Consider the following 111723-nt stretch of genomic DNA (forward strand, 5'->3'; position numbering starts at 1 on the left):
AGGCGGTCGCCCTCGACGACACCGCCCGGCAGGACCAGCCGGGCACCGGTCAGGGCGATGCCCGCGGGCCGGGCCGCCGATTCGATTCGCGCGGTGGTCACGCGGTCACCTCCATGGAGAGCAGATCCCAGGCGAGCAGGCCCGCGCCCAGGGACGCGGCGGTGTCTTTGAGCATGGCGGGTACGACCTCGGGGGGCATCTGGAAGGTCAGCCGCTCGGAGACCGCTGTGCGCAGGGGGACGAAGAGGGTGTCGCCGGCCTCGGCGAGCCCGCCGCCGACGATCACCGTGGACGGGTCGAGCAGGCTCTGGGCGAGCACGATGCCGTCGGCGAGGGCGTCCACCGCGTGCTGCCAGACCGCGACCGCGCGGGGGTCCCCGGCGTCCACCGCGACGGCGCAGGATGCCGCGTCGGCGTCGGGGTCCCCGCTGGCCTCGGCCCAGGCACGGGAGACGGCGGAGGCGGAGGCGAGGGTCTCCAGGCAGCCCCGGGCGCCGCAGCCGCACCGCGGGCCGCCGGGGCGGACCACGACGTGGCCGATCTCGCCGCCGTAGCCGTGGGCGCCGGCCTCGATCCGGCCGCCGATGCCGATGGCGCCGGCGATGCCGGTGCCCAGCGCGATGAACAGGAAGCGCTCCACACCCCGCCCGGCGCCCAGGCGGCCCTCGGCGAGGCCGCCCGAGCGTACGTCGTGGCCGAGGGCGACCGGCATCGTCGTACCGCCCGCCCCGGCCAGGCGTTCGCCCAGCAGCTCGCGCAGCGGCAGATCCCGCCAGCCGAGGTTGGCGGAGAAGACCGCGATGCCGTTCTCCTCGTCGATCGTCCCCGGGACGGCGACGCCCGCCGCCAGCGGGGCGACGCCGAAGCGGCCGCGGCCCTCGTCCGCCAGATCGGCGGCGAAGTCGAGGATGGCGGCGACGACGGCATCAGTGCCGTGCTCCCGCCCGGTCGGTCGGCGTGCTTCGAACAGCACGGAGCCGTCCTGGGCGAGCAGCGCGGCTTTCATGCCGGTGCCGCCTACATCGAGTGCGATGACGTGCTTCACGGAGGACAGTTTCCCTTGGCTGGGTCGGAGAGGTCTAGTCCAGTTGTTGGATTGGTCTGGTCCAAAGTAGGTGAGCTTTGTCGCAGAACCATGTGGTGTGCGGCACTTTGCGGGGTCCGGGAGGGGGCGGTTCCGGCGTCGTTCCATTGCGCATCGTGCAATGACCTCCGCACTTCGATAACTACCCGGCGGGGACGGCCCACAGGTGTGGACCACTGTGCAGTGCGTTTGGCAGTGTGGCCGCCTCCCCCCTGCCGGATTCCCCCCGTCCGGCTCCCCCGCTCGCTTTTCACCCCCAGAAGGCGGTACCCGCGTTGATCAGGCGCGCCCAGGCCCCCACCCGGCTGCTCGGCACCGCGCTGGCCGGAGCGCTGCTGCTCACCGGCTGCGGCGGCCAGGACGACAAGACCGTGACCCTCAAGCTGGTGGCGGCCGACTACGGCGAGGACGCGGGCACCAGCTCCAAGCTGTACTGGGACGATGTCGCCCGGCGCTTCGAGGCCGCCAACCCGGACATCCGGATCGACGTCGAGGTGACGAGCTGGACCGACATCGGCAAGCGGGTCGACGACCTGGTGGCCGGCGGCAAGTCGCCCGACCTGCTGCAGACCGGCGGCTTCGCCGACCAGGCGGTGGCGGACCGGCTGTACCCGGCCGGGGACGTGCTCTCGCTGGAGACCCAGGCCAACATCATGGAGTCGTTCGCGCACGCCGGGCAGGTGCTCGGGACGCAGTACGGCATTCCGTTCGTCTCCTCGTCCCGGGTGCTCTTCTACAACAAGGCGGTCTTCCAGAAGGCCGGGATCACCCAGCCGCCGGCCACCTGGAACGAGCTCCGGCAGGCCGCCGAGAAGATCAAGGCCAAGGTGCCGGGGGTCACCCCGTACGGGCTGCCGCTCGGCCCCGAGGAGGCCCCGGCCGAGTCGATGCTGTGGACGCTGAGCGGTGGCGGGAGCCTCTCCGACGACGTCGGCAACTACACCATCGACAGCGCGGAGAACCAGGCCACCTTCAACTGGCTGCGGACCAACCTGGTCGACACCAAGCTGACCAACCCCGACCCGGGGAAGACCAACCGTACGCCGATGTTCACCGACTTCGCGGCCGGGAAGGTCGCGATGCTGAACGGGCACCCGACGCTGCTGCGGATGGCCGCCAAGGGGAAGATCGACTTCGGGACGGCGCCGATCCCGAAGAAGGACGGGCTGGCGAAGACCGGCAGCCTCGGGGTGGCCGACTGGATGATGGCCTTCAAGGCGAACGGGCACCGCAACGAGATCCGGAAGTTCCTGAGCTTCGTGTACGCCAAGGACAACCAGCTCAAGTTCGACGAGACCTACAACCTGCTGCCGGTCACCCAGGACGCCTTCACCGAGATCACCAAGGGCGGCAGGCACGAGGACCTCAAGCAGTTCGCGACCGGGCTGACCAACGCGAGCTTCTACCCGTTCGGGGACCCGGCCTGGGCGGACGTCAGTAACCGGATCAAGACGGGGATCGGCGGGGCCGTGACGGGCGACGCCAAGCAGGTGCTGGAGGGGCTCCAGGAGTCCGCGGTGAAGGAGGCGGCCCGGGTCCGCAAGTGACGGATCCCGGGCCGGCCGGCGGGTGCGGAGGTCGGTGGGTGGTTCGGAGTGCTTCGGAGTGGCTCAGAGGGTGATGGCGTAGGCCTTGCGGAGGGTCTCGTGCACCGTCCAGGTGGTGCGGTCCCCGGCCCGCAGCACGGCGCAGTCGCCCGGACCGACCTCCAGGGTCGGGCCGCCGTCGATCTCGACGGTGGCCCGGCCGCTGAGCACCACGAACATCTCGTCGGCCTCGACGTCGGTGACCACCCCGGGGGTGATCTGCCAGATCCCGCGCAGCTGCCGGCCGTCGGCCGACTCGGAGAGCACCCGGCCGGAGACCTCGGGAGTGCCGGAGACGATCTGGGCCGGGTCGAGCGGATCGGGTTCGAGGTCGGCGGTCGGGATGTGCACGGCGAAGCTGGGCGTCATGGGGCTGACGCTAACCCGGGCGCGGGAGCGGCGGGGGGCGCAAGGTGTGTCGGGTCCCCGGGGGAGAATGACACTCCGTAGCGGTGGACGGAGGTGGAGCGCGGATGGGTGCGGGTGCGGACGGGCTCGACGAGCGGGACGCGGCGGTGCTGGAGCTGGAGGGCCGGCAGTGGCGGACGGCCGGGGCCAAGGAGCGGGCGATCCGGGAGGAGCTGGGGCTCTCCGGCACGCGGTACTACCAGCTGCTGAACGCCCTGCTGGACCGGCCGGAGGCGCTGGCGCACGCGCCGGTGCTGGTGAACCGGCTGCGGCGGGTCCGCGAGGCCCGGCGGGCGGCCCGGTAGCCCCGGCCCGGTAGTGCCCGGGGCGGGTGCCCCGCCCGGGCCCGTTCGGCCCGCGCGGCCGTTCGGGCGCGCGCGGGAGGGTCGGGCCCGGGAGGCTGGGTAGGGTCCGGACATGGCTCTTGAGGAGATGGCGAAGCCGGGGACCGAGGCCGGGCGGACGGGGCTGGAGGCGATCCTCCGGGCGCCCCGGGAGGCGGTGGTGGCGCTCGACTTCGACGGCACGCTGGCACCGATCGTGGCGGATCCGGGCGAGGCACGGGCGCATCCGGGGGTGGCGGCCGCGCTGGCCGGGCTGGCCCCCGGGGTCGGGGCGATCGTGGTGGTGACCGGTCGGCCGGCGGCCCTGGCGGTGGAGTACGGGGGCCTCGCCGCCGTCGAGGGCCTGGTGGTGCTCGGGCACTACGGGGCCGAGCGCTGGGAGAACGGCGAGCTGACGGCCCCGCCGGCGCACCCCGGAGTGGCGGCGGCGCGGGCCGCGCTGGACGGCGCACTGGCGCGGGCGGGGGCGCCCGCGGGGACGTGGGTGGAGGACAAGGGGCGCTCGGTGGCCGTCCACACCCGGCGGACGGAGGCACCGGAGGAGGCGTTCGAGCTGCTGCGCGGGCCGGTGGCGGCGCTCGCCGCCGAGCACGGGCTGGTGGTGGAGCCGGGCCGGCTGGTGCTGGAGCTGCGCCCGCCGGGCGTGGACAAGGGGGCCGCGCTGACCGGCTTCCTGCGCGAGCGGGCTGCCCGGGCGGTGCTGTACGCGGGTGACGACCTCGGCGACGTGGCGGCCTTCGCGGCGGTGGAGAAGCTGCGGGGGGAGGGCCTGGCCGGCCTGCTGGTGTGCAGCGGGACGGTCGACGGCGACGCGCCGGTGCGCGAACTCGCCGACCGGGCCGACCTGGTGGTCGCGGGCCCGGCCGGCGTGGTGGAGCTGCTGGTGGCGCTCGGAGCGGCGCTCGGCGGCCGGTGACGCTCGGTGGTCGCCGCGCCGGCCGGTGACGCCGGCCGGCGCGGCGGCGGTCAGCCCAGGGCCGCCAGCTGATCGAGGAACCACTGCTGCGGCGGCAGCGCCGTCGCGGCGGCGGCGAGGCGCTTGGTGCGGTCGGCGCGCTCGCCGGCGGGCATGGTGAGCGCCGTGTGCAGGGCCTCGGCGGTGGCGATGACGTCGTAGGGGTTGACCGTCAGGGCGTCCTCGGCCAGCTCGGCGTGGGCGCCCGCCTCCCGGGAGAGCACCAGGGCGCAGCCCTGGTCGGAGACCACCGGGACTTCCTTGGCGACCAGGTTCATGCCGTCCCGGATCGGGTTCACCAGGGCGACGTCGGCCAGCCGGTAGGCCGCGAGCGAGCGCGGGAAGTCGTCGTCGACGTGCAGGATCAGCGGCTGCCAGCCGGGGGTGGCGAACTCCGCGTTGATCTCGGCGGCGAGCCGCTCGACCTCCGCGGTGTAGGCGCGGTACTCGGCGAGGTCGGTGCGGGAGGGGTAGGCGAAGGCGATGTGGACGACGTTGTCCCGCCATTCGGGGCGGGTGCGGAGCAGGTGCCGGTAGGCCTGGAAGCCGCGGACGATGTTCTTGCTCAGCTCGGTGCGGTCGACCCGCACGACGGTGCGGCGCCCGCCGACGGCCTCGCGCAGGGTGGCGAGGCGCTCGTCGACGTCCGGGCGGTGGGACCGTTCGCGCAGGAAGTCGGCGTCGGCCCCCAGGGCGTGGACGCCGAGCCGGGTGGTGCGGCCCGGGCCGGCCGGGGACCGGGGGAGGGTGACGGTGAGGGCGTCGCGGTCGACGGTGGCACCGAGGACGGCTTCGCAGCAGTCGGCGAAGGCGAGGGCCCAGCGGCGGGTGAGGAAGCCGGCCCGGTCGGCGCCCAGGATGCCGGTGAGCACGCTCGCGGCCACGTCGTCCGGCAGCAGCCGGAAGTACTCGGGCGGGGCCCACGGGGTGTGCGAGAAGTGGCCGATGCGCAGGTCGGGGCGGGCGGCCCGGAGCAGGGCCGGTGCCAGCGAGAGGTGGTAGTCCTGGATCAGCACCGCGGCCCCGGGCGCGGCCTCGGCGGCGAGGGCCTCGGCGAAGGCGGTGTTGTAGGCGGTGTAGGCCTGCCACTCGGCGCGGAACTCCGCGCCGAAGGACGGGGCCGTCGGGGTGGCGTAGAGCAGGTGGTGGACGAACCAGAGGGTCGAGTTGGCGACGCCGTTGTAGGCGCGGGCGAAGGTGTCCGGGTCGATGTCGAGCATCCGGACGGCCTGTCCGCCGACCTCGTGGCCGGCGCGGTCGAGGCGGCCGTCCGGGGCCTCCCGGGCGGCGCGGCGGTCGGCCTCGCCCAGTGCCGCGCAGACCCAGACGGCGTGCGGGTCGTCGATCGCGGAGAGCCCCGAGACCAGCCCGCCGCCGCCCCGGCGCAGGGTCAGGGTGCCGTCGTCCCCGGTGCTGAACGACACCGGTCCCCGGTTGGAGGCCACCAGTACGGCGGCGGAACCGGTCGCACTCGAACGTTCGGTCGTGAGATCGCCCATGGTTGGCATGTTGCCGTGGGTCCGGGTCGGCAAACCCCCACCGTGGTTTCCGGCCGTGGCCCCGGACCTAACCGAGGTGGCGGTTCGCGTACTCGGGGACGGTGTGCATCGGGGGCCGTTCCACGGCGGTGACCGGGTGGGTGTGGGCGGTGAAGGCGCGGGTCCGCGGGTCGCGGGTGAACTGGGTGAGCAGCGGGTGGACCAGGTCGGCCGAGGCCTTCAGCCGGTGGGTGCGGTCGAGGCGTTCCAGGGCGGTGCGGTAGATGGTGGCGGCCATCCGGCCGAGTGCCTGGCCGTCCTGGTGGCGGTGGTGGCGTACGCCCACGTCCACCTGGGCGAGGGCGTCCAGGCCGGCGAACTCCAGGGCGTCCACCAGGAGGCCGAGTTCGACGCCGTAGCCGGTGGGGAACGGCAGCCGTTCGAGGAGCGAGCGGCGGGCCGCGTACTCGCCGCCGAGCGGCTGCACGAAACCGGCGAGTTCCGGCCAGTGCAGATTGAGCAGGGGGCGGGCGACCAGCTCGGTGACCCGCCCGCCGCCGGAGGGGACGACGGCGGCGTCCGGGCCGCCCGACGCCACTTCGAGCGGGCGGTCGTACATGGCCTTGACCAGCTGGATGTCCGGCTCGGTGAGCAGCGGGCCGATGATGCCGGAGACGAACGCGGGGTCGAAGGACCGGAGGTCGGCGTCGACGAAGCAGACGATCTCGCCGCTGGTGACCAGCAGCGAGCGCCAGAGCACCTCGCCCTTGCCGGGGGCGGCGGGCAGCCGGGGCAGGATGTCGTCCCGGTGGACCACCCGGGCGCCCGCCCCGGCGGCCGCGGCGGCGGTGCCGTCCACGGATCCGGAGTCGACGACGACGAGCTCGTCGACCAGGGGCAGGCGTTCCATCAGCTCGCGGCGCACGGTGCGGACGATGTCGCCGACGGTGGCCTCCTCGTCCAGGGCGGGCAGCACCACGCTGACGGTGCCGGCCGGGCCCGCCGCCCGCTTGGCCTCCAGCAGGGCGCGCACCGGGCGGTCGGCCGCGCTCCACGAGCGGCGGCGCAGCCAGGACGCCGCCTTCGGGAGGAGCGCGGGAGTCGGTTCGGCGGGCACGGAGCACTCCTCGGCGGATCGGGGTGGGACGGGGCATCTCGCGTGGCGGACGGTCCCGTTCAGGGTTGACGCCTTCGGATACAGTCTTCGTACAGCGATCGGACCTTCGCACGCCGGGGTCACCGCTGAGCAGGACCACAACTTCACAGAGCTCATCCAGAGGGACTGAGGGAACGGCCCGTTGACGTCCCGGCAACCTTCTCGCACGGCAGGCTTCGGCCCCGGCGGGACAGGTGCCAATTCCGTCCTGTGGCGCGCCCGCGTCACGGGGAAGATGAGGAGAGAGGCCTCCGCCATCATGGCTATCGACACCGCCGCACCCGCCACCGTTGATCTCGGCCCCGCCGTCGCACTGTCCTGTCGGGAGTGCGGTACCCGGTTCCCGCTCGGTCCCAGCTTCGCCTGTGTGGAGTGTTTCGGGCCGCTGGAGATCGCCTACGACTTCGGCAGCGAGGGTGCGGAGGAGCTCCGCAAGCGGATCGAGGCCGGTCCGGCGTCGATCTGGCGCTACGCGCCGCTGCTGCCCGTCCCGGCCGATGTCGCCGGCAAGCCGAACCTCAACCCGGGGTGGACCCCGCTGGTGAAGGCGGACAACCTGGGCCGCGAGCTCGGCTTCACCGCCCAGCTGCACATCAAGGACGACTCGGGCAACCCGACGCACTCGTTCAAGGACCGCGTGGTCGCCTGTGCGATCGAGGCGGCGCGGGCGTTCGACTTCACCACCCTGTCCTGCTCCTCGACCGGCAACCTGGCCGGTGCGGTGGGCGCGGCGGCGGCGCGGGCCGGTTTCAAGTCCTGCGTGTTCATCCCGCACGACCTGGAGCAGGGCAAGGTCGTCATGGCCGGTGTCTACGGCGGCGAGCTGGTCGGCATCGAGGGCAACTACGACGACGTGAACCGCTTCTGCTCGGAGCTGATCGGGGACCCGGCCGGTGAGGGCTGGGGCTTCGTCAACGTCAACCTGCGCCCGTACTACGGCGAGGGCTCCAAGACGCTGGCGTACGAGATCTGCGAGCAGCTCGGCTGGCGGTTGCCGGAGCAGATCGTCATCCCGATCGCCTCGGGTTCGCAGCTGACGAAGATCGACAAGGGCCTGCAGGAGCTCATCAGGCTGGGCCTGGTCGAGGACCGCCCGTACCGGATCTTCGGTGCCCAGGCGGCGGGCTGCTCGCCGGTCTCGGCGGCCTTCAAGGCCGGCCAGGACGTGATCCGGCCGGTCAAGCCGGACACCATCGCCAAGTCGCTGGCGATCGGCAACCCGGCCGACGGCCCGTACGTGCTGGACATCGCGCGCCGCACCGGCGGGGCCGTCGAGGACGTCACCGACGTCGAGGTGGTGGCCGCGATCAAGCTGCTGGCCCGGACCGAGGGCATCTTCGCCGAGACCGCGGGCGGGGTGACCGTCGGCGTGCTGAAGAAGCTGGTGGAGACCGGGCAGCTGGATCCGGCCAAGGAGACCGTCGCGATCAACACCGGTGACGGCCTGAAGACGCTGGACGCCGTCTCCGACTCCGGGATGACCGCCGTCATCCGCCCGACGCTGGCCTCGTTCCGCGACGCCGGCCTCGCGTCCGCCTGACCCACCCGCAGCCCCGTCGTTCCGCCCGAGGAGACCCCCATGAGCGCCACCGTCCGCATCCCGACCATCCTGCGCACCTACACCGGCGGTGCCGCCGAGGTGGCCGCCGAGGGCGCCACCCTGGGCGACGTCATCGCCGACCTGGAGAAGAACCACGCCGGGATCGCCGCCCGGATCCTGGACGACGCCGGCAAGCTGCGCCGCTTCGTGAACGTCTACGTCAATGACGACGACGTCCGGTTCGCGGAGGGTCTGGCGACCGAGATCAAGGACGGCGCGAGCGTCTCGATCATTCCCGCGGTGGCCGGCGGCTGCTGATCCGTCCCTTTCCGACCTGGCCGTTCACCGGCCGGGCCGTTTCGACCAGGCCGTTCGCGCGTACGGAATTCCGTTCTTCGTACGCGCGGGCGGCCTGGTCGCATTCCGGCGGGAATATTTCCCGGTCCGGGGGAGTAGAGTGTCGCTTGTCCGGGAAGAGGGCCGCCCCCTCCCCCTCGCTCCGGTACTCGAATCCGTCCGCGCCCGCACCGCCGGTGTCTGTCCGGCCGCTGAGACCGGCGCCGGGGCCGTGACCGTGAAACATGTCAGGCCGATGTCAGAATTCTCGAAGGTATTTGAGTAATTCGTCCGCTATGTCCGGCGTGAAATGCCGATTTCCTCCCGCTTTGGCCCGCCCTGTCCCTCGGGGGGCCACCTGAATTCCCGGTGGTTGGCCCTGTTGCAGAGGGCGTCGATCCGGATACATTCAGCCGCGGTCGACGCAATCACCCGCTCACCGGATGCCTTCCGGTGGTCTCCGCGGAGGATCGCGGCGTGCACGGCTGCGCCCAGGGGGGGTTCCCCGGGCCGGCCTCAACCAGACCCGGGCCCGCGACCTGCGGGCGCGTGAAGGGCCAGCACAGCACTAGGGGAGTTCGGAATGGCTCAGGGCACCGTCAAGTGGTTCAACGCGGAGAAGGGCTACGGCTTCATCGCGGTCGACGGTGGTGCGGACGTCTTCGTCCACTACAGCGCGATCCAGATGGACGGCTACCGCACCCTTGAGGAGGGCCAGCGGGTCGAGTTCGAGATCTCTCAGGGGCAGAAGGGCCCGCAGGCGGACATGGTCCGCGCCGCGGTCTGACCTTTCCGACCCCAGGAGTTCGGCTCGGCCCTATCGGCTGGTGCGCCTCTTGCTTCACGACGGGCCCGTACGACACATGTCGTGCGGGCCCGTCGGCGTGTCCGGCGCGGGGTCCGGGGAGGGCCCCGGCGCTGCCCGGCGCGGGGCCGCCGCAGGGGCGCCGCAGGGGCGCCGGGAGGCCTGGGGCGGCCGCGCGGGGGCGGTCGGCGGGGGTGGGCGCGGCTCGCGGTTTGGGCGATTGGGCTTGCACTCGCCTACCCGGAGTGCTAATCATTGGCGTTAGCACTCACAGTGTGAGAGTGACAGCGGACCGGGTCGGTGAGGCCCCCGGGAGCGGTAGGGGAAAGGACCCCCGCACACCAGGGCCGTCCGTCGCGGGCACCCCTTGGTCCGAGCAGTCGACCGTGTCCCGGAGGACCACTTCTGATGGCCAAGATCATCGCCTTTGATGAGGAAGCTCGCCGCGGCCTTGAGCGTGGCATGAACCAGCTCGCCGACGCGGTGAAGGTCACGCTCGGCCCCAAGGGCCGCAACGTCGTGCTGGAGAAGAAGTGGGGCGCTCCCACGATCACCAACGACGGTGTCTCCATCGCCAAGGAGATCGAGCTCGAGGACCCCTACGAGAAGATCGGCGCGGAGCTCGTCAAGGAGGTCGCCAAGAAGACCGACGACGTCGCGGGTGACGGCACCACCACCGCCACCGTGCTGGCCCAGGCGCTCGTTCGCGAGGGTCTGCGCAACGTCGCCGCCGGCGCCAACCCGATGGCCCTGAAGCGCGGCATCGAGAAGGCCGTCAAGGCCGTCTCCGACGAGCTGCTGGCCCAGGCCAAGGAGGTGGAGACCAAGGAGCAGATCGCTGCCACCGCCTCCATCTCGGCCGCCGACACCCAGATCGGCGAGCTCATCGCCGAGGCCATGGACAAGGTCGGCAAGGAAGGTGTCATCACCGTCGAGGAGAGCAACACCTTCGGCCTGGAGCTCGAGCTCACCGAGGGCATGCGCTTCGACAAGGGCTACATCTCCGCCTACTTCGCCACCGACCTGGAGCGGATGGAGGCGACGTTCGAGGACCCGTACATCCTCATCGCCAACTCCAAGATCGGCTCGGTCAAGGACCTGCTCCCGCTGCTGGAGAAGGTCATGCAGGGCGGCAAGCCGCTCGTCATCATCGCCGAGGACGTCGAGGGCGAGGCCCTGTCGACCCTGGTCGTGAACAAGATCCGCGGCACCTTCAAGTCCGTCGCCGTCAAGGCCCCGGGCTTCGGCGACCGCCGCAAGGCCATGCTCGGTGACATCGCCATCCTCACCGGTGGCACCGTGATCTCCGAGGAGGTCGGCCTCAAGCTGGAGAACGCCGGCATCGACCTGCTGGGCACCGCCCGCAAGGTGGTCATCACCAAGGACGAGACCACCATCGTCGACGGTGGCGGCGACAGCGACCAGGTCGCCGGCCGCGTGAACCAGATCCGTGCCGAGATCGAGAACAGCGACTCGGACTACGACCGCGAGAAGCTCCAGGAGCGCCTCGCCAAGCTGGCCGGCGGCGTGGCCGTCATCAAGGCCGGCGCGGCCACCGAGGTGGAGCTCAAGGAGCGCAAGCACCGCATCGAGGACGCCGTCCGCAACGCGAAGGCCGCCGTCGAGGAGGGCATCGTCGCCGGTGGTGGCGTCGCGCTGCTGCAGGCCGGTGTCGCGTTCGACAAGCTGGAGCTGGAGGGCGACGAGGCCACCGGTGCCAACATCGTCCGCGTGGCGCTGGAGGCCCCGATCAAGCAGATCGCGACCAACGCCGGCCTCGAGGGCGGTGTCGTGGTGGAGAAGGTGCGCAACCTCCCCGCCGGTCACGGCCTGAACGCCGCCACCAACACCTACGTCGACCTCATCGCCGAGGGCATCATCGACCCGGCGAAGGTCACCCGTTCCGCGCTGCAGAACGCCGCCTCCATCGCGGCGCTGTTCCTGACCACCGAGGCCGTCATCGCCGACAAGCCGGAGAAGGCCGCCGCGGCCGCCGGCGGCGGCATGCCGGGCGGTGACATGGACTTCTGATCCTCCGGATCGGTCGTTTCCCGATCGCACGGGCGGTTCCCCTCGGGGAGCCGCCCGTGCGGCGTTGTGTCCGGCCCCGTTTTGGGACAATGGGCGGATGGCTGCCACCGCTGACGACATCGAGACCGCCCTGCACAACGCGCGGGCGCTGATCCTGGCCGACCTGACCGCCCGCGACGTGGCCGACGCCGCCGTGGTGTCGCTGGTGGAGAACGCGGTGACGCACCGCCGGTGGTGGCTCGAACAGTGGCCGGACGGTGCCGACTACGTCCTCGGGCTGGTCGCCCAGGACGTCCAGGACGCGTTGCTGGAGGCCTACGGCCGCTGGCCGCTCTGCACCTCCTGCGCGGCCGACGGGGACCCGCACGCGCTCGGCGTCGAGCCCGAGCTCGGGCCGGAGCCGCACTGGGTCTGCGGCAAGGCGGCGGCGGTGGTGGCGCCCGTCGGCGAACTCACCTGATCGCGACCGGCCCGGCCCCGGCGTCTCGTGCGCCGGGGCCGGGCCTTCGTGTGTCCTGAGGCGGGCTGCCCTCGTGAGGCGGTCCTTCGTGGGGCGCCTTCGTGCGCCGGGCCTGCGGGCCCCGGTCCGCCGCCCCGGTCAGCCTTCGAGCCGGCCGAGCTCGGCCGCCAGGTTGGCGCGGGCCGGGGCGTCGAAGCGCTCGTGGGCGGTGGGGGTGCGGTAGAGCGCGGGCAGCGCCAGCAGCCGGCGCAGGATGTCCGCGCGCCCGGCGCGGAAGTCCGGCTCCGGGACGAAGCCGTACTCCTCGCGGACCGCGGCCGCGTAGGCGGTGTACGCCCGCGGGTCGCCGCCGAGGACGGCGAGGTCCGCGTCGCAGAGCACCTCGCCGTCGCGGTCACCGGGCTCGGGGCGGTGGGTGACGGTGAGCCGGACCAGGCGGGCGACCTCGGCGGTCCGCCGTCCGGACAGCCCCGCCTCGGTGAGCGCCCGGACGGCGAGGGCGGCGCTGCGCTCCTCGTTCTCGGAGCGGTCCGGGCGGTAGACCGCGTCGTGGAACCAGGCGGCCAGCCGGACGGTGTCCGGGTCGTCGGAGTGCCCGGCGAGCGTGTCCACGTGGCCGAGCACCGCCCGCAGGTGGTCGACGGTGTGGTAGCGGCGCTGCGGTTCGGCCCAGCGGCCCAGCAGGTCGCGACCGTAGGGCAGGGGGTCGGCGTCGGCGCCGCAGCGGCGGAGCAGGGCGGTCCAGTCGGCGAGCAGGTCGGCCGGGACGGGTGCGGCGGGCTGGTTCGGCATGGGCTCATTCTGGCGGGTCCCGGCCGTGCGGGGGCCTTCGTCCGGCGGGCCCACTGGACCTATAGGTAGTTTGACGATATATGTAGTCACATGACAGAACGAGCCATGCAGGAGCCGACGCTGCTTCTGCTCACCGCGCTGGCCGATGCGCCCAGACACGGCTACGCGCTCATCCAGGAGGTCTCCGCGATCTCCGAGGGCCGGGTGAAGATGCGCACCGGCACGCTCTACGGCGCGCTCGACCGGCTGCTCCAGCAGGGCCTGATCGAGGTCGCCGCCGAAGAGGTCGTCGACGGCCGGGCCCGGCGCAGCTACGCACTGACCAGGACCGGCCGTGCCGCGCTGGCGGCCGAGGCGGGGCGGCTGCGCGCCGTCGCCTCCGAGGCCGAGCGCCGGCTCTCCGTCATCCTGCCGAGGATCATGGGGGCCTTCGCGTGAACACCCAGACCATCGACCGCCCGGTCGCGCTGCGGGCGGCGCTCCAGTTCTACCCGGCCCGCTACCGCCGTGAGCGCGGTGACGAGCTGGCCGCCGTCTTCGCCGACAGCACGGCGGAGGCGGACAAGCCCACCCTGATCCGGGAGACGCTGGACCTCGCCGCGTACGGGCTGCGGCTGCGGGCCCGGCTGACCTCGGCCTCGACGGCCGGGCGGCTGCTGGCGCTGGCCGTTCCGCTGGTGGCGGGCACCGCCGCGGGAGCCGGTCTCTTCCCGTGGATCAGCAACCCGGACCTGATCGCCTGGAAGCTCGACGGCCCGCGGTCCTCGCTGCTGATGGTGCTGGCCCTGTTCGCGGCGCCGGTGGCCACGCTGTTGCTGGCCGTGGCGGCCGCGCTGGGGCAGTGGACGGCGGCGCGGGTCCTCTCGGCGGCGGTGATCGGTGTCGGTCTGCTGAACCTGGCGGACTCCCTCTCGATCGGGCACGCCGACGCGTGGTGGGTCCTCTACAGCTCCACGTCCGCGCTGCCGTTCGTGCTGTCCGGTCTGCTGGTGCTCCTCGCGCCGGGCGATCTGCTGGGCCGGCCGACCTGGCGGACCGGGGCGCTGGTGCCGCTGGGAACGGTCGGCGGTCTGCTGGTGGTCGCGGCGCAGGGTGGCTACGACACCCGCTACCTGATGAACGACCCGTGGGCCGGCCTGCTGCTGATGGGTCCGCTGCTGTTGGTGGCCACCGCGGCGCGCGGATGGCTGGTGCCGGCGGCGATCGGCCTGGCGGTGCTGCCGCTGACCGTCGCGTTCAGCCTCTTCAGCCTCTGGGAGTCGGCCGGTGGGATCTGGAACCTGTTGGCGGTCGGCGGGGCCGGCGCCGCGTTCGTGGCGGTGGGCGGGCTCGGCTGGCGTGGCCTGGAGAGCATGCGCCGGTCGGGGGCGTGACCGATCGGCCGCACGGGTCTCGCCCGGGGCTTCGGGATGTGGCAGGCTGTCTGATATGTCTAGACCAATTTTCGAAGTCATCGCGCTGACGCCCCAGGACGCCCAGGCCGCCGAGTCGGGCGGCGCCGACCGGCTCGAACTGGTCACGGACATGGCCGCCGACGGGCTCACCCCGTCGGTCGAGGACTTCGCCAAGATCCGTGCCGCCGTGGAGCTGCCGCTGCGCGTCATGCTGCGGGTCCGGGACGGCTTCGCGCCGGGCGACCTGGACGAGCTGCGGGCCCGCGCCGCCGCGCTGCGGGCCGAGGGGGCCGACGAGTTCGTCTTCGGCTTCCTGACGGCCGACGGCGCCGTCGACCTCGCGGCCACCCGGGCCGTCGCCGACGCGGTGGCGGGCTGCCGCTGGACGTTCCACCGGGCGATCGACCACAGCGCCGACCGGGCCGCCGTCCGCGCGGCCGTCGGCGCGCTGCCCGGACTGGACACCTTCCTCACCTCGGGCGCGGCCGGCGGGGTGGACGCCGGCCGGGAGGTGCTCTCGGCCGAGCTGGCCAAGGCGGGCGAGCCCGGGTACGGGCAGCGGATCCTGATCGGTGGCGGCCTGCGGGCCGAGCACCTCCCGGGCCTGCGGGCGGCGGGCTTCGACGCCTTCCACGTCGGCGGCGCGGTCCGGGTCGACGGATGGCAGTCCCCGGTGGACGCCTCCAAGGTCGCCGAATGGCGGTCGCTGATCGATGGCTGAGCGTGAGAGCGCCGACGGCTGAGTGATCGGTGGCCGGCAGCTCGGAGTGGAGGGGACCGGCGGTTCGCCCGCCGGTCCCCTCCCCATGTGTCAGCCCAGCTGCTCGGGCAGCGGTTCGGCGTGCAGCACCGCCAGGCCGGAGACGGCACGGGTGAGCGACACGTACAGGCGGCGCAGGCCGGTCCGCTCGTCCGGCTCGCCGGCGACCACCGCGGCCGGCTCGTCCAGCACCACGTAGTCGTACTCCAGACCCTTGGCCAGCGAGGCCGGCACGAGGGTCAGCCGGGCCTCGGCGCTGGTCTCGGCGCCGGGGGAGAGGTACGGCAGACCGGCCGCGGTCAGGGCCTCGGCGAGCCGCGGGAGGCGGGCGTCGGCGGCGATCAGACCGGTCGAGCCCTCGTGCTCCAGCGCCCGGTGACAGGCCTCGACCACCGCCCGCTCCAGCTCCCCGGCCGCGACCCGGCGGATCGTCAGCGAGCCGGGCGCCGCACGGACCGAACTCGCCGGGGCGAGGCCGGGGGCGATCGCGGGCAGCAGCCGGGAGGCGTAGGCGATGACCTCCTCGGGCACCCGGAAACCCTTGGTCAACTCCTCGACGTGGGCGGCCGGCTTGCCCAGGTGGCGCAGCGCCTCCGGCCAGCTCGCCGTCGCCCAGGGCGTGGTGCCCTGGGCGAGGTCGCCGAGGACGGTCGCCGAGCCGGTGCTGCAGCGGCGGCCGACCGCGCGGTACTGCATCGGGGAGAGGTCCTGCGCCTCGTCCAGCACCACGTGGCCGAGCGAGGCGGTGCGCTGCACCAGGTCGGTCGCCTCGTCCACCAGGACGGCGTCGGCCGGCGTCCAGCGGGCGGTCCTTACCGAGCGGCCCGGCTTGGTCCAGAGCACCGCGCGCTGCTCCTCGGGGGTGAGGACGCCCGCCGCGCAGCGCGCCAGGAACTCCGGGTCGGAGAGCAGCCGGTGCACCAGCTTGGCCGGCTCGACCAGCGGCCAGCACTCCTTGACCGTGGCCTTGACCGCCGCGTTGCGGGCCACCGCGTCCTGCACCCGGTCGTCCGGGGCCTCGCCGCCCTGCTCCATCTTCAGCAGCACGGCGTGCGCGATCCGCTGCGGCAGGGCGTCCCTCGCCGCGCCGTAGCGGATGTCGCGGCCCTTCAGCTCCTCGACGATCTCGGTGAGCTCGTACACCGGCACCCGCCAGCGGCGGGAGCCGCGCACCACCACGCAGGGCTCGGTGGGCGTGCCGATGCCCGAGCGCACGGCGCGGCGCAGCACCTCGGCCATCCGGGCGTCGCCCTTCAGCCGGGCCGCCTCGGCGGTGTCCTCGGCGCGCACCTCGACGTGCGCCACCAGCTGCTGCACGGTGGCCTGGGCCACCTCCAGCTCGCCGAGGGCGGGCAGCACCTGCTCGATGTAGGAGAGGAAGGCGTTGTTCGGGCCGATCACCAGGGTGCCCGTGCGGGCGAGCCGCTCGCGGTGCGCGTACAGCAGGTACGCCACGCGGTGCAGGCCGACGGCGGTCTTCCCGGTGCCGGGGGCGCCCTGGACGCAGACCGTGCCGGTGATGTCGGCGCGGACGATCTCGTCCTGCTCGGGCTGGATGGTGGCGACGATGTCGCGCATCGGGCCGACGCGGGGCTTCTCGATCTCGGCGGCGAGCAGCGCGGAGGAGGTGTCCGTCTCGGCCGGGTCGGTGAGGTGCTCGTCCTCGTAGGCGGTCAGCTCGCCGCCGGTGTAGCCGAAGCGGCGGCGGCGCTCGACGTCCATCGGCGCGGTGCGGCTGGCCCGGTAGAACGGCTGGGAGACCGGCGCGCGCCAGTCGATCACCATCGGGTCGCCGGCGGCGTCGTGGACGTGCCGGCGGCCGATGTAGAAGTTCTCCCCGCCGGACCCTTCGGACAGTTCCTCGCTGATCGCGTGCAGGTAGTCGAGGCGGCCGAAGAAGAGCGGGGTGTGCGAGAGGTCGGCCAGGGCGGCGATCCGGGCCTCGATCTGCTGGTGGAGGATGACGGCGGTGACCCAGGTACCGGTCACGTCGCTGATGTCCAGGGACTCGACGTCCTCGCGCATCGTCCGCAGCGCGGCCCGGGAGGCGGCCAGATGGTCGCGTTCGCGCTGGAGGGGGTCGGTGGTGGGGGTGGCGGGCACAGCGAACCTTCCCGGCTGCCCCGGATGCGGGCGCAGCGGATCGTTGGAGCTCACGGTGGGTACAGCCGACCGGTTGCCGAACGGACGGCGCCTCCCCCGGCTGCCTGCGCGACTCAGCAGGTACCACGGTTCGGGAGGGGGCAGACGAATGATCCTAGACCCGACGGCCTCGGGGTTCCACCCCGAGGCCCCGGCTCGGGGCTTCGGGGCCCCCGTACACCTGGAGGACGACTTACGTCCTGCCCGGTACGGCCTTTGGGGTGATGTGTCCGGTGCGCCCGGAAACTACCGTGGAAGACATGAGCACCGTACACATCACGGCGCCGCGAGTGCCGTCCCAGAAGTCCGCCCCCGCCGGGGCCACCGCCGCGGCCGGCCCCGGCCGCCGCCGAAGCCCGCTGACCACGGCCGTCCGCAATGTCGGCATCGCCCTCGACACCGCCGCGCGCGTGGTCTTCCTCGGGCGCGACGGCGTCAAGTACTGAGCGTTCCCGGCCGGGACAGCCGGGCCGGGGACCGGAGCAGCCCGGAACGGCCCGGTCACGGCCCGGTCAGAGCACGTCGTCCGCGTCGATGATGCGGTAGGCGTAGCCCTGCTCCGCCAGGAAGCGCTGGCGGTGGGCGGCGAAGTCCTGGTCGACGGTGTCGCGGGCCACCACCGAGTAGAAGTGCGCCGAGTGGCCGTCCGCCTTGGGGCGCAGCACGCGCCCGAGCCGCTGGGCCTCCTCCTGGCGGGAGCCGAAGGTGCCGGAGACCTGGATGGCGACGGTCGCCTCGGGCAGGTCGATGGAGAAGTTGGCGACCTTGGAGACGACCAGGACGCTGATCTCCTTGGTCCGGAAGGCCTCGAACAGCTTCTCGCGCTGGGCGTTGCTGGTCTCGCCCTTGATCACCGGCGCGTTCAGCACCTCGCCGAGCTCGTCGAGCTGGTCGATGTACTGACCGATGATCAGCGTCTGGTCCTTCTCGTGCTTCTTGACCAGCGCCTCCACCACCCGGCGCTTGGTCGCGGTGGTGGCGCAGAACCGGTAGCGCTCCTCGGGCTCGGCGGTCGCGTAGGCGAGCCGCTCGGAGTCGGTGAGGGTGACCCGGACCTCGCAGCAGTCGGCGGGCGCGATGTAGCCCTGCGCCTCGATCTCCTTCCAGGGGGCGTCGAAGCGCTTGGGGCCGATCAGCGAGAAGACGTCGCCCTCGCGGCCGTCCTCGCGGACCAGGGTGGCGGTCAGGCCGAGCCGGCGGCGGGCCTGGAGGTCGGCGGTGAACTTGAAGACCGGCGCGGGCAGCAGGTGGACCTCGTCGTAGACGACCAGGCCCCAGTTGCGGGCGTCGAAGAGCTCCAGGTGGGCGTAGACGCCCTTCCGCTTGGTGGTCATCACCTGGTAGGTGGCGATGGTGACCGGGCGGATCTCCTTGCGCGTCCCGCTGTACTCGCCGATCTCGTCCTCGGTGAGCGAGGTGCGCTTGACCAGTTCGTGCTTCCACTGGCGCGCCGAGACGGTGTTGGTGACCAGGATCAGCGTGGTCGACTTGGCCTCGGCCATCGCCGCGGCGCCGACCAGCGTCTTGCCGGCGCCGCAGGGCAGCACGACCACGCCCGAGCCGCCGTGCCAGAAGCCCTCGACGGCCTGGGCCTGGTAGGGGCGCAGCTGCCAGCCGTTCTGGTCCAGCTCGATGGGGTGCGCCTCGCCGTCCACGTACCCGGCGAAGTCCTCGGCCGGCCAGCCGAGCTTGAGCAGCACCTGCTTGATCTGGCCGCGCTCGGAGGGGTGCACGACGACGCTGTCCGGATCGACCCGGGCGCCGACCAGCGGGGCGACCTTCTTGGAGCGCAGCACCTCCTCCAGCACGGGCCGGTCGGTGGTGGAGAGCACCAGACCGTGGACCGGGTGCTTGGTGAGCTTGAGCCGGCCGTAGCGGGCCATGGTGTCCGCCACGTCCACCAGCAGCGCGTGCGGCACCGGGTAGCGCGAGTAGGTGACCAGGGCGTCGACCACCTGCTCGGCGTCGTGTCCGGCGGCACGCGCGTTCCACAGCCCGAGCGGGGTGATCCGGTAGGTGTGCACGTGCTCGGGCGCGCGCTCCAGTTCGGCGAACGGCGCGATGGCGCGACGGCAGTCGGAGGCCTTGGGGTGGTCGATCTCCAGAAGAAGAGTTTTGTCGCTCTGGACGATGAGCGGTCCGTCGTTCACGCGGGGAAGCCCTCCACTGGCTGACAGGTCTGTCGGGACGCAGACCCTCCAGTGTCGCGCATTCCGCCGGGAACCCGGGAGCCTACTTCCACTCGTGCACGGTGACCTTGCCGGTGCCGCCGCCGTCGGTGTCGTACTCGAAGAGCCCGACGGTGTCGTTGAGCTGGGCGAAGGACTCGGACTGGCTCTCGAAGAAGACCGCCCCGCGCCAGGCCATGGCGCCGCCGGGGCCGGTGAAGCGGCCGATGCCGCTGCCGTGCCAGCTGTAGGTCTCGCCGCGCTCGCTCATGCCCACGCCCTGGCCCTCACCGAACAGCGTGCCGTCCGAGCGCACCTGCGACTCGTAGGTGGCGAACTCCTTGACCCCGACGCCGAGTACCTCGCCGGTCGCCTCGAACGAGACCTCGACCACGGGGGGCACGCCGTCCGTGGTGGCCAGCACCCGCCGGCCGGTGTCCTTGCTGGTCTGGGTGACTATCTGGTTGCCGAGCACGATGACTCCCTTCGCGGTCCCCCTCCTTCCGGAGTACGCCGGGTACGACCGGATCGTCAACCGGGGGCAGTGACCGGGGGAGCGGTCGGTCGTTGTGCCGGGCATGAACAAGTCGAAGCGCGCCCTCACCGCTCTCGCCCTCCTCGGTTCGGCCTTCGCCGCGACCGCCTCCTCCGCCGGCTCCGCCCACGCCCTCGCGGGCATCGGCGAGGGCCCGGGCGGCCTGATGGCCGCCCCCGCCTTCCTGCTGGCCGACACGGTCGGCGGCGGCAGCATGCCGATCGGCCAGGGGGACCTCGCGAAGCTGGCGGACAAGGCGATGCAGGAGAAGGCGAAGGAGCAGGCCGCCAAGCAGGGGCACTGACGCGGGCGGCCGCTGACCAGCGGGGTACCGTCCGGGCCGGGCGCTACTCCTCCAGCTCCGCCACGCCGGTGATCCGGTGCAGGGCGAACGTCCGGAGCTCGTCGGCATGGTGGTCGAAGGCGGTGACGAAGCCGCCTTCGACCTTGACCGGGTCGATGATGCGCTGGCTGGCGATGCCCTCGGCGTTCAGATAGCCGATCCACATCCGCTCACCGAGCAGGACGGCGGTCTGGAGCGAGGCGAGCGTCTCGGCCGCCGCGGTGCGCGGGAGCCGGCCCGGGTCGGGCGCGGGCTCGCGGCGGACGGCGGTGGCGGCGCGGTCGCCGGCCCGGACGGCCTTGACGGCGGCGGCGAGCAGGGTGTCGTCGGGCGTCGGCGGGCCGTCCGGCACCGGCGTGGGGGCCGCGCGCGGCGGGGTGCGGTGGCTGTCCGGGCGGGTGATCAGGACGTCGCCCTCGGCGGATTCGGCCGCGGGCGCGTAGCCCATGGTGCGCAGGGTGGCGAGCAGGAGGTCGGGCGCGGCCTGGGCGGCCAGCACCGTCGGGGCGAGCAGGCGCAGCCGCAGGTCGGCGGAGCGCCGGTCGGCCAGCACCTCGCTCAGCAGCGCCGGGTCGTCGCAGCGCAGGTACGAGGAGGCGGCGCCGACCCGCAGGATGCCGTGCCGGCGGGCCACGTCGTCGATCAGGTAGCTGAGCGGCTGCGGGACGGGCGTGCGCGAGTGCTGCTCCAGGAAGGCCTGGAGGTCGGCGGCGCCGCGGCCGGCGTCGAGGGCCCGGCGGACCGACTCGGGGGTGAACCGGTAGACGGTGGCGCCGCCCTTGGACTCGATGTCGGCGCAGAGCGCGAGCGCCTGGGCGAGCGGGGTGAGCAGCGGGCCGGGGGCGATCGCGGTGAGGTCCGGCTGGAGGATGACGTGGTCCAGCGGCCGCGGCAGCAGCGGGGCGAGCACCTCGGCCGGGTCGGCCTCGGCGGTGAGCAGCGCGCGGGCCGGGGCGGCGAGTGCGCCGCGGCCGGTGATGCCGAGCAGTTCGGCCTCGGCGAGGGTCCAGGTCGTGAGGTCGTCCCGGAGGTCGCGCCCCTGGCCGTCGGCCGGGTGCGGCGCGGTGCCGGTGGGGTGACCGGTGGTGGTGGGCTGGGCGGTGATCGGCCCGCCGCGCAGCGGGCGTTGCCACCGCAGGGTGGGCAGCAGCTCGTCGGCGGTGGCGGGGGTGCCCGGCGGCAGCTCGGCGAGCAGGGCGAGGGCGGCGCGGCGTACGGACGGGGCCAGCGTGCGGTCGAGTTCGGGGCCCAGGGCGGCGCGCGGCTTGCCCTTGCCGTCCGGGCCGCCGGCGAGGGCCGGGACGCGGGTGGCGGCCAGCCAGCCGGCCGCCAGCAGGGCCCAGCGGTCGGCGGTGTCCCGCTGGAGCCAGGTGTCGTACGCCGGGGTGGGGCACCAGCGTTCGTCGGCCTCGCCGTCGGGGGCCAGCAGCCCGGCGGTGTACGCGAGTTCGAGCCAGAACGCGGCCTGCTGCTCGGTGCTCTCCAGGGCCTGGGCGGTGCGCTTGAGGTCGCGGACGCCGAGGCCGCCGGCGCGCAGGGTCGGCGGCGGGTTGAGGCCCCAGAGGTCGAGCAGCTCCTCGACGGTCCGGACGGCGGTGTACGCCTGCCCGGCGGCGGCGCTGTCCACGGCCCGGGGATCGCGCGGGGCGCCGGCCGGGGCCGGTTCGGGCTGGACGGGCTCGACCAGGCGGTGGGTACGGCCGCCGCGCAGGTGCAGCGCGAGTTCCCGGGGCAGCACCACGCTGCCGGGGCTGCTCGGCAGCAGCAGACCGCGGGCCAGCAGCCATTCGACCGGGCTCTGCGCGTCCTCGGCGGTGACCGGGCGGGTGGCGTCCGGGACGGTGCCGGTGGGCGGGCCCCACACCAGGCGGTCCAGCAGGCGAAGGGCCGGTTCGGGGGCGGTGGCGAGCAGGGCGTCGCACCGGGCGCGGTCGGTGAGCAGGGCGGCGAGCGCGGCGACGGCGGTGACCGGGTCGGGAGTGGCGGGCTGCCCGGCGGAGACCAGCAACTGCTGGATCCGGGCCGGGGACATGCCGGCGGTCGCGTCGGCGAGCGTCGGGCCGAGGCCGGTGCGGCCCGGGTTGGCGGCGGTCGGTGCCAGCGCCTCGCGGGCCGCGATGACCAGCCGCAGTCCGTTGTCGGGGCCCCAGAGCAGGGCGCGGTCGCGCAGGGTGGTGAGGGCGCGGGGCAGGGCGGCGGCGACGGCGGCCCGGTCGGCGGTGCTCAGCGGGGTGGCGCCCGGGTGCGGTTTGACCTTGGCGGGGCCGGTCAGCAGGGTGCGCACGGTGGCCGGGGAGGCCCCGTCGGGCGCGGCGGCCAGGGCCTCGGCGACCTGGAGGGTGAAGCGGTCCAGCCGCTCCAGGGCGCGCAGCGCGGAGGCGCGGGAGGAGAGCCGGGCGGCGAGCTGGGTGAGGTCGCCGGGGACGGGGTTGAGCAGGTCGGGGCGGGACCGGAGCAGGGCGGCGAGGTCGTCGTCCGCGCGGCTGCGGAGCTCCTCGGCGAGGGTGCGGGGGCCGGTGGGCGCTTTGGCGGTGCGTTGGGGGCCCTGCTGTGTGGTCATTCGACCTAGGTTAGTCGGGTCGGGTGTCGGTGGGGATCCGTCGTCGGAGGGTGGTTGTGCCGGTGGGCGGGGTGGTCGCGGCGGTCGGCCGGCGTGGCCGGAGGACGGGACGGGCTCGCGTGGGCGGGGGCCGGGTGGGTAGCGTCTCGATCGGCGGGGATCCGCGCGGATCGGCGGAGACCCGCGGGGTCCTGCGAGGTCTTCGGGGACGGGCTCGGGCGAGGCGGGGTGCTGGGTGATGGCGGACGGCGAGTGGTGGCGCAAGCGCGGGCCGTGGAGCGAGCCGTCGGGTGGTGGTGCGGGCGGTTCCGGCGGTGGTGGCCGCACGGGCGGTGGTGACGCCGGTGGCTCGGCGGACGGGGACAGTGTGTACGCGGCCGGCGCGCCCGTGGCGCCCCCGCGCCCGTCCTCCCCGCCGCCCGCGCCCCCTGCCCCGTCCTCCCCGCCGTCCTCCCCGCCGCGGCCGAGGGCGTCGGCCGGGCCGGGCGACCCGGGCTCGCCGTGGGTGACGGAGTCGGTCCGGGACGCGCCGGCGGACCCGGACGCCCTGCCGCCGCCGCAGCTGTACGCGTCCGCCGACGCGGGCGGCTGGGATCTGGTGATGCTCAACTTCTCGGACGGCCCGGGGGCGGCGATCAAGCCGATCCCGGAGCAGCGGACGGACGGCGAGGAGGCGGCGGCGGACACCGAGGCCGAGCCGCCCGCCGAGCCGCCCGCCGAGCCCGCCCCGGCCAAGGGCCGGAAGGCCCGCGGCAAGGCGAAGGCCGGGGGCGGCGGCCGGGGGAAGGCGCGGCCCGAGCCCGCCGGCGAGCCCCCGAAGCCGGCCGCGGCGGCCGGCCGCCGCCCGTCCCCGCTGCTGCTGCTCGCCTCGGTGACGCTGGTCGGCGGCGCCGTCAGCGGCCAGGTCGTGGTGATGCTGGTGGGCTGGGCCCTCGGCTACATGTCGCGCCAGCTGAGCGATCTGACCAGGAAGTTCGCCGTGTTCGGCATCCCGCTGGCGACGATCAGCGGCACCAGCCTCTGGTACTGGGGCCGTGCGCAGGGCCGCTGGGGCGGGGGCCTCCAGCCCGGCCAGCCGGCCGGCGAGATCGCCTGGTCGGCCGCCCCCGGCGTGATCCGGCTCGCGGCGGTGCTGTCGGCGGTGTTCCTGCTGGCCATGGCGGTGAAGCGGCGTGCGCAGCCGCAGGGCTGAGCCTTTCGCCGACGCGCGGGGAGGGCTGGCCGGGTGGGTGAGTGTCGGCCGGTGGTGACGGCGGCCCGACGGGGGAGGGTCAGCCGTCGGCGATGCTGATCCGGCGGCGGAACGTCGCCGTGGCGCCCAGGTGCCGGACGATCCAGGTGGCGACCGTGGCCCGGGTGGCGGTGCCGGCGCCGGGCAGTGGGAGGCCGAAGGAGACCCGTGGGTCGGCCGAGGCCGGGCCGTCCTTGAGCATCGGCGCGCGGACGACCGTCCAGGCGGTGTCGGAGGTGCTCAGGATCGCCTCCATGCGGGTCAGGTCGTGGTGGATCTCCCGGTAGAGCCGGTCGACCACCAGGCGCGTCACGACCCGCTGGGCGAAGGGGAGGTGGTCGGTCTCCAGCCCGGCCGAGGACATCGCCACGAGGTGCCCCACCCCGCCGGCCCGGGCGGCGGCCACCAGCTCCCGCGCGCCGTCCGAGAAGACGGTGGTGGCCGTCCGGCCGGTGGTGCCGAGGGCCGAGACCACGGCGTCCTGGCCGGCCAGCGGTTCGAGCAGGGAGCCGGGCCGGCTGACGTCGGCCTGTGCGATGCGCGGGGTGCCGTGCGCGAAGGGCGGTAACCGGTCGGGTGTGCGGGCCACCGCCGTGACGGTGTGCCCGGCGGCCAGGGCGAGGTCGACGACCAGGCGGCCGGTGCGTCCGGCGGCGCCCACGACGGCGAGCTTCATTGAGTCCTCCTCGGAGCTGGGGTTCGGAGCTGGGGTTCGGGGCTGCGGGCTTCGGGCTTCAGGGCCTCGGGTCGGGGTTCCCGGCGCGGGTCCTCGGCGTCGGGGCGCGGTGCCGTCGGCCTTGCCATTCATTCAGACAGACTGTATGACTGAAATCAAGTGAACCACAGACCGACCAAAGGAGCGATGACATATGGGAGTTCGCTACCCAGACCTGGCCGGAAAGGTCGTCGTGATCACCGGGGGCAGCCGCGGCATCGGCGCGGAGACCGCTCTCGCGTTCGCCCGGCAGGGGGCGGCGGTCGCCGTCCTCGGGCGGGACGAGGCCGCGCTGGCCGCCGTCTCCGGGGACCTGCGCGCGGCCGGCGCCGACGCGCTCGGCCTTGTCGCCGACTGCACCGACGCCGCCGCGCTCGCCGGGGCGGTGTCCCGGATCGAGGACGGGCTCGGCCCGGTCGACGTCCTGGCGGCGTTCGCCGGCGGGGACGGCTACCCCGTGCCGACCGTCCGGGAGACCGAGGAGCACTGGCGGGCCGTCCTGGACACCGACCTCACGGCCACCTTCCTCACCGTGCGGGCCTTCCTGCCGGGCCTGTTGGAGCGCGGCAGCGGTTCGGTGATCACCATGGCGTCCACCGCCGGCCGGCTGCCCAGCGGCTCCTCCGCCGCGTACGCCGCCGCCAAGGCGGGGGTGCTGATGTTCACCCGCCACCTCGCCCTGGAGGTGGCGGGCGCGGGCGTCCGGGTCAACGCCCTGGCGCCGGGTGCCGTCCGGACGGAGCGGACCGCCGCCATGCCGCCCGAGGTGCGGGCGGCGGTGGCCGCGGCCCACCCGCTGGGGCGGCTCGGCGAACCGGCGGACATCGCGGCGGCCTCGCTCTTCCTGGCCTCCGCCGCGTCCTCGTGGATCACCGGGCAGACGCTGGACGTCAGCGGCGGGCGGGTCATCGTCTGATCCTCCCGGCCCGAGCCCGCCCGGCGGCTCGGGCCGATCGGGGATACTGCCTGTTCACGAGGAGCCCGACGGCGGCGTCACCGGCGGCGGGGTGAGCGAGTGGAGGCGAGCGCGATGAGCCCCCGGCCCTACCGGATGGGACAGCGGCAGGCGGACGTGGACGGGACGCGCGCGCGGATCGTCGAGGCCGCGCGGGCCCAGCTGACCGAGAAGGGCACGCTGTCGCTGGACGCGGTGGCCCGGCGGGCCGATGTCGCGCGGGCCACCGTCTACTACCAGTTCGGCTCGAAGACGGGCCTGCTGGAGGCGGTCTGCGACGCGCTCGCCGAGCAGGGCGGGATGGCCCGGATCGTCGAGGCCTTCACCCTGCCCGACCCCTGGCCGGCGGTGGACCGCTTCGTCGAGGTGATGGGCGGCTTCTGGGCGGTGGACCGGGTCTGCACCCGCCGGCTGCGCGCGCTGGCCGCCCTGGACGAGGAGGTGGGCCGGGTCGTCCGCGAGCGCGACGCCCGGCGCCGGGAGGGGGCCGGGGTGCTCACCGGCCGGCTCGACGGCGTGCCGCAGGACGCGGCGGCGGTGCTGTTCGTGCTCACCGGTTTCGAGACCTACGACGCGCTGGCGGGCGAGACGGTCGGCCCCGACGGGGATCTGCGGGCGGCCGTCCCGGCCGTGACCCGACTGGTGCGCGCCGCCCTGGGTGGGCCGCCGGCCTGACGGGCCGACCCGTCGTACCGGCGGTTCAGCCCTGCTCGCGCTCGACCCGCAGGGCGCCGAGCAGTCCGGGGAAGGCCTCCTCGAACTCCTCGCGACGCAGCGCGTTCATCCGCGAAGTCCCCACGTAGTACTGCCGGATGAGCCCGGCCTCGCGCAGCACGTGGAAGTGGTGGGTGGCGGTGGACTTGCTGACCGGCAGGTCGATCGTCCCGCAGGCGAGGTCCTCGGCGGCGGCGTCCAGCTCGGCGACGATCCGGCGGCGGACCGGGTCGACCACGGCCTCCAGGACCTGTTGAAGGCTGATCTCCCGGAGGTCCGGGTGCGGCGGGGTGCGGTCCCGCTGTCCGTTGCGCTGCGTTGTCACCATCGATGCCCCTGCCTCTCGCGGCCATGGTACGGCAGCCATCAAAGTACGACAGTCGTCGAAGTTTGACAGCTGACGTACTTTCCTATTCAGTGAGCTGCGGCGGCGCGCACCCCGCGCCGCCGTCACCGATCGGAAGGGGGCGATGCGCGATGGCCAGGACGGTGCGGTTCCACGAGCACGGCGGGCCGGAGGTGCTGCGGCTGGAGGACGTGGCGGTCGGCGACCCCGGCCCCGGTGAGCTGCTGATCCGGGTGGACGCGATCGGGATCAACCGGGCCGAGGTGCTGTACCGCGGCGGCACCTACATCGAAGCCCCCCGGCGGTTCCCCGCCGGGCTCGGCGCCGAGGCGGCGGGCGTGGTCGAGGCCGTCGGAGCCGGTGTGACCGGGTTCGCGCCGGGGCAGCCGGTCAGCGTGGTGCCCGCCTTCTCGATGAACGACTACCCCGTCTACGCCGAACGCGCGATCGTCCCCGCCGTCGCGGTGCTGCACCGGCCCGCCGGGCTCGGCGCCGTCGAGGGCGCGGCGGTCTGGATGCCCTATGTGACGGCCTACGGCGCGCTGGTCGAGGTCGGCGGCCTGCGGGCCGGTGACACCGTCGTGCTGACCGCCGCCTCCAGCAGCGTGGGCCTGGCCGCGATCCAGATCGCCCAGCGGGTGGGGGCGGTACCGATCGCCACCACCCGCACCCGGGCCAAGCGGGAGGCCCTGCTCAAGGCCGGGGCGGCCGAGGTGATCGTCACCGAGGAGGAGGGCGTCTCCGAGCGGGTCCTGGCCCTGACCGGCGGCCGGGGAGCCGAGCTCGTCTTCGACGCCGTCGCCGGCCCCGGTGTGGTCGACCTCGCCCGGGCGGTCGCCGCCGGCGGCACGCTGCTGCTCTACGGCGGGCTGAGCGGCGAGCCGACCCCGTACCCGGGGTTCGAACTCGGCATGCCCGCACTGAACATGCGCACCTACACGATCCACGAGACCACGCGCGACGCGGAGCGGCTGCGCCGGGCGGAGGCCTTCGTCACCTCCGGCCTGCGCGGCGGCGCCTTCACCCCGGTGGTGGACCGCGTCTTCGGCCTGGACGAGATCGCCGAGGCGCACCGCCACATGGAGGCCGGTACGCAGGTCGGCAAGATCGTGGTCACCGTCGACCACTGAGCGGCCACGGCGCACGACGGCCCCCGCGCTCGAAGGAGCGCGGGGGCCGTCCTCGGTGGGCCGGTCGGGTCAGTACAACTGGTTGGCGGTGCCCCAGATGCCCGCGTACGCGCCGCTGAAGGCGAAGGTCGCGTAGCTGGAGCGGTAGACGCCGAAGCTCATCCGGCCCTTGCCGAACCAGTCGCCGACCAGCGGCCGGTCGCCCGGGGCGCCGTACACCGCGACGGATCAGAAGATCATCCGCCTGCGCACGGGGATCAGTATCCACAGAGGGCGGAGCCCGGTGTGATGTGGGGGTACACGAATGAGTAGGCCTCGTGAAGGGATCCCGCTGCGGGCGGAGCCGGTCTGGTGACCGTTGCCGCGGACCGCGGTGGACCGGGCATCGCCGACAGGTCCACCGGGGAGCACCCCCCGGGACTCCGTCACGCAGAGGGATCGTGGAGATACTCTGCGTTTATGACTGGTTGGAGTTACGAGAACGTGGGCTCTGAGACGGACGCCCTCCAGATCGAGAGCATCACCATCACCCCTGACCCCCCGCAGCCGGGTGCCGAGCTGAAGGGCGTGATCAAGGGGACCGTCACGAGGGAGGTCGTCGACGGCGCCTATGCCGACGTGGTGGTCAAGTTGGGCCTGGTCAAGCTGCTCCAGAAGCAGTTCGACCTGTTCGCGGAACTGAAGAAGGAGGGCTCCCGCTGGAGTCTGACGGCCGACTCGGGCAACGGCGCACCCGTCGCACCCGGCCAGGTGGAGTTGCGCTTCGACGGAAGGCTTCCCCGGGAGATCCCACGGGCCAAGTTCACCATCAACGTACGCGCTTTCACGGCCGAGGAGGAGGACTTGGCCGGCCTCAACATCAGGGTCGACTTCTTGAAGTGACTGAAGGCGACCAAGCCTTCGACGCGGGCGATGCGTCTGGACGCCGGAGTGGGAAGTCGGCGGGTCCGACTTCCCACTCCGATGCCCAGGGAAGGGAAGGGCTACTGCTCTTCGAGGAGGCCGGCCAGCCGTTCGCGGAGTGGCACTTCCAGGTCGAGGTTGTCGCCCCGGGTGGTGGTCTGGAGCAGTTCGGTGATGACGACGAGCTCGGCGAAGCGCCCGGAGGGAGTGCCGAGGATGTGCGCGAGGCGGTTCCGGACCGCCGCTGCGGTCCGGGGGACGAGCAGGCTGTAGGCGTGCAGGAGAGCTGCGTCGTACCCGGCCGGGGCGATGCCCCAGCCTTCCCAGTCGAGGAGGGCGAGTGTCGGGCCGGTGAGGTTGGCCCAGTGCAGGTCGCCGTGGGCGGTCGTCCAGGCGGGGGCGATGGTGTCGACGGGAACGCCGAGATAGTGCGGCATGGCGCGGTCGAGGTACTCCTGGCGGACCGCCACCCGATCGGTCGGTACGGCGGCGATGGCGTCCAGTGTGGAGTTGAGCTCTTCCCACCAGGTGTCGTCCAGGTCGGGGGCTGCTCGTAGGACGGGCGAGTGGCGGGTGATGGTGGGGGCGACGACCCTGTCGTACAGCTCCGCCAGGTAGGCGTACTCGCCGTCGATCCAGGTCTGCCGTTCGTGCAGGCGGGGGCGGCGGACCGCAGGAGGCATCGCATGCTCTGCCTCCTGCGGCCCCTCCCAGAGCTTGCCCCCGGCCCGGTCGGCCGGGGAGGCTGCCAACCGGAGCCAGCCGTCGCCGGCGGCAGTGGCGACCGCACGGCTGAGCGTGCGGCCGCGCCAGCCTCAGGCCTCGCGCGCGTCGATCGGCTTCGCGTCGAGTGCCGTGGCGGCGACGCTGTGCATCGCGCGCATCCGCTCGGCGGTGTCCGGCTCAGGTACCGAGTACATCGACGACCCTTCGCAGTACGTCCGGAGGCAACGGTGGCGCACCGATGGCGACGGTGGCCTGTCTCCAGTGTTCCGGCTTCCCGGTCGCACCGGGACTCGTTTCACCCCTGGGGCAGGGAAACACCGTTCGGGCGTGGGGCAGCGGGTGTGGAGCGGTAGGGAGTACGGCCCATGTGGCGACTGGCGGGATGAACGAACGGTGGCGGCCCTCGCTCGGCTGAGCGAGGGCCGCCGGGACGAGCCGTTGGGTCGATGGCGACGGCGAGGCGGGTCTATGCGGGAACGTGCATGGTGCTTGCCCGGCCGCGCGCCCCTCCCTAGGGTCCTGACCACGAGTCCGCAGCGTGTGTGGAGGGAGAGCCATGAAGCTCACGAGGATCGCCGGCGGTGACCCGGACTGCCCGGGAGGACGACTGCCCGACCGTCTACACGACCGACCGGGGGAGCATCGCCGTGCAGGGCTTCACGGTGGATCGGCCGACCCCGGACGGTGAGGCCGTGGTGGAGATCCCGGAGGCTGTTCTGCGGGAGGCGTTCCATGCTCTTGGCTGGTGATGTCTGGCGCGCGTTCTTCGACTCGTTCGAGCAGGAGGCGTTCCGGCTGGAAGTCCGGAGTCACTACGCCATGCCGGGTGAGGAAGAGGAGTTCCAGGAGTTCCTGGCCACCGGCGAACTGCACATCGACGCCGACGACAGGTGGCTGACCCGGGTGCGGAACTACCGTGCCACGGGTCGCAGGATCGGTCGGGTACATGTGCTCACCCGGCCGTTGTCCGACTACCTGCGGTACGAGTTCGCCGCCTACGCCTACAACGTCGATGCCGGGGAGGACGTCAGAATTCTTGATCTCACCGGAAAGGACGATCCGGGTCTCCCGGATCAGGACTTCTGGATGTTCGACGGCTCGAAGGTCGTCGACATGAGGTACAGGCCGGACGGTACGCAGATCGGCCGGGAGCTTTTGGAGAGTCCGGACCTCGATCTGTACCGGCACTGGCGGGATCTCGCGGTCTCGTTGTCGGTTCCTTTCGCGGAGTACAGCGCAGATTGACCCATGATCCCGGTAGGGCCGGAGAGCAGCGTCGAGACCTTGCGGCAGCACTCAAGGATCTCCGGCGTGCCTCCGGCCTTTCCGGGGAGCGTCTGGCCGTTCGGTGCGGCATGAGCCAGAGCAAGATCTCCCGGGTCGAGAACGGGAAGGCCCTTCCGTCGGTACGTGGACGGGAAGTTGGGTCGCCCAGCTGGCTGCGCCGTCGGCGGAGCGGATGGGGGCGGGCGGGCAGCAGATCCTCATGGACGTGGCCACGGGTTCGCATGCCCGGACGATGCCCGACCCGGGCGGCGGCTGGGCCGTGACCCAGCGCGGCCCGCTGCGGCTCTGGGACCAGGTCGAGCGGGCCGTCGAGGCCTGGCAGGAGGCCGGCGAGCCGCACCAGCGGGGATTCGGAATCACCGTCTCGGGCGCAGGGCAACGGGTGTGGATCGGAAGCGAGGACGGCCCGGGGTGGGACCTGCCGATCTGAACGGGATGAACCAACGATGGCGGCCCTCGCTCGGCTGAGCGAGGGCCGCCGGGCTGTGCCGTAGGGCGGTGAGGTGGTCGAACTCGCCGGCTCTGATGCCTTGGGGAACTCGGCGAACTTGGTCAGGTCGTGAGGGCGATGCGGTGGCTGGAGTGGGAAGTCGGCGGGTCCGACTTCCCACTCCGCGGCTCTCTTGCGGAGACGGCAAGTGCGGTGGTGGCCCGACGTCGGTTCAGGCGGTGAGGTGGGTCGAACTGGCCGGCTGCGCAGCACCCTGTCGGTGTCGAACCGGGCGTGAAGGGATCGTGCTGATCGCGCTTCGGCGATGTCGGGGCGGGACCGTCACCCCCGGTGGCGATGGCTGCGAACTGCACCAGTCGACCCACCACTGGCCGGCCGATTTCGTTTAAATAGTCGACCGGAAAGGCTTTTATACCTTGCTACCGTTGGGATTCGTACCGGCCGGACGGAGGAGGAGCCGTGTTCGCGGTGGAAGAAATCCCGGAACTTCGGATTGTGTACATGAGGCGCGTCGGCCCGTACGGGCCCGAGAATGTCGTGCAGATGGAAAAGCTCAAGCGATGGGCTGCTGCGAACGATCTGCTCCGTGCCGACTCGGTGGTCATGGGGATCGCCCGGGACGACCCCGCACGGACGCTGCCCCAGCACTGCAGGTACGACGTCTGTCTCGTCGTGCCGGATGACATCGGGGCCCGGGACGGCGAGGTCGAGGACGGCCGACTCGTCGGCGGCCGGTACGCGGTGCGCGCGGTGGCGCACACCGCCGAGGGGTTGTCGCGTACCTGGGCCGTCCTGTTCCGCGAGTTGGCGGACGCGGGGTTCGGTCTCGACGCGGCACGGCCGATCGTTGAGCGGTACCGCCCGGAGATGGTCGCGGCCCACCTGTGCGAGATCTGCGTGCCCGTGTTTTGAGAAGAGCAGAGCTCTGCGGGACACGATCCGCACACCGGACCGGCGGTCGACGGCAGTCACCCCCCACCCCTGGCAGCCAGCCGACCCTGTTTATGCTCACGCCCATGGCACTGGAATGGGAACAGATCATCGTCGACTCCTCCGACCCCATCGCCCTCGGGCGCTGGTGGGTCGAGGCTCTCGGCTGGGTAGTGGTCGACGAATCCGAGGAGATCATCGAGATCCGGCCTGAGCCGGACCAGATGCCGGGGCTGCTCTTCGTGCCTGTTCCCGAGAGCAAGACGTCGAAGAACCGGCTCCACCTCGACTTCCGCCCCGACGACCAGGGGGCCGAGGTCGCCCGGCTGCTCTCCCTCGGTGCCCGGCGCGCCGACACCGTGCAGGACGAGCAGCACTGGGTGACCCTCCTCGACCCGGAGGGCAACGAATTCTGTGTCCTGGGTGAGCGGAAGGGCTGAGCGGGGCCGGGCAGCCGTTCGGGCGGAGGCGCCGGACGGTTTCGCCCATCCGCGGCTGCCCCAGCCGCTGTTCGCCGACCCGGCTACACCACTCCACGGGACGCCATCAGCTCTGCGTTCCGGATTGAGTGAGAACGTCGCAGGGAGGAGTTCGGGGATCTCGCGGTGATGGAGTGGAGCTGATGAATGCGTCGGCCCCTCGCTCGGGCGAGCGAGGGGCCGACGTTGGGTCAGGTGGTGAGGTGGTCGAACTCGCCGGCCTTGACGCCCTGGAGGAACGTGGCGAACTTGGTCGGGGTGGTGCGGAGGATGACGTCACCGGTGTCGGACTCGCGGAGTTCGACCAGACCGTCTATGGATCGCACTTCGATACATTCGTTGGTTGCAGCGGAGTGACTGGACTTCTGCCACTTGGTGTCACGCACCCTGGGCCTCCAAAGATTTCATAACCGACGAGTCGGACAATCGCGGTGGCTCTTCGCTCGGTGAGCGAAGAGCCACCGAGCTGATAAGTCAGGCGCTCAGGAAGCCATGGCGGTCGAATTTACCGGCCTTGACGCCTTGGAGGAACGTGGCGAACTTGGTGGGTGTGGTGCGGACGATGACGTCGCCGTCGTCGGACTCCCGGAGTTCGACCAGCCCGTCGACAGTGCGTACCTCGACGCATGCATTGCTTGAGCCGGAGTAGCTGGACTTCTGCCATACAGGGCTACCCATGTTTGCTCTCTATCTCTTTCAGGACGGACCGGATGAAGGCTCGCGAGTCTTCCTCCGAGAGAGCTGCGGACGCCATGCGAGCGAGGATCTCCCGATAACTTGCCAGTTGGGCGGGAGCATCGAAGAGCGGACATCCGAAGCTGAAGTCAATTTGCACAGTGTCCAGTTCAGGTACTGGACCGTCGATGTAGGTGAAGTTTTCACTGGGGCCGGGCAGGGACTCGATATCGAACGGTACAACTCGAACTGAGATTCCGGCGCCCTCGGAGTCCCGGATCAGGGCGCCGAGCTGCTCGGCAAGAACCTTCGGTCCGCTGAACTGCATGCGTAGCGCGGCTTCGTGGACGAATGCCGTGTAGGGCGTAGCGCCCGATCGGACGATGTGCTGCCTCGCGAGGCGGAAGGCCATTCTGAGCTCGACGTCAGAACGTGGCAGCGGCGGGATCGCACGAGCGAACACCGAGGCTGCGTAAGCAGGTGATTGGAGAAGCCCGGGAATGAAGGTAATCGTGTAGGTGGAGATCCGCTCGGCATGGCCCTCGATCTCGGCCACGTCAAGCAGGTCGGCGGTCAAGCTGGGGCGGTACTCATCCCACCAGCTCTTCCCTCGTTCCCCGATCATGTCGGCGAGTGCGTCGATCAGGGGCTGATTGGCGCACATGCAGGCCGCCGCGATCGCACGCAGGCGCTCCACGCTGACGCCAGTCTTCCCGTTCTCCATCTGGGTCACCTGGGCAGGGGTCACGCCGAGCGTCCGGGCGAGGTGGCTACCTCCGAAGCCGGCTTGCTCTCGCATCCTTCGCAGTTCGGCGCCGATGCGGCGCTGACGAAGGGTTGGGTTGGGGCGATTCGCCATGGCGTCCTCTCTGCCGGTGCTCAGGTCAGTGTGCCGCGCTGCTCACGAAGGGGTCCATTTTGGGGCTGTGCTGGCTCGCATGGGTTGCATCCCCCTAGCGAGGGAACCTTGCCTCATCGGGCTTAAATTTCTGGCGGTCTGCGCTATCGTCGTTCTCAGATCGATCCGATGGGTCGTCAGTAACGCCTGTTTCCAGGGCAGTAGGCGCCTGCTGCCCTCGCACCGCAGAGCAGCCATGCGTGGCATTCCGGTCCCGTTCTGGCTTGGCTCACGGCGACGACTCCTTCGCTGGTCGACGAACCCACCACACTCCTCTTCTCGGAGGTCCCTCATGTGTGCCTTCACGCTGCCCGAAGACCCCTCCCCGTTGCCGCCCGACTGGTCCGCCGCCCGTGAGGAGCTGCGGGACGCCCTCGCTCTCGCCGCGTGGCCGGACGACCTGATCGCCGACGCCGAACTCGCCCTGTGCGAGCTGTACGTCAACGCCTGGCGCCACGGCGCCACCCCCGCCCCCACCGTGGTGGTCGTCCTCCTCCCGAACCGCACCCTGCGCGTCTCGGTCGCGGACGACAGCCCCGTCCTGCCCGAGCCCCGCACCTCCACCGACCCCTACGAGCTGTCCGGCCGGGGTCTGCACCTGGTCCGCTGCCTCACCCACCGCTTCGGCGCCGACCCCCGCAAGAACGGCAAGCGGGTCTGGTTCGAGCTGGACGCCGCCGCGTGACCATGAACCGCACCCCGATCGCGCCCGACGACCCCCGCATGCGCGACTACACCCCCGCCCAGATCACCGTCCTCCTGCGCGAACTCCACACCCGGGGCGCCAGGTTCGGCATCCAGTGGGGCTCCGCCACCACCCACCACAGCACCGTCGACGGCCGGATCCTCGTCGACTTCGGCAACGCCCCCACCGCCACCCTCCTCAACCTCCTCCACCTGCTCCGCGACACCGAGAGGAACGAACCGTGGGAGTCCTGATCCCCCTCACCCCCGACGCCATCCACACCGAACGCACCACCGTCGCCTACCTCAGCGTCGAGCACGCCCCCGACGCCGCCGTCCAGCTCCGCCTCGCCGTCGACCTCGACCTCCACACCGGCCCCGGCGAACAGCTCGCCCTCCCCCTCACCCACGACCAGGCCCACGAACTCCTGAACGGCCTCGCCGCCCACCTCGGCCACCGCGTCCTGGGCATCCGCCGATGAGAACCGGCACCGCCAACTTCCTGATCGGCGCCGCCCTCCTCACCCTCCTCGCGCTCGCCCTCACCACCGTCGCCCTCGGCGTCGTCACCGCCCTCAAGGTCAACGACGACCCCCACACCCAGGCGCCGAAGCCCATCACCCGCCACGGCCGCTGGGAACTGCGCCAACTCCCCGACGGCACCACCGAATACGCCTGGATCGCCCGCCAGGCCGGCCACTACGGCCCCGAGATCCGGGAACGACCGACCCACCCCGGCCGCCACCGCATACCCACCTGAGCGGACACCGCAGAGGCCCCCGCCCACCCCGGGCAGGGGCCTCGCCGCATCCACCAGGGTGGGCTCAGTCCTCCGGGAAGTAGAAGTCCTGCGTCTGCCGCCGGTACGGCTGCGGGACGGTGGCCAGCCGCTGCGCCGGCCAGAGGTCCGAGCGCTCGTTCAGGCTCAGCTCGCCGCCCTGCCGGACCAGCCAGACGTCCTCGTAGTCGAGGTGCAGCACGGCATCCCCGGGCACCTGCCCGAGCAGGCCGAGCGTCAGCCGGACGGTGTCGTCCTGCTGGCCGGAGATGTCGGTCATCTTGTCGAGGCGGAACGCCACCGAGACGGTCGAGCCGAACGGGCGGCCGCCGATCAGCGGGTCCCCCCAGGGGATCGCCTTGGTCGCGACCACCTTGACCCAGGTGCCGCGGATGGTGACGGCGCCGTCGCCGGTCAGCGTGCCGGCGTTCTCCTCGGCGCCGAACAGGCTCTGCGGGCGGGCGATTTCGTCGAGCTTGTCGGCGACCTCGGACGCGGTGAGCGGGGTCGCCAGGTCGAGGCTGTAGGCAATGGCCATGCTGGGTGTCTCTCTCGCTGTGTCTACGGGTAGCTGTGTCTACGGGTAGAAGTGGACGACGTTGCCGGACGAGTCGATGACCTTGATCTCCTTGAGGCCCTCGATCGGCCAGTCCTGCAACTGCTTGCGCATCGCGGCCGCGTCGACCCCGCTGTCGGAGAGGTTCAGCACGATGCGGTCCGCCTGGCCCGAGTCCACCTTCTTCTGGATGCCGGTGGAGATGGAGCGCGGGTTCGAGGCGGTCGGCGCGTAGCAGTCGAACACCTCGCCCTCGATCCGGTAGTCGGGGTTCTTGGTCGTCCCGGTGACGTTCGGGTTCTGCTCGACCTTGTAGCCGTTGCGCGCCATGATCTCGGCGGACTCGTTCTCCCGCTGGAACGCGCGGACGGTCGTCGCGTCGGCGTTCTTCGGGATGGTGGTGGTGTGCCCCTCCGGGGTGGCGGCCGGGTCGACGCCCTTGGACGGCTGGGTGTGCAGCTCGCTCGACGCGCTGCCGCCCCCGCCGCCCTCGCCCTCCATGTGGACCCGGCTGTCGCCCATGGCGTCCTTGGCGATGTCGCCCGCGCCGATGCCGGCCATCCCGATCCCGGTGGCGATGACGCCGGCCGAGAGCACGTTGACCGGCACGCCGACGACCGCGCCGACGCCGGTGAGGTCCAGGCCGACGCCGAGCACCTCACCGCCCGCGCCGACCGTGGCGAGGGCGAGCCCGCCCGCGACCTCCAGGGCGGCGCCCGGGTTGTGCAGCATGGCGTTGCCGACCGAGGCGAGGTCCTCCACGACGACCTGGCCGACGTCCAGCAGGAAGTCCCCGGCGCCCGAGAAGAAGTCGCCGACGTCGTCCCAGAAGCCGGGCTCCTCGGGGGCCTTGTCGCGCGCGGCGGCCACGGTGGTCGCCGCGGTGTCACCGGCGGACTTGAGCTGGCCGCGGGCGTTGTTCAGCGTCGCCTTCGCGCCGTTGCGGGTGCTCTCGCCCGGGTCGGTGAACGGCAGCTCGTGGCCGGCGTTCTTCTCCGCGTCCTGGTGGTCGCTCCTGGCCTTGCCGCTGGCGCTCTGGCCCGCGTCCCACTGCCGGATCGCCTCGGCCGCCTGCCCCTGTGCCCAGGTCAGCGTCGACTGGTAGGCGGTGAGCGCGGTGGCGGCGTTGTGGAAGCAGTCACCGGCCTCCAGCCACTTGCCCGGCTCGCCCTCGAAGGCGGACCGGAAGGCGTCGCCGGCCTTGCCCGACCACCCCTCGACGGTGTCGATCTTCTTCAGGCCCTCGCCGGTCGAGTGCAGGGTGTCCCCGTAGCTCTTGAGCCAGGCACAGGTCGAGGAGATCGACTCCGGGTCGCCGGGTACGAGTTCCTTCGGGTCGGAGGTGCTGCCCAGTTCCTTCGCCACTACTTCGCCCCCGGGTCCTCGCCGCTGTCGCGGCTCAGGGTTCCGTTCAGATGGCCGATGACGTGGCCGTCGACCTCGCGGTAGGCCTTCACGCTGGCGTTCAGCCGCGCCGTGACGGACTGGGCGTCCTTGGCCAGGTTCTCCACGCCCAGCTCCCAGCGGGTGCAGAACTTCTCGACGACGTCGGCCAGGTGGCCGTGCCCGAAGTCCTCCTTCTTCGGGTCCAGGTCGCTGACCTTCTTGAACTGCAGCTTCGCCAGGGTGTTGGTGATCCCCGAGGCCGCGTCGTCCAAGGCACCCAGATCGACCTTGAATCCGTCCGCCATGAGTCCCTCCCCCGTGTGTTCCGAGCGGGCGCCGTACGGACGCCCGGGATAGGTGACGCGGGCCCGGATGGTCCGGTTCCGGGCCGTTGTGGTGATCATTGTCCGGTTCGGTGAAGAGCGCCGGCCGCCCGCCCCCGCCGCGCCGCGGCGGCCCGGGTCAGGCGCCCAGGAAGCGTTGAAGCTCCGCGAGGACGAAGTTGGCCCCCGTGTACCCGATGCCCTGGAACCAGAGCTGGTCGTCCACCTCGAAGGCGCGGTGCGCGCGGACGGCGCCGAGGCCCTGCCAGGCCGGGGAGGCCAGGACGGCCCGGGTGCCGGCCCGGTCCGGGTCCCCGTAGGTGGCGTACAGCAGCAGGTCGCCGTCGGCCCTGGCGATCTGGTCCGCCGGGATCTCGACGTCGAACTGGTCGACGTTCTGCGCGTCCGGCCGGCCGAGCTGGACGTCGGCGAGCACCGTGCCGAGGAAGTTCTGCCTGGCGTACAGCCGGATGCCGCCGCCCTCGACGAACCGGACCAGGCTGATCCGGCGCCCGGACGCCTTGGCGTTGGACAGTGCCTGCACGACCTGGGAGACGTGCCGCTGGTAGGAGCCGGCGAAGGCCGCCGCCGCGTCCTGGCGGCTCAGCGCCTGCGCGTGCAGCTGGACGTCGGCCTTCCAGGGGTAGCCGGTGGTCTGGGTCAGCACGGTCGGGGCGATCTCGCGCAACTGGTCGTAGCGGCCGCCGTCACGGGTCTGGTTGGAGAGGATCAGATCGGGCCGCAGGGCGCGGACCGCGGCGAGGTCCGGGTCGCCGATGGCGCCGACCCGGGTGATCCCGGCGAGCCGGGAGGTGGGCCAGTAGTCGGGGAAGCCGGAGTCCAGCGGCGCCAGGGCCGCGCCGACGGGGGTGATGCCGAGGGTCAGCGCGGAGTCGAGCTCGGCGGTGTCCAGGGTGACGACGCGCATCGGCGCGCCCGGCACGGTGACCGGGCCGGTCGCGGTGGTGACGGTGACGTCGGGTACCGGGGTCGGGCTCGGCGTGACGGTCACAGCGGCGTTGTCGAGCGGCAGGGTGCTGCGCCGGGTGCTGCACCCGGTGAGGGCGGCGGCACCGAGCCCCGCGAGCAGGGTGCGGCGGGTGATCGGGTGCATCGGCGGTCCTCGGCGGTCCTCGGGCGGGGTGGACAGGGAACGGGCGCGCCCGCGGTGGCCGCGGGCGCGTCGATTATGTCCGAAATGCCCGCTAGGCGTCCGCCTTCACCGCCCACGGCGCGCCCGGCACGACCAGCGGGGTGCCGGTCACCGGGTCCGGGACGACCACCGAGTGCAGGCCGAACACCTCACGCACCAGCTCCGCCGTCACCACCTCACCGGGCGGTCCCTGCGCGACGATCCGCCCGTCGCGCATCGCCACCAGGTGATCGGCGTACCGGGCGGCCTGGTTGAGGTCGTGCAGCACGGCGACCACCGTCCGCCCGCGCTCGACGTTGAGCCGCCGGACCAGGTCCAGTACCTCGACCTGGTGCGCGATGTCCAGGAACGTCGTCGGCTCGTCCAGCAGCAGGATGTCGGTGCCCTGCGCGAGCGCCATCGCGATCCAGGCCCGCTGGCGCTGGCCGCCGGACAGCTCGTCCACGCTGCGTTCCGCCAGCTCCGCGGTGGACGTGCGCTCCAGGGCCTCCGCCACCGCCTGTTCGTCCTGCGCCGACCACTGCTGCCACCAGCTCTGGTGCGGCTGGCGGCCGCGCGCGACCAGGTCGGCCACCGAGATCCCCTCGGGGGCGGTGGGGGACTGCGGGAGCAGCCCGATCCGCTGGGCGATCAGCTTGGTGGGGACGCGCGCCAGCTCGGCGCCGTCCAGCAGCACCGCGCCCCGGGTGGGCTTGAGCAGCCGGCCGAGCGCGCGCAGCAGCGTCGACTTGCCGCAGGCGTTCGGCCCGACGATCACCGTCACCCGCCCGTCCGGGACGGTCAGGTCCAGCCCCTCCACGACCGTGCGCGCCTCGTAGGCGAGGGTCAGGCCCTGGGCCTCAAGACGGTGGGCCGGCATCGGGCGGGCGGACATCAGGAACCTCCACGGCGGGATCGGACGAGCAGCCACATCAGGTACGGCGCGCCGACCAGGCCGGTCACCACGCCGACCGGCAGCTCGGTGGGCGAGAGCAGCCGCCGGGCCAGCAGGTCGGCCAGGACGACCACCAGCGCGCCGGTCAGCGCCGAGCAGAGCAGCGGGATCTGTGCCGAGCGGGCCAGCCGCACGGCGATCTGCGGGGCCATCAGCGCGACGAAGTCCACCGGTCCGGCCGCGCCGGCCGCGCAGGAGGCCAGCACGATGCCGAGCAGGCCCATGCCGAGCCTGATCCGGTCCAGCCGCAGGCCGAGCCCGACGGCGGTGGCGTCGTCGAAGGAGATCGAGCGCTGCGCCCGCGCCGCCCAGAGCGCCACCGGCACGGCGGCCAGCAGCACCAGGGCGAGCCAGCCGGCCTGGTCGTAGCCGGAGCCGTTGAGGCTGCCGGTCATCCAGACCTTCGCCGCCTGCGCCTGGAAGCCGTCGCCCTTGGTGAGGAAGACCGAGGTGAGCGAGGAGAGCGCGACGCTGATGCCGATGCCGACCAGCACGAAGCGCTGGGCGTGCAGACCGCGCCGCCAGGCCAGCGCGTACACCAGCAGCCCGGCCACCAGGCCGCCGGCCACCGCCGCGTAGGGCACCTGCCCGGTCGAGCCGACCACCCCGTACGCCATCAGGCCGACCACGGTGGCGGTCGCGCCCCAGGAGACACCGACCACGTCGGGGCTGGCCAGCGGGTTGCGGGCGACGGTCTGGATCAGCGCGCCGGCCAGGCCGAGGGCGGTGCCGACCAGCAGCCCGACCACCACCCGGGGCAGCCGGAACTCGCCGACCACCAGCTCGTGCGCGCTGGGCCGCCCCAGCAGCACCTTCACCACCTCGGCGGGGGAGACGGTGGACTCGCCGAGGCAGAGCGAGGCCACGACGGTGACGGCCAGTGCCAGCAGCAGGCCGAGCGCCGCGACGGCCGAGCGGCGGTGCAGCAGGAAGGAGGCCCGCCCGGCGCGCAGCACGGTGTAGCCCCGCAGGGAGACGGCGGACGCGCTCACGAGGCCACCACCTTGCGCCGCCGGACCAGGGCGACCAGCACCGGCACCCCGACCAGGGCGGTCATCACCCCGGCGGGTACCTCGGAGGGCGGGAAGAGCACCCGGCCGAGCGCGTCGGCGAGAAGCAGCAGCGCCGGGCCGAGCACGGCGGAGAAGGTGAGCACCCAGCGGTGGTCCGCACCGGCCACCGCGCGGGCGGCGTGCGGGACGGCGAGGCCGACGAAGGCGATCGGGCCGGCCGCGGCGACCGCCGAACCGGTCAGCACGGTCGCGCCGAGCGCGCCGACCGCCCGCACCAGGCCGGTCCTGGCGCCGAGCCCCTTCGCGGTGTCGTCGCCGAGCGCCAGCGCGTCCAGCCCGCGCGCCACCGCGAACACCAGCACCGTGCCGACCAGCAGGAACGGCAGCAGCTGCCAGGCCACATCGGCGGTGCGCCCGGAGAGCGACCCGACGTGCCAGAACCGGAACTGGTCCATGGCGGCCGCGTCGGTGGTGAGCACCATGGTGTTGAGCGAGGCGATGAACGCGGACATCGCCGAGCCGGCCAGCGCCAGTTTGATCGGGGTCGCCCCGCCCCGGCCGCGGCCGGCCAGCCCGTACACCAGCACGGTGGCGATCACGGCCCCGGCGAAGCCGAACCAGACGTACCCGGTGAGGGTGGAGACACCGAACGCCGAGATCGCCAGCACCACGCCGGCCGCCGCGCCCTGGCTGACGCCGAGGATGCCCGGGTCGGCGATCGGGTTGCGGGTGATGCCCTGCATCACGGCGCCGGCCAGGCCGAGCGCCGCGCCGACCGCGAGGCCGACCACCGTCCGCGGCACCCGCAGCTCGCGGATCACCACGGCGTTGGTGGTGTCCCCGCCGTGCAGCAGGGCGTCCAGGGTCTGCCCGAACGGGATGGTGCGGCTGCCGACCGCGAGGCTCAGCAGGACGGCGGCGGCCAGCAGGAGCAGAGCGGCGGCGAGCCACAGTATTCGGCGGCGCAGCAGCGGCCGCCTGCCTGGCGAGGCCGCGGACCGGGGAGCGGTCGTCGGCGCGGTGGTGTCGGTCATGGCTCTCTCTCGCAGATAGCTCAGGCAAACCTAAGTTCCCCGGAGAAGCCGGAGCAAATCGTTGCGAAAACGCCGGCGGGCCGTGAGCCCCGGCTGCCCCGACGGCGGGGCCGGGCCGCTCCGGCGGACCCGGCTGCCCCGACGGCGGGGTTGGATAGCCTGACGGTATGCCTGCGACTTCGGATGTCCCGCTCACCGTCGGCTTCGACCTCGACATGACCCTGCTGGACACCCGGCCCGGTATCCGGGCCACCTACCTGGAGCTCTCGGCCGAGACCGGCGTGTACATCGACGCGGACCTCGTGGTCACCCGGCTCGGGCCGCCGCTCCTGGACGAGATACGCAACTGGTTCCCCGCCGAGCGGGTGGCGGTGGCCGTCGACCGCTACCGCGAGCTGTACCGGGACCACGCCTTCGCCCCCACCGTCGCGCTGCCCGGCGCGCACGCCGCCGTCGACGCGGTGCGCGCGCACGGCGGCCGGGTCGTGGTGATCACCGGCAAGTACGAGCCGAACGCCCGGCTGCACCTGGAGCACGCCGGGATGCACGCGGACGCGCTGGTGGGTGACCTCTGGGCGGAGACCAAGGGCGTCGCGCTGCGCGAGCACGGCGCGACGGTGTACGTCGGCGACCACCTCGGCGACATCGTGGGCGCCAAGCACGCGGACGCCCTCGCGGTGGGCGTGGCCACCGGCCCGTACGGGGCCGGGGAGCTGCTGGCGGCGGGCGCGGACGTGGTGCTGGCCGACCTCACCGGCTTCCCGGACTGGCTGGCCGGGCACCTCGCCGGGCGCCCGGTCGGCTAGCCGCGCCCCGGGGCCCGCCCCCGCTCCCCGCGCGGGGGCGGTGGCGCCGGGGCGGTCAGGCCTCGGCGTGCACCCGGCGGCGCTGGGCGCGGGCGGAGAGCAGCAGGCCGGTCAGGGCGAGCAGGAAGCCCAGCGGCATCAACATGCTCAGCCAGTACGCGGCCGTCGGCAGCGGCGTCAGGTGCAGGAACAGCGGGACGAAGGTGATCAGCGTGGCGAGCGCGCCGCAGCCGAAGACGATCGTCCCGGCCTTGACGTAGGCGTCGCCGCGGTCGGCGCTCTTGCTGCTCACGGGGGTGCTCCTCTGCGGTCGGTCGGCCGTCCCAGTCTGGCAGAGACCGCCGGTCGCGGCGGTGGCGGACAGCTTCGCGGACGACTGGTCCGGTCACGTTGCGCAGTTTCCCGGAAGCTGGGAGTTTTGATCCCTGCTGGGCGGGGGTATGCACGCTGTGCCGAGGGGTGCGACAGGTGCGCCCCGTCTCCTCAGACCGGGGGTGTGAGCCAGTGGAAACCGCGAAGTCGCGCCCCGGCCATGCCGATACCGGGTCGCCGGTGGTCACCAGAGCCCGGTACGGATCGTCCGCGGATCGCGGATGAGGCAGTGACGGACCGTTAGTCTGCTTCCTACAGCGTGCTGACCATGAGCGCCCCACGGGCGCGGAGCCGAGGTCGGCCCGCCCTCCCACCCAGTGATCCCCGGCCAGGGCCGGGATCCCTCACACCCACATCGAGGACTGTTCGAGATGCCCACCGGCCAGGTCAAGTGGTTCAACGAGACGAAGGGCTTCGGCTTCCTTTCGCGCGACGACGGCGGTGACGTCTTCGTCCACACCAAGGCGCTGCCCGCCGGTGTCACCGTGCTGAAGCCCGGCCAGCGGGTCGAGTTCGGCGTGGTCGCGGGCCACCGCGGCGACCAGGCGATGGCCGTGCAGCTGCTGGACGCGCTGCCGTCGGTCGCCGCCGCCACGCGCAAGACCCCGGACGACATGGCGGCGCTCGTACAGGACTTGATCACCATGATGGACGCGGTGCTGCCCGGGCTCCAGCACGGTCGCTACCCGGCCAAGCCGACCGGTCAGAAGCTGGCCGGCGTGCTGCGCGCGGTGGCGGACCAGTTCGACGTGTAGCCGGGCTCCGGCCGGCCGTTCTCAGGCGTCCAGCGCACCCGGGTCGAGCGGGGGGACCAACCCCTCGGCGGCGGCCCGGGTGAGCAGCGCCCGCACGGCCGCGTAGCCGTCCTCGCCGAGGTCGGCGGTGAACTCGTTGACGTACAGGCCGATGTGCTGGTCGGCGACGGCCGGGTCCATCTCCTGGGCGTGCGCGAGCACGTACTCCCGGCTGGCCGACGGGTCCGCCCAGGCCTGCCGGACGGAGCCGCGGATCGCCTCGGTGATCGCGCGCAGCCGCTCGGCGCCGAGCGAGCGCTTGGCGATGATCGCGCCGAGCGGGATCGGCAGACCGGTCTCCCGCTCCCAGGCCTCGCCCATGTCGGCCAGGCTGCGCAGGCCGTACTCCCGGTAGGTGAAGCGGGCCTCGTGGATCACCAGGCCGGCGTCCACCCGGCCGTCCCGGACGGCGGGCATGATCTCGTGGAACGGCAGGACGACGATCTTCCCCAGGCCGCCGGGCACCGCCTCGGCCGCCCAGAGCCGGAACAGCAGGTAGGCGGTGGACCGCTCGGACGGGACGGCCACCGTCCGGCCGCTCAGGTCGTCGCCGGTCCCGGGGCGGGTGAGCACCAGCGGACCGCAGCCGCGGCCGAGCGCGCCGCCGCAGGGCAGCAGGGTGTACTCGTCCAGCACCCAGGGCAGCGCGGCGTAGCTGACCTTGAGCAGGTCCAGTTCGCCGCGTTCGGCCAGCCCGTTGGTGATGTCGATGTCCGCGAAGGTCACCTCGGGGGCCTCCGCGCCGGGCACCAGGCCGTGCGTCCAGGCGTGGAAGACGAAGGTGTCGTTCGGGCAGGGCGAGTGGGCGATGCTCAGCCGTTCAGCCACGGCGGGCCTCCTCGGTCGTCGTCAGAAGCTCCGGGTAGGGGAGCGCGGCGAAGGCCCGCTCCAGCGCGGCCAGTGCCTCGCCGATCCGCCAGGCGGCCCGGTCACGGGGGCCCACCGGGTTGGACACGGTACGCAGTTCGAAGGCCGGCACCCCGTGCCGGGCGGCGGCCTCGGCCACTCCGAAGCCCTCCATCGCCTCGGCCACCGCGCGGGGGTGGCGGGCGAGCAGGGCGGCGGCGCGTTCGGCGCTGCCGGTCACCGTCGAGACGGTGAGCACGGTGCCGGTGACGACGGTGGCGGCCCCGGCGGTGGCACCGGTACCGGCGGCAGCGGCACTGGCGGCGCCCAGCGCCTTCGCGGCGAGCGCCACGGCGGCCGGGGCGGGGGAGTGCAGGACCGTCCCGAAACCCAGCTCGGTGACGTCGGCGAAGCCCTCCGGGGTCTCCGCGCCCAGGTCGGCCGCGACGATCGCCTCGGCGACCACGGTCGCGCCGACCGGCGCCAGCGGGGCGAACCCGCCGCCGATCCCGGCCGAGACCACCAGGTCGTAGCGGCCGACGGCGAGCGCGGCGGACGCGGCCGAGGCGGCGGCGGCCGGGCCGACCCCGCCCGCCAGCACGTCCACCGTGACCCCCGAGGGGTGCTCGGCGCGCCGCAGTTCACCGCCGGGCACCGGCACCGGGCCGGGCTCGGCGCCGTCCACGGACCGGCCCAGCCCCCGCAGCACCGCCGAGGCCTCGGCGGGCACCGCGACGACGACGAGCAGCCGGCCCCGCCCGGGGGCCGACTGCTCGTCGTCGTGGAGTCGCGCGGTCATCGGACGGCCGGTCAGGCGTCCTGGGTGTTCAGCTGGAAGTACCAGACGCCGTAGATCGCGTCCGGCTGCTTCGGGTCCGACTCGACCACGGTGACCAGGGTCTTGCCGGAGGCGTTCAGGGCCTTGGAGGCCGACACCGAGCCGGAGTAGGTCGAGCCCTTGGCGGCGGAGGCGAGGATGAAGCGGCCGCCCTGGGCCTGCTGGCCGCCGTTGGTGTTGGCCCACCAGCCGCGGTCCGCCACGTCCGGGGTCACACCGAGGCCGAGCTGGTCGCTGGCGACCACGTCGGAGGAGGGCAGCTTGCCCGCGTCCAGGGCCTCGCTCGCCCGGTTCTGGCACTCCTCCTGCTGCTGCTCGGTGAGCGGCTTGCCGTCGTTGAAGCAGAACGGCCCCACCTCGGTGGAGGAGCGGCCGACCGTGAGGGTCACACGGTGGCTGGCGGGTTCTTCCTGGCCCATCGCGTAGGCGATGGACCCGCCGACCGTGCCGGCGCCGATCACGACGACGGCGCCGACGGCGGCGATGACACGGGTGCTGAGGCTCATGCGTCAGAGGCTACCGGGCTTTGCCGATCACGCTACGCGGGGGTCGGCAACCGCGTGTTGCGGCCGGGGAACCGGGCCCCGCGGCGGACCGCGGCTACGCCACGCGCGGGGCGGCCGCCCGGCGCCGCACCCCCACCTTGAACAGCGACCGGACCGTCCAGAGCAGCACCAGGCCGACCACGCCGGCCGCCACCGAGAGGCCCAGCGCGCCGTCCAGCGGCAGCAGGATGCCGACCGCGCCGCCGGCCACCCAGGACAGCTGCAGCAGCGTCTCCGAGCGGGCGAAGGCCGAGGTCCGCACCGACTCCGGGACGTCCCGCTGGATCAGCGCGTCCAGCGCCAGCTTGCCCAGCGAGGCCGCCACCCCGGACGCCGCGGCGACCACCACCACCGTCACCACGCCGTACCAGAGCGCGGCGGCCGCCGTCGCGCAGGTGGCCAGCAACAGCATCGCGGTGACCGTCGCCTCCGAGCCGCGGGTCCGCAGCCAGGAGCCGAGCAGCGAGCCCAGCGCGTTGCCGGTACCGGCGGCCAGCGCCACCAGGCCGAGCGCCACGGTCGGCTGCAGCCCGCCGATCGGGTCGTCACGCAGCAGGAACGCCAGGAACATCACCAGGAAGCCGACCAGCCAGCGCAGTGCCGACATCGCCCGCAGGGCCAGGATCACCGACGGACCGACGGTGCGCAGCGACGCCTTCGGGACGGCGGCGGCCTCGCCGTGCGCCTCGGCGTGCAGGACGGCCCGCTGCTCGCCCTTGGCGGAGTCCACCTCGTGCGGCAGGTGGAAGGCCATCAGGGTGCCGACCACGAAGACCAGGAAGGCACCGCGCAGCGGCCAGCCCGGCCCGATCAGGTGCAACAGCCCGCCGACCCCGGCCGCCACCATGGTCGCCAGCAGCCCGGCCAGGGTGACCCGGGAGTTCGCCTTCACGAGTGACAGCCGGCTCGGCAGCAGCCGGGGCACCACCACGCTGCGCACCACCCCGTACGCCTTGGACGCCACCAGGACGCCCAGCGCCTCCGGGTACAGCGCCAGCCCGCCGCCGGCCACCGTGCCGGCCATCGTCCACGCCAGCACCGCGCGGGCCAGCATCGACATCGCCATCGCGGCCCGGCGGCCGTGCGGCAAGCGGTCCAGCAGCGGGCCGATCACCGGTGCCAGCAGGGCGAACGGCGCCATGGTGATCAGCAGGTACAGCGCGACCCGGCCGCGGGCCTCGCCGGTGGGGACGGAGAAGAAGATGGTGGACGCCAGCGCCACGGTGATCAGCATGTCGCCGAAGGAGTTCAGCGCGTGCAGTTCGATCAGCTTCGCCAGGCCGGACTCCCCGGCGCCCTCGGCGGAGGTGGCCCGGCGGATCCGCCGGCCGGTGCCGTGCACGACCTTTCCGGTGCGGGAGCCGGCGGCGGAGGCGGTGCGGACCAGGAAGTGGCGGCGCGGCTCCACCGCGGCGTCGAGCTCCGCGGCCGGGTCAATGTCCCCGGTGTCCTCCTCGACCGTCCGGTCGAGGTGCTTCACGAGATCCACCGACGGCCCGTCGCCGTCCGGTCCGGGCGCCGTCGAGGTGCCCACCGGCTGCGGTTCGCCCGCAGCGAGGGCCGGAGCCTGCTGTCGCGGCACGGCGTTCGCCTCGTCGGGGCTGCCGGCCTGCGAGGCGCGCAGTGCGTGCTGCGACGGTTTTTCGTCCGCCACAAGCCCATCCTGCCCCAGAATCGGTTCTGCGACGCGGGATTCCGCTCCGCTCGGCGCGGCCCTTCCGGCGACGGCGGCCGCCCCGGACTGTGCTGGGTGGCCGACCGGCGGGTAGCCTGCCCAGGGTCCGCCCGAACGCGCGCCGGATGCCGGGGGACCGGATGAGCGGCGCGGCCGGTATCCGTGGCGGCCCGTGGTCGCGCAGAATGGTCGAGGGACACCGAGCCGCGACGGAACAGGCAACACGCCGTGGGCAACAGAAGAACTGGGAGAGAATCGACGCCGTGAGTGCTGCGATGCGAAGCCGTACCCCCGATCGGCTCTGTGCCGAGGCCGTCGAACTCGCCCGGCAGGCAGCGGACGAGGCCGTCGGAGCAGAGGCCGTAGGGGCGCACCTCGGCGTCCAGGCGGATGCCGACCGCGTCGTCACCCACACCTTCGAGTGCCTGGACGCGGCATACCGGGGCTGGCACTGGGCCGTCACCGTCGCCCGCGCCCCGCGCGCCAAGAACGTCACGCTCGACGAGGTCGTGCTGCTGCCGGGTGACGACGCCGTGCTCGCCCCGCAGTGGGTGCCGTGGAGCGAGCGACTGCGCCCCGGCGACATGGGCCCCGGGGACCTGCTGCCCACCGACGCCGACGACCTGCGCCTGGAGCCGGGCTGGACCGGCGAGGACGAGCCGGCGCCGAACTCCGCGGTGGCCCTGGTCGCCGACGAGGACGTGGTCGTCTCCGACCCGGACGTGCAGCCCGCGCCGGCCCGCGCCCAGATCGGCGCCCTCGCCGAGGAACTGGGCCTGGGCCGCAGCCGGGTGCTCTCCCGGCTCGGTCTGCACCTGGCCGCCGACCGCTGGGAGAAGGCGCACGGCTCGCAGACCCCGATGGCACAGGCCGCCCCGGCCTCCTGCGCGAGCTGCGGCTTCCTCGTCCCGATCGGCGGCTCGCTCGGTCAGGCCTTCGGCGTCTGCGGCAACGAGTTCGGCCCGGCCGACGGCCAGATCGTCTCCTTCGCGTACGGCTGCGGCGGGCACTCCGAGGCCGCCGTCATCCCGGCTCCGCCGGCGCCGTCCGAGCTGATCCTGGACGAGCTGGTGGTCGAGCCGCTCCAGCTGCGCCCCGACCGCACCTCCGGCTCGGTGGAGCCCGACGCCCCGGCCGAGGAGCTCGGCCACTCCTGACCCGGGCCGGCCCCGCTCCGGCGGGGCCGGCGGTGCCACCGGGCGGGCCCGGCCGCTGTGCCGGCGGGCTGTTCCCCCGGCCGCGCGCTGCCGAGCCCCGCACGCGCCGCGGTCCCACCCCGGTCCGCCGGGGGTGCCCGGCCGGGGGAGAATGCCCCCCGTACGAAGTAGCGGGCGGCGGAGGGTGGCAGTTCCAGTGGAACCTCGGATCATCGGCAGCGGTACGGACGAGCGCCACGCGGACCCCTTCGGCAGCGCCGCGCTGCGCCGCCGGGTACTGGACGCCTGGGCCGCCTCGCCGGCCCGGTTCCGTGAGGACGCCAACGCCGAGGAGGAGCTCGCCCTCGGCGGCTACCGTGACCGGCTGGTCGTCGAGTTGGCGCAGAACGCCGCCGACGCGGCGGCCCGCGCGGGCGGCGCCCCGGGCCGGCTGCGGCTCACCCTGGCGGACGGCGTGCTGGCCGCCGCCAACACCGGCGCGCCGCTGGACGCCGCCGCCGTCGAGTCGCTCTCCACCCTGCGCGCCTCCTCCAAGCGCGCCGACGAGCAGCCCACCGTCGGCCGGTTCGGCGTCGGGTTCGCGGCCGTCCTCGCCGTCACCGACGAGCCCGCCGTGCTCGGCGCCGCCGGTGGCGTCCGCTGGTCGCTCGGCGAGGCCCGCTCGCTGGCCGAGGCGCAGCCCGCGCTCGACGAGGAGCTGCGCCGCCGCGACGGCCACCTGCCACTGCTGCGCCTGCCGTTCTCCGCCGAGGGCCCGGCCCCCGCCGGCTACGACACGGTGGTCGTGCTGCCGCTGCGTGACGCCGCCGCCGAGGACCTCACCCGCCGGCTGCTGGCCGGGATCGACGACGCCCTGCTGCTCACCCTGCCCGGGCTGGCCGAGATCGTGGTGGAGACGGAGGAGGGCACCCGCACCCTCACCCGCGGCGCCGCCGCCGAGCCGCGCCCCGACGGCGTCGCCGAGGTGACCGTCACCGACGACGCCGGCGGCCGGCTGCGGCAGACCGTCTGGCAGACCGCCGGCGCGTCCGGCACCCTGGACGCCGCGCTGCTCGCCGACCGCCCCACCGAGGAGCGCGCCCGCCCGTACTGGACGGTGACCTGGGCCGTCCCGGTCGCCGCCGACGGCAGCCCGCAGCCGACCGGGATCGCCCCGGTGCTGCACGCGCCCACGCCCAGCGACGAGCCGCTCGGCCTGCCCGCGCTGCTGATCGCCTCCTACCCGCTGGACTCCACCCGCCGGCACGTCGCCCCCGGCCCGCTCGCGGACTTCCTCACCGAGCGAGCCGCCGACAGCTACGCCGACCTGCTGCGCTCCCGCGGCGGCGATCTGCGCTCGCTCGGGCTGGTGCCCGGCCCGCTCGGCCAGGGCGCGCTCGACAACGCGCTGCGGGCGGGGATCCTCTCCCGGCTGCCCGGCACGCCGTTCCTGCCGCACCCGGCGCCGGTCGAGGAGGGCACGCCCGCGCTGCGGCCCCGGGACGCCACGGTGCTGGAGGGCGCGGACGGCTCGGTCGTCGAGGCGCTGGCGCCGATCTTCCCCGGGCTGCTGCCGGCCGGTCTGGAGCGCCGCACCGAACTGCGGGTGCTGAACGTGCGCCGGGTACCGCTGGCCGAGGTGGTCGACCAGCTCGGCGGCCTGGACCGCGAGCCCGCCTGGTGGCGCAACCTCTACGCGGCGCTCGGCGCGGCCGACCCGGAGGCGCTCGGCGCGCTGCCCGTGCCGCTCGCCGACGGGCGGACGGTCACCGGCCCGCGCCGCGTCCTGCTGCCCTCGGAGGACGCCGACTGGGCGGCCTTCCCCGGCTACCCCGAGGCGCTGGCCGGCGCGCTGGCCCTGCTCGACCTGCGGCTGGCCCACCCGGAGGCGTCGCACCCGCTGCTGGCCAAGCTCGGCGCCGGCACCGCCACCCCGGCCGGCGTGCTGGACACCCCCGAGGTGCGGGCCGCCGTCGCCCGCTCCTACGAGCTGGCCGAGGACGACCTGGACGCCGCCACCGACGTCGCCGACTCCGTGCTCGCGCTGGTCAAGGCGGCCGCTCCGGCGGTCGGCGAGCACCCGTGGCTGGCCCGGCTGGCCCTGCTCGACGACGAGGGCGAGCCGGCCCGCGCGGGCGAGCTGATCCTCCCGGACAGTCCGTTCGCCGCGCTGGCCCGGGAGGAGGACGCCGGCTGGGTCGACGACGACCTGCTGGACCGCTGGGGCCCCGAAGTCCTCTCCGCGGTCGGCGTGTTGGCGGACTTCGTGCTGGTCCGCGCCGAGGACGTGGTGCTCGACCCGGACGACCTGGAGCGGCTCGACCCGACCGCCCCCGCCGACCGCGCGGCCGGCGGCCACCCCACCGGACTGCTCGACGAGGCGCCCGACGGCCTCGCGGAGTGGGCCGAGGACGCCCTGGAGGCGCTGCACGCCGACGACGCCGACCCGCTCGGCGTCCCGCCGGTCGCCGCCGAGCTGCTGGCCGTCCGGGACCTCGACCTGGTGGACGACGGCGCCTGGCCGCGGGCGCTCGCCGCGCTCGCCCGCCCGCCGTACCGGGACGCCGTGGTCAACCCCGTCCGCACCCTGCTGCCGGACGGCTCGTACGTGGACCTGCCGCCGTACACCGCCTGGTGGCTGCGCGACCACCCGGTGCTGGACGGCCGCGAGCCGGCCGGGCTGCGCGCGGCCGGCGCCGACCCGCTGCTGCGCGGCCTCTACGACGAGGCCCGGACGACGCTGGACGATCAGTTCCTGCACGCGCTCGGGGTGCGTACCACGCTGGCCGCGCTGCTGGCCGAGCCGCACGGGCCGGACGAGCTGCTGGACCGGCTCACCGATCCGGCCTCCGAGCTCGGCCACCGCCAACTGCACGGCATCCACAGCGCGTTGGCCCGGGTCGACGTGGACCGGATCGAGCCGCTGGACATCGTCCGGGCGCTGCCGCCGCTGGACCGGGAGACCGGCCGCCGCCCGGCGCACACGGTGCTCGTGGACGCCACCGAGGCGGTCGTCGCCGATGCCCCGGACCTCGTCCAGCTCCTCCACGGGTACCCGCTGCTGCCGGTCGCCCCCGCGCTGGCCGCCGACCTCGCCGAGCGGCTGCACGTCTCGCTGGCCAGTGAGGTGGCCGGCGGCCGGGTGCTCTCCGAGGGGCAGCTGCACCGGGTGCCCGCCGTGGTCCGCGAGCTGCTGCCCGGCTGCCCGGTGGCGTACGAGGAGCACGAGGAGCTGCTGGTGGTCGGCCCGGACGGCGAGGAGGCCGCCGTGGACTGGCGGTGGGACGCCGCCGCGGACGCCCCGGAGGCGCCCTACGACCCGGACGCCGCCGAAGCCGCCGACGAGGACGACGAGTTCGAGCTGCCGCCGGTACCGGGACTGCTGCACGCCGCGACGCCGGAGGGGCTGGCGGCCGGTCTCGCCTGGTCGGTCGGACAGTGGCACCGCCGGTTCGAGGTGCTCGCCGCGCTCACCGAGCCGGACCGCGCCTACGAGCTCTCGGCCGCCCGGGACTTCGAGGGCTGACCGGACTGGCGGGCCTGCGCCCCGGCCGCCGGCCCGGTGCCCGGTCGGGGACGCGGTCGGACCCGGCCGGGCGCGGGGAGCCCGGCCGGCGGGTGGCCGGGGCGCCGGTCCGCCGCGCCCGCGCGCCGGCCCAGCCGGTCCGGGCGGCCGTGCCCAGGCGCAGGTAGACGCCGACCGTGACGACCAGCCAGACCGCCCCGACCGCCATCGGCGCGGCCTCGCGCAGCCACCGGCCCGGCTCGATCAGCTCATGGACGCCGACCAGCGCGAGGCCGGCCGCCCCGGCCGCCAGCAGCCCTCCGAGGAAGGCGGTGAACGCCTCCAAGTCCCCACCCCTGCGCGCCATCCGGGCCCCCCTTCGCGGTCAATCATCCGCCTTGCGCCGCATGATCCGCCAGGAGACCTCCAGCAGCAGTCCGGCCACCAGGGCGATGCCGACGCCGATCCACGGGTCCCGGGTGCCGGAGAGCGAGAGCTCGAAGAAGTCCGACAGCCACGGCACCGTCAGCACCAGCGTGAACGCCCCGCCCATCGTCGCGATCAGCAGCAGCCGCCACCAGTTGTACGGCCGGGCCACGATCGCCAGCACCCACATGGCCACCAGGAACAGCGTCAGTGTCGCCACGCTGGTGTCGGACTCCAGGTCCGTGGCGTGGTCGGCCCGCGCCAGCGCGTACGCGGTGAAGGTGGCCGTGCCGGCGATGATCCCGCCCGGGACGGCCAGCCGCAGCACCCGGCGGACGAAGCCGGTCCGGGCCCGCTCGTTGTTGGGCGCCAGCGCGAGGAAGAAGGCCGGGATGCCGATGGTGAGGGTGGAGAGCACCGTCGAGTGCCGGGGCAGGAACGGGTAGGGCGAGTGCGTGAAGATCACCAGGAGGGCGAGCAGCACCGAGTAGACCGTCTTCACCAGGAAGAGCCCGGCCACCCGCTCGATGTTGCCGATCACCCGGCGGCCCTCGGCGACCACCGAGGGGAGGGTGGCGAAGGAGTCGTTCAGCAGCACGATCTGCGCGACGGCCCTGGTCGCGTCGCTGCCGGTGCCCATCGCCACGCCGATGTCGGCGTCCTTGAGCGCCAGCACGTCGTTGACGCCGTCACCGGTCATCGCCACCGTGTGCCCGCGCGACTGCAGCGCGCCGACCAGCTCCCGCTTCTGCTGCGGGGTGACCCGGCCGAAGACGGTGGTCCGCTCGGCGGTGTCGGCGAGCTCCTTCGGGTCGGTGGGCAGGGTACGGGCGTCCACCGGGTGGTCGGCACCGGGCAGGCCGAGGTGCGAGGCGACCGCGCCGACCGAGACGGCGGCGTCACCGGAGATCACCTTGGCCTGGACGCGCTGCCCCTCGAAGTAGCGCAGGGTCTCGGCGGCGTCCCCGCGCAGTCGCTGCTGGAGCACCACCAGGGCCAGCGGCTGGAGGTCGGCGGCCGGGTCCGGGGCGTCCAGCGGGACGGGCGTGCGCCCGAGCAGCAGCACCCGCAGACCCTTGGCGCCCAGCTCGTCCACCTCGGCGAGGGCCGGGTGGCCGCTGGGGAGCAGCACGTCCGGGGCGCCCAGCAGCCAGCTGGCCTCGCCGCCCTGCGGTTCGAGCAGCTGCACGCCGCTCCACTTGCGGGCGGAGGAGAACGGCATCGCCTCGATCACCCGCCAGCCGGCGGCGGTGTCGCCGGTGCTGGGGGTGGTGCCGGTGGTGCTGGTGGTGGTGTCCGCGCTGGTGTCCGCGGCGGTCTCGGTGCCGGCGTCGTGCCGGCCGTACGCGTCGATGACGGCCTGCATGGAGGGGTTGGGGCGGGCGTCGGCGCCGGCCATCACCCCGAGCGCCTGCTTGACGACCTCCGGGTCGGCGAGGATGTGCCGGGCCAGTGGGGCGTCGGGCCGCAGGTGGTCGTCGGCCTCCGGCGCCCGCGGCAGGGTGCGCAGTTCGACGACGTCCATGCCGCCCTCGGTGAGGGTGCCGGTCTTGTCCAGGCAGACGGTGTCCACCCGGGCCAGGCCCTCGATCGCGGGCAGCTCCTGCACCAGGCACTGCTTGCGGCCCAGCCGGACCACGCCGATCGCGAAGGCCACCGAGGTCAGCAGGACCAGCCCTTCGGGGACCATCGGCACGATGCCGGCGATCATCCGGCGGACGGCCTCCCGCCAGTCCCGCCCCTCCACCGCGAGCTGGCTGATGATCAGACCGATCGCGGTGGGGATGAGCAGCCAGGTGATGAACCGCAGGATGCTGTCGATGCCGCTGCGCAGCTCCGACTTGACCAGGGTGAACCGGCTGGCCTCCTCGGCGAGCTGCGCCGCGTAGGCCTCGCGGCCGACCTTGGTGGCGGTGAACGCGCCCGCGCCGGCCACCACGAAGCTGCCGGACATCACCTGGTCGCCGGGCTGCTTGAGCACCGAGTCGGGTTCGCCGGTGAGCAGCGACTCGTCGATCTCCAGGCCGTCCGCCTCGGTGACCTCGCCGTCGACGATCACCTTGTCGCCGATGCCGAGCAGCACGGTGTCGTCCAGCACGATCTCGCCGGTGGCGATCTGCTGGACGGTGCCGTCCCGGCGCACCTGCGGTCTGGCCTCGCCGATCAGCGCGAGGCTGTCCAGGGTCTTCTTGGCGCGCAGCTCCTGGATGATCCCGATCGCCGTGTTGGCGACGATCACCAGGCCGAACAGTCCGTCCTGGATCGGTCCGACGACCAGGATGATGCCGAACATCACGCCGATGATCGCGTTGAACCGGGTGAAGACATTGGCCCGGACGATCTCCCGGGTGGAGCGGCTGGACCGCACCGGGACGTCGTTGACCTCGCCGCGGGCGACCCGCTCGGCCACCTCGGCGGTGGTCAGCCCGCCACGCCGGCCGGGCAGCAGGCCGAGCGGGTGGGCGCCGTCGTGCCGGTCCCCCGGTGTCTCTTCGGCAGGCTGCGCAGGGTGCGTCATGGCACCGACTCTACGGGCGCCTTATGTCCGATGCGTGCTACTAAAGGACTATTCAGTCCGACTGGGTGGCCGGGTCCGTGCCGTCACCGGCGGCGCCCTCCGACGCGGCCTCGGCGGCACGGTCGCGGGCGATGGCGTCCCGGCGGGCGCGGCAGTACCAGAGGCCGATCAGGCCGAGGCCGGCTCCGGACAGGCAGATCCACGGCCAGCTGCCGTGGTCGTGGTCGGAGAGCACGCCCTGGAAGGGGAGCAGTGCCAGGAAGGCGACGAACCACAGCACCGTGCCACCGCCGACGATGGCGACGTCGTTGGCCTCCAGCGGCGGGGGCGAGGGGTGCAGCGGGCTCTTCGGCATGAGCCCTAGCGTACGGGGGCGTGGCGCGGCCGTCCGCGTTGGTGGGGCGGTGCGGGTCCGGCTGCGGCCGCGCCGCTCGGTCTACGCGCGAAGATAGCGCGTGTGCGATCGGGGAACTCATACTTGTGATTCCGGTTGGCCGCGCCATGCCCAGGACGCCTGTGTTCGTGCCCGTCCCACCGGGCCCGCCCGGCCACCGTCGCTCCGGGCGTTCACCCCCTCCTCAGCCCCCACCAGAGGACGCACGCATGCCTGTGGCCCAGCCGACCACCGAGTCGCCCGAGCCCGCCTCCGGCGCACCCAAGCCCCCCCACGGTGCCCTGGACCGCTACTTCCGGATCTCCGAGCGCGGCTCCACCCTGCCGCGCGAGATCCGCGGTGGCATCGCCACCTTCTTCACCATGGCGTACATCCTGGTGCTCAACCCGATCATCCTGGCCAGCGCCACGGACATGACCGGCGCCCACCTCGACAGCGCCCAGCTGGTCACCGCGACCGCGCTCACCGCGGGCCTCACCACCCTGCTGATGGGCGTGATCGGCAACGTCCCGATCGGCCTGGCCGCCGGCCTCGGCGTCAACACCATCGTCGCGCTGCAGCTCGCGCCCAAGATGACCTGGCCGGATGCCATGGGCATGGTGGTGCTGGCCGGCTTCGCGATCATGATCCTGGTCGCCACCGGTCTGCGCGAGCGCGTCATGAACGCCGTCCCGCTCGGCCTGCGCAAGGCGATCGCGATCGGGATCGGCCTCTTCATCTGCCTGGTCGGCCTGGTCGACTCCGGCTTCGTCAGCCGCATCCCGGACGCCGCCCACACCACCGTCCCGCTCCAGCTCGGCGGCAACGGACACCTGCTCGGCTGGCCGGTGCTGATCTTCGTGCTCGGCCTGCTGCTCACCCTGGTGCTGCTCGTCCGCAAGGTGCCCGGCGCGATCCTGATCTCCATCGTCGTGATGACCGGCCTCGCCGTGGTGATCGACAAGGTCGCCGACATCCCGGCGGCGAACTGGGGCCTCACCGTCCCCGCCTGGCCCGGCAACCCGGTGGCCGCCCCCGACTTCGGCCTGGTCGGCCAGGTCAGCCTGTTCGGCGGCTTCGAGAAGGTCGGCGTCCTCACCGGCGTCCTCTTCGTCTTCACCGTCCTGATGTCCTGCTTCTTCGACGCGATGGGCACCATCCTCGGCGTCGCCGACGAGGCCCACCTGCTGGACGAGAAGGGCGACCTGCCCGGCATCAACAAGATCCTGATGGTGGACGGCATCGCCACCGCCGCCGGCGGCGCGACCTCCGCCTCCGCCAACACCTGCTTCGTCGAGTCCACGGCCGGCGTCGGCGAGGGCGCCCGCACCGGCTTCGCGTCGATCGTGACCGGCGCCTTCTTCATGGTCGCCCTCTTCCTCACCCCGCTCGCCACCATGGTCCCCGCCCAGGCCGCCACCCCGGCCCTGGTCACCGTCGGCTTCCTGATCCTGGCCAACTCGATCAAGGAGATCGACTGGGCGGACTACACGATCGCGATCCCGGCCTTCCTGACCATGGTGATGATGCCGTTCACCTACTCCATCACCAACGGGATCGGCTTCGGCTTCATCACCTTCTGCGTCCTGCGCCTCGCCGCCGGCCGCGGCCGCGAGGTCCCGGTCGCGATGTACGCGGTCTCGGCGGTCTTCGCCTTCTACTACCTGATGCCGGCCCTCGGTCTGCTCTGACCAGTGAGCCGAGCCGCTCTCGGCGGTGCGTACGAGGCGCTGTCCCGACCACGGGACAGCGCCTCGTACGTCGTGGGCGCGGGTGCTGCCGGGCAGCACCCGCGCCCGGCCGGATCGGTGGGTCCCAGGCGATGTCGGCGCGTCGGAAGGCTGCTGGGGGCACTGGTTCGAGTGCCTCGATCGGGCTGAGGCGGACGACCGGTGGTGCCCCGGAGCAGGAAGTCGGACCCGCCGACTTCCCGCTCCAGGGCGGCGGACGGCTACTGCACGCAGAACTCGTTGCCCTCGGGGTCGGCCATCACCACGTGTTCGCCGCCGGGCTCCTTGACGTGGCGCAGGGCGGTGGCGCCGAGGGTCTCCAGGCGGGCCACGGTGGCGTCGCGGTCGGCGGGGCCGGGGTGGAGGTCGAGGTGGAGGCGGTTCTTGCTGGTCTTCGGCTCGGGGACCAGCTGGAAGAGCAGGCGGTGGCCGAGGCCGGTGTCGCTGACGGGGTCGAAGGGCTCGTCGGGGTGGCGGACGGCGGCCAGGGCGCGGAAGGCCTGGTGGCCGTCGACCTCGGTGAGGAGGTCGGGGGTGACCGCGCCGGCCGACAGCAGGCGTTCGATCAGGGTGCTGTGGTCCTCGATCCGGTACTCCAGAGCGGCGGCCCAGAAGGCGGCCTGGCGGTGCGGGTCGGCGCAGTCGATGACGAGCTTCCAGTGCAGAGGCATGTCACCGTGTATAGGGGGTGCGCGGGGCATGATCAATAACCGGCGTGAAGGTTCTGTCAAAAATGGGTCTGTGTAGGGCAGTTGGTGGTGGGCATACTGCCTGGACGGGAGACGGGGAGGGGGCTCTACCGATGGTGCAACAGGATCCGCCCGGGGGAGACGAGGCGAAGCTGCTGCCGGAGCTGTTCCGGACGGCCGACCAGGCCTCGCTGGACGGTCAGCGCGAGACACTGCGCTGGTACCGGGGGCTGATCGCGATGCTGGTGGTCGCCGCGGTGGTCGGTTCACTGCCGGGGCCGGAGCACCGGGGGGACAGCGACATCACACCGCTCTTCTCGGTGGTGGCGTTCCTGGTGGCCGGCTACTTCTGGTCACGGCTGCGCCGCAGCAACCCGCAGGGGCGATGGTACGAGGCGCGGGCAGCGGCCGAGTCGGTCAAGACGCTCGCCTGGAAGTACTCGATGCGGGCCCGGCCGTTCGACGGCGAGGCGCGGTCGGCGGAGGTGGACCGCGGCTATCTGCTCCAGGTGGAGGACGTGATGCACGCCTTCGAGGACCCGGAGATCGTGCCGCCGGGCTCCGTCCCGGAGATCACCGAGGAGATGCGCCGGGTGCGGGCCGACAGCCTGGTCGCGCGCCGGACGCTCTACCTGCGCACCCGGGTGGAGGGGCAGCGCACCTGGTACCGCTCGCGGGCCGAGGCGTGCGAGACGCAGGCGGTCTCCTGGGGGCTGGGGATCGCCGCGCTGATCATCATCGGTGCGGCGGCGGCGATCGCGCAGGCGGTCGGCGCGCTGCCGGTGCACGTCTTCGGCGCCAGTTCGGCGGCGGCCGCCTCCGTGATCGCCTGGACCCAGCTGAAGCAGCTGCGGCCGCTGGCCGCCGCGTACCAGCTGGCCGCGCGCGAGCTGGAGAACGTCGGCAACCAGCTCTCCGACCTCGACCTGAAGGCCCCGGACGCCGAGGCGCGGTGGGCCCGGCTGGCCGCCGAGGCGGAGGACGCGGTCTCGCGCGAGCACACCACCTGGCGGGCCAGGCGCGCCTTCCCCCGCTGAGGCCGGTGTGCCCCGTGAGGCGGGTGTGACCGGTGAGGCCGGCGGAGCCGCGTCCGGGCGACCGGCCGCGCCGGAGCCGCCCCGGCTCCGGGTCGCCGGTTCGACGTGGAATCGGGAGGTCGTGGGGAGATCGGGCGAAGCGTACGGGGTGCCGTCGGCACAGGTGTGCAAGATGGGTGAGGGTCGGCGGGGGAAGCCCCGTCCGTAATCGTTACGTGTCCATGCCCTGGTTTCATCGCCTCCGCGCACGACGTAAGTCACTGCCCGGAGGCCCCCTTTGCGCGTTCTTCTGATCGCCACCGCGTTCAACAGCCTGACCCAGCGCGTCCACACCGAACTCCGCGAGCGCGGTCACGAGGTGGCCGTGCAACTCGCGCTCGGCGACGAGCCGGTCCGGGCCGCCGTGGCCCGGACCGACCCCGAGCTGATCATCTGCCCGATGCTCACCAAGGCGATCCCGGCGGACGTCTGGTCGACCCGGACCGTCCTGATCGTCCACCCCGGCCCGAAGGGCGACCGCGGCCCGTCCTCGCTGGACTGGGCGATCACCGAGGGCGCCGAGCGGTGGGGCGTGACCGTCCTCCAGGCGGTGGCGGAGATGGACGCGGGGGACATCTGGGCGTCGGTCGACTTCCCGGTGCGGGCCTGCGGCAAGAGCGAGCTCTACCGCGGCGAGGTCGCGGACGCCGCCGTGGAGGCGGTGCTGCTGGCGGTCAGCCGCTTCGAGGGCGGGCTGTTCACGCCCGAACCGCTCGACTACGACCGGCCCGACGTCCTCGGCCGGCTGCGGCCCTTCCTCAAGCAGGAGGACCGCCGGATCGACTGGTCCGCCGACGACACCGCCACCGTGCTGCGCAAACTGCGGGCCGGCGACTCGCAGCCGGGCGTGCTCGACGAGCTCCACGGGCGCGAGTACTTCCTGCACGGCGGCCACCCCGAGGACGAGCTGCGCGGCGCCCGGCCCGGCGCGGTGATCGCCACCCGGGACGGCGCGATCTGCCGGGCCACCGTGGACGGCGCGGTCTGGATCCCGCAGTTGCGCCCGCGCCGGACACCCGGCGGGCCGGCCACCTTCAAGCAGCCGGCCGCGACCGTGCTCGCCGACCACCTGCACCGGGTCCGCGAGGTGCCGGTCACCCCGGCCTCGGCGGCCCGGCGGGACACCTGGGCGGAGATCCGCTACCACGAGCGGGACGCCGTCGGCTTCCTCGCATTCTCCTTCGCCGGCGGGGCGATGAGCACCGAGCAGTGCCGCCGCCTGCTGGCCGCCTACCGGGAGGCGGCGGACCGGCCGACCTCGGTGCTGGTGCTGGGCGCGGACCGGGACTTCTTCTCCAACGGCATCCACCTCAACGTGATCGAGGGGGCGTCGTTCCCGGCGCTGGAGTCCTGGGAGAACATCAACGCGATGGACGACCTGGTCGAGGCGGTCCTCACCACCACCGACAAGCTCACCGTCTCCGCGCTGGCCGGGAACGCCGCCGCCGGCGGACTGATGCTGGCGATCGCCGCCGACGAGGTCTGGTGCCGCGAGTCGGCGGTGCTCAACCCGCACTACCGGCTGATGGGCCTCTACGGCTCCGAGTACTGGACGTACACGCTGCCCCGCCGGGTCGGTGCCGAGCAGGCCGAGCTGCTGACCACGCGGACCCTGCCGGTGGGCGCCGCCCTGGCCGCGCGACTGGGTCTGGTGGACCGGACGGCGGGCGGCGACGCGGCCGGGTTCCGCGACTGGGTGGAGCGCGAGGCGGCCCGGCTGGCCGGTTCACCGGAACTGACCGGCCGGCTGGTGGAGAAGAAGCGCCGCCGGGCCGAGGACGAGGAGACCCGGACGCTGGCCGACCACCGGACGCAGGAGCTGCGGCGGATGCACCGCAACTTCTACCGGGACGGCGAGCCGTACCACCGGCTGCGGCGCGACTTCGTGCACAAGGTCTGCCCGGTGGCCACGCCGGAGCACCTGACGGAGCTGCTCGGCCGGCCGGAGTGAGTGCCGTCCGGCGGGGGAGTCGTGCCGCGGCCGACGCCCCCGCCGGACGTGGCGTTCAGCGCCCGCGCGGGGCCAGCGGGGCGGCCCGGCCGACCAGGACCGGCTGGGCGTTGACGGTGCCGCGGCTCGGCGAGACCGCGAAGGCCAGCGAGCCGAAGAAGATGTAGCAGCCCAGCCCGACCACCAGCGGGAAGATGAACTGGAGGGCCATCACGCCGCCCTGGGTGCCCTGCGCGGCGTCCAGCCGGACGGAGACCGCCGCCATCCCGGTGTAGTGCATGGCGCACACCGCGACGCCCATCACGGGGGCGGCGGCCAGCACGGCGACGGTTCCCCGGATGTTCAGCGCGGCCCAGAGCGCGGCCGTCGCCGCGAAGATCGCGATACCGACCGAGAGACCCACCGTGGTGTGGTCGTAGCCGATGTGGCCGGGCAGGACCATCGCGGCCATGCCGAGGTAGTGCATCGCCGCCACCCCGAGCCCGGTGGTCAGTCCGCCCGCGAGCAGTGCCGTGCGGCGGTGGCGGCTGTAGCCGACGGTGAAGATGCCGAGGCCGACCACCGCGATCGCGACGACCAGGCTGAGCACGGTCAGCCCCGGGCGGTAGGTGATCTCGACCCCGGTGACGGAGAAGCCGAGCATCGCGATGAAGTGCATCGACCAGATGCCCGCGCCGAGCGACGTCGACGCGAACAGCAGCCAGTAGGTCCGGGTGCGGCCTGACGAGACCAGCGCCCAACGGGCGCTGCGCAGGGCGACGAAGGCGCCCAGACAGGCGACGAAGTACGAGACCGCCGGCGTCACCCAGCCGAGGTCGGCATGGTGGATCTCACCCACGAGGAACTCCCTGGACGGGTTGGGGGAGGACTGACGCCAGGCATCGGGCGGACTCGTCGGCCGGGGACCGGCCGGTCATGAAGGGCGGCAGTGCCGGGACGCGGGACGTGCGGCGTCGTGGTCGGTCCTGCCCGGGGGAAACCTGGCGTGTGGTGCCCCTGACAACGGGCGACAGTAACCACTACCGGTGAGTCGCACAATGTTCGGTCATTTGGTGAAATCGCAGGTCAGGAGTGGTCTTCACGTGACCGGCAAGATCTCGCCACCAAGCTCTGACGCCGCCTGCGCATACACACCCGGCCTGCGCATGCGTGCTGCGGAGCGGGTGCGGGGCAGTCGTGGAGCGGTCGCGAGGGGCCGGCCGACGGGCCTGTCGCGACCGCGCGCCGTCACTCCAGGGGAGCTAGCCCGAACGGGTGGCCGGCCGGGTCGATCAGCACCTTGAGCGTGCGGCCGTGCTGGTACTGCGGCTCGGTGGCGCCGAGCGCCAGGGCCCGTGCGGTGGCCTCCTCCAGGTCGTCGACGTAGAAGTCCAGGTGGAAGTGCTTGCTGCCGTCGGGTTCGGTCCACGGTTCGGGCCGGTACCCCGTGACCCGCCCGAACCCGAGCGGGCTGCCGCCCTCGGGGTTGTCCAGGATGGCGAAGCGTTCGTCCACGTGCCTGGTCTCCCACCCGAGCAGCTCGCCGTAGAAAGCGGCCAGCGCGACCGGGTCGGCGCAGTCGATGGTGACCATGGCGAGGCGGGCGAAGCCGGTGTCGTTCTGCTCGGCGGCGAGGTCGGACATTTCTGGTCGGCCCTTCTGCTGCGGGGTGGGTGGGAAACCCGTCATGACCAGCATCGCGCTCGGCGCGCTGCGCGGCGCGGCAAGTCGGCGCGGGCGCGGGGTCCCGGGGCCCTGGCCGGGGGTGCTCGGGTGCCCCCGCCTGGCAATTTTCCTTAGCGAGAGTAATGACGTAATCTAAATACATGCCCGAGATGTCCGAGCAGGACCTCGCAGCCGTCAGTCAGCTGCGGTCGTCCACCGTGCGCCTCTCCCGCCGCCTGCGTCACCAGCGGGTCGAGGAGTCGCTCAGCCCTACCGAGATGGGGGTGCTGGGCACCCTCGCACGCTGCGGGAAGGCCACGCCGGGTGAGCTCGCCCGGAAGGAGCACGTACAGCCGCCCTCGATGACCAGGATCGTCGCGATGCTGGAGGAGAAGGGCCTGGTGCGGCGGGAGCCGCACCCGGAGGACCGCCGGCAGGTGGTCGTCAGCAGTACCGAGCAGGCGGAGGTGATCCTCGCGGAGAGCCGCCGCCGGCGCAACGCCTGGCTCGCCGAACTCGCCGAGGGTCTCGACGAGGAGGAGTGGGCCGCCCTGCGGGCGGCCGCGCCGGTGCTCTACAAGCTCGCACACCTGTAAGACACGCTCTGGGCCCGGCAGTTCCGGTCAGCCGCCGGAGGACGAAGGAGAACCGCATCACCGCAGCACCGACCACCGAAACCAGGAGCGCGACGACCCCCCGCCGGGTCGTCGCGCCGCGAGGGGAGAGCACCGTGACACCGCCGGCCGCAGCCAGCGCCGCCATCCGCACCGACGACCCGACCACCGAACCCGCCGCGGCCACCGCCGCGACCGCCGACGCCTCGGCACCCGCCCCCGCAGGGCTGCCCGGCAACGGCGACGACGACCCCGACGAACGCACCGCGGCGGTCACCCCCGCCGCTCAGGAATCCCCGACCGGAGCCCGCTTCACCCGGCCCGGAGGGATGTTCTCCTCACTGCGCGTCCGCAACTACCGCTACTACTTCGCCGGCCAGGTGGTGTCCAACACCGGTACCTGGATGCAGCGGATCGCCCAGGACTGGCTGGTGCTCAGCCTCACCGGCAGCCCGCTCGCGGTCGGTATCACCACCGCCATGCAGTTCCTGCCGATGCTGCTGCTCGGTCTCTTCGGCGGCGTGCTCGCCGACCGGATGCCCAAGCGCCGGCTGCTGATCTACACCCAGGGCGCGATGGGTCTGCTCGCCCTCGGCCTGGCCGTGCTGACCATCGGCGGCGTGGTGACGCCGTACTACGTGTACGCGTTCGCGCTGCTGCTCGGCCTCGTCACGGTGGTGGACAACCCCACCCGGCAGGCCTTCGTCTCCGAGATGGTCGGTCCCAAGGACCTCGCCAACGCGGTCAGCCTGAACGCCGCCAACTTCCAGACGGCCCGGCTGGTCGGTCCCGCCGTCGCGGGCCTGCTGATCGCCGCGGTCGGCAGCGGCTGGGCCTTCGCGGTGAACGCGCTCTCCTTCGCCGCCGTGATCGGCGGGCTGCTCGCCATGCGGCCGGGCGAACTGCGCCCGACCACGCCGATCGCCCGCGAGAAGGGGCAGTTGAGGGAGGGCCTGCGGTACGTCAAGGAGCGGCCCGAGCTGCTCTGGCCGATGGTGCTGGCCGGTTTCATCGGCACCTTCGGGTTCAACTTCCCGACGCTGCTCTCCGGTTTCGCCTACGACACCTTCAAGGTGGGTGCCGGGCAGTACGGCCTGCTGAACACCGCGATGGCGGTCGGTTCGCTGGCCGGGGCGCTGCTCGCGGCCCGGCGCGGCGTGCCCAGGCTGCGCCGGCTGGTCGCCGCCGCGCTGGCCTTCGGCGCCCTGGAGGTGCTGGCCGCCTTCGCGCCCGGCTACTGGTCCTTCGCGCTGCTGCTGACCCTGATCGGGGTGTTCGGGCTGAGCTTCAACACCTCGGTCAACTCGATGCTCCAGCTGGCCACCGACCCCGCGATGCGGGGCCGGGTGATGGGCCTGCTGGTGCTGGTCTTCACCGGCGGCACGCCGATCGGCGCCCCGGTGGTGGGCTGGGTGACGGCCTCGTACGGGCCCCGACTCGGGCTGCTGGCCTGCGGGTTGGTCTCGGCGCTGGCGGCCGGCGTGATCGGTCTGGTGCTGGCCCGCAGCGCGGACCTGCGGGTCCGGTTCGACCTGCACCCGGGCCGCGGCGGGCGGGTGGTGGCCTTCGTGCCGCGCACCGTGACCCCGGCCAAGTCCGAGCTGGCCGCCGCCTGCTGACGGACGGTCGGCCCCGGACGCGCCGTGCGGTGCGCCCGGGGCGCGGGGTCAGAGCCGGATCTCCAGGATCTGGCCCCGCCAGGGCTTGCCCTTGTACTCGGACTCGAAGGACTCGGTCTCGGTGAAGCCGAGCGCGCGGTACTGGCCGACCAGGCGGCGGTCCTCGCTCGCGTAGCAGTCCACCCGGACCAGGCCGATACCGCGCCGGCGGGCCTCGTCGAGGGCGTCGGCGATCAGCGCGGCGCCGATGCCGGAGCCCTTCAGGGCGCGGTCGGTGACCAGGTTGCGGATGTACAGCTCGCGCTCGTCGACGGGCGTGGCGTAGGCGTTGGCCTGCTCCGACAGGACGCAGCAGCCGATGGCGTGCCCCTCGTCGTCGGTCGCGAGCCGGATCAGGAACTGCTCGGCGGTGTAGCCCTCGATGCGGTCGATCATGGCCGGGGTGCTGCTCCAGGGCTGGTCGCCCCACTGGTCGGCCCGGCCGCGCGCGGCGAGCCAGGCCACCGCGCCGTCGAGCAGCGAGAGGATGTCGGCGGTGTCGGCGGGGCCGCCGGTACGGATCTTCATGAAACGGTTCTAGCCCAAACCGTACGGCGGGGGAAGATGGCCCCATGAGGCTCTTTGTGGCGGTGTTGCCGCCGGTGGAGGCGTTGCGGGGGCTGGTCGACGCGGTGGCCCCGGTGCGCGGTCTGCCGGGGGCGGACCGGCTGCGCTGGACGGCCGTCGAGGGCTGGCACCTCACCCTGGCCTTCCTCGGCGAGGTGCCGGCGGAGCGGCTGCCGGAGCTGGAGACCGGGCTGGCGGCGGTGGCCCGGGTGCACGCCGTGCACCGGCTGCGGCTCGCGGGGGCCGGGCGGTTCGGCGACCGGGTGCTCTGGGCCGGGGTGGAGGGCCAGGCGTGGGCGCTGCGGCGGCTCGCCGAGGCCGTGAACGAGGCCACCGCGGACGTGGTCGGCGAGGTGGACGCGTTCAGCTTCCACCCGCATCTGACCCTGGCCCGGGCCGGCTCCTCCCGGGGCCACCGGCGGGCGGTGCAGCGGGTGGCGGCGGCCGAACTGGACTCCCTGGTGCTGGCGCTGGGGGAGTACCGCGGGCCGGAGTGGGAGGCCGCCGAGCTGCGCCTGATGAAGAGCGAGCTGGACGGCGGCTTCGCGCACTACGAGACGGTCCGCCGCTGGCCGCTGGCCCGCTGGAGCTGAGGCCCGCGCCGGATCCGCGACCGCCCGGTGGGGCCGGACCCGCCGCCCGCCGCCCGTCGGTCGGGGCCGGATCCGCGGCCGTCCGGTGGTGCCGGACCCGCCGGTCGTCGGTCAGGGCCAGACCCGCATCGCGTCGGCGGCCACCCGCTCCAGCTCGGCCCGGCCGGCGCCGTCGCGGGCCCGCTGGGACATCCCCTGCAGCACGGTGGCGGTGAACTGCGCCAGCGCCGCCGGATCGGCCTCGGCGGGCTCGTGGCCGGCCGCGACGTCCGCCCGGATCAGTGACTCCAGGGCGCGGAGGTTGGCGGTGCGGATCGCCCGGACCGCCTGGTCGACCTCGGGCGAGGTGCAGTTCACGGTCGAGCTGATCAGCAGGCAGCCCCAGGGGTGGTCCGGGTCGGTGGCCTGGGCGGCGGCCTCGCGCAGCATCCGGGCGATGCCGGCCCGGGCGGTGGGCTCCTCGGCCAGCGCGCGGCTCGCGTACGCCCCGTGGCCGCCCTGGTAGCGGCTGACGACCTCCTCGAACAGCGCCCGCTTGTCGCCGAAGGCCGCGTACAGGCTCGGCGGGCGGATGCCCATGGCGGCGGTGAGGTCGGCGACCGAGGTCGCCTCCCAGCCGCGTTCCCAGAACAGCCGGAGGGCCTGCTCCAGGGCGGCCTCGCGGTCGAAGGAGCGCGGGCGTCCGCGCTGCGGGGTGCGGGCGGCGGGGGTGATGGCCATGCCGGTCATTCTATATCGACCACTACAGAAGCTCTGGTACGGTTCCTTTCATTAGCGACCGCTACAGAATTGAGGGGGCGTAGCCATGGGCGCGCTTGCGGGCAGGACGGCACTGGTGACGGGCGGCAGCCGGGGGATCGGGCGGGCCATCGCCGAGCGGCTGGGGCGGGACGGCGCACTGGTCGGGGTCCACTACGGCGGCAACGCCGAGGCGGCGGCGGAGGTCGTCGAGGCGATCGGGCGGGCCGGCGGGCGGGCCTTCGCGGTCGGCGCCGAGCTGGGGGTGCCCGGTGACGCCCCGGCGCTCTGGGCGGCCTTCGACGAGGCCCTCGCCGCGCACGGCGGCGGCGAGGGCCTGGACATCCTGGTGAACAACGCCGGGACCGCTCAGTTCGGGCGGATCCACGAAGTGGCCGAGGCGGACTTCGACCGGGTCTTCGCGGTGAACGCCAAAGCGCCGTTCTTCGTCGTCCAGCACGGTCTGGGCCGGCTGCGCGACGGCGGCCGGATCGTCAACGTCTCGTCCGGGGTCACCCGGGTCGCGTTCCCGGCGGCCGTCTCCTACGCGATGACCAAGGGGGCGCTGAACACCCTGACGCTGACGCTCGCCGAGGAGCTCGGCGAGCGCGGGATCACCGTCAACGCGGTGCTGCCGGGCGTCGTCGCCACCGACATCAACCCCTGGCTGGCCGACCCGCGGGCGCGGGAGCGGGTGGCCGCCTACTCGACGTTCGACCGGGTCGGCGAGGCGGCCGACGTGGCCGACATCGTGGCCTTCCTGGTCTCCGACGACGCCCGCTGGATCACCGGGCAGAACCTGGACGCCAGCGGCGGATCGAACCTCGGGGTCCAGCCGCCGGCCGGCCGCAGGTACGCTCGATGACCGTGGACCCCAAGACTCGTATGCGTATCGTGACCGGCGCCCTGGTGCTGCTGCTGGTGGTCGTCCTGATCAGCTCGATCGTCGGCAGGTAGCGCGACAACGGCAGAAGGGCCACCGCCCGCGGGCGGTGGCCCTCACGCGTGGGCCGGCCCGTTCGGCCGGCCGGCGGCTCAGAGCTGCTCGACCACGTAGTCGATGCAGGCGGTGAGCGCCTCGACGTCCGCCGGGTCGATGGCCGGGAACATCGCGACGCGCAGCTGGTTGCGGCCGAGCTTGCGGTACGGCTCGGTGTCGACGATGCCGTTGGCACGCAGTGCCTTGGCGACGGCCGCGGCGTCCACCGCGTCGTCGAAGTCGATCGTGCCGACGACCTGGGAGCGCTCGGCCGGGTTCGCCACGAACGGGTTGGCGAACGACGACTTCTCGGCCCAGCCGTACAGGCGGGACGAGGAGTCGGCGGTCCGGGCGACCGCCCAGTCCAGCCCGCCGTTGCCGTTCAGCCAGTCCAGCTGGTCGGCCAGCAGGAACAGGGTGGCGATCGACGGGGTGTTGTACGTCTGGTCCTTCGACGAGTTGTCGATGGCCGTCGGCAGGTCGAAGAACGGCGGGATGTAGCGGCCGGAGCCGGCGATCTCGGCGGCGCGCTCCAGGGCGGCCGGGGAGAACGTCGCCAGCCACAGGCCGCCCTCGGCGGCGAAGGACTTCTGCGGGGCGAAGTAGTAGACGTCCGTCTCGGTGATGTCGACCGGCAGGCCGCCGGCGCCCGAGGTGGCGTCCACCAGGACCAGCGAGCCCTGGTCGGCGCCGGCCGGGCGGCCGATCGGCATCGCGACGCCGGTGGAGGTCTCGTTGTGGGTGAGCGCGTAGACGTCCACGCCCGCCTCGGCGACCGGCAGCGGGTGGGTGCCCGGGGCGGTCTTGATCACGGTCGGCTCGCCCAGCCAGGGGGCCGCCTTGACCGAGGAGGCGAACTTGGAGGAGAACTCACCGAAGTCGAGGTGCTGGGACTTCTCCCGCACCAGGCCGAAGGCCGCGATGTCCCAGAAGGCGGTGGAGCCGCCGTTGCCGAGGACCACCTCGTACCCCTCGGGGAGGGAGAAGAGGCTGCTCACGCCCTCACGCACACGCTTGACCAGGTTCTTCACCGGGGCCTGGCGGTGCGAGGTGCCGAGCAGGGAGGTCTCGGTGGCGGCGAGGGCACTCAGGGCCTCGGGGCGCACCTTGGACGGGCCGCAGCCGAAACGGCCGTCTGCGGGCTTGATGTCAGCGGGGATCTGGATCTGAGCCACGGGCGGCAGCCTACCGGCCGCCCCCGCGGAATCGGTACGCCGGTCCGCCCGCTGAGATGCGATCTTCACGGCCGCGAGCTGCGGAAACAGCGGGTCCGACGGAGCGTCGGACCCGCCGCTGACCAGCGGTTCTCAGTGCGCGATGGCCTCGTAGCCCTCGATGTCGCGCGGGCTGCGCGTGCTCGGGCCGATGTAGCGCGCGGCGGGGCGGACGAGCCGGCCCGTGCGCTTCTGCTCCAGGATGTGCGCCGACCAGCCGGCGGTGCGCGCACAGGTGAACATCGAGGTGAACATGTGCGCCGGCACCTCGGCGAAGTCCAGCATGATGGCGGCCCAGAACTCGACGTTGGTGGCCAGCACGCGGTCGGGGCGGCGGTTGTGCAGCTCCTCCAGCGCGGCCTTCTCCAGCGCCTCGGCGACCTCGAAGCGCGGCGCGCCGAGCTCCTTGGCGGTGCGGCGCAGCACGCGGGCGCGCGGGTCCTCGGCGCGGTAGACGCGGTGGCCGAAGCCCATCAGGCGCTCGCCCTTGTCCAGCGCGTTCTTCACCCAGGCCGTCGCGTCGCCGGTGCGCTCGATCTCCTCGATCATGCCGAGCACCCGGGACGGCGCGCCGCCGTGCAGCGGGCCGGACATCGCGCCGACCGCGCCGGAGAGGGCGGCCGCCACGTCGGCGCCGGTGGAGGCGATGACGCGGGCGGTGAAGGTGGAGGCGTTCATCCCGTGCTCGGCGGCGGACGTCCAGTAGGCGTCGATGGCCTTGACGTGCTTCGGGTCGGGCTCGCCGCGCCAGCGGATCATGAAGCGCTCGACGACCGTCTCGGCCTTGTCGATCTCGCTCTGCGGGACCATCGGCAGGCCCTGGCCGCGGGCGGACTGCGCCACGTAGGAGAGGGCCATCACGGCCGCGCGGGCGAGGTCGTCACGGGCCTGCTCGGCGGAGATGTCGAGCAGCGGCTTGAGGCCCCAGACCGGGGCGAGCATGGCGAGGGCGGACTGCACGTCCACCCGGATGTCGCCGGAGTGGACCGGGATCGGGAAGGGCTCGGCGGCGGGCAGTCCGGGGTTGAACTTGCCGTCCACCAGCAGGCCCCAGACGTGGCCGAAGGAGACGTGGCCGACCAGGTCGTCGATGTCGACTCCGCGGTACCGCAGGGCGCCGCCTTCACGGTCGGGTTCGGCGATCTCGCTCTCGAAAGCGACGACTCCCTCAAGCCCGGGTACGAAGTCGGACATGCGACGGCTCCTTCAGCTCTGCGATCGGCGGTCCGCCGTGGTGGGGCGGTGCGCCAGTGACCGATGGTGGTTGGCACTCGGTGCCAGCGTGACAGGCACGGGGTGCATTGCGCCATACACCACAGTGGTGATGTTTCCCGCAGGACCGCTCGACCTTCACCTGAGGGCCGGTCGTGCCCGGCGAATCTCCGGAATCAATCACTGGTTTCCGGACATTTGCCTGTAGCTCGGGCGGCCGAACGGTGGCGAGACACCTTATCTCCCACCGGGGTTTGTCCGGAGGTAGCGGTGCCGGTTGCTTGTCGTACGGGATGATGTTGACGTGCAGACCCCGGAACGCGCCCAGTCGACGCCCCCGAGCCCCGCCACCCGGATCCTGGCCGAGGAGGCCCGGCCCGGGCCGGACCTGACCGTGATGCGCGAGCACTACGCCCACGAGGGCCTGGTCGAGGAGCTGATCGCCGCCGACCCGATCGCCCAGTTCACCCGCTGGTTCCACGAGGCGGACGACGCCGGGGTGGTGGAACCGAACGCGATGGTGCTCTCCACCGCCGACGCCGGGGGCCGGCCGAGTTCGCGGACGGTCCTGCTGAAGGGCTTCGACCGGCGCGGCTTCGTGTTCTTCACCAACTACGGCTCCCGCAAGGGCACCGAGCTGGCCGCCAACCCGCAGGCGGCCCTGCTCTTCCCGTGGATCGCGCTGGCCCGCCAGGTGATCGTGCAGGGCCGGGTCGAGAAGGTCGGCCGGGACGAGACCGCCGCCTACTTCCGCACCCGTCCGCACGGCTCCCAGCTCGGGGCCTGGGCCAGCGAGCAGTCCAGCCCGGTCGGCAGCCGGGAGGTGCTGGAGCAGCGGTACGCGGAGCTGGAGCGCCGCTACCCGGAGGGCGAGGGGGTGCCGGTGCCGCCGTTCTGGGGCGGGTACCGGGTGGTCCCGGAGAGCGTCGAGTTCTGGCAGGGCCGGGCGAACCGGCTGCACGACCGGCTCCGCTTCCTCGCCGACCCGGCGGCGGCGGCCGGCTGGCGGGTGGAGCGGCTCTGCCCGTGACGCGGAGCCGGGCGCCCGGGCGGCCCGGCCGCCGCCGCCGGGGGCCCGCGCCGGCGGGCCCGGGAAAGCGCCGGGCGCGGCGCCACCCGCACGCCTGATGCCCCGTCATGCCCGGGTGTAGGATGCGCGTCGCGGACCGGGACCGACTCCCCGGGCCACCGGCCCGGCGGGCCGAGACGATCGAATGAGGGACTGATGGGCGTCACCAGCGCGGAAACGGCCGCCGGACTCGGCTCTGACCTGGTCGACGTCACCGCCCTGCCGCTGGACGAGATCGACGCCCTGCCCGACACCGTCCTCGGCGACCTGCTGCGCCGGGTGGTCTCCGACGTCCTGGCCCCCGGCGCGGAGCCGGTCGCGGCCTTCCAGTCGGCGCTCTAGCGTCCCGCGCCGCAGGACACCGGGACAGGGCCCGGGGCACGCCGCCGGACCCCGCGCCCACCGGCTTGGCCAACTGCCGGGCGCGGCCGGTGGAGTTCACGACATGCTGGGTAGGACAGCAGCGCAGTCGCGGCACCGTCGGGCCCGGGGGGATCAGTGCGGCCGTACTTCTTCTTCAGCTACGCGCGGCGGGACTACGAGGCCGGGGACGCCTTCGTCGACCAGTTCTTCAACGACCTGCGGGACGAGCTCGGCCGGATCGAGCCCGCCGCCGGCGCCGACGAGCTCGCCTACCGCGACACCGAGGGGCTGCGGCTGGGCGACAACTGGGAGCAGCAGCTCGCCCAGATGCTGGCCCGCTGCCGGACCATGGTCGCGCTCTACTCGCCCGCCTACTTCGCCAGCCTCTACTGCGGCAAGGAGTGGACGGCGTTCCGCGGCCGGGTCCGCCGGCACGAGGACCTGGCCGGCGAGGTCGTGCCGGCCCTGATCCCGGTGCTCTGGGAGGCCCTGCCGGGCGAACTGCCGGACGAGGTACGGAAGATCCAGTTCGTCCAGCAGGGCATGGGCGACGCCTACGCCCGCTCCGGCCTGCGCGACCTGCTGCGCACCGACCCGCTGGGCCCCGACTACCGGCTGGTCGTCCGGGTGGTCGCCGAGCGGATCCGGGACGCGGCCGCCCGGCGGCTCGGTGAACTGCCCGAGTTCGACCTCGGCGCCGTCCGCGGCTACTTCCCGGTGGTGCCGGCGATCCGCCCCGCGCCCACCGCCGGGATGGTCCGGCTGTTCATCGCCGCCGGCCGCTCCTCCGACGCCGCGGCCGCCGCCGGGGCGGGCGGCTCGTGCCGCGGCGGCTGGTACGGGGCCAAGCCGTGGCAGTGGGCGCCCTACCACCCGCCGACCCAGCCGCCACTGGCGCTCCGCGCCCAGCAGGTGATCACCTCCGCCGGGCACACCACCACGCTGGAGGAGATCGGGCCCGGTCTCGGGGAGAGGCTCGACCGGGCCCGGGAGGACAACCAGGTCAGCGTGCTGCTGGTGGACCCGTGGATGGCCGGCAGCGAGGTCTACCGGCCGGCCCTGCGCGAGTACGACGACCAGAACCACCCCGTCACCGGCGTGATGGTCCCGGCCGGGACGGACGACCCGCCGGCCGGCCCGGAGCGCGACGCGCTGTGGACCGGCGTGCGCGGCGTGTTCCGCCGCAACTGGTTGCGCCGGAGCGACCTGGAGCACTTGTTCCGCGTCGCGGTGGGCCGGGAGAGCTTCGACACCGACCTCACCATCATGGTGACGGTCGCTCAGAACAAGCTCATGGACGACAACTTCGATTGGGGGGACGATGACGACGGCGCCGCCTTCGGCTTCGGCCCCGACGGGGAGGACGCCGCCCCGGTGATGCCCGGACTGGCCGTCCCGGCCGGGCCGCCGGGACCGCGCCGCAGCCCGGACGGGACGGCAGTGCCGTCGAGGAGGGAGCAGGACGATGTTCGCTGAGCCCGGCGCAGACCCGGAGCGGACCGGACCGGGATCGGTCGTCACCTTCTACTCGTTCAAGGGCGGCACCGGCAGAACGATGGCGCTGGCCAACGTCGGCTGGATCCTGGCCAGCCGGGGCCTGCGCGTCCTGGTGGTCGACTGGGACCTGGAGGCTCCGGGCCTGCACCGCTACTACCACCCGCTGCTGGTGGATCCCGAACTGCACGCCACCGACGGCCTGATCGACCTGCTGCGCGCCTACGTCAAGCAGGCGCTCCCCAGCGTCGCCGGCCCGGGCGGCGGGCTCGCCCCCGCCGCCTGGCTCGACGAACCGGGCCGGCTGGCCGGCTACATCTGCGGCCTGGCGCTCGACCTGCCGCCCGGCGGCCGCCTGGACTTCCTGCCGGCCGGGCGGCAGAACGCGGCCTACCCCGCCGCCGTCACCAGCTTCAACTGGCGCAGCTTCTACCACGGGCGGGACATCCGGGGCGGCGAGTTCCTGCGCGAGCTGCGCGACCGCTGGGCCCGGTCCTACGACTACGTGCTGATCGACAGCCGCACCGGGGTCAGCGACACCTCGGGCATCTGCACCGTCCTGATGCCCGACTCCGTCGTCGACTGCTTCACCTTCAGCGCGCAGAACATCCGCGGCGGCGTGGACGCGGCCCGCACCATCGCCGAGGCCGAGGAGCGGGCCATCCGCGTCCTGCCGGTGCCGATGCGGGTCGAGGACGCCGAGCAGGAACGCCTCGAAGCGGGCCGGGACTACGCCCGCGAGGCGTTCGCGCCCTACCTCGGCCGCTGGCTGTCCGCCGAACGCCGGGCGGCCTACTGGAGCGACGTCGAAGTCCCGTACAAGCCCTTCTACGCCTACGAGGAGGTGCCCGCCACCGTCGCCGACCGGCCGCAGGAGGCGCGCAGCCTGCTCAACGCCTTCGAACGGCTGGCCGGCTGGATCACCGACGGCCGGGTCCGCACGCTGCGCCCGCTCACCGGCGAGGCCCGCCGCCGGCTGTACGGGGCCTACCTGCGCTCCACCCGCACGATGCCCCGGCAGGTCTTCGTCAGCTACGCCCCCGAGGACCGGATGTGGGCGGAGTGGGCCGCCGCGACCCTCACCGGCTTCGGCTACCAGACCTCGCTGCACAACGCCGCCGAGCCGTACCCCGGCGGCCGCCCGCCGGAGGCCGCCGGTCCGCTGGACGGGCAGGGCCGGCTGCTCGCCCTGCTGTCGCCCGAGTACACCGCGCTGCCCCGCGCGGCCGAGGCCTGGCAGCTGCTCAGCGGTCACGAACTCGGCTCCGGGTCCCCGGCGTTGGTGGCGCTGCGGCTGCAGGACTCGGACGATCCGGTGCCCCGTCCGTTCGTCGGCCGGGCCGTCCCCGACCTGGTCCGCTCCTCGGCCGTGCTCGCCGAGTCCCAGCTGTACAGCGAGCTCGGGCCGCCGCCCGGCAGCGTCCGCCAGCCGGACGGGGACAGCGGTGAGTTCGCGGCCCCCGCGCGGTTCCCCGGCACCGCGCCGCAGATCCAGGAGGCGCCCTCGCGCAACGCCTCCTTCACCGGGCGCGGCCGGCTGCTGGAGCTGCTCCGCAACCGCTTCACCGGCGGCCCCACCGCGGTGCTCAGCCAGGTGCTCTACGGCTTCGGCGGCGCCGGCAAGTCGCAGATCGCCGGCGAGTACGCGCACCGCTTCAAGGCCGCCTACGACGTGGTCTGGTGGGTGCCCGCCGAGGAGCCCGCCAACATCCCGCAGAAGCTCGCCGAACTCGCCCCCCGGCTCGGCGTGCAGAGCAGCGACGACGTCGCCCACACCGCCGCCGCGGTGCTGGACGCGCTGCGCCGCGGCGAGCCGTACCGCCGCTGGCTGCTGGTCTACGACAACGCCGGCACCCCCGAGGAGCTGGCGCCCTGGCTGCCGGCCGGCTCCTCCGGCGGACACGTGCTGATCACCTCCCGCAACCAGGGCTGGTCCAAGCACGCCGGTCTGGTCGAGGTCGACGTCTTCACCCGGGAGGAGAGCGTCCGGCTGCTGCGCCGCTTCAACACCGGCCTCGCCCCGGAGGACGCCGACCAGGTCGCGCACCGGCTCGGCGACCTGCCGCTCGCCGTCGGCCAGGCCGCGGTCTGGCTGCAGGAGACGTCGATGCCGATCGCCACCTACCTCGAACTGCTCGACGAAGAGCTCACCGAGATGCTGGAGCGCACCCGGCTGCGCACCGCCGAGTACCCGCACTCGGCGGCGGCGACCTGGCGGATCTCGGTCGAGGAGCTGCGCCGGCTGAACGCCCCCGCCGCCCAGATCCTGGAGATCTGCGCGTTCTTCGGGCCCGACGCCATCCCGATGCGGCTGCTCTACAGCCGCGCCGTCACCCACGCGCTGCGGCTGCCGCCGCGCGCGCCCCGCGACAAGCTGGCGATCGGCGAGTTCCTGCGCGCCATCAACCGGTTCGGCCTGGCCCGCACCGACCAGGGCAGCGAGACCATCACCGTGCACCGGCTGGTCCAGGCCGTGCTGCGCGACCAGGTCGACGAGGAGCAGCGGGCCGGGCTGCGGGCGGTCGTGCACGCCGCGCTCGCCACCGCCAACCCCGGCGACCCGGACATCCCCGCCAACTGGCCGCAGTACGCGGAACTCCTGCCGCACCTGTGGCCCTCCGGCGCGGCCGGCAGCGGCGACGAGGACGTCCGGCAGTGGATCATCGACTCGGTCCGCTACCAGTGGAAGCGCAGCCTGCACGAGTCCGGCCGCGACCTCGCCGAGCGGACCCTGGAGATCTGGCGGCAGCAGGACTACGGCGGCCCCGGCTTCGACGCCGAGAACGACGCCCAGACCCTGATGCTGCGCACCCAGCTCAGCAACATCCGGCGCTCCCAGGGCGCCCTCCACGAGGCGTACGAGATGGACCAGGACATCCTGGACCGCTTCACCGCCACGCTCGGCCCGGAGCACTCGCACACCCTCGCCGTCGCCAACAGCCTCGGCGCCGACCTGCGCTTCCTCGGGCGCTACGAGGAGGCCCGGGCCCGCGACCGCAGGACCCTGGACGCGGCCCGGCGCACCCTCGGCCCCGACCACCCGCGCACCCTCATGATCACCAACAACCTGGCCGTGTCCGACTACCTCGCCGGTGACCGCCGGGCCGCCCTGGAGCGCCACCGCAGCAACTACCTCCAGCAGCGCGACGCGCTCGGCGCGCACAGCCTCTACGCGCTGTCCTCCGCCTCCAACTACGCCCGCGACCTGCGCGAGACCGGACGGCTGCGGGAGGCGCTGGACCTGCTGGAGGAGACCGTCCGGATCTACCAGCAGACCATCGGCGACGGCCACACCGACACCCTGCGCGCCCGCAAGAACCTCGCCGTGGCGCTGCGCCGGGCCGGCCGCTACCACGAGGCGCTGGAGATAGACGAGGACATCTACCAGCGCTACCTGGACATCAACGGCGCCGAGCACCCGGACACCCTGGCCGCCGCCACCAACCTGGCCAGCGACCTCAGCGCGCTCGGCGACACCGACCGGGCGATCCAGCTGGCCGAACGCGCCCTCGCCCGCTACCGGGACTACCTGGGCGGCGACCACCCGGTCACGCTGGCCGGCGCCAACAACCTCTCCGTCTACCTGCGGCTGGCCGGCCGCACGGCGGAGGCCCGGGAGCTGTCCGGCCGCACCCTGGCGCAGTTCCGGACCGTCCTCGGCGACCAGCACCCGTACATCCCGATCGCGATGATGAACCACGCCAACGACCTCGTGCTGTCCGGGGAACCGGCGGCGGCGCTGGCCTTCGAGGAGCGGGCGGCGCCGCTGATGACCGAGGCCCTCGGGCCGGACCACTACGACGCCATCGGGGTCAACTCCAACCTGTCGCTGTCGCTGGCCGCGGCGGGGGAGGGCGAGCGCGCGACCCAACTGCGCGGCGACTGCGTCCGCCGGGCCCGGCAGACCCTCGGGGAGGAGCACCCGACCACGGTGGCGGTCAAGGCGGGGCTGCGACTGGACTCCGACATCGAGCCGCCGTCGGTGTGAGACCGGCCGGCCGCGCGGGTCGGGCCGGCCCGGCGGGCGGGTGGCCGGGAGTTGGCTAGGCTCGCGGGCATGGTGCCGTTCCGCCAGTTCCTGCTCAAGGTCCACAGCCGGTGCAACCTGGCCTGCGACTACTGCTACATGTACGAGGCGGCGGACCAGAGTTGGCGCCGGCAGCCACGCCGGATGGAGCTGGCGACGGTCCGCCGGGCGGCCCGGCGGATCGCCGAGCACGTGGCTGACCGCAGTCTCGACGAGGTCGCGGTGATCCTGCACGGCGGTGAGCCGCTGCTCGTCGGCGCCACCCATCTGGACGCGGTGCTGGGGGAGTTGGCGGGGGTCGCGCCGAAGGTGCGGTTCAGCCTGCAGACCAACGGACTGCGGCTGCTGGACGAGCCGGCGCTGCTGGAGGTGCTGCACCGGCACCGGGTCGCCGTCGGGGTGTCGCTGGACGGCGCCGCCCCCGACCACGACCGGCACCGGCGGTTGCCGTCCGGCGGGGGCAGCTGGGCGCGCACGGCCGAGGCGCTGCGGCTGCTGGGCTCGGCGGCCCACCGGGAGCTGTTCGCCGGGCTGCTCTGCGTGGTGGACCTCGCCGCCGACCCGGTCGCCACCTACGAGGCGCTGCTGGAGTTCGCGCCGCCGCGCGTCGACCTGCTGCTGCCGCACGGGACGTGGGCGGCCCCGCCGGCCGGGGTGCGCCGGGAGCTGCCGACCGGCCCGCCCTCGGGCCGGGACGCGGCGCCGTACGGGGAATGGCTGATCGCCGCCTTCGACCGCTGGTACGGCGCCCCCCGGCGGGAGACCGGGGTCCGGCTCTTCGAGGAGCTGGCCGTGCTCCTGCTCGGCGGGCGGGCGGCCAGCGAGGCGGTCGGGCTGGCACCGGTGGACCTCGTGGTGGTCGAGACGGACGGCGCGATCGAACAGGCCGACAGTCTCAAGGTGGTGGCCGACGGAGCCGCCGGAACCGGCCTGGACGTGTTCCGGCACGGCTTCGGCGAGGCGGCCGCGCACCCGGCGTTCCGCGCCCGCCAGCGCGGCCTCGACGGCCTCGGGCCGGTCTGCACGGCCTGCCCGCTGGTGCGGGTGTGCGGCGGCGGCCTGTACGCGCACCGCTACCCGGGCCCGGCGGCCGGGGGCGGCTTCGCTCACCCGTCCGTGTACTGCGCCGACCTGGACCGGCTGATCCGCCACATCGCGGGGAGGCTGCGGGCGGACACGGCGGGTGCCGAGCGAGGAGGATGACCGGTGGCTGGTACGGGTGGGCGGGGCGCGGACGGGGTGCCCCGGCACGGGGTGGACCGGGCGACGTTCCGGGCGATCGCGGCCGCGCGCGGCGGACCGGAGGCCGTCCGGCTGCTGCGCTCCGGACAGGTGAGCAAACGCGCGCTGCTGCTGCTGGCCCTGCGGCGGGCGGCGCCCGAGGACGCCGGCTACCGCGCGGCGTACACCGAGGTCCGGGCCTCGCAGCGGACGGACCGGGCCCGCTGGGAGGCGGTGCTGCTGCGGCCGGAACTGGACGCCTGGGCGGCCGACAGCCTGCGGGCCCGCACGGCGGGCGAGGCCGTCCGGCTGGACGCGCTGCGGGAGTTCCTCCGGCCCCCGGCGGCCGAGCCGGTCCCGCTGGAGTGCGACGGGCTGCGCTGGGCGCCGGTGATCGATCACGCGGGGCAGCGCCGGGTGGACTACGGCCGGCCACCGGCCGGGCCGCTCGACGCCCGCGAACTCGCCGCCTGGCACACCGCGCTGGCGGGCGCCTGGCGGATCCTGGTGCGCCGCCACCGGCCGTACGCGGAGGCGGTCGCGGCCTGCGTCACCACGATCGTCCCGCTGCGCCCGGCACCGGGCGGTGAGGCGGTCAGTGCCGCCGCGCGCCGGGCGTACGGCGCGGTGGCGGCCTCGCTGCCGGGTGATCCGGTGCTGCTCGCGCTCGCTCTGGTGCACGAGTTCCTGCACCTCCAACTCGGGGCGCTGCTCGACCTCGTGCCGCTGCACCGGCCCAACGGCGCGGCCGTCCACCACGCCCCCTGGCGGCCCGATCCGCGCCCGGTCGGCGCCCTGCTGCAGGGCACCTACGCGCACCTGGGCGTCGCCGACTTCTGGTGCGCCGAGCGGTCCGGCGGGGCGGGGGTCGGCCGGGCGGGTGAGGAGTTCACCCGCTGGCGCGGGCACGCCCTGGCGGCCGGTACCATCCTGCTCGGCAGCGGAGAGCTCACCGTGCACGGCCGGGAGTTCACCGAGGAACTCCTGCGTACTGTCGGTGCGTTGGGCGGCTGAGCTGCGAGACGGGGCCGAGCCGGCCGGGTGCGCGACCGGTGGACGGGTGAATGTCCTCGGCGCCGACCGGTCGGGGAACCAATTCGCCGCAGCGCGGCCGGCCCCCGGGCAGTACCTTGTGAATTACCGCAGAAATGAGCGGGGGAAGCCCCATTGACGACCGATCAGGTGGCCGCCTGACCGTCATGGGACTCCCCCCGAGAGCACCGGTCTCTACACAGGAGGGGTACTCCGATGCACCAGCCTACCCAGAACCAGGACCGGCCCCCGGTGGCGCCGGGCCCACCGCGCCGCCAGGGCCTGCTGCGACGGGCGTTCGACGCGATGGTCGTCGCGTCCTGCGCCGGCACCGCCGGGGCGCTCAGCGCCCAGATCACCGCGAGCCTCTGGGGGTACGCCGCCGGACGCTGAGCCGAGGTCGTCTCCGCCGGGCCGGCACCCGGCCCGGCGGAAACGGTTCGGCGCGCGCCACGGCGAAGTGCGCGACCGCCGGACGGGTGATTTCTGGGGCCCTCGGGCGCCGCCACAGGCCGTCGACCGGCCGGGGAGACCAACTTGAGACCGCGAGGTGCCGCGCGGACGTCGACTGGGTACTACATTGGTCGCAATCGGGTGGCTTACCCACCCTCGGCAGGTTCTAACCGCGCCTAAGGAACGAATATGACTCCGGTAACCAGCACCAGGCCAGGCACCGAACTGACGGACGCTCAGGCCCCGGACCGAGGACCCTCGCTCGCCGAACTCGCCGCCCTCGGCGCGGAGGAGCTCGCCGCCCTGCTGCGGCGCGCCCTGCCCGGCGCCGAAGCCGGCCGGGTCGCGGTCGCCGCCTTCAATTCCTCGATCTGACCGGTCCGGGAACAGCGGGCCGGAATTCCACCGGGCCGCACCCGAATTCAACAGGCCTACGATGAAGCGAATTCCGCTGCCTTTCTCGCAATTCGTGGTGAAGGTGCACAGCCGCTGCGACCTCGCCTGCGACCACTGCTACGTCTACGAGCACGCGGACACCAGTTGGCGCACCCGGCCGAAGGTCATCGGTGACGAGGTGCTGGCCAAGGCCGCCGAGCGGATCGGCGCGCACGCGGCCGCGCACCGGCTGCCCGCCGTCCGGGTCGTCCTGCACGGGGGAGAACCCCTGCTCGCCGGCCCGGACCGGCTGCGGCGCGTGGCCGGGGCGCTGCGGGCGGCGCTGCCGCCGGGCTGCGCCCTCGACCTGCGCATCCACACCAACGGTGTGCTGCTGGACCGCGCGTTCTGCGCCCTGTTCGCCGAGGCGGGGATCAGGGTCGGCATCTCGCTGGACGGCGACCGGGCCGCCAACGACCGGCACCGCCGCTTCGCCGACGGGCGCAGCAGCCACCCCCAGGTGCTGCGGGCCGTGGCGCTGCTGCGCGAACCGGAGCACCGGCACCTGTTCGCCGGTCTGCTCTGCACCGTCGACATCGAGAACGACCCGGTGGCCGTCTACCGCGCGCTGGCCGAACTCCAGCCGCCCGCGGTCGACTTCCTGCTGCCGCACGCCACCTGGGACGATCCGCCGAAGCGCCCGGCCGGGCAGGGCGGGACGCCGTACGCGGACTGGCTGCTCACCGTCCACGACCTCTGGGAGGCGGACGGGCGGCCGTTCGCCGTGCGCACCTTCGAGTCGGTGCACCGGACGCTGCGCGGGTTCACCAGCCTCACCGAGTCGCTCGGCCTGGAGCCCTCCGATCTGGTCGTGCTGGAGACCGACGGCACCTTCGAGCAGGTGGACAGCCTCAAGACGGCCTACGACGGCGCCCCCGCGACCGGCTTCGACGTGTTCGCGCACAGTCTCGACGACGTCGCCCGGCACCCGGGCATCGCCGCCCGCCAGTCCGGCCTCGCCGGCCTCGGTCCCACCTGCCGGGCCTGCCCCGTCGTGCGCACCTGCGGAGGCGGCCTGTACGCCCACCGGTATCGGAGTCACGATGGTGGCGGCGGCTTCGACAACCCGTCCGTCTACTGCGGGGACCTCATGACGCTCATCAACGGCATCACGGCGCGGAGCGGGCCGGTCGTCGTGCCGGCCCAGGCCGCCGCGCCGGTCGCGCCGGCGGCACTCGCCCCGGAGCAACTCGACGAGCTCGCCCGCGGGTACGGCGGCGCGGACACCGTGCGCGCCCTGGCCGGCTCCCAACTCGCCCTCACCCGGGCGATGCTGGCCGCCGCCTGGGACGCCTCGGGGCAGGGCCGGCCGGAGGCGTGGTCCCTGCTGTCCGAACTGGACGGCGCCGCCCCGGACGCGGTCGACACCGTCCTCGCCCATCCGTATGCCCGCGCCTGGGCGGCCCGGCAGCTGGCCGGGGACCTGGGGACCGGGCTGGGCCCGCTGGCGGGCCTGGCGGCCGCGGCGGCCGTCCGGGCCGGGCGGGGCGACGCCGTCGCCGTGCCGGTGCGCGGCGGGTGGCTGCACCTGCCCACGCTCGGGCGGATCGCCCTGCCCGACGGCGAGGCGGTCGTCACCGGCCTGGCCGGCGGCCTCACCGTGCGGGCGGCCGACGGCTCGGTGCGCACCGCCCTGGACGAGCCGCTGCGCGCTGTCCGGCTGGCCGGGGGTTGGAGCGTCGCACTGGAGGACGTCGACCCGCTGCGCGACAGTCACGACCACGCCGTGGCGCAGCGGCTGCCGGACGGCGAGCTGCTGCACTGGACGGGCGCGCTGCGCGAGGCCTGGGAGCTGCTCGGGCACGACCTGCCCGGGTACGCGGACGGCATCCGGGCGGGGCTGCGGGCGGTCACCCCGCTGCGGCCGGGTCCGGCCGGACGGGACGTCAGTTCGGCGGCCCGGCAGGCGTTCGGGGTGGTCGCGATCGCCCGGCCCGCCACCGCGCCGACCCTCGCACTGCTGCTCGCGCACGAGTTCCAGCACGTCAAGCTCGGTGCGGTGCTCGACCTGCTGGACCTGTACGACCGCGACGACGACACGCTGTACCTGGCCCCCTGGCGGCCCGACCCGCGGCCGCTCGAAGGGCTGCTCCAGGGCACCTACGCCCATCTGGCCGTCACCGAGTACTGGGGCACGCGCACCCTCGCGTACGACGGCCTGCCGGGGGAGGCCGCCGACCGGGCGCGGCTGCAGTTCGCGCTCTGGCGGCGGTACACCGCGGAGGCGGTCGAGCGGCTGGCCGGCTCCGGCTCGCTGACCGGGCTCGGTCTGCGCTTCGCCGACGGCATGCGGACGACGGTCGCCCCGTGGCTCGCCGTGGCGCTGCCCGCCGCCGCCGAGCGGGCGGCCGACCTGGCCCGGGAGGAGCGCGCGATGGCCGGCGGCTGAGCCCTTCCGCCCTCGTCGACAGCCAGCCGCCCTCACCCCCGGGGAGCCGTCATCCTCACCGAACTCCGTCCCCTCACCGCGGCCCGGCTGACCGAGCGGGTCACGGCCCTCGGGGTCCGCCCGGGCACGGTCCTGCACGTCCAGGCGTCGCTGCGGGCCCTCGGCCCCGTGGTGGGCGGGCCGGCCGCGGTGGTGGAGGCGCTGCTGGCGGCGGTCGGTGACCGGGGCACCCTGGTCGGGTACACGGCCACCCCGGAGAACTCGGCCACCTCCCGGATCCACGCGGCGGCCACGGCCGGCCTCTCGCCCGCCGAGATCGCCGCCTACCGCGGCCGGATGCCGGCCTTCGACCCGGCCACCACCCCCTGCTCCCCGAGCATGGGGGCCCTCTCGGAGGCGATCCGCACCCACCGGGACGCCCGGCGCAGCCGCCACCCGCAGACCTCGTGGGCCGCCGTCGGCCGGCTCGCCCGCCGGATCACCGAACACCACCCGCACGACTGCCACCTGGGCCCGGCGTCCCCGCTCGGCCGGCTGTACGACCTGGACGCCCGGGTCCTGATGCTCGGGGTCCCGATGTCCCGCCTCACCGCCTTCCACCTGGCGGACCTGCGGATGCCCGACGTCCCGCTGCGCGAGTACCGCTGCCGCGGCGCGGAGGGCTGGATCTCCTTCAAGGCCCCCGAGCTCGACGACCTCCACTTCGGCGACCTGGGCGAGCAGGTCCTGCGCGAGGCCGTGGGTGTCACCGCGGGCGGGATCGGCGGCGCCCACTGCCGCCTGGTGCCGGTCCGCGAGGCGGTCGACCTCGCCGAGCGGATCCTCCGCCGCTCGCGCGCCTGACGGGCCGGGCGGTGGCGCGGCGGGTCGGCGGCGCCCGGGTCCGGCCCGGCCGTGGCCGCACCCGGTTCGTTTCAGTCATGTCAATTCGTGCCGGGGGATGTGCTATTCCATTGGGACCGCAGTCGTTCCTACACTGAAGCCCCGCGTACGGGGACTCGCGGTAAAGAGGTTGCCGGCGGGCCAGGGGGAGGCGCGTGTGAACGACCATGGCTGGGACGAGGACGCCGCCCGGCCGTACTTCTTCCTCAGTTACGCCCACACCCCGAGAGCGGGCGCGCGCGGTGCGGGTGACCCCAACCACTGGGTGCGGCAGCTGTACCGGGACCTCTGCGAGGCGGTGCTCCAACTCACCACCGTTCCCGCGGGAGTGCCGGTCGGGTTCATGGACGAGTCCATGCACCAGGGGGAGTTGTGGGCCGAACGGCTCTCCGAGGAGCTGGCCGCCTGCCGGGTCTTCGTGCCGCTGTACTCGCCGCGCTACTTCAACAGCGTGCCGTGCGGGCAGGAGTGGCACTCCTTCACCCGCCGCCCGGTGTACCCGGCGAACCTCGACTCGGAGCGGACCAGCGGCATCGTGCCGGTGCTCTGGGCGCCGATGAGCCGCTACAAACTGCCCCGGGTGGCGAGCGAACTCCAGTTCAACCACACCAGTTTCGGGCCGGACTACGCCACCGAGGGCCTGTACGCGCTGATGAAGCTCAGCTACTTCCGCTCCGCGTACGAGCTCGCCGTGCACCGGCTGGCCCGGCGGATCGTGGAGGTGGCCGAGGAGACGGTGATCCCGGTCGGGCGCCGGCTGGACTTCAACGCCCAGCCCAGCGCCTTCGACGTCACCGCGCCCACCAAACAGCTGCGGATCTCCGTCCTCTCCTACCACCAGGGCGAGCTGCCGGCCGACCGCAATCCCGACTACTACGGGGCCAGGCGCACCGACTGGCACCCCTACCGGCCCGCCGCCGCCCGTCCGCTGGCCGAGCACGCGGTGCGGCTGGCCCGGCAGCTGGGGTTCCAGGCCACCGTGCACGAGTTCGACGAGGAGGCCGAGGCGATCATCGCGGGCGGTGAACCCAGCGCGCCCGGACTGCTGCTGCTGGACCGCTGGGCGCTCCAGGACGAGCGGCGGCGCGAGCTGGTCCGGCGCTTCGACCGCTCGGACTCCACCTGGGTGAGCGTCCTGGAACCGTGGAACCTGGACGACCCGGACTGCGTCGAGCGGCACCGGGAGATGGGGGAACTCAGCGACCAGATCCTGCGGATCACCCACCGGTCGGCCCGCCCGAGCTTCCTCGGAGCCGCCGGCGGGACACCCGGACTGGGCAGCCTGGAGGAGTTCGACGACGCACTGCCGCGGGCCGCGATGAAGGCCAAGTACGCGTTCGAGGGCCGGACCAGGACCGAGCCCGACGAACCGGCGCCACCGCGGCCCAACCTGCGCGACGCGTTCCGGCCGGGACGCGGCCGGGACGGGCCGGGCCCCGCCCCCTTCGGCCACGACGACCACCCAGCCAGCGACTTCGGCGACCGTCCGACGACGGGACGCCGCCCGGGGGAGGAACCACATGAGTGAGAACCGCACCAGGAACCTCCGCATCGGCGGCCTGACCGCAGCCGAACTCGCCGACCGGCGCGAGGCGGAGCAGGACCGGCAGGGCCGGGTCATCACCTTCTACTCCTACAAGGGCGGCACCGGGCGCACCATGGCGCTCGCCAACACCGCCTGGATCCTGGCGGCCAACGGGTTCCGGGTGCTCACCGTGGACTGGGACCTGGAGGCGCCGGGCCTGGCCAAGTTCTTCCACCCGTTCCTCGACCCGGCGGTGCTGGCCGGCACCACCGGGATGATGGACCTGATCGCCGAGTACCGGGAGGAGGCGCTGCGGCCGGTCGAGCACGAGGAGGGCTGGCACCTCGACTTCGCCCGGGTGCACCCGCACGCGCTGTCGCTCTCCTGGCCGCTGTTCCCCGGCGGCGGGAGCCTGGACTTCCTCTCCGCCGGCCAGTTCAACCGGGACTACTCCGAGGCCGTCACCCACCTGGACTGGGACATCTTCTACGACCGCTTCGACGGCGGGCAGTTCTTCGACGCGCTCAAGGCCGACATGAGCAAGCGCTACGACTACGTGCTGATCGACTCCCGCACCGGCCTGTCCGACATCGCCGAGATCTGCACCGTCCAGATGCCCGACGACCTGGTGGTCTGCTTCACCCTGAGCGACCAGTCGATCGACGGCGCCTCGCGGATCGCCCAGCACATCCACGACCGCTACCGCGAGCGCGGCATCCGCATCCTGCCGGTGCCGATGCGCATCGACGAGGGCGAGAAGGAGAAGGCGGACGCCGGCCGGGCGCTGGCCCGGATCCGCTTCGACGGCCTCCCGGCCGGCCTGGCGGGCGAGGAACTGGCCCACTACTGGGGCTCGGTGGAGATCCCGTACCGGCCGTTCTACGCCTACGAGGAGATCCTGGCGACCTTCGGCGACCAGGGCGGCGCCCAGACCTCGATGCTGGCCGCCTGCGAACGGCTGACCGGCGTGATCACCAACGGCCGGGTCGCCTCGCTGCCGACCGTCGACGAGGAGGTCCGGCTGCGCTACGTCGACGCCTTCACCCGGCGCCGCCCGTCCGTCCCGGCCGACCTCTACCTCTCCTACGTCCCCGAGGACCGGATGTGGGCGGACTGGATCGAGTCGGTGCTGACCCGGGCCGGCTTCCGGGTGCTGCCCCGGGACCTCAGCGCCGGCTCCGACCCGCGCCAGGAGACCGAGCGCGGCATCGACGCCGCCTACCGGACGGTCGCCGTGCTCTCGCCCGCCTACCAGCGCTCGCCGCAGGCCCGCGCGCTCTGGGAGTCCGTGGTCAGCTCCGACCCGTCCGGCACCCGCCGCCAGCTCGTCCCGGTCCGGGTCGGCGACGTCCGGCTCACCGCGCCGTTCAGCAACCGCAACCCCGTCGACCTGGTCGGCCGGGACGAGACGCAGTCCGTGCAGACCCTGCTGCGCGCCCTCGGCCGGGCCGACGTGCCGCTCGCCGAGACCACCGGCACCGGCCCGCGCTTCCCCGGCAGCAAGCCGCAGGTCTGGGACGTGCCGCCGCGCAACCCCTCCTTCACCGGGCGGGCCGCCGTCCTGGAGCAGCTGCGCAACCAGCTGCGCGGCGGCATGGCCGCCGTGCTGCCCACCCCGCAGACCCTGTACGGGCTCGGCGGCGTCGGCAAGACCCAGGTGGCGCTGGAGTACGCGCACCGCTTCATGTCCGACTACGACCTGGTCTGGTGGATCGACGCCGAGCAGACCGAGCTGGTCGCCCCGGCGCTGGCCGACCTGGCCCGCCGGCTCGGCCTGCGGGTGGGCGACTCGGTCACCGAGGCCGCCGAGGCGGCCCGGGAGGCGCTGCGCCGCGGCGTGCCCACCGCCCGCTGGCTGCTCATCTTCGACAACGCCGACGAGCCGGCCGAGATCCGCCGGTTCTTCCCCGGCGGCTCCGGCCACATCCTGGTCACCTCCCGCAACCAGGCCTGGTCCGGTCATGCGGAGGCGCTGGAGGTCGACGTCTTCACCCGCGGCGAGAGCGTCGAGCACCTCTGCCGCCGGGCCCGCGGGCTCTCCCGCTCCGACGCCGACCGGGTGGCCGAGGCGGTCGGCGACCTGCCGCTGGCCGTCGAGGTCGCCGCCGCCTGGCTGGACACCACCGGGACGCCGGTGGACACCTACGTCGCCCAGCTGCAGGCCGAGGCGGCCCGCGCGCTGGCCGGCGCCCGCCCGGCCGACTACCCGACGCCGGTCGGCGCGACCTGGAACGTCTCGATCGGCCGGCTGCGCACGCAGTCCCCGGCGGCGGTCCGGCTGCTCCAGCTCTGCGCGTTCTTCGCGCCCGAGCCGATCTCGATGAACCTGTTCTACAGCGACCAGATGATCCGCGCGCTGGTGCAGTACGACGCCGACCTCAGCGACAAGTTCATGCTGGGCAAGGTGATCCAGGCGATCGGCCGGTACGCGCTCGCCAAGGTCGACGCCGGTACCAACAGCTTCCAGGTGCACCGGCTGGTCCAGGCGGTGATCCGGGCCGAGATGACCGAGGAGGAGCAGGAGGTCGCCGTCCACGAGGTGCACCGCATCCTCACCGGCGCCCGGCCCGTCCTCGGCGACACCGACGACCCGGCCAACTGGCCCGCCTTCGACGAGATCTGGCCGCACCTGTCGCCCTCCAAGGCGCACAACTGCGACGAGGCGGACACCCGGCAGCTGCTCATCGACCGGGTCCGCTACCTGTGGAAGCGCGGCGAGCTGGACCGCGCCCGGGACCTCGGCCACGCCCTGGACGCGGAGTGGACCGGCAAGCTCGGCGAGGACGACCGGCAGACCCTGCTGCTGCGCTTCCAGCTCGCCAACGTGCTCCGCTCGCAGGGCAACTACGCCGAGGCGCTGGCCCTGGACGAGTCCACCCTGGAGCGCCAGCGGGCCCTGCTGGGCGAGCACCACCCGTACACCCTGATGACCGCCGGCTCGCTCGGCGCCGACCGCCGGGCCCTCGGCCGGTTCCAGGAGGCGCTCGACCTGGACCGCGAGATCCTCGACCAGTTCCGGGAGTTGTTCGGCGACGACAACCCGCGCACGCTCTCGATGGCGAACAACCTGGCCATCGACTACCGGCTGGTCGGCGACAGCGAGGCCGCCCGCGAACTCGACCAGGAGACCCTGGACCGGCGCACCGCGGTGCTCGGCCCGCGTCACCCGTACACCCTGTCCACCAAGTCCAACCTCGCCCGGGACCTGCGCGAACTCGGCGACTACCGGGGCTCGGTGGAGCTCCTCCAGGAGGTCACCAACGACCTCGGCGACGTGCTGGACCCGGACCTGCCGGAGAACCTGCGCAACGCCAAGTCGCTGGCGGTCTCGCTGCGCCGGACCGGCCAGCTGGCCGAGGCCCGCCGGATCACCAAGGAGACCTACGAGCGCTACCTGGAGCGGTACGGCGCCGACGCGCCCGACGCGCTGGCCTGCGCGCTCAACCTGGCCGCCGACCACAGCGCCTCCGGCGACAAGGAGGCCGCCCGCGACCTGTGCACCACCGTGTACGAGGGCCACCGCCGGCTGTTCGGCGAGGACCACCCGTTCACCCTGGCCTGCGCCAACAACCTCGGCATCTACCTGCGGGGCAGCGGCGACGTCCAGGGGGCCATCGAGCGCGGCCGGGACACCGTGGACGGGCTCACCCGCTCGGTCGGCCCGGAGCACCCGTACACCCTCAACGCGATGATCAACCTGGCCAATGCCCACGGGGACGCCGGCCAGGTCGGCCTCGCCGAGGAGCTGGGCCGCCGCGCGTACGCGGGACTGTGCGAGCGCTACACGCCCCGTCACCCGGACGCGGTGGCCTGCGAGGCCAACCTGGCCGTCACCCTGCGCACGGCCGGCCGGCACGGCCAGGCCGCCGAGCTGCGCGCCCGGTCGATCGCCGAGCTGATCCGCCAGTTCGGCGAGGAACACCCCAACACCGTCGCCGCCCGCGGCTGGAAGCGGATCAACCGCGACCTGGAACCGCAGCCGGTGTGATCCCCGGGGCGTCACCGGGAGCACGGGACTTCGACGGCCGGCCATAGGGCCCGGAGCGTATGCTTCGGGCCCTATGAGCGAGCAGCCCCTGCCCCCGGTCCTGGTCACCCGCCGCCTCGCCCCCGGGGTGGTCGAGCGGCTCACCGAACGGCACCCCGTGACCCAGCACGACTCGGACCTGCCGATGGCGCGCGGCGAACTGCTGGCGGCCGTCCGGGGCCGGGCGGCGGTCGTCACCACCCTGGACGACGTGGTGGACGGCGCCTTCCTGGACGCGGCCGGCCCGGGCCTGCGGATCGTCGCCAACCACGCGGTCGGCCACCACAACATCGACCTCGCGGCCTGCGCCGAGCGCGGCGTGCTGGTCAGCAACACCCCCGGCGTGCTCACCGCCGCCACCGCCGACATGGCCTGGGCGCTGCTGCTGGCCGCCACCCGCCGGCTCGGCGAGGGCGAGCGGCTGCTGCGCTCCGGGCAGCCCTGGGCCTGGGCACCGAACTTCCTGCTCGGCCTGGAGCTGGCCGGGACCCCGCTGGGCGTCCTCGGCATGGGCCGGATCGGGCAGGCGGTGGCCCGCCGGGCCGGCGCCTTCGACATGCCGGTCGGCTACCACAACCGCCGCGAGCTGCCCCCGGAGCAGGCCGGCGGCGCCGAGTGGCTGCCGCTGGAGGAGCTGCTGGCGCGCTCCACCGTGCTGGTGGTCACCTGCCCGCTCGGCCCCACCACCCGGCACCTGCTGGACGCCCGCCGGCTGGCCCTGCTGCCGCCCGGCGCGGTGGTGGTCTCGATGACCGCCGGGGTGGTGGACGAGGAGGCCTTGGCCGCCGCACTGGAGTCCGGCGCGCTGTTCGCCGCGGCGGTGGACAACTTCGAGCGCGAGCCGGCCGTGCCGTCCGCGCTGCTCGCCCAGGAGCGGGCGGTGCTCGCCCCGCACCTGGGCAGCGCCACCGTGCGGACCAGGCAGGCGATGGGCGGCCTGGCGGTGGAGAACGTCCTGGCGGTGCTGGCGGGCGGCGCGCCGGTCACCCCGGTCGCCCCGGTCGGGGCCTGAGGGGCTCCGGGGGCTCCCGGGGCCCGAGCGGTCGGGGCGGGCGGCGCCCCGGTCAGGGCCGGAGCGGGCCGCCCGGCGGCCGGCCGGCCGAGCTGTGGCCGGCCGCCCAGGCCAGCGCGGTGGTCATCACCCGGAAGGCGCCGAAGTGCGCGGCCCCGGGCTCCAGGAAGAGCGCGGCCCCGGGGATGTTGTCGGCCAGCCAGCGCGAGTGCTCGACCGGGGAGAACTGGTCGTCCGCGCCGTGCCAGAGCCATGTGGGCACGGTGACGTCCTGGACCCTGAAGCCCCAGTCGGCGGTGAAGGCCAGCACGTCGTCGATCCAGCCGTCGGCGCCGTGCCGGAACGCCTCGCGGTAGTTGCTCTGCAGCATCCGCCGCAGCCCGGTGTCGGCGACCACCTCCCGGTCGGTGGGCGGCAGCTCCGGCCGCAGGCCCTTCAGCAGCCGGCCCGGGTCGGCCCTGATCTGCTCGGAGCGGAACTGCATCGAGTCGGCGATCCGGCCGTGCCCGCGCTCGGCCTCCCGGTACGCCCGGACGTTGGAGGCGGTCATCCCGCCGTACCAGTCCAGGCCGGCCGCGTTCCGGGGCGCCAGGCCGACCAGCACGGCCACCCGGGTGACCCGCTCGGACAGCAGCGCCGCGCAGGCCAGCGCGTGCGGGCCGCCGCCGGAGCGGCCGAGCACCGCGAACTCGGCGAGGCCGAGCTCGTCCGCGATGGTCCGCACGTCGGCCGCGGCAGCGCTCACCCGGCGGCCGGGCAGCCGGGTGGAGTCGCCGTACCCGGGCCGGTCGAAGGAGATCAGCCGGACACCCAGGCGGTAGAGCACGGTGCTGCGGGGGTGCGGGCCGACCCGGCTGCCGGGGGTGCCGTGCACCAGGAACACCGGCCGGCCGCGCGGGTCGCCCACGGTCTCGACGGCGAGGGCGCGGCCGTCGGCCGCCTTGACCATCCGTAGTGACACGCGCGGCCTCCTCAGGCTCCGGGCTGAGCTCCGGTCAGGGCTCCGTCAGGTCGGGGCCCCGCCGGTTCAGGGCTCTGTCAGTGGTCCCGGTCGGTCGTCCCGCGGACCTCGCGACGGGCCTGCCAGGTGGTGTGCTCCCGGGAGACGGCGTCCTCGGCGTCGCGGGCCAGCCGGGCCCAGATCTCCTCGGCGTCGGCCGACCCGACGTCCAGTCCGGTCAGCTGGTGGCGGATCAGCTCCAGCTCCTCGGCGGCCAGCCGGTAGGCGGCGGCCAGCGGCCGGTACTGGCGCAGCTGGGCCCAGGCGGTGACCGAGGCGGCCACCGCGGAGACCGTGCCGAGCGCGTCGTAGCGGAACCAGCCCAGCGCCCGCAGGACGGCCAGCACCAGGCCGAGCAGCGGCAGCACCACGCCCAGCACGCCGGTCCAGAAGCCGGCCCGGGCGCAGTACCGGGCCTTGCTCCGGTACCAGTCGTGCTGCACCTGGATCCGCGCCCGCAGGTAGACCTCGCGGCGCACGGCCAGCGGCTGGGCGCGCAGCCCGTGCATCGCCTCGGTGATCCCGGAGCCGGTACCGTCGGCGCCGCCGGCGTCCGGAGCGCCGCTCCCGGCCACCGCGCTCCCGGCCGCCGGGGCCGTCTCGCTCCCGGCCGGGCCGAGCGCACGGCTGCCCCGGAAGGCGTTCAGCACCCGGCCGAGCTGGAAGCGGTACAGGCCCTCGGCGTCCGGCAGGCTGCGCGGCGGCGGCTGGTACGCGTCGGCCCGGACGGCGAACTTCCAGGCCAGCGTCTTCACCGACTCGGCGGCCGCCCGGCCCTCGTACCAGAGGCCCTGCGGGTTCTGCCGGCTGATCACCAGGGCGAGGACGATCGCGCCGAGATAGGCGACGGCGGCCGGCCAGGCCCAGGGCTCGCCGTCGGCGGAGCCGGCCGCGGCGGCGGCCACCAGCAGCGCCAGCTCCCAGGCGGAGAGCAGCACGGACCGGCGCTGCCCCTGCAGCGAGGCGGAGTCGGCGACCCGGAACAGTTCGGGCAGCAGCTCCTCCTCGCGCACCCACCCCATCGGACCCGCACCCGACGCCATCCTCGGCCCCCACCCGTCGCTCCGGTCGCACCACCCTCCTGCCCCGGCCGCCCGGCCGGTACGCCTGGCGGGGGCCCGGCCCGGCAGCATTGGCCGGGATGCCGCCGGAGGTTGTCCCATATCGTGATACTCCGGGGCGCCGCGCGGGCCGGCTCAGTAGGTGTAGAAGATCCGGTCCGCGTTGTCGGCCATCTGCTTGGCGTTCCACTCGGTGCCGCCCGGCACGTTGCCGGAGCGGAACAACGGCGGGGCGGCCCCGTCGCCGTCGGCCGCCGCGTCGGCCAGCCGGCCGACCGCCGAGGCGACCACGGCCTGCATCAGCGCGCTGGTGACGATGGTGGAGACCGGGCCGAAGGTGGTCTCGGCGGCCGGGTGGGTCAGCTCGCCGTCCCCGACCGCGATCTTGTTGTCCAGGACGACGTCGCAGTGGTCCTTCAGATAGGTGCCGGACGGGTGCGCCGAGGGGACCTCCGCCGGGTACGCCAGCGACGTCACCCCCACCACCTTCAGGCCGCGGGACCGGGCGTACTGGGCCAGCTCGACCGGCATGATCTGGCGGCCGGAGAGCGAGATGACGAAGAGCAGGTCCCCGGTGGTGGCGGGAGTGAGGTCCAGCGTGGTGGTGGCCAGCCCGGAGACCCGCTCCAGCGCGCTGGCGAGCGGGGCCGGCATCACCGTCACCCCGGCCATCCCGGGGACGTCCAGCAGGTTCACCGGGACGAGCCCGCCGGCCCGGTAGACCACGTCCTGGGCGGCGAGCGAGGAGTGGCCGGAGCCGAAGGTGAAGACCCGGCGCCCCTCCGTGATCGCCCCGGCCAGCAGCGCGGCGGCCGCCTCGATGCTCTCGGCCTCCTCGGACCGGACCCGCCGCAGGTGCTCGATCGCGGCGTCGAAGTACCGGCCGACCAGGTCACTCATCTGTTGCCTTCGCTCTCTGCCGGTGGGGGAGCCGGCCGGGTGGGACGGCCGGGTGGTCCGGCCGCCGATGGAGAAAGCTACGGCCAGCACGGTGCTGCCTCACCGGTGTCGCTGTCAACAGGAACGAAAACCCGCCCCCGGGGCCCCTGCGCGGGCCCGGTTGCCCGCCCGGTAGGTCAGAATTGGCGATGAGGACACCGAGGAACGGAGCCAGCGGCGATGTCTGGGCTGATCGACACCACTGAGATGTACCTTCGCACCATCCTGGAGCTGGAGGAGGAGGGCATCGTCCCGATGCGCGCCCGGATCGCCGAGCGCCTGGAACAGAGCGGCCCCACGGTCAGCCAGACGGTCGGGCGGATGGAGCGGGACGGGCTGTTGCAGGTCGCGGGCGACCGTCACCTCGAACTCACCGAGGAGGGCCGGCGGCTCGCGGTGCGGGTGATGCGCAAGCACCGCATCGCCGAGTGCCTGCTGGTCGACGTGATCGGGCTGGAGTGGGAGCAGGTGCACGAGGAGGCCTGCCGCTGGGAGCACGTGATGAGCGAGACGGTGGAGCGCAAGGTGCTCGCCATGCTCGGTCACCCCACCCAGTCCCCGTACGGGAACCCGATCCCCGGTCTGGACGAACTGGGGGACGCCAAGGCGGAGGGCGAGGGCTACGACGCCGCGCTCGTCCCGCTGGACTCGGTGCGGCCGGGCGACGGCGGCGCCGATGTGGTCGTCCGCCGGATCGGCGAGCCGATCCAGACCGACGGCGAGCTGATGCGCACGCTGCGCCGGGCCGGGATCCGGCCCGGGTCGACGGTGCGGGTCTCCGCCGGGGTCGGCGGGGTGCTGGTGGGCACCGGTGACAACGCGGCCGAGCTGGGCAAGGAGATCGCGGCGCACGTCTTCGTCGCGCAGGCCTGACCGCCGCGCGGGGGCGCGCCGGCGGCGGCCGTCCCGGCAGGACGCAAAGAGCAGGGCCCGGTGCTCCCGCAGCACCGGGCCCTGCTCGTCCTCCCCGTCCTCCCCGCCCCTCCCGCTCCCGTGGCACCGGCCTCCCCGAACCCGGCCGGTGCCACGGCCCCCCGCACTCCCCTCCTGATCCCTCCCGTCCCCTCCGTTCCCCTCCGATCCCTCCCGGCTCCCTCCCGACCGCCTCGCCCGGCTTCCCCGTCCGAGCGACCCTTCCGGCGTCCCCTCACGCTGGAATTCCTCCCCTCGGCAGATCATGGCAATCCTTGAGCGTTGTCACTCGTACGAGGGGCTTTCGCCGTTGACCAGCGGGTACATCGAAGCCTTATCCGCACATGCGTCTGACGGGCCCCGCCTCCGGTGGGAGGCAAGGCCCGTCAGTCGCGCGCGGGGTGTCGCGCATCGCGCGCCCTCACCCGATAGGCGTAGGGCGGCTGTTCACGGGGTGGTGAATCATGCGGCCGGTGCCCGGCCCGGAGCCGCTCCGGGACGCGGTCCGGAGCCGTCCGGCCGCCGGGCCGGCCTCAGCGCACCGCCGCCGGCTGGGCGGGCCGGTGCTGGACCGAGGGCGCCTCGCGGCCGCACGCGTACGCCAGCGGGCTGATCAGCTCGGCGGCGTCGGGCAGCCAGCGGTTCAGCGCGGAGGGCGAGCGGGCCCACTGGGCGAAGCCGCTCGGGCCGACCCGGGACGGCGGGGCCACCGTCCAGTCGCCCTCGCCGCGGGCCACCAGGTCGAGCCGGCCGGGCGGCCAGCCGAGCCTGCGCAGCATCTCCGGCAGCTTGGCCGCCACCCCCGGCAGGACCAGGAAGTGCAGCCGCCGGCCGGACCGCCCGGGCGCGGCCGGGACGGCGACCACCGGGCCGAGCTGCAGGTCCATCCGTTCCATCCGGGCCAGCGCCAGACAACCGGCCACCTCCGGCACGTCCAGGACGTCGAAGGACCGGCCGGTGGGCAGCAGGATCGAGGCGTCGGGCCGCTCGGTCCACCAGCGCCGCACCGCCCCCGGTCCGGCGCTCGCCTTGCGGGCCCAGTCCGCGTCGAGCGGGTGCGCACCGGGCAGCGGACAGCGCCCGTCGCCGCAGGAGCAGCGGGCCGGCCCGTCGCCGTCGATCAGCCAGGCACCCGGGGCGACCTCCCAGTGGCGGGTCTCGGCATAGCTGACCGCTTCGATGAGCAGCGGGGGGAGTCCGGCGTTGCCGCCCTGGTCGGGGGAGTCTGGGATGTCGTCCACGCGGTGCTCAACTACCGTGCGTGAGGCTGGTTACGGCCCGGCGGGAGCGGGTCTGCCGCGCGGCGGCAATTGTCACCCGAACCGGTGAGACAACCGAGTTGGGGTGGGCGGGGGTGGGCGCAGTGGGGGCGCACGGGAGCATTGACCAGGGCGCGTGGGGGGTGGGGATCGTCACCGTGGGTATCCCGGTGGCGTTGCTGATCGCTAACCTGGTGTCAGATTCCTTGGACGGTCGGACAGTCGGCAACAGATCAGCAGAATCGTCGCCCGCCGGCCGGGACCGGAGGGTGTGGGGAGGCGAAGCCAATGGCCGCGAGACCACTTGTCGCACGACAGCCCAACGAGCGTCTGCAGCAGCTGATCCAGGAGGCCAGCTGCTCGAACGCCGGCCTGGCGCGGAGGGTCAACCTCTGCGGGGCCGAGCACGGCCTGGACCTGCGGTACGACAAGACGTCCGTCGCGCGCTGGCTCCGTGGCCAGCAGCCGCGCGGACAGGCACCGGCGGTCATCGCCGAAGCGCTCGGGCGCAAGCTGGGGCGGGGTGTGTCGGTCGAGGAGATCGGCATGGCCGACGGCAAGAACCTCAGCTCCGGGATCGGGCTGCAGTTCGCGCCGACGCTGAACGCCGCGCTGGAGCAGGTCTGTGAGCTCTGGCGCAGCGATGTCGGCCGGCGGGACTTCCTGACCGGCGCGACGGTGGCGGCCTCCGCCCTGGTCGAGCCCAGCCGGGACTGGCTGATCACCCCGCCCGACCCGGTGGTGGCACGGACCGGCGGGCCGCGGGTCGGCCCGACGGACGTCGCGGCCATCAAGGCGACCACGGCGATGCTGGTCGACCTCGACCACCGCTTCGGCAGCGGGCACGTCCGCCCGGTGGTCGTCCACTACCTCAACAGCGTGGTCTCCGGTCTGCTCGGCGGCGCCTACCGGGAGGAGACCGGGCGGCAACTCTTCGCGGCGGTCGCCCGGTTGACGGAGCTGGCCGGCTACATGGCGGTGGACACCGGGCAGCCGGGGCTGGCCCAGCGCTACTACATCCAGGCGCTCCGGCTCGCCCAGGCGGCCGACGACCGCGGCTACGGCGGCTATGTGCTCGCGGCCTCGATGAGCCACCTGGCGGCGACGCTCGGCAACCCCCGGGAGATCGCCCAACTCGCCCGCGCCGCGCAGGAGGGGGCCCGCTCGGTGGCCACCCCGACGGCGATGGCGATGTTCTACGCGGCCGAGGCGCGCGGCCACGCCCTGCTCGGCGACGCCCGCTCCTGCGAGGCGGTGGCCGCCAAGGCGCTGGAGGCCATGGAGAGGCGCCGACCGGAGGACGACCCGGACTGGATCGTCCACTTCGACGACGCCTACCTGGCGGACGAGCTGGCCCACTGCCACCGGGACTTGGAGCAGGCCGGACCGGCCGAGCACTACGCCCGCCGGGCGCTCGACCTGCACCCGCCGACCAGGGTCCGGCGCCGCGCGGTGGACCTGGTGCTGCTGGCGACGGCCCAGCTGCAGCAGCGGGACCTGGAGCGGGCCTGCGAGACGGGCGCGCAGGCGGTCCGGCTGCTGAGCGGGCTGCGGTCCAACCGGGGCGTCGAGTACCTGGACGAGTTCCGGCGCCGGCTGGAGCCGTTCCGGGAGCAGCGGGTGGTTCGCGAGTTCCAGGCCCGGGCCGAGGCGGAGGCCGCCTGAGCGGGGCGCCGCGCGGCGCGTGAGGGGCCGGTGAGGGATGGACCGCCCACGTGGTCACCCGGTTCGGTGAACCGGTAGCGTGGGCGCGACGTCCAAGGAACTGTGATGCCCCCAAGAACCGACGAGATGTGGTCCGCCGTCAGCGCGCGGTCGTGCACAGGTGAGGAATCGCGTTGAGCCAGCGCCGCTCGTACCCCAATTCGGGTGACTTCAACCTGGACGATCTGTTCCGCCCCGAGCCCGGTCAGCCACCGGCGCCGGGCGCCCAGGGCCAGCAGCCGCCCCAGCAGTCCGGCCTGCCCGGTCAGCAGCCGCCGGCCGGGCAGCCGCACTTCCCGCCGGCCGGGCAGCCGTCGGGGCAGCCGGAGTACCTCGGTGAGGGCGCGCACGCGCTGCCGACCCAGGCCATTCCGGCCCAGGGCGCTTCGTGGGGCGGCGTACCGCAGCCCGGGTACGGGGCGCCGCAGCCCGGCCAGGCGCCGGAGACGCAGTACCTGCCGCCCTACCCTTCGGGGGATCCGCAGGCGGGCGGTCACCCGGTGCAGCCCGGCTACCCGCAGCCCGCCCCGGGCTACCCGCAGCCGGACCAGGGCTACCCGCAGCAGCCGGACCAGGGTTACCCGGTCTACCAGCAGGCCCCGCAGGAGTACCCGGCCCCGCAGGGGTACGGCGGGCAGGACCACCCCACCGCCCTGGTCGCCAACCGCGGCGGCGGGCGGTCCTCCGGCAAGCTGATCATCGGCGGGGTGGTGGCCGGCTGCGTGGCGGCCGGCGTCCTGGTCGCCGTCCTGATGAGCGGCGACGACGGGAAGACCGGCCAGGACAAGCAGGCCGCCCCGGTGGTCACCGGCAGCAGCCCGGCCGGCGCTCCGCCGGCCGCGAGCGGCACGGCGGCGACCGTCAGCCCGGAGGTCAAGGCCCAGGCCCAGGCCCTGTCCGACCTGCTGGGCACCGCCAACGACAGCCGCCAGGCGGTGATCGGCGCGGTCGGCTCGGTGCAGAAGTGCGACAAGCTGCCCGAGTCCCAGCAGGCACTGACCGACGCCGCCGGCAAGCGCCGGGAGCTGCAGACCAAGCTCGCCGCCCTCAAGACGGACAAGCTGCCCAGCGGCCCGCAGCTGGTCGAGCAGCTCAACGCGGCCTGGCAGGCCTCGGCGACGGCCGACGACGAGTACGCGGCCTGGGCGGGGGACGCGCAGAGCGCCTGCGACCCCAAGAAGATCGACAACCAGCACTACAAGAACGCGGTCCAGGCCAGCGGTACCGCCACCAACGCGAAGAAGCAGGCCTCCGGCCTCTGGAACACCATCGCCGGCCAGACCGGCCTGGCCACCCGCAGCGACGGGGACCTCTGACCTGGCGCTCCGACCCGGCGCTCTGACCCGGTGCTCCGACCCGGCCTTCCGGCTGGACCCCGCCGGGGCGCGTGCGCCCGGTGGGCGGGCAGCCCGAGGGGCCGGAACCGGGCGACCGGTCCGGCCCGTGCCGGGCGCCCGCGGTCAGGCCGGCGGCCGGCTCCCGGTGAGCACCCAGCGGACGTCCACGAAGCCCGGCTGCTGCAGGGTCATCCGTCCGCCCTTGACCACCTGGTAGGTCACCCAGGTGTTGACCAGCCGCGGTGACTCGGTGCTGGGCAGCATGTTGGTGGTACCCCAGTTCAGCGGCGGGGTGAGCCCGACGTCGATCTGCTCACCGCCGTCCAGCAGCGCGGTCACGGTCTTGGCGGTGAGCGGCCGCCCGGCGGCGGCCAGCCGCTCGGACACCTGGCGGAAGACCTCGTAGGCGACCCAGGTGGTCTGCACCCCGGGGTCGGAGACGTCGACGTTCCGGCCGCCGGCGGAGTCGCCGTGCACCACCGAGCGCAGGGCGTCCCAGATCTTGGCGGACTCCGGCGGGTACCAGCTGGTGACGTAGGCACCGGCCAGCGGCCCGCTGTCGCCGCCGGTGGAGTCGACCACGGACTGCTGGACGCTGCCGATCACCGAGGCGATCCGGGTGTTCTTCGGGCTCAGCCGACGGTAGGAGTCCAGCAGGTTGCCGGTCGGCTCGGCGGCCAGGGCGGAGGTGATGCAGTTCGCCGGCTCGTCCTTGCCGATCGCCTTGCGGGCGACCGGCGTGTAGTCGGCGGACTGCTCGGGCGCCTTGACGTCCAGCAGCTTGATCCCGGCCGGCTTGAGCGCGTTGGCCAGGTAACCGAGCAGGTTGTCGCCGGCCGGGGTGTCCGGCCGGACCAGCGCGACGGCCTTGCAGCCGGCCTCCACCAGCTGCCGGCCGCTGCCGCCGATCAGCGCCGGCAGGCCGCCGCCCACCGGGTACGACAGCGGGCTGCTGAATTCGGGCTGGGAGAGCCCGTACCCGCCGATCAGCGGAATGCCGGCCCGCTCCAGGACGGGCATGAAGCTGTCCCCGTACTGGCTGTAGGAGCCGAGCACGGCGACCGCCTTGGCGTCCACCGCCTGCTGGGCGCAGGCCGCGGCCCCGTCCGCGGTGTTGTGCTCGTTGCAGGTCAGGACCCGGATCGGGCGGTCGTTCAGACCGCCCTTGGCGTTGATGTCCCGGCCGACGGCCTCGGCGAGGGCCGTCATGCCGGGCCGGTCGGCGGAGCCGGTGCCGGACGGGGCCCAGGTCATCACGGTCAGCTCGCCACCACCGGTGGCGGCGTCGGCCGGTCCGCCGCACGCGGAGGCCGAGAAGAGGGTTGGGAGCAGCGCCGCAGTGACGGCGGCTGCGACGATCGGGCGGCGGTTGCGCCGTGCCGCGATCGCGTTCTGGGCCTGGGACGAGCCCCTTCGGCTGGTCATCGGTCTTCCCTCCCGGGGCGCTCTACTGCGCACCGGCACCAGCCAAGCCGGGGCGTCGCAAGCCGAGAGGGCAGAAGAGCGAACGGACGGCAAATGGCGCCCTAACTCCGAGCGGGGACGCGTGTAGATCGGGAGTAGAGCACGAACTGTCCCGGGGAACGTACGATCGTTCTCCATGTCCGCCAGCACAGATTCTTCGTATCGGTCTTCCCGAAACCCTTCTCGTCCGGGCCACCGCTCCAGCACGATGGGCGGCATGCCGCTCAACGACCTGCCCTGGTGGCGCTGGCGAGCCCGACTGCGCTCGGCGTTGCACATGCTGTCCGACCCCGGGTTCCAGCAGGAGACCTGGCTCTCCGGCCGGGAGGGCTTCGGTGATGTGACCGACGCCGTCTACCGGCTGGTCGAGGACACCTGGCTGGACCGCTGGTCCGCCGAGAAGTACGTCGGCACGATCTTCCGGGACTCGGCCGAGGCCTCGGTGGTGGACGTGGCGGTGCTGCGGGTGGTCCGGATCCTGCACCAGGTCGGCGCCGACGCCCCGGCCTCCGCCTACCTGGGCCACCACGGCTGGCCGGAGGCGGTCCGGGCGGCCCGCGAGGCCCACGTCAAGCTGGCGGTCAACGACGGCGAGGACCCGGACGCCCCGCCGCGTTCGCTGGACGTGCTGCGCATCCTGACCTCGTCCTGACCCCGTCCAGACCTCGCCCCGGTCCCGTCCAGATTCGGCCGGGCGCCGTCCCGGCGGTGTCCGCCGTGCCCCGGCCCGGCTCCCGGCGCACGGCCGGGGGCCGGGCCGTCCCGCAGTGCGGGCAGCGGGACGGCCGCTGTCCAGGATGTGACACGCTGGACCACTCACCAACGGCACGACCTCAGAACGGGACATCCCCACCGTGGAACAGCAGACAGCCAGCGCCCAGTACGTCCTCACGCTGTCCTGCCCCGACAAGCAGGGCATCGTCCACGCGGTCTCCAGCTACCTCTTCATGACCGGCTGCAACATCATCGACAGCCAGCAGTTCGGGGACTCGGAGACCGGACTGTTCTTCATGCGGGTGCACTTCTCCGCGGCCGAGCCGGTGACCGCGGACAAGCTGCGGGCCAGCTTCGCCGCGATCGGCGCCTCGTTCGGGATGGACTGGCAGATCCACCCGTCCGAGGAGCGGATGCGGATCGTCCTGATGGTCAGCAAGTTCGGCCACTGCCTGAACGACCTGCTGTTCCGCACCCGGCTCGGCGCGCTGCCGGTGGAGGTCGCCGCGGTGGTCTCCAACCACACCGAGTTCCGCGACCTCACCGAGGGCTACGGCATCCCGTTCCACCACATCCCGGTCACCCGGGACAACAAGGCCGAGGCCGAGCAGCAGCTGCTCGACCTGGTGGCCAAGGAGAACGTCGAACTGGTCGTGCTGGCACGCTACATGCAGGTGCTCTCGGACGAGCTCTGCACCGCGCTGTCCGGCAAGGTGATCAACATCCACCACTCCTTCCTGCCGAGCTTCAAGGGCGCCAAGCCCTACCACCAGGCCCACACCCGGGGGGTGAAGCTGATCGGCGCCACCGCGCACTACGTCACCGCCGACCTCGACGAGGGCCCGATCATCGAGCAGGAGGTGGCCCGGGTCAGCCACGACATCACCCCGGACCAGCTGGTGGCGCTCGGCCGGGACGTCGAGTGCCAGGCACTGGCCCGCGCGGTGAAGTGGCACAGCGAGCACCGGGTGCTGCTCAACGGCACCCGCACGGTGGTCTTCGGGTAGGTCCGGACAGGACCTGGGCGGGACCGGCCTCGTACGGCCGGGCCTCCGGGGTGGCTACGGGCGGGACAGCAGCGGCGCCGCCCGGAGCACCTCGCGGATCGCGGCCCGGTCACCGTGCTCGCCGACCGGCACCCGGTCCGGGTCGCGGTGCGCGGCGGCCAACTGGCAGAACTCCAGGCCGTCCAGGACCATCGAGGCCACCGGCTCACCACGGGGCGGGCCGTACTCCGGCCCGTCCAGCGGTATCAGCCACTCGCCGGCGGCCGGTCCGTCGATCACCAGCCGCACCTGCCGGCCGGTCCGGACCCCGCCCTCGGGCGACCTGCCCGCGGGCGCCCCGGCGAGTTCGGGCCGGGAGGCGCGCAACCCCGCCAGCGCCGCCGGGAGCATCCGGACGGCCAGGTCGACCATCTGCCGCAGGTGCTGCGGCGCCGGCGGGGCGTACGGGTAGGCGACCGCCCGGGCCACGTCCTCGCCGTGGACGTAACACTCGAAGGCCCGGTCCACGAAGGCGTCGCGCAGCGGGACGGTCACGAAGCCGAAGTCCACCAGGGTGTTGCCCTGCGGGGCCAGCGCGGCGGTGCGGACCAGCTCGTGACAGTGCCGACGCCACCGGGCCCGGACCCGCTGCGGGGGCTGGCCGGCCTGCTCGGCGGTCAGCCGGGCGGTGCGCTCGGTGATGCCGGCCCACGGCGGGCCGCTCTGCCGGGGCACCCGGGGGAGCGGCGGGGCCGGGTCCTGCGGCGGTACCCGGCGGTCGGCCGCCGGTGCGCCGCTGCCCGGGACGGGGTCGGGCAGACCGAGGGCCAGTGCCACGTAGCCGTCCACGGCGGCCAGATGACAGAGCACCTCGGCCGGGCGTAGGTACTCGGTGCCGCCGTGCCACGGGAGTTCGGCGACCTCCTGCCACTCCTCCGGGCCGAGGTCGCGCAGCAGCGCGTCGAGTTTGGCGGTCTCCGCGGTGTAGGGCACGCCCCAGGCGGGGACGGGCAGTTCGGCGGGGCGCCGGGTCAGGCACCAGTCGAGGACCTGCTGGCGCAGCGGGCCGGGCTGGTCGAGCGGTTCGTCGGCGGAGAGCCAGCCGGCCGCGTCCCGGAGCCGGGCCGCCTCCTCGGCGCAGGCCGGACAGGTCCGCAGGTGCTGCTCCAACTCGGCGGCCTCGCGCCGTGGACAGGCGCCCAGGGCCCAGGCGCCGAGCAGCGAGCGCAGGGCCTCGTGCTGCTCCTCGGTGATCGTCACGTGCCCCCGCCCTCGTTCCCGTGGCGCCGCCCGTCGTGCCGCTGCGCGCCGTGCTGCCGTCCGTCGTCCTGCTGTCCCCCGTGCTGCGGGGTGTCCTGGCGCGGCCCGCCGCCGCACCCGTCGTGGCGCCGGCAGTCGGGGCGGCCCGCCTCCCGCTGGTGGGCGCGCTCCTCGGCGAGTTCGGTGGCCAGCAGCTCCAGGCCGAGCCGCATCCGCTGCTTGGCGGTCTGCTCGCTGATCCCGAGCCGGCGGGCCGTCTCCTGGTACGTACGGCCGTCGTAGTACGACACCGCGATGGTCTCACGCAGGCTCTGCGGCAGGGAGTCGACCACGTACTGGACGCGGGCGGCGGTGGCCACGGCCCGGATCTCCTCCTCGGCGGGGCCGCCGAGCAGGCCCGTGCCGCCGGTGCCGTCCGTGCCCTCGGCGGCGCGCCGGACCCGCAGGCGGTCGACCGCGCGGCTGTGCGTCAGGGCGCCCAGCCAGGAGCGGAGCGAACCCTGGGCGGGGTCGAAGGCCTCGGGGTGCTCCCAGACATGGGCGAATATCTCGCGGGTGAGCTGGGCGGCGGCGGCCTGGTCGGCCAGTATCCGCCCGGCCAGCCCGTGCACCATCGGGGCGAGCTGGTCGTACAGTTCGCCCAGCGCCGTCTCCTCGCCCCGGGCGAGGCGCCGCTGGAGCTGTTCGTCCCAGCGCGGGGCGCTGCCGGGGGTGGCCATCGGTAACCACCCTCCTGCCGTGGGGTTCGGTGCCGTGTCCAACGCTATCCTGCGGCCTTCCGGGAGCGGGCGGATTCGGCGCGGAAGGGAACGCGCGGTTTCGGATCGTCACATGGTGGGATCTGCCGTCGATCCCGTTGTTCGAAGGCCGTTGGACATATGTCGCACGGGTGGTTCGCGAGTGGCGGGCGTCGCGTCCGGGGCGTCCGGCGGTAGGTTCGCCACTGCGTGTCCGGCCGGTCGGCCCCGGGCCGGACGATCGCCGGTACGAGGCTCGCCAGAGTGAACGGGACAGTATGCACTGCCCTGTCCCCCGATCGCTGGAATATGCCCGAAGCGCTTGCTGCGGTCCGCCCGTCGAACCATCCTGAGGCGTATTCGTGTCGCAGCCGGAGCGCGACGGACGAGATGGCGTGGGCACGACGTACCGGGTGTGACGTACGGCGGCCCGGCCTGCGGCGGCCCGGCGTGTGCCGGGACCAGCCGGCTGGACGACCCGGCCCGATCGAGACGACGGCCGAACTGCGAGTGCGGGTGGTGGAGCGGTGCAGGTTCTTCAGGTACAGCTTGCGGTGCGGGCGGACCCCGCCGAGGTCGGCCGGGCCCGCCGCTGGGTGCGCTCACGGTTGCTCAACCACGGGGTGGACCCGGACGCGCCGATCGCCGAGACGGTGGTGCTGGTGGTCTCCGAGCTGGTGACCAACGCCGTGGTGCACACCGGCTGTCCGGCCGTCCTGAGGCTCTGTTTCCCGATCGACGGATCCGCCGCGGGTGGCGGTCCCCCGGTGGGTGACGGCTCCCCGGCGCACGGCACGGGCTGCGGCGGCGCGGTGCGCGAGGCGGCCGCCGTCGGCCCGCTCCGGGTGGAGGTCGCGGACGCCAGCCAGGCCGCCCCCGCACCCCGGCACGCGGGCGCGGACGCGGACGCCACCAACGGGCGCGGTCTGGAGCTGGTCGAGCTGCTCTGCGACCGCTGGGGCTGGTATCCGGACGGTTCGGGCAAGCGGGTCTGGTGCGAGATCGGCGCCGACGCCCGGCCGGTGGACCCGCTGACCGCCGTGGACTGGGCCGCGCTGGCCCAGTGACGGTCCGACGGTCAACGGGCCGAAACCTGACGCAACCATTCCGAATTTCGGACAACCCATTGACGTGACGTATCCGACTGATCACTCTTGGGAGCAGCTCTCCGTTGCGAGGGGACGCCGAGGGAACACCCGAACGCCACTGCGGTGCTGCTGTCCAGGGGGATCGTGTCAGCAGGGGGGCCGTGGTACGTCGATCGCGCGGTGGCTCCTTGGCGAGTGCGGTGGGCTTTGCGCGGGTTCAGGGCCCGTGCTTCGCGATTGGATGGCGGCGGGCCGTGCCGTGCTCGGGGTGCGTGCGGTCCGCCGTCATCCAATTCGTCCACGTCGAGGGGCCGGTTCCGGTCACCCGCCGGCCGGGCCGCCCGCCCGTCAGTGTGACTGTTCCACTGATCGGAAGGTGCGCCGGTACGCGCTCGGTGCGACGTCCAGGCGCCCGCGCAGTCGCAGCCGGAGCGAGGCCGCCGTGCCGAAGCCGGACTCCCGGGCGACCTGATCGATCGTCATGTCCGAGCTCTCCAGCAGCTGGCGGGCGCGCTCGGTGCGCTGCACCGTGAGCCACTCGCCCGGACTGCTGCCGGTCTCCTCGCGGAACCGCCGGGTGAAGGTCCGCACGCTCATGCCCGCCCGGTCGGCGAGCCGGCGCAGGGGGAGCGGTTGGTCCAGGTGTTCCAGCGCCCAGGCGCGGACGGCCGCGGCACCGGCGCCCGTGTCGACGGCCGGGTGGGGGACTTCCACGTACTGTTTCTGGCCGCCCTCGCGCCACGGCGGCACCAGGCAGGAACGGGCCACCGCGTTGGCCACCGCGCTGCCGTGGTCACGGCGCACGATGTGCAGGCAGAGGTCGATGCCGGCCGCCACCCCGCCCGAGGTGAGCACGTCGCCGTCGTCCGTGAACAGGACGTCCGGATCGAGCCGGACCTTCGGGTACAGGGCGGCGAACCGCTCGGTGTAGCGCCAGTGGGTGGTGGCCGGGCGCCCGTCCAGCAGGCCGGCGGCCGCCAGTACGAAGGAACCGGTGCAGATCGACACCAGCCGGGTGCCCGGCCGGATCCTGGCGAGGGCGGCGGTCAGGGCGGGGCGGAGGTCGGCGTCGACCTGCCGCGGGCCCGGGTCGGCGGAGGCCGGGAGCACCACGGTGTCGGCCCACTCCAGGAGTTCGGGCCCGTGGTCGACGGCGACCCGGAAATCCGTACTGGTGGGGACGGGCCGGCCGTCCACGGTGCAGGTGGCCACCTGGTAGTGCGGGACGCCGTCGGCGTCCTTGGCCGACTCGAAGATCCTTGCGGGGATGCCCAGTTCGAAGGCGATCACCCCGTCGAGTGCCAGTACCGCGACCTTGTGCGCCACCGCGTCCGTCCTTCCGTTCTCCGTCGGCCGCCCCGGCGTCCGGCGAGCGGTGCCCGAGGTCCGGTGTCCGGGGTCCGATGCGGGTTTGCGTTCCCCGGCCCCACGGCCGGGGCCGGCGACCAGCGTACGCCGGGCCGCTGGCCTGATTCTTGCGAAAGCTGGCAGTCAGGCCACTCGTGGTGATTCGCACGGTTGGGGAGACTCGGCCGGGTGAACGAACGCAACGCCCCCACACCGGGCCCCGCCCCCACACCGGGCCCCGCCCCCACACCGGGCCCCGCCCCCACACCGGGCCCCGCTATCGCCCCGGGTCCCGCTGCCGCCCCGGGCGCCGCCCTCACGAAGGGCCCCGTTGCCGGCGCCCTCCCGCGGGCGGGCGGGGCCGGCCGGCCCCGGCTGCACTACGCCTGGGTGGTCGCCGCCGTCTCCCTGCTGGTGCTGCTCGGGTCGGCCGGATTCCGTTCCGCGCCCAGCCTGATGATGGACGCGCTGCACAACGAGTTCGGCTGGTCGATGGGGACGATCTCCAGCGCCACCTCGGTCAACCTCGCCCTCTACGGCCTCACCGCCCCCTTCGCCGCCGCCCTGATGGACCGTTTCGGCGTCCGTCTGGTGGTGGTCTGCGCGCTGCTGACCATCTCGGTCGGCTCCGGGCTCACCATGCTGATGCGCGAGCCCTGGCAACTGGTGCTCTGCTGGGGCGTGCTGGTGGGCCTGGGGAGCGGTTCGATGGCCGGTGCGTTCGCCACCACCGTCACCGGGCGCTGGTTCCGCGCCCGCCAGGGGCTGGTCACCGGTGTCCTCACGGCCGCCGGCGCGGCCGGCAACCTGATCTTCCTGCCGGTCGGCGCCTGGCTGGTCGAGCAGCACGGCTGGCGCTCGGCGGTCGTCGTCGTGTCGCTGGCGGCCAGTGCCGTCGCCGTCCCGGTGCTGCTGCTGATGCGCGAGCGGCCCGCCGACCTCGGCCTGTTCCCGTACGGCGCGACGGAGGCGCCGCCCGCGCCGGCGGCGGACAACCGGGCGCTGGCCCGCTCGTTGCGGGTGCTCCGGGAGGCGTCCCGCAGTCGCGCCTTCTGGCTGCTCGCGGCCTCCTTCGCGATCTGCGGCGCGACCACCAACGGCCTGGTCGGCACCCACTTCATCCCGGCCGCCCACGACCACGGCCTGCCCGTCACCACGGCGGCGAGCCTGCTGGCCCTGATCGGGATCTTCGACGTGATCGGGACGATAGCCAGCGGCTGGTTCACCGACCGCTTCGACTCCCGGACCCTGCTGGTCTCCTACTACGCGCTGCGCGGGCTCTCGCTGCTCGTGCTGCCGCAGCTGTTCGCGGGCTCGCTGGAGCCGCCGATCCTGGCCTTCGTGATCTTCTACGGCCTGGACTGGGTGGCCACCGTGCCGCCGACCGTCGCGCTCTGCCGCCGGCACTTCGGCGACGACGCGCCGATCGTCTTCGGCTGGGTGCTGGCCTGCCACCAGCTCGGCGCGGCCGCGGTGGCCGGGCTGGCCGGCCTCGCCCGGGACGCCCTCGGCACCTACGACCTCGCCTGGTACGCGGCCGGCGGGCTCTGCGCGGTCGCCGTGGTGCTCTGCCTGGCCCTGCGGGGGTCCACCGCCGGCCGGCCGGCCGCGGTCCTCGCGCCGTGAGCCCGTCGTGACCGGCGGCTAGGCTCGGCGGTCATGACGCTTGCCTTCACCCTCGACCCCGAGCCCGGCCCCGAGCTGTGCTCCGACATCGTCCGGCTCTGGACCGACGTCACCAACGCCGGCGGCGCGGTCGGCTTCGTGGCGCCGGTCACGGCGGACGAGGTCTGGAAGACCGCCGACGCGCAGTTCGCCGGCATCGCGCCGGCCGGGCCGGACCGGCTGCTGATCGCCCACGAGGTGGAGAGCGGCCGGCTGGCCGCCCTGCTGTTCTTCGACTCCATGCGGTTCGGCCTGATGGAGCACTGGCGGATGCTCAAGCGCGTCATGGTCCACCCGGACTTCCAGGGGCGCGGTTACGGCGCCGACCTGATGGCCGAGGCCGAGCGGGTGGCCCGGGCCTGGGGACTGGAGGGGCTGCGGCTGACCCTGCGCGGCGGCCTCGGCCTGGAGACCTTCTACGGCCGCTGCGGCTACACCGAGGTCGGGAGGGTCCCCGCCGCGATCCGGGTGGCTCCCGGGGACGACCGCGACGACGTCACGATGTGGCTCGACCTGCGCTGACGGCAGGGGCCGCCCGGACGCCGGCGGCGGGGGACGGGTGACCCGTTCCCCGCGCCGTCCGTCGGGCATGCTTCACTGGGAGACCGGCCCGGTCCCCGCGCAGACTAAGGATGTGTCCTCCGTGAGCAGCAAGGTGAGCAACAAGTCCCACGCGACGCTCCGTTACACCTCCATGCGGGTCAGCATCTTCCTCGGTTGCCTGCTGGCCGCCCTGCTGCTGGGCCACTTCCAGGTCATCCCGGTCAAGGGGCAGAGCGGCGCGATCTTCCTGTTCCTGGTGGCCGCCGTGGTCTCGGCGCCGCTGAGCTACGTGCTGCTGAGCCGGCAGCGCGACGACATGTCGGCCCAGATCTCCGGCCGGGTCGACGGCATCCGCAACCGGACGGCCGCGCGGATCGCCAGCCAGAACGCCGAGGAGGACGCGGCCGACGACGCCGCGCGCGCGACCGCCCTGCAGGGCTGATCCGCTCCGCCGCCGTGCCCGCCCCCGATCCCGAGCCGTCGCCGCCCGAGCCGTCGGCCGAGCCGTCGGCCGAGCCCGCCCCGTCGCGGGGCGAGAGCGTCAGCGGTACCTGGCCGGCCCCGGTCCGCAAGCCCACCGGGCGGGACGTGGCACGGCTCGCCGGGGTCTCGCAGGCCACCGTCTCGCTGGTGTTCTCCGGCTCCGAGGCCGGCCGCCGGGTCTCGGACGCCACCCGTGAACGCGTCCGGGAGGCGGCCCGCGGCCTCGGCTACCGCCCGCAGGCGGCCGGCCGGCAACTGCGTCTCGGTCGCAGCGGCATGATCCTGCTGGCCGTGCCGAACATCCTCGGACCGTTCTTCGGCCGGGTGCTGGAGGGCGTCCACGAGGAGGCCGGCCGGCACGGCCTGGCCGTCGTGGTCAGCTCCGGCTGGGGGAGCGCCACGCTCGCCGACGCGGCGACCACCAGCCGCTTCGACGGCCTGCTGATCTGCTCCCCGGACGACAGCCAGCTCGGTGCGCTGCCCTCCGACACCCCCGCCGTCTTCCTGGACGCCGACCCCGGCACCGACCGGGCCCGCCCGACCGTCGAGCTGGACGTGGCCGGCGGGATGCGCGCCGCCGTCGAGCACCTGGCCGGGCTGGGCCACCGGCGGATCGGCCGGCTGCGTTCCACCCACTCCGCCTACACCTTCCGGGTCCGCCAGGCCGCGTTCGAGCGGGCCGCCGAGGCGTTCGGCCTGGAGGTGGTCGAGCTGGGCGTCAGCCTCAACGAGGGCCAGCCCGCCGCCCGCACCGCCGCCCGCCTGCTGCTGGAGCGCCCGGACCGTCCGCACGCGGTGATCTGCGACGACGACGTGGTGGCGTCCGGGGTCTACCAGGCGGCCGCCGAACTGGGCCTGCGCGTCCCGGCGGACCTCTCGGTGGTCGGGATCGACAACATCCCGGTGGCCGAGCTGCTCACCCCGCCGCTCACCACCGTCGACCTGCCCGGCGAGGAGCTGGGCCGGGCCGGGGTCGCCGCCCTCGCGGACCTGCTGCGCGGCGAGCCGGTCGCGCCGGTGCCGCCGCTGGCGACCTCGCTGGTGCTGCGTTCCTCGACGGCGGTCGCGACCACCGCCGGCGGCTCGGCTCCCGGAAGCGTCCGTTCGGATTAGTTCGAACGAGTGAAATACCGTCAGACTGTCTCGTGCCGCACCGCCGGGCGAATTAACAGACGATGAGATTTCGCCATGCGGACGCTCCGATCCAGACCTCCACGCCTGCCACGCCTGGCACGGCTTGCCGCCGCCCTCGGGCTGCTCGGCGGCACCCTGCTCACCGGCACCCTCGGTGCCCCGACCGCCGAGGCCGCCGTCACCTTCACCAAGACGGTCGACAAGGCCACCCCGGCGCCGGGCGAGAACGTCACCTACACCCTGCGCTACACCTGCTCGGTGACGGACTGCGCCAACGGGCTCATCACCGACACCTTGCCGGCCGGGATGGAGTTCGTCGGCTGGACCCCGGACCCGTCGACGGTCGATGTCGCCGGATCGACCGTGCCCGCCGCCGGCACCGTCGGCGCCACCATGACGATCAAGCTCAAGGACCTCACCCCGGGCACCACCGCCACCATCACGGTCGTGCTCAAGTACCCCAACTTCTCCACCGCGAACGGGACGCGGAGCACCAACTCCGCCACCCTCACCGCCGACGGCGAGCAGCCACTGACCGGGACCGCCGACACCACCGCGGTCGTCCAGCCCGCCTACACCGTCACCAAGGGCGTCCAGGGCAGCAGCCAGGACGGCCGGCTGGTGACCTACCAGTTCAGCGCCTGCTCCAACACGGGCGTGCCCAACGTCGACCTGGACGCCAGCCGGCTGGTGGACACCCTGCCGGCGGGCGCCGTCGTCGACACCGGCCGTTCGCCCGGCTGGGTCCAGAACCCGCCCGGCTCCACCACCTGGGTCTACGACAACGGGGCCTTCCGGGCCGGGAACGGCCAGGCCGGCTGCCGGATTCCCGGCGTGCTGGTCGTCTACTACCCCGAGGACGCCTTCCCCAGCGGCACCACCGCGCCCAACGACGTGGTGCTCAAGGGCGACCCGCTCGGCGCCGAGCCCGAGCGCGACCTCTCCACCGCCGACACCATCACCCCGGTCTTCCAGCCGCCCGTCACCGGCGTTCAGGTCTCCGCCTCCAAGGTGTGGCAGAGCGCGGTGTCCGGGGACATCGCCTCCTTCAGCCTCCGCCCCGACAACGTGGCCGCCCCCGTCACCAGCCTGGTGATGACCGACCCCGGCAGCGGCACCACCGCCGACCTCTACAACTGGCTCGCCCCGCAGTCCATCCAGCTCGAGGCGTGGAACCCGACCTCGATCGGCCTGCTGCTGGAGTACCGCCTCGACGGTGACGCCGGCTGGCTCCCGTTCACCCCGGGCAGCCCCTTCGACGGCTCCTCCTCCCGCCGCGTCACCTTCGCGCAGGGGGCCGGCGACCCGGCGGGTGACGTCCTCGGCATCCCGGCCGGCCGCCGGCTGGACGGCCTGAGGTTCACCTGGACCGGTCCGATCCCCACCGGCTGGAGCCCCGGCAGCGGCGTCCAGGTGCTCGCCCAGGTGATCACCCCCGGTCTCGACGGCCGGCCCGCGCCGGTGCCGCTGCACAACTGCGTCGA

General features: G+C 73.7%; 108 protein-coding genes, 1 pseudogene and 1 riboswitch (1 of these 110 only partly in view). Of the genes and pseudogenes, 63 read left to right on the plus strand and 46 right to left on the minus strand.

Annotated features, from left to right (window positions below; genetic code table 11):
• Nucleotides 1-97 precede the first annotated feature (97 nt).
• A complete protein-coding gene (locus ACIQTO_RS14525; protein ID WP_402387766.1) occupies nt 98-1045 on the minus strand; it encodes an ROK family protein in 948 nt (315 codons plus the stop codon).
• A 314-nt stretch (nt 1046-1359) separates the two neighbouring features.
• Here ACIQTO_RS14525 and ACIQTO_RS14530 point away from each other — a divergent pair, with 314 nt between their 5' ends.
• Nucleotides 1360-2631, plus strand: coding sequence for an extracellular solute-binding protein (locus ACIQTO_RS14530; RefSeq protein WP_402387769.1), 1272 nt, complete (start codon nt 1360-1362; stop codon nt 2629-2631).
• A gap of 63 nt (nt 2632-2694) precedes the next feature.
• Here the strand turns inward: ACIQTO_RS14530 and ACIQTO_RS14535 are convergent, their stop codons facing one another.
• Nucleotides 2695-3039, minus strand: coding sequence for a cupin domain-containing protein (locus tag ACIQTO_RS14535; protein WP_380575906.1), 345 nt, complete (start codon nt 3037-3039; stop codon nt 2695-2697).
• 104 nt (nt 3040-3143) lie between these two features.
• Here ACIQTO_RS14535 and ACIQTO_RS14540 point away from each other — a divergent pair, with 104 nt between their 5' ends.
• Nucleotides 3144-3383 (plus strand): DUF3263 domain-containing protein, encoded by a 240-nt coding sequence (locus tag ACIQTO_RS14540; protein ID WP_402387772.1) that lies wholly within the window; start codon nt 3144-3146, stop codon nt 3381-3383.
• A 112-nt stretch (nt 3384-3495) separates the two neighbouring features.
• The gene (otsB, locus tag ACIQTO_RS14545; RefSeq protein ID WP_402387775.1) at nt 3496-4338 is read left to right on the plus strand and encodes a trehalose-phosphatase; all 843 of its coding nucleotides are present in this window, start codon (nt 3496-3498) and stop codon (nt 4336-4338) included.
• Between the two features lie 50 nt (nt 4339-4388).
• On the opposite strand, the gene ACIQTO_RS14550 is transcribed toward otsB, so the two are convergent.
• Entirely contained in the window at nt 4389-5876 is a 1488-nt protein-coding gene (locus ACIQTO_RS14550) for a trehalose-6-phosphate synthase (RefSeq protein WP_402387777.1), read from the minus strand.
• Between the two features lie 67 nt (nt 5877-5943).
• Nucleotides 5944-6972, minus strand: a complete 1029-nt coding sequence (locus ACIQTO_RS14555; RefSeq protein WP_402387780.1) for a glucosyl-3-phosphoglycerate synthase — start codon at nt 6970-6972, stop codon at nt 5944-5946.
• Nucleotides 6973-7121: 149 nt separating this feature from the next.
• Nucleotides 7122-7253: riboswitch (SAM riboswitch) on the plus strand.
• A gap of 17 nt (nt 7254-7270) precedes the next feature.
• Between ACIQTO_RS14555 and thrC the strand changes: the two genes are divergently transcribed.
• The 5 genes from thrC to ACIQTO_RS14580 all read left to right on the plus strand — a co-directional run bounded on the left by thrC (nt 7271) and on the right by ACIQTO_RS14580 (nt 12183).
• Nucleotides 7271-8551, plus strand: coding sequence for a threonine synthase (thrC, locus tag ACIQTO_RS14560; protein WP_402387783.1), 1281 nt, complete (start codon nt 7271-7273; stop codon nt 8549-8551).
• A gap of 39 nt (nt 8552-8590) precedes the next feature.
• Nucleotides 8591-8869 (plus strand): ubiquitin-like small modifier protein 1, encoded by a 279-nt coding sequence (locus ACIQTO_RS14565; RefSeq protein ID WP_380575920.1) that lies wholly within the window; start codon nt 8591-8593, stop codon nt 8867-8869.
• Nucleotides 8870-9470: 601 nt separating this feature from the next.
• Nucleotides 9471-9674, plus strand: a complete 204-nt coding sequence (locus ACIQTO_RS14570) for a cold-shock protein (protein WP_030289665.1) — start codon at nt 9471-9473, stop codon at nt 9672-9674.
• Nucleotides 9675-10100: 426 nt separating this feature from the next.
• The gene (gene groL, locus ACIQTO_RS14575; RefSeq protein ID WP_402387786.1) at nt 10101-11723 is read left to right on the plus strand and encodes a chaperonin GroEL; all 1623 of its coding nucleotides are present in this window, start codon (nt 10101-10103) and stop codon (nt 11721-11723) included.
• Between the two features lie 97 nt (nt 11724-11820).
• Nucleotides 11821-12183, plus strand: a complete 363-nt coding sequence (locus ACIQTO_RS14580; protein ID WP_402387789.1) for a hypothetical protein — start codon at nt 11821-11823, stop codon at nt 12181-12183.
• Nucleotides 12184-12321: 138 nt separating this feature from the next.
• Here ACIQTO_RS14580 and ACIQTO_RS14585 read toward each other — a convergent pair whose 3' ends face one another.
• On the minus strand, nt 12322-12975 hold the full coding sequence (locus tag ACIQTO_RS14585) for a hypothetical protein (RefSeq protein ID WP_402387792.1): 654 nt from the start codon (nt 12973-12975) through the stop codon (nt 12322-12324).
• Between the two features lie 90 nt (nt 12976-13065).
• Here ACIQTO_RS14585 and ACIQTO_RS14590 point away from each other — a divergent pair, with 90 nt between their 5' ends.
• The 3 genes from ACIQTO_RS14590 to ACIQTO_RS14600 are packed head-to-tail and all read left to right on the plus strand — an operon-like array spanning nt 13066 to nt 15090.
• Nucleotides 13066-13413 carry a PadR family transcriptional regulator gene (locus ACIQTO_RS14590; protein ID WP_402387795.1) on the plus strand — a complete coding sequence of 116 codons (348 nt, stop codon included), beginning with the start codon at nt 13066-13068 and terminating at the stop codon, nt 13411-13413.
• The gene (locus ACIQTO_RS14595) at nt 13410-14348 is read left to right on the plus strand and encodes a hypothetical protein (RefSeq protein ID WP_402387798.1); all 939 of its coding nucleotides are present in this window, start codon (nt 13410-13412) and stop codon (nt 14346-14348) included. Before ACIQTO_RS14590 ends, ACIQTO_RS14595 begins: the two co-directional genes overlap by 4 nt.
• Nucleotides 14349-14403: 55 nt before the next feature.
• The gene (locus ACIQTO_RS14600) at nt 14404-15090 is read left to right on the plus strand and encodes a copper homeostasis protein CutC (RefSeq protein ID WP_402387801.1); all 687 of its coding nucleotides are present in this window, start codon (nt 14404-14406) and stop codon (nt 15088-15090) included.
• Between the two features lie 90 nt (nt 15091-15180).
• On the opposite strand, the gene ACIQTO_RS14605 is transcribed toward ACIQTO_RS14600, so the two are convergent.
• Nucleotides 15181-17232, minus strand: coding sequence for a HelD family protein (locus tag ACIQTO_RS14605; RefSeq protein WP_402387804.1), 2052 nt, complete (start codon nt 17230-17232; stop codon nt 15181-15183).
• A 299-nt stretch (nt 17233-17531) separates the two neighbouring features.
• On the opposite strand from ACIQTO_RS14605, the gene ACIQTO_RS14610 reads away from it, so the two are divergent.
• Nucleotides 17532-17717, plus strand: coding sequence for a hypothetical protein (locus tag ACIQTO_RS14610; protein ID WP_402387806.1), 186 nt, complete (start codon nt 17532-17534; stop codon nt 17715-17717).
• Between the two features lie 66 nt (nt 17718-17783).
• On the opposite strand, the gene ACIQTO_RS14615 is transcribed toward ACIQTO_RS14610, so the two are convergent.
• Together ACIQTO_RS14615 and ACIQTO_RS14620 are read right to left on the minus strand one after the other, a co-directional pair.
• The gene (locus ACIQTO_RS14615) at nt 17784-19421 is read right to left on the minus strand and encodes a DNA repair helicase XPB (protein ID WP_402387809.1); all 1638 of its coding nucleotides are present in this window, start codon (nt 19419-19421) and stop codon (nt 17784-17786) included.
• Between the two features lie 82 nt (nt 19422-19503).
• A complete protein-coding gene (locus ACIQTO_RS14620) occupies nt 19504-19914 on the minus strand; it encodes a hypothetical protein (protein WP_402387811.1) in 411 nt (136 codons plus the stop codon).
• 103 nt (nt 19915-20017) lie between these two features.
• Between ACIQTO_RS14620 and ACIQTO_RS14625 the strand changes: the two genes are divergently transcribed.
• Nucleotides 20018-20278, plus strand: coding sequence for a hypothetical protein (locus ACIQTO_RS14625; RefSeq protein WP_402387814.1), 261 nt, complete (start codon nt 20018-20020; stop codon nt 20276-20278).
• A gap of 43 nt (nt 20279-20321) precedes the next feature.
• Here the strand turns inward: ACIQTO_RS14625 and ACIQTO_RS14630 are convergent, their stop codons facing one another.
• The gene (locus ACIQTO_RS14630; RefSeq protein ID WP_402387816.1) at nt 20322-22877 is read right to left on the minus strand and encodes a helicase-associated domain-containing protein; all 2556 of its coding nucleotides are present in this window, start codon (nt 22875-22877) and stop codon (nt 20322-20324) included.
• A 505-nt stretch (nt 22878-23382) separates the two neighbouring features.
• Here ACIQTO_RS14630 and ACIQTO_RS14635 point away from each other — a divergent pair.
• Nucleotides 23383-24069, plus strand: coding sequence for a hypothetical protein (locus ACIQTO_RS14635; protein WP_402387819.1), 687 nt, complete (start codon nt 23383-23385; stop codon nt 24067-24069).
• A 79-nt stretch (nt 24070-24148) separates the two neighbouring features.
• Here the strand turns inward: ACIQTO_RS14635 and ACIQTO_RS14640 are convergent, their stop codons facing one another.
• Nucleotides 24149-24784, minus strand: coding sequence for an NAD(P)-dependent oxidoreductase (locus ACIQTO_RS14640; protein ID WP_402387822.1), 636 nt, complete (start codon nt 24782-24784; stop codon nt 24149-24151).
• Between the two features lie 193 nt (nt 24785-24977).
• Here ACIQTO_RS14640 and ACIQTO_RS14645 point away from each other — a divergent pair, with 193 nt between their 5' ends.
• Together ACIQTO_RS14645 and ACIQTO_RS14650 are read left to right on the plus strand one after the other, a co-directional pair.
• On the plus strand, nt 24978-25739 hold the full coding sequence (locus ACIQTO_RS14645) for an SDR family NAD(P)-dependent oxidoreductase (RefSeq protein ID WP_402387825.1): 762 nt from the start codon (nt 24978-24980) through the stop codon (nt 25737-25739).
• Nucleotides 25740-25853: 114 nt separating this feature from the next.
• Nucleotides 25854-26453 carry a TetR/AcrR family transcriptional regulator gene (locus ACIQTO_RS14650; protein ID WP_402387828.1) on the plus strand — a complete coding sequence of 200 codons (600 nt, stop codon included), beginning with the start codon at nt 25854-25856 and terminating at the stop codon, nt 26451-26453.
• Nucleotides 26454-26478: 25 nt separating this feature from the next.
• Here the strand turns inward: ACIQTO_RS14650 and ACIQTO_RS14655 are convergent, their stop codons facing one another.
• Nucleotides 26479-26820: an ArsR/SmtB family transcription factor gene (locus ACIQTO_RS14655; protein WP_402387830.1), complete on the minus strand. Its 342-nt coding sequence runs from the start codon at nt 26818-26820 to the stop codon at nt 26479-26481.
• 149 nt (nt 26821-26969) lie between these two features.
• Here ACIQTO_RS14655 and ACIQTO_RS14660 point away from each other — a divergent pair, with 149 nt between their 5' ends.
• The gene (locus ACIQTO_RS14660) at nt 26970-27968 is read left to right on the plus strand and encodes a zinc-dependent alcohol dehydrogenase family protein (protein ID WP_402387833.1); all 999 of its coding nucleotides are present in this window, start codon (nt 26970-26972) and stop codon (nt 27966-27968) included.
• A gap of 69 nt (nt 27969-28037) precedes the next feature.
• Here the strand turns inward: ACIQTO_RS14660 and ACIQTO_RS14665 are convergent, their stop codons facing one another.
• A complete protein-coding gene (locus ACIQTO_RS14665) occupies nt 28038-28187 on the minus strand; it encodes a hypothetical protein (RefSeq protein WP_402387836.1) in 150 nt (49 codons plus the stop codon).
• 240 nt (nt 28188-28427) lie between these two features.
• On the opposite strand from ACIQTO_RS14665, the gene ACIQTO_RS14670 reads away from it, so the two are divergent.
• On the plus strand, nt 28428-28850 hold the full coding sequence (locus ACIQTO_RS14670; RefSeq protein WP_402387839.1) for an ML domain-containing protein: 423 nt from the start codon (nt 28428-28430) through the stop codon (nt 28848-28850).
• A 101-nt stretch (nt 28851-28951) separates the two neighbouring features.
• Here the strand turns inward: ACIQTO_RS14670 and ACIQTO_RS14675 are convergent, their stop codons facing one another.
• Nucleotides 28952-29554: a hypothetical protein gene (locus ACIQTO_RS14675; protein ID WP_402387842.1), complete on the minus strand. Its 603-nt coding sequence runs from the start codon at nt 29552-29554 to the stop codon at nt 28952-28954.
• 624 nt (nt 29555-30178) lie between these two features.
• Between ACIQTO_RS14675 and ACIQTO_RS14680 the strand changes: the two genes are divergently transcribed.
• From ACIQTO_RS14680 to ACIQTO_RS14705, 6 genes are all read left to right on the plus strand, one after another.
• Nucleotides 30179-30346, plus strand: coding sequence for a hypothetical protein (locus ACIQTO_RS14680; protein WP_402387845.1), 168 nt, complete (start codon nt 30179-30181; stop codon nt 30344-30346).
• Complete coding sequence (locus ACIQTO_RS14685) at nt 30330-30842, plus strand: DUF6879 family protein (RefSeq protein WP_402387848.1); 513 nt, start codon at nt 30330-30332, stop codon at nt 30840-30842. The genes ACIQTO_RS14680 and ACIQTO_RS14685 overlap by 17 nt, the downstream gene beginning before the upstream one ends.
• Complete coding sequence (locus ACIQTO_RS14690) at nt 30839-31147, plus strand: helix-turn-helix domain-containing protein (RefSeq protein ID WP_402387851.1); 309 nt, start codon at nt 30839-30841, stop codon at nt 31145-31147. Before ACIQTO_RS14685 ends, ACIQTO_RS14690 begins: the two co-directional genes overlap by 4 nt.
• Complete coding sequence (locus tag ACIQTO_RS14695; protein WP_402388164.1) at nt 31084-31314, plus strand: hypothetical protein; 231 nt, start codon at nt 31084-31086, stop codon at nt 31312-31314. Before ACIQTO_RS14690 ends, ACIQTO_RS14695 begins: the two co-directional genes overlap by 64 nt.
• Nucleotides 31315-31794: 480 nt before the next feature.
• Nucleotides 31795-32247 carry a GyrI-like domain-containing protein gene (locus ACIQTO_RS14700; RefSeq protein WP_402387854.1) on the plus strand — a complete coding sequence of 151 codons (453 nt, stop codon included), beginning with the start codon at nt 31795-31797 and terminating at the stop codon, nt 32245-32247.
• Between the two features lie 104 nt (nt 32248-32351).
• Nucleotides 32352-32705, plus strand: coding sequence for a VOC family protein (locus tag ACIQTO_RS14705; RefSeq protein ID WP_402387857.1), 354 nt, complete (start codon nt 32352-32354; stop codon nt 32703-32705).
• 230 nt (nt 32706-32935) lie between these two features.
• On the opposite strand, the gene ACIQTO_RS14710 is transcribed toward ACIQTO_RS14705, so the two are convergent.
• The 3 genes from ACIQTO_RS14710 to ACIQTO_RS14720 all read right to left on the minus strand — a co-directional run bounded on the left by ACIQTO_RS14710 (nt 32936) and on the right by ACIQTO_RS14720 (nt 34278).
• Entirely contained in the window at nt 32936-33130 is a 195-nt protein-coding gene (locus ACIQTO_RS14710) for a DUF397 domain-containing protein (RefSeq protein ID WP_402387860.1), read from the minus strand.
• 88 nt (nt 33131-33218) lie between these two features.
• Nucleotides 33219-33422: a DUF397 domain-containing protein gene (locus ACIQTO_RS14715; protein WP_402387863.1), complete on the minus strand. Its 204-nt coding sequence runs from the start codon at nt 33420-33422 to the stop codon at nt 33219-33221.
• Nucleotides 33415-34278, minus strand: a complete 864-nt coding sequence (locus ACIQTO_RS14720) for a helix-turn-helix domain-containing protein (protein WP_402387866.1) — start codon at nt 34276-34278, stop codon at nt 33415-33417. Before ACIQTO_RS14720 ends, ACIQTO_RS14715 begins: the two co-directional genes overlap by 8 nt.
• A gap of 331 nt (nt 34279-34609) precedes the next feature.
• On the opposite strand from ACIQTO_RS14720, the gene ACIQTO_RS14725 reads away from it, so the two are divergent.
• From ACIQTO_RS14725 to ACIQTO_RS14740, 4 genes are read left to right on the plus strand one after another with little or no spacing between them, the layout of a single operon-like run.
• A complete protein-coding gene (locus ACIQTO_RS14725) occupies nt 34610-35002 on the plus strand; it encodes an ATP-binding protein (protein ID WP_402380701.1) in 393 nt (130 codons plus the stop codon).
• A complete protein-coding gene (locus ACIQTO_RS14730; protein WP_402387869.1) occupies nt 34999-35256 on the plus strand; it encodes a hypothetical protein in 258 nt (85 codons plus the stop codon). The genes ACIQTO_RS14725 and ACIQTO_RS14730 overlap by 4 nt, the downstream gene beginning before the upstream one ends.
• Nucleotides 35244-35483, plus strand: coding sequence for a hypothetical protein (locus ACIQTO_RS14735; protein ID WP_402387872.1), 240 nt, complete (start codon nt 35244-35246; stop codon nt 35481-35483). The genes ACIQTO_RS14730 and ACIQTO_RS14735 overlap by 13 nt, the downstream gene beginning before the upstream one ends.
• Nucleotides 35480-35761 (plus strand): hypothetical protein, encoded by a 282-nt coding sequence (locus tag ACIQTO_RS14740; protein ID WP_402388165.1) that lies wholly within the window; start codon nt 35480-35482, stop codon nt 35759-35761. Before ACIQTO_RS14735 ends, ACIQTO_RS14740 begins: the two co-directional genes overlap by 4 nt.
• Nucleotides 35762-35825: 64 nt before the next feature.
• Here ACIQTO_RS14740 and ACIQTO_RS14745 read toward each other — a convergent pair whose 3' ends face one another.
• The 7 genes from ACIQTO_RS14745 to ACIQTO_RS14775 form a co-directional block, all read right to left on the minus strand.
• Nucleotides 35826-36317 (minus strand): SitI3 family protein, encoded by a 492-nt coding sequence (locus ACIQTO_RS14745; RefSeq protein WP_402387875.1) that lies wholly within the window; start codon nt 36315-36317, stop codon nt 35826-35828.
• Nucleotides 36318-36356: 39 nt separating this feature from the next.
• Entirely contained in the window at nt 36357-37700 is a 1344-nt protein-coding gene (locus tag ACIQTO_RS14750) for a putative T7SS-secreted protein (RefSeq protein ID WP_402387878.1), read from the minus strand.
• Entirely contained in the window at nt 37700-38026 is a 327-nt protein-coding gene (locus ACIQTO_RS14755; RefSeq protein WP_402387881.1) for a hypothetical protein, read from the minus strand. The genes ACIQTO_RS14750 and ACIQTO_RS14755 overlap by 1 nt, the downstream gene beginning before the upstream one ends.
• A gap of 157 nt (nt 38027-38183) precedes the next feature.
• Nucleotides 38184-39158, minus strand: a complete 975-nt coding sequence (locus tag ACIQTO_RS14760) for an ABC transporter substrate-binding protein (protein ID WP_402387884.1) — start codon at nt 39156-39158, stop codon at nt 38184-38186.
• Nucleotides 39159-39249: 91 nt separating this feature from the next.
• Nucleotides 39250-40071 (minus strand): ABC transporter ATP-binding protein, encoded by an 822-nt coding sequence (locus tag ACIQTO_RS14765; protein WP_402387887.1) that lies wholly within the window; start codon nt 40069-40071, stop codon nt 39250-39252.
• Complete coding sequence (locus ACIQTO_RS14770; protein ID WP_402387890.1) at nt 40071-41123, minus strand: FecCD family ABC transporter permease; 1053 nt, start codon at nt 41121-41123, stop codon at nt 40071-40073. Before ACIQTO_RS14770 ends, ACIQTO_RS14765 begins: the two co-directional genes overlap by 1 nt.
• Nucleotides 41120-42178 (minus strand): FecCD family ABC transporter permease, encoded by a 1059-nt coding sequence (locus ACIQTO_RS14775; protein ID WP_402387893.1) that lies wholly within the window; start codon nt 42176-42178, stop codon nt 41120-41122. Before ACIQTO_RS14775 ends, ACIQTO_RS14770 begins: the two co-directional genes overlap by 4 nt.
• Nucleotides 42179-42345: 167 nt before the next feature.
• On the opposite strand from ACIQTO_RS14775, the gene ACIQTO_RS14780 reads away from it, so the two are divergent.
• Nucleotides 42346-42984, plus strand: a complete 639-nt coding sequence (locus ACIQTO_RS14780; RefSeq protein ID WP_402387896.1) for an HAD family hydrolase — start codon at nt 42346-42348, stop codon at nt 42982-42984.
• Between the two features lie 55 nt (nt 42985-43039).
• Here the strand turns inward: ACIQTO_RS14780 and ACIQTO_RS14785 are convergent, their stop codons facing one another.
• The gene (locus ACIQTO_RS14785; RefSeq protein WP_402387899.1) at nt 43040-43276 is read right to left on the minus strand and encodes a hypothetical protein; all 237 of its coding nucleotides are present in this window, start codon (nt 43274-43276) and stop codon (nt 43040-43042) included.
• 451 nt (nt 43277-43727) lie between these two features.
• Between ACIQTO_RS14785 and ACIQTO_RS14790 the strand changes: the two genes are divergently transcribed.
• A complete protein-coding gene (locus tag ACIQTO_RS14790) occupies nt 43728-44111 on the plus strand; it encodes a cold-shock protein (protein WP_380576119.1) in 384 nt (127 codons plus the stop codon).
• A gap of 21 nt (nt 44112-44132) precedes the next feature.
• Here the strand turns inward: ACIQTO_RS14790 and ACIQTO_RS14795 are convergent, their stop codons facing one another.
• The 4 genes from ACIQTO_RS14795 to ACIQTO_RS14810 form a co-directional block, all read right to left on the minus strand.
• Nucleotides 44133-44978 carry a 1,4-dihydroxy-6-naphthoate synthase gene (locus tag ACIQTO_RS14795; protein ID WP_402387902.1) on the minus strand — a complete coding sequence of 282 codons (846 nt, stop codon included), beginning with the start codon at nt 44976-44978 and terminating at the stop codon, nt 44133-44135.
• On the minus strand, nt 44971-45795 hold the full coding sequence (locus ACIQTO_RS14800; RefSeq protein WP_402387905.1) for a futalosine hydrolase: 825 nt from the start codon (nt 45793-45795) through the stop codon (nt 44971-44973). The genes ACIQTO_RS14795 and ACIQTO_RS14800 overlap by 8 nt, the downstream gene beginning before the upstream one ends.
• Before the next feature lie 11 nt (nt 45796-45806).
• Entirely contained in the window at nt 45807-46340 is a 534-nt protein-coding gene (locus ACIQTO_RS14805; RefSeq protein ID WP_402387908.1) for a hypothetical protein, read from the minus strand.
• A 94-nt stretch (nt 46341-46434) separates the two neighbouring features.
• The gene (locus ACIQTO_RS14810; protein ID WP_402388148.1) at nt 46435-47766 is read right to left on the minus strand and encodes an MFS transporter; all 1332 of its coding nucleotides are present in this window, start codon (nt 47764-47766) and stop codon (nt 46435-46437) included.
• 563 nt (nt 47767-48329) lie between these two features.
• Between ACIQTO_RS14810 and ACIQTO_RS14815 the strand changes: the two genes are divergently transcribed.
• Nucleotides 48330-49211, plus strand: a complete 882-nt coding sequence (locus ACIQTO_RS14815) for a DUF3027 domain-containing protein (protein ID WP_402388149.1) — start codon at nt 48330-48332, stop codon at nt 49209-49211.
• A 196-nt stretch (nt 49212-49407) separates the two neighbouring features.
• Nucleotides 49408-52716, plus strand: a complete 3309-nt coding sequence (locus tag ACIQTO_RS14820) for a sacsin N-terminal ATP-binding-like domain-containing protein (RefSeq protein ID WP_402387911.1) — start codon at nt 49408-49410, stop codon at nt 52714-52716.
• On the opposite strand, the gene ACIQTO_RS14825 is transcribed toward ACIQTO_RS14820, so the two are convergent.
• The 3 genes from ACIQTO_RS14825 to ACIQTO_RS14835 are packed head-to-tail and all read right to left on the minus strand — an operon-like array spanning nt 52661 to nt 55994.
• Nucleotides 52661-53062 (minus strand): hypothetical protein, encoded by a 402-nt coding sequence (locus tag ACIQTO_RS14825; RefSeq protein WP_402387914.1) that lies wholly within the window; start codon nt 53060-53062, stop codon nt 52661-52663. The two genes, ACIQTO_RS14820 and ACIQTO_RS14825, sit on opposite strands and share 56 nt — an antisense overlap.
• A gap of 18 nt (nt 53063-53080) precedes the next feature.
• Nucleotides 53081-55639 carry an HAD-IC family P-type ATPase gene (locus ACIQTO_RS14830; RefSeq protein ID WP_402387917.1) on the minus strand — a complete coding sequence of 853 codons (2559 nt, stop codon included), beginning with the start codon at nt 55637-55639 and terminating at the stop codon, nt 53081-53083.
• Between the two features lie 52 nt (nt 55640-55691).
• Nucleotides 55692-55994 carry a DUF2530 domain-containing protein gene (locus ACIQTO_RS14835; protein ID WP_402387920.1) on the minus strand — a complete coding sequence of 101 codons (303 nt, stop codon included), beginning with the start codon at nt 55992-55994 and terminating at the stop codon, nt 55692-55694.
• 248 nt (nt 55995-56242) lie between these two features.
• On the opposite strand from ACIQTO_RS14835, the gene ACIQTO_RS14840 reads away from it, so the two are divergent.
• Nucleotides 56243-57703, plus strand: coding sequence for an NCS2 family permease (locus ACIQTO_RS14840; protein ID WP_402387923.1), 1461 nt, complete (start codon nt 56243-56245; stop codon nt 57701-57703).
• 260 nt (nt 57704-57963) lie between these two features.
• Here the strand turns inward: ACIQTO_RS14840 and ACIQTO_RS14845 are convergent, their stop codons facing one another.
• Complete coding sequence (locus ACIQTO_RS14845) at nt 57964-58413, minus strand: VOC family protein (protein WP_402387926.1); 450 nt, start codon at nt 58411-58413, stop codon at nt 57964-57966.
• A gap of 131 nt (nt 58414-58544) precedes the next feature.
• On the opposite strand from ACIQTO_RS14845, the gene ACIQTO_RS14850 reads away from it, so the two are divergent.
• Nucleotides 58545-59468: a DUF4231 domain-containing protein gene (locus ACIQTO_RS14850; protein ID WP_380576138.1), complete on the plus strand. Its 924-nt coding sequence runs from the start codon at nt 58545-58547 to the stop codon at nt 59466-59468.
• A 277-nt stretch (nt 59469-59745) separates the two neighbouring features.
• The gene (locus ACIQTO_RS14855) at nt 59746-61458 is read left to right on the plus strand and encodes a hydrogenase maturation protein (protein WP_402387929.1); all 1713 of its coding nucleotides are present in this window, start codon (nt 59746-59748) and stop codon (nt 61456-61458) included.
• 55 nt (nt 61459-61513) lie between these two features.
• Here ACIQTO_RS14855 and ACIQTO_RS14860 read toward each other — a convergent pair whose 3' ends face one another.
• Together ACIQTO_RS14860 and ACIQTO_RS14865 are read right to left on the minus strand one after the other, a co-directional pair.
• Nucleotides 61514-62296 carry an MHYT domain-containing protein gene (locus tag ACIQTO_RS14860; protein ID WP_402387932.1) on the minus strand — a complete coding sequence of 261 codons (783 nt, stop codon included), beginning with the start codon at nt 62294-62296 and terminating at the stop codon, nt 61514-61516.
• Between the two features lie 389 nt (nt 62297-62685).
• A complete protein-coding gene (locus ACIQTO_RS14865) occupies nt 62686-63126 on the minus strand; it encodes a VOC family protein (protein WP_402387935.1) in 441 nt (146 codons plus the stop codon).
• 137 nt (nt 63127-63263) lie between these two features.
• On the opposite strand from ACIQTO_RS14865, the gene ACIQTO_RS14870 reads away from it, so the two are divergent.
• The gene (locus tag ACIQTO_RS14870; protein ID WP_402387937.1) at nt 63264-63698 is read left to right on the plus strand and encodes a MarR family winged helix-turn-helix transcriptional regulator; all 435 of its coding nucleotides are present in this window, start codon (nt 63264-63266) and stop codon (nt 63696-63698) included.
• Nucleotides 63699-63832: 134 nt separating this feature from the next.
• On the plus strand, nt 63833-65335 hold the full coding sequence (locus tag ACIQTO_RS14875; protein WP_402387940.1) for an MFS transporter: 1503 nt from the start codon (nt 63833-63835) through the stop codon (nt 65333-65335).
• Between the two features lie 48 nt (nt 65336-65383).
• On the opposite strand, the gene ACIQTO_RS14880 is transcribed toward ACIQTO_RS14875, so the two are convergent.
• Nucleotides 65384-65902, minus strand: coding sequence for a GNAT family N-acetyltransferase (locus tag ACIQTO_RS14880; RefSeq protein ID WP_402387943.1), 519 nt, complete (start codon nt 65900-65902; stop codon nt 65384-65386).
• A gap of 44 nt (nt 65903-65946) precedes the next feature.
• On the opposite strand from ACIQTO_RS14880, the gene thpR reads away from it, so the two are divergent.
• A complete protein-coding gene (gene thpR / locus ACIQTO_RS14885) occupies nt 65947-66534 on the plus strand; it encodes an RNA 2',3'-cyclic phosphodiesterase (protein ID WP_402387946.1) in 588 nt (195 codons plus the stop codon).
• A 111-nt stretch (nt 66535-66645) separates the two neighbouring features.
• On the opposite strand, the gene ACIQTO_RS14890 is transcribed toward thpR, so the two are convergent.
• Nucleotides 66646-67254, minus strand: coding sequence for a TetR/AcrR family transcriptional regulator (locus ACIQTO_RS14890; protein WP_402387949.1), 609 nt, complete (start codon nt 67252-67254; stop codon nt 66646-66648).
• Nucleotides 67255-67339: 85 nt separating this feature from the next.
• Between ACIQTO_RS14890 and ACIQTO_RS14895 the strand changes: the two genes are divergently transcribed.
• Complete coding sequence (locus tag ACIQTO_RS14895) at nt 67340-68137, plus strand: SDR family oxidoreductase (RefSeq protein WP_402387952.1); 798 nt, start codon at nt 67340-67342, stop codon at nt 68135-68137.
• A gap of 170 nt (nt 68138-68307) precedes the next feature.
• Here the strand turns inward: ACIQTO_RS14895 and serC are convergent, their stop codons facing one another.
• The gene (gene serC / locus ACIQTO_RS14900) at nt 68308-69426 is read right to left on the minus strand and encodes a phosphoserine transaminase (protein WP_402387955.1); all 1119 of its coding nucleotides are present in this window, start codon (nt 69424-69426) and stop codon (nt 68308-68310) included.
• A gap of 132 nt (nt 69427-69558) precedes the next feature.
• A complete protein-coding gene (locus tag ACIQTO_RS14905; RefSeq protein WP_402387957.1) occupies nt 69559-70659 on the minus strand; it encodes a citrate synthase 2 in 1101 nt (366 codons plus the stop codon).
• A gap of 415 nt (nt 70660-71074) precedes the next feature.
• Between ACIQTO_RS14905 and pdxH the strand changes: the two genes are divergently transcribed.
• The 13 genes from pdxH (at nt 71075) to ACIQTO_RS14970 (ending at nt 90606) form a co-directional block, all read left to right on the plus strand.
• Complete coding sequence (gene pdxH, locus ACIQTO_RS14910; RefSeq protein WP_402388150.1) at nt 71075-71707, plus strand: pyridoxamine 5'-phosphate oxidase; 633 nt, start codon at nt 71075-71077, stop codon at nt 71705-71707.
• Between the two features lie 195 nt (nt 71708-71902).
• Nucleotides 71903-72088, plus strand: coding sequence for an FxSxx-COOH cyclophane-containing RiPP peptide (gene fxsA, locus ACIQTO_RS14915; RefSeq protein ID WP_402387959.1), 186 nt, complete (start codon nt 71903-71905; stop codon nt 72086-72088).
• Nucleotides 72089-72244: 156 nt separating this feature from the next.
• Nucleotides 72245-73585, plus strand: a complete 1341-nt coding sequence (locus ACIQTO_RS14920; protein WP_402387961.1) for a TIR-like protein FxsC — start codon at nt 72245-72247, stop codon at nt 73583-73585.
• Nucleotides 73575-77591 carry an FxSxx-COOH system tetratricopeptide repeat protein gene (gene fxsT / locus ACIQTO_RS14925; protein WP_402387963.1) on the plus strand — a complete coding sequence of 1339 codons (4017 nt, stop codon included), beginning with the start codon at nt 73575-73577 and terminating at the stop codon, nt 77589-77591. Before ACIQTO_RS14920 ends, fxsT (ACIQTO_RS14925) begins: the two co-directional genes overlap by 11 nt.
• Nucleotides 77592-77660: 69 nt before the next feature.
• Nucleotides 77661-78833 carry an FxsB family cyclophane-forming radical SAM/SPASM peptide maturase gene (locus tag ACIQTO_RS14930; RefSeq protein WP_402387965.1) on the plus strand — a complete coding sequence of 391 codons (1173 nt, stop codon included), beginning with the start codon at nt 77661-77663 and terminating at the stop codon, nt 78831-78833.
• Between the two features lie 3 nt (nt 78834-78836).
• Nucleotides 78837-79865 carry an aKG-HExxH-type peptide beta-hydroxylase gene (locus ACIQTO_RS14935; RefSeq protein ID WP_402387967.1) on the plus strand — a complete coding sequence of 343 codons (1029 nt, stop codon included), beginning with the start codon at nt 78837-78839 and terminating at the stop codon, nt 79863-79865.
• 234 nt (nt 79866-80099) lie between these two features.
• A complete protein-coding gene (locus tag ACIQTO_RS14940) occupies nt 80100-80276 on the plus strand; it encodes a hypothetical protein (protein WP_402387969.1) in 177 nt (58 codons plus the stop codon).
• Between the two features lie 249 nt (nt 80277-80525).
• Nucleotides 80526-80711, plus strand: a complete 186-nt coding sequence (gene fxsA / locus ACIQTO_RS14945; protein WP_402387971.1) for an FxSxx-COOH cyclophane-containing RiPP peptide — start codon at nt 80526-80528, stop codon at nt 80709-80711.
• A 61-nt stretch (nt 80712-80772) separates the two neighbouring features.
• Complete coding sequence (locus ACIQTO_RS14950; protein WP_402387973.1) at nt 80773-83160, plus strand: FxsB family cyclophane-forming radical SAM/SPASM peptide maturase; 2388 nt, start codon at nt 80773-80775, stop codon at nt 83158-83160.
• Between the two features lie 87 nt (nt 83161-83247).
• On the plus strand, nt 83248-84003 hold the full coding sequence (locus tag ACIQTO_RS14955; RefSeq protein ID WP_402388151.1) for an aminoglycoside N(3)-acetyltransferase: 756 nt from the start codon (nt 83248-83250) through the stop codon (nt 84001-84003).
• Nucleotides 84004-84199: 196 nt separating this feature from the next.
• Nucleotides 84200-85570, plus strand: coding sequence for a TIR-like protein FxsC (locus tag ACIQTO_RS14960; protein ID WP_402387974.1), 1371 nt, complete (start codon nt 84200-84202; stop codon nt 85568-85570).
• Complete coding sequence (gene fxsT, locus ACIQTO_RS14965) at nt 85563-89555, plus strand: FxSxx-COOH system tetratricopeptide repeat protein (protein ID WP_402387976.1); 3993 nt, start codon at nt 85563-85565, stop codon at nt 89553-89555. Before ACIQTO_RS14960 ends, fxsT (ACIQTO_RS14965) begins: the two co-directional genes overlap by 8 nt.
• 73 nt (nt 89556-89628) lie before the next feature.
• A complete protein-coding gene (locus ACIQTO_RS14970; protein WP_402387978.1) occupies nt 89629-90606 on the plus strand; it encodes a 2-hydroxyacid dehydrogenase in 978 nt (325 codons plus the stop codon).
• Nucleotides 90607-90658: 52 nt separating this feature from the next.
• Here ACIQTO_RS14970 and ACIQTO_RS14975 read toward each other — a convergent pair whose 3' ends face one another.
• The 3 genes from ACIQTO_RS14975 to ACIQTO_RS14985 all read right to left on the minus strand — a co-directional run bounded on the left by ACIQTO_RS14975 (nt 90659) and on the right by ACIQTO_RS14985 (nt 93567).
• Nucleotides 90659-91555, minus strand: a complete 897-nt coding sequence (locus ACIQTO_RS14975) for an alpha/beta fold hydrolase (RefSeq protein WP_402388152.1) — start codon at nt 91553-91555, stop codon at nt 90659-90661.
• Nucleotides 91556-91644: 89 nt separating this feature from the next.
• Nucleotides 91645-92619 carry a DUF4231 domain-containing protein gene (locus ACIQTO_RS14980; RefSeq protein ID WP_402387980.1) on the minus strand — a complete coding sequence of 325 codons (975 nt, stop codon included), beginning with the start codon at nt 92617-92619 and terminating at the stop codon, nt 91645-91647.
• Nucleotides 92620-92802: 183 nt separating this feature from the next.
• Complete coding sequence (locus ACIQTO_RS14985; RefSeq protein ID WP_402387982.1) at nt 92803-93567, minus strand: sugar isomerase domain-containing protein; 765 nt, start codon at nt 93565-93567, stop codon at nt 92803-92805.
• A gap of 219 nt (nt 93568-93786) precedes the next feature.
• Here ACIQTO_RS14985 and ACIQTO_RS14990 point away from each other — a divergent pair, with 219 nt between their 5' ends.
• The gene (locus ACIQTO_RS14990) at nt 93787-94479 is read left to right on the plus strand and encodes a metal-dependent transcriptional regulator (RefSeq protein WP_402387984.1); all 693 of its coding nucleotides are present in this window, start codon (nt 93787-93789) and stop codon (nt 94477-94479) included.
• Nucleotides 94480-95051: 572 nt separating this feature from the next.
• On the opposite strand, the gene ACIQTO_RS14995 is transcribed toward ACIQTO_RS14990, so the two are convergent.
• Complete coding sequence (locus ACIQTO_RS14995) at nt 95052-95750, minus strand: bifunctional DNA primase/polymerase (RefSeq protein WP_402388153.1); 699 nt, start codon at nt 95748-95750, stop codon at nt 95052-95054.
• A 315-nt stretch (nt 95751-96065) separates the two neighbouring features.
• Between ACIQTO_RS14995 and ACIQTO_RS15000 the strand changes: the two genes are divergently transcribed.
• Both ACIQTO_RS15000 and ACIQTO_RS15005 read left to right on the plus strand, forming a co-directional pair.
• Nucleotides 96066-97442, plus strand: coding sequence for a transcriptional regulator (locus tag ACIQTO_RS15000; protein ID WP_402387986.1), 1377 nt, complete (start codon nt 96066-96068; stop codon nt 97440-97442).
• A gap of 173 nt (nt 97443-97615) precedes the next feature.
• Nucleotides 97616-98797, plus strand: coding sequence for a hypothetical protein (locus ACIQTO_RS15005; RefSeq protein ID WP_402387988.1), 1182 nt, complete (start codon nt 97616-97618; stop codon nt 98795-98797).
• A 144-nt stretch (nt 98798-98941) separates the two neighbouring features.
• Here ACIQTO_RS15005 and ACIQTO_RS15010 read toward each other — a convergent pair whose 3' ends face one another.
• Nucleotides 98942-100243, minus strand: a complete 1302-nt coding sequence (locus ACIQTO_RS15010) for an ABC transporter substrate-binding protein (protein WP_402387990.1) — start codon at nt 100241-100243, stop codon at nt 98942-98944.
• 175 nt (nt 100244-100418) lie between these two features.
• Here ACIQTO_RS15010 and ACIQTO_RS15015 point away from each other — a divergent pair, with 175 nt between their 5' ends.
• Entirely contained in the window at nt 100419-100934 is a 516-nt protein-coding gene (locus ACIQTO_RS15015) for a hypothetical protein (protein ID WP_402387992.1), read from the plus strand.
• A gap of 202 nt (nt 100935-101136) precedes the next feature.
• Nucleotides 101137-102003, plus strand: coding sequence for a formyltetrahydrofolate deformylase (purU, locus tag ACIQTO_RS15020; protein WP_402387994.1), 867 nt, complete (start codon nt 101137-101139; stop codon nt 102001-102003).
• 54 nt (nt 102004-102057) lie between these two features.
• Here the strand turns inward: purU and ACIQTO_RS15025 are convergent, their stop codons facing one another.
• Both ACIQTO_RS15025 and ACIQTO_RS15030 read right to left on the minus strand, forming a co-directional pair.
• A complete protein-coding gene (locus tag ACIQTO_RS15025; protein WP_402387996.1) occupies nt 102058-103242 on the minus strand; it encodes a zf-HC2 domain-containing protein in 1185 nt (394 codons plus the stop codon).
• On the minus strand, nt 103239-103961 hold the full coding sequence (locus tag ACIQTO_RS15030; RefSeq protein ID WP_402387998.1) for a sigma-70 family RNA polymerase sigma factor: 723 nt from the start codon (nt 103959-103961) through the stop codon (nt 103239-103241). Before ACIQTO_RS15030 ends, ACIQTO_RS15025 begins: the two co-directional genes overlap by 4 nt.
• A gap of 545 nt (nt 103962-104506) precedes the next feature.
• On the opposite strand from ACIQTO_RS15030, the gene ACIQTO_RS15035 reads away from it, so the two are divergent.
• On the plus strand, nt 104507-105046 hold the full coding sequence (locus ACIQTO_RS15035; RefSeq protein ID WP_402388000.1) for an ATP-binding protein: 540 nt from the start codon (nt 104507-104509) through the stop codon (nt 105044-105046).
• Between the two features lie 369 nt (nt 105047-105415).
• Here ACIQTO_RS15035 and ACIQTO_RS15040 read toward each other — a convergent pair whose 3' ends face one another.
• On the minus strand, nt 105416-106393 hold the full coding sequence (locus ACIQTO_RS15040) for a GlxA family transcriptional regulator (protein ID WP_402388002.1): 978 nt from the start codon (nt 106391-106393) through the stop codon (nt 105416-105418).
• Between the two features lie 300 nt (nt 106394-106693).
• Here ACIQTO_RS15040 and ACIQTO_RS15045 point away from each other — a divergent pair, with 300 nt between their 5' ends.
• From ACIQTO_RS15045 to ACIQTO_RS15065, 5 genes and pseudogenes are all read left to right on the plus strand, one after another.
• On the plus strand, nt 106694-108040 hold the full coding sequence (locus ACIQTO_RS15045; RefSeq protein ID WP_402388154.1) for an MFS transporter: 1347 nt from the start codon (nt 106694-106696) through the stop codon (nt 108038-108040).
• Nucleotides 108041-108073: 33 nt separating this feature from the next.
• Nucleotides 108074-108601, plus strand: a complete 528-nt coding sequence (locus tag ACIQTO_RS15050) for a GNAT family N-acetyltransferase (protein ID WP_402388004.1) — start codon at nt 108074-108076, stop codon at nt 108599-108601.
• 121 nt (nt 108602-108722) lie between these two features.
• Nucleotides 108723-109064, plus strand: a complete 342-nt coding sequence (locus ACIQTO_RS15055; protein ID WP_402388006.1) for a DUF4229 domain-containing protein — start codon at nt 108723-108725, stop codon at nt 109062-109064.
• Nucleotides 109065-109078: 14 nt separating this feature from the next.
• Nucleotides 109079-110218: a LacI family DNA-binding transcriptional regulator gene (locus ACIQTO_RS15060; protein WP_402388008.1), complete on the plus strand. Its 1140-nt coding sequence runs from the start codon at nt 109079-109081 to the stop codon at nt 110216-110218.
• 75 nt (nt 110219-110293) lie between these two features.
• Nucleotides 110294-111723, plus strand: a pseudogene (locus tag ACIQTO_RS15065) (SdrD B-like domain-containing protein) (its annotated part continues 1531 nt past the right edge of the window); the annotation flags it as partial.

This window comes from Kitasatospora sp. NPDC091207 (assembly GCF_044768625.1).
Classification (GTDB): domain Bacteria; phylum Actinomycetota; class Actinomycetes; order Streptomycetales; family Streptomycetaceae; genus Kitasatospora.

What these genes read in the sequence shown, in the direction of transcription:
- ACIQTO_RS14535 (WP_380575906.1), bottom strand. Translation starts at nt 3,039, where the DNA reads ATGACGCCCAGCTTCGCCGTGCACATCCCGACCGCCGACCTCGAACCC.
- ACIQTO_RS14540 (WP_402387772.1), top strand. Translation starts at nt 3,144, where the DNA reads ATGGGTGCGGGTGCGGACGGGCTCGACGAGCGGGACGCGGCGGTGCTG.
- otsB (WP_402387775.1), top strand. Translation starts at nt 3,496, where the DNA reads ATGGCTCTTGAGGAGATGGCGAAGCCGGGGACCGAGGCCGGGCGGACG.
- ACIQTO_RS14550 (WP_402387777.1), bottom strand. Translation starts at nt 5,876, where the DNA reads ATGGGCGATCTCACGACCGAACGTTCGAGTGCGACCGGTTCCGCCGCC.
- thrC (WP_402387783.1), top strand. Translation starts at nt 7,271, where the DNA reads ATGGCTATCGACACCGCCGCACCCGCCACCGTTGATCTCGGCCCCGCC.
- ACIQTO_RS14565 (WP_380575920.1), top strand. Translation starts at nt 8,591, where the DNA reads ATGAGCGCCACCGTCCGCATCCCGACCATCCTGCGCACCTACACCGGC.
- ACIQTO_RS14570 (WP_030289665.1), top strand. Translation starts at nt 9,471, where the DNA reads ATGGCTCAGGGCACCGTCAAGTGGTTCAACGCGGAGAAGGGCTACGGC.
- groL (WP_402387786.1), top strand. Translation starts at nt 10,101, where the DNA reads ATGGCCAAGATCATCGCCTTTGATGAGGAAGCTCGCCGCGGCCTTGAG.
- ACIQTO_RS14580 (WP_402387789.1), top strand. Translation starts at nt 11,821, where the DNA reads ATGGCTGCCACCGCTGACGACATCGAGACCGCCCTGCACAACGCGCGG.
- ACIQTO_RS14585 (WP_402387792.1), bottom strand. Translation starts at nt 12,975, where the DNA reads ATGCCGAACCAGCCCGCCGCACCCGTCCCGGCCGACCTGCTCGCCGAC.
- ACIQTO_RS14590 (WP_402387795.1), top strand. Translation starts at nt 13,066, where the DNA reads ATGACAGAACGAGCCATGCAGGAGCCGACGCTGCTTCTGCTCACCGCG.
- ACIQTO_RS14600 (WP_402387801.1), top strand. Translation starts at nt 14,404, where the DNA reads ATGTCTAGACCAATTTTCGAAGTCATCGCGCTGACGCCCCAGGACGCC.
- ACIQTO_RS14610 (WP_402387806.1), top strand. Translation starts at nt 17,532, where the DNA reads ATGAGCACCGTACACATCACGGCGCCGCGAGTGCCGTCCCAGAAGTCC.
- ACIQTO_RS14625 (WP_402387814.1), top strand. Translation starts at nt 20,018, where the DNA reads ATGAACAAGTCGAAGCGCGCCCTCACCGCTCTCGCCCTCCTCGGTTCG.
- ACIQTO_RS14630 (WP_402387816.1), bottom strand. Translation starts at nt 22,877, where the DNA reads ATGACCACACAGCAGGGCCCCCAACGCACCGCCAAAGCGCCCACCGGC.
- ACIQTO_RS14640 (WP_402387822.1), bottom strand. Translation starts at nt 24,784, where the DNA reads ATGAAGCTCGCCGTCGTGGGCGCCGCCGGACGCACCGGCCGCCTGGTC.
- ACIQTO_RS14645 (WP_402387825.1), top strand. Translation starts at nt 24,978, where the DNA reads ATGGGAGTTCGCTACCCAGACCTGGCCGGAAAGGTCGTCGTGATCACC.
- ACIQTO_RS14650 (WP_402387828.1), top strand. Translation starts at nt 25,854, where the DNA reads ATGAGCCCCCGGCCCTACCGGATGGGACAGCGGCAGGCGGACGTGGAC.
- ACIQTO_RS14655 (WP_402387830.1), bottom strand. Translation starts at nt 26,820, where the DNA reads ATGGTGACAACGCAGCGCAACGGACAGCGGGACCGCACCCCGCCGCAC.
- ACIQTO_RS14660 (WP_402387833.1), top strand. Translation starts at nt 26,970, where the DNA reads ATGGCCAGGACGGTGCGGTTCCACGAGCACGGCGGGCCGGAGGTGCTG.
- ACIQTO_RS14670 (WP_402387839.1), top strand. Translation starts at nt 28,428, where the DNA reads ATGACTGGTTGGAGTTACGAGAACGTGGGCTCTGAGACGGACGCCCTC.
- ACIQTO_RS14675 (WP_402387842.1), bottom strand. Translation starts at nt 29,554, where the DNA reads ATGCCTCCTGCGGTCCGCCGCCCCCGCCTGCACGAACGGCAGACCTGG.
- ACIQTO_RS14685 (WP_402387848.1), top strand. Translation starts at nt 30,330, where the DNA reads ATGCTCTTGGCTGGTGATGTCTGGCGCGCGTTCTTCGACTCGTTCGAG.
- ACIQTO_RS14695 (WP_402388164.1), top strand. Translation starts at nt 31,084, where the DNA reads ATGGACGTGGCCACGGGTTCGCATGCCCGGACGATGCCCGACCCGGGC.
- ACIQTO_RS14705 (WP_402387857.1), top strand. Translation starts at nt 32,352, where the DNA reads ATGGCACTGGAATGGGAACAGATCATCGTCGACTCCTCCGACCCCATC.
- ACIQTO_RS14715 (WP_402387863.1), bottom strand. Translation starts at nt 33,422, where the DNA reads ATGGGTAGCCCTGTATGGCAGAAGTCCAGCTACTCCGGCTCAAGCAAT.
- ACIQTO_RS14720 (WP_402387866.1), bottom strand. Translation starts at nt 34,278, where the DNA reads ATGGCGAATCGCCCCAACCCAACCCTTCGTCAGCGCCGCATCGGCGCC.
- ACIQTO_RS14725 (WP_402380701.1), top strand. Translation starts at nt 34,610, where the DNA reads ATGTGTGCCTTCACGCTGCCCGAAGACCCCTCCCCGTTGCCGCCCGAC.
- ACIQTO_RS14740 (WP_402388165.1), top strand. Translation starts at nt 35,480, where the DNA reads ATGAGAACCGGCACCGCCAACTTCCTGATCGGCGCCGCCCTCCTCACC.
- ACIQTO_RS14745 (WP_402387875.1), bottom strand. Translation starts at nt 36,317, where the DNA reads ATGGCCATTGCCTACAGCCTCGACCTGGCGACCCCGCTCACCGCGTCC.
- ACIQTO_RS14755 (WP_402387881.1), bottom strand. Translation starts at nt 38,026, where the DNA reads ATGGCGGACGGATTCAAGGTCGATCTGGGTGCCTTGGACGACGCGGCC.
- ACIQTO_RS14760 (WP_402387884.1), bottom strand. Translation starts at nt 39,158, where the DNA reads ATGCACCCGATCACCCGCCGCACCCTGCTCGCGGGGCTCGGTGCCGCC.
- ACIQTO_RS14765 (WP_402387887.1), bottom strand. Translation starts at nt 40,071, where the DNA reads ATGTCCGCCCGCCCGATGCCGGCCCACCGTCTTGAGGCCCAGGGCCTG.
- ACIQTO_RS14775 (WP_402387893.1), bottom strand. Translation starts at nt 42,178, where the DNA reads ATGACCGACACCACCGCGCCGACGACCGCTCCCCGGTCCGCGGCCTCG.
- ACIQTO_RS14780 (WP_402387896.1), top strand. Translation starts at nt 42,346, where the DNA reads ATGCCTGCGACTTCGGATGTCCCGCTCACCGTCGGCTTCGACCTCGAC.
- ACIQTO_RS14790 (WP_380576119.1), top strand. Translation starts at nt 43,728, where the DNA reads ATGCCCACCGGCCAGGTCAAGTGGTTCAACGAGACGAAGGGCTTCGGC.
- ACIQTO_RS14800 (WP_402387905.1), bottom strand. Translation starts at nt 45,795, where the DNA reads ATGACCGCGCGACTCCACGACGACGAGCAGTCGGCCCCCGGGCGGGGC.
- ACIQTO_RS14805 (WP_402387908.1), bottom strand. Translation starts at nt 46,340, where the DNA reads ATGAGCCTCAGCACCCGTGTCATCGCCGCCGTCGGCGCCGTCGTCGTG.
- ACIQTO_RS14815 (WP_402388149.1), top strand. Translation starts at nt 48,330, where the DNA reads ATGCGAAGCCGTACCCCCGATCGGCTCTGTGCCGAGGCCGTCGAACTC.
- ACIQTO_RS14825 (WP_402387914.1), bottom strand. Translation starts at nt 53,062, where the DNA reads ATGGCGCGCAGGGGTGGGGACTTGGAGGCGTTCACCGCCTTCCTCGGA.
- ACIQTO_RS14830 (WP_402387917.1), bottom strand. Translation starts at nt 55,639, where the DNA reads ATGACGCACCCTGCGCAGCCTGCCGAAGAGACACCGGGGGACCGGCAC.
- ACIQTO_RS14835 (WP_402387920.1), bottom strand. Translation starts at nt 55,994, where the DNA reads ATGCCGAAGAGCCCGCTGCACCCCTCGCCCCCGCCGCTGGAGGCCAAC.
- ACIQTO_RS14840 (WP_402387923.1), top strand. Translation starts at nt 56,243, where the DNA reads ATGCCTGTGGCCCAGCCGACCACCGAGTCGCCCGAGCCCGCCTCCGGC.
- ACIQTO_RS14845 (WP_402387926.1), bottom strand. Translation starts at nt 58,413, where the DNA reads ATGCCTCTGCACTGGAAGCTCGTCATCGACTGCGCCGACCCGCACCGC.
- ACIQTO_RS14850 (WP_380576138.1), top strand. Translation starts at nt 58,545, where the DNA reads ATGGTGCAACAGGATCCGCCCGGGGGAGACGAGGCGAAGCTGCTGCCG.
- ACIQTO_RS14865 (WP_402387935.1), bottom strand. Translation starts at nt 63,126, where the DNA reads ATGACGGGTTTCCCACCCACCCCGCAGCAGAAGGGCCGACCAGAAATG.
- ACIQTO_RS14870 (WP_402387937.1), top strand. Translation starts at nt 63,264, where the DNA reads ATGCCCGAGATGTCCGAGCAGGACCTCGCAGCCGTCAGTCAGCTGCGG.
- ACIQTO_RS14880 (WP_402387943.1), bottom strand. Translation starts at nt 65,902, where the DNA reads ATGAAGATCCGTACCGGCGGCCCCGCCGACACCGCCGACATCCTCTCG.
- thpR (WP_402387946.1), top strand. Translation starts at nt 65,947, where the DNA reads ATGAGGCTCTTTGTGGCGGTGTTGCCGCCGGTGGAGGCGTTGCGGGGG.
- ACIQTO_RS14890 (WP_402387949.1), bottom strand. Translation starts at nt 67,254, where the DNA reads ATGGCCATCACCCCCGCCGCCCGCACCCCGCAGCGCGGACGCCCGCGC.
- ACIQTO_RS14895 (WP_402387952.1), top strand. Translation starts at nt 67,340, where the DNA reads ATGGGCGCGCTTGCGGGCAGGACGGCACTGGTGACGGGCGGCAGCCGG.
- ACIQTO_RS14905 (WP_402387957.1), bottom strand. Translation starts at nt 70,659, where the DNA reads ATGTCCGACTTCGTACCCGGGCTTGAGGGAGTCGTCGCTTTCGAGAGC.
- pdxH (WP_402388150.1), top strand. Translation starts at nt 71,075, where the DNA reads ATGCGCGAGCACTACGCCCACGAGGGCCTGGTCGAGGAGCTGATCGCC.
- fxsA (WP_402387959.1), top strand. Translation starts at nt 71,903, where the DNA reads ATGGGCGTCACCAGCGCGGAAACGGCCGCCGGACTCGGCTCTGACCTG.
- fxsT (WP_402387963.1), top strand. Translation starts at nt 73,575, where the DNA reads ATGTTCGCTGAGCCCGGCGCAGACCCGGAGCGGACCGGACCGGGATCG.
- ACIQTO_RS14930 (WP_402387965.1), top strand. Translation starts at nt 77,661, where the DNA reads ATGGTGCCGTTCCGCCAGTTCCTGCTCAAGGTCCACAGCCGGTGCAAC.
- ACIQTO_RS14940 (WP_402387969.1), top strand. Translation starts at nt 80,100, where the DNA reads ATGCACCAGCCTACCCAGAACCAGGACCGGCCCCCGGTGGCGCCGGGC.
- fxsA (WP_402387971.1), top strand. Translation starts at nt 80,526, where the DNA reads ATGACTCCGGTAACCAGCACCAGGCCAGGCACCGAACTGACGGACGCT.
- ACIQTO_RS14950 (WP_402387973.1), top strand. Translation starts at nt 80,773, where the DNA reads ATGAAGCGAATTCCGCTGCCTTTCTCGCAATTCGTGGTGAAGGTGCAC.
- fxsT (WP_402387976.1), top strand. Translation starts at nt 85,563, where the DNA reads ATGAGTGAGAACCGCACCAGGAACCTCCGCATCGGCGGCCTGACCGCA.
- ACIQTO_RS14970 (WP_402387978.1), top strand. Translation starts at nt 89,629, where the DNA reads ATGAGCGAGCAGCCCCTGCCCCCGGTCCTGGTCACCCGCCGCCTCGCC.
- ACIQTO_RS14975 (WP_402388152.1), bottom strand. Translation starts at nt 91,555, where the DNA reads ATGGTCAAGGCGGCCGACGGCCGCGCCCTCGCCGTCGAGACCGTGGGC.
- ACIQTO_RS14985 (WP_402387982.1), bottom strand. Translation starts at nt 93,567, where the DNA reads ATGAGTGACCTGGTCGGCCGGTACTTCGACGCCGCGATCGAGCACCTG.
- ACIQTO_RS14990 (WP_402387984.1), top strand. Translation starts at nt 93,787, where the DNA reads ATGTCTGGGCTGATCGACACCACTGAGATGTACCTTCGCACCATCCTG.
- ACIQTO_RS15000 (WP_402387986.1), top strand. Translation starts at nt 96,066, where the DNA reads ATGGCCGCGAGACCACTTGTCGCACGACAGCCCAACGAGCGTCTGCAG.
- ACIQTO_RS15010 (WP_402387990.1), bottom strand. Translation starts at nt 100,243, where the DNA reads ATGACCAGCCGAAGGGGCTCGTCCCAGGCCCAGAACGCGATCGCGGCA.
- ACIQTO_RS15015 (WP_402387992.1), top strand. Translation starts at nt 100,419, where the DNA reads ATGTCCGCCAGCACAGATTCTTCGTATCGGTCTTCCCGAAACCCTTCT.
- ACIQTO_RS15030 (WP_402387998.1), bottom strand. Translation starts at nt 103,961, where the DNA reads ATGGCCACCCCCGGCAGCGCCCCGCGCTGGGACGAACAGCTCCAGCGG.
- ACIQTO_RS15050 (WP_402388004.1), top strand. Translation starts at nt 108,074, where the DNA reads ATGACGCTTGCCTTCACCCTCGACCCCGAGCCCGGCCCCGAGCTGTGC.